Below are 115,343 nucleotides of genomic sequence, written 5' to 3'. Positions count from 1 at the left end.
CCGATTCTTAGGAATTGGCTCTTCATTCTTTTTGAGAGGGGAGAAAAGCAACATGCAAAGAGTTGACGTCGTATATGCACTAATACACGATAGCGAAACAGATAAAATATTAATGGTACATAATATAGAACAAAACGTTTGGTCACTGCCGGGTGGGGCTGTTGAAAAAGGAGAAACATTAGAGCAAGCACTAGTAAGAGAAGTGAAAGAAGAGACAGGTTTAACTGCTATAGCAGGTGGGTTTGTTGCAATAAATGAGAAGTTTTTTGAAGAGAAGGGACATCATGCATTATTTTTTACATTCCGAGCAAATGTTGTAACAGGTGAACTTGGTGCAGAAGATGAAGGAGAAATTTCCGCAATTGAGTGGGTGGATCGAGCAATCGCAAATGAACGATTCCCATTCTACGATGGGGGATTTGAAGCATTGTTAGAAGGAGCCATTCCATATAAGTTTCAACCAGAAACAAAGTGAGTGAACGAAAAAACAGGAGCCACAAGGCTCCTGTTTTCTATTCAATCGTCTTCAGTAATAGTTTCTTCAATAATGGTTTAATCTTCAGGCGTAAATCTTCGGCGTGATTTGCAACTAAGAAATGATGGTTATAAATGTTCTTCATTAATTGATAAGTTGCTTCTTTCGCTTCGCCTTCTTCGATGAAGATTCCGATTACTTCCATACCACTTTTACGAGCAAGTTTGACAGCTTCATGCGTATCTAAAATACCGTCTTGTTGATAGTCTAGCGCAGAAGGCTCACCGTCTGTAAAGACAAGTAAGAATTTATGTTTTTCTGGTCTTTTTGCAAGCTTTTCAGAAACGATACGAATAATATATCCGTCGCGGTTATCTTCTTCTTCGCGAAGCTGCATAATTTCTGGACCAACGTTTGGTAACGTTGAGTTTTTATACGTTACAACTTCATGGATAACGTTTGGCTTATCTTCAGGCTTAGCACTAGAAGCATCTTCCCAAAATCCGCTAATAGCGTGCGGGATTTTTAAAGATTTCAACGCTTCATGGAATAGGACCACACTCTTTTTCGTTTCTTCCATTTTGTTATACATAGAACCAGAGCAGTCCACTAGTAGCTGGAATGCTACGTCAAGTTCTTGTGATTCTTGTCCTTTTTTATAAAACATGCGCGGCTGCTTTTCAGTATAAATACGAAGGAATTTCTTACGAAGTCTTCCATAATATTTATCACTATTTGCATTCGTTTTATTTTCAATCGTTTTTTCGATAATTTTCTTTAATTCTTTTACATCTTTATTAACGACTGATTTGATAGCTTGGTAATCTTTTTTCTCATCGGTATTTGCTTTGCGAGCTTCTTTAAATGTATGAGAAGCACCTACATTATACTTACCGTATGCACCCTCATTTTGGCTAGAAGCGTGTGAAGCTCTTGCTTCTTCTGTATCAGCGCCATCAAAGTTGGATTGTGTACTCTTTTGAGAAGTACCTTGTACAGAACCAAGTGCTTGGTCGCCATCTTCGGATTCACGAGCGGTATCACCCATCATATTTGTTTTTGTTCCGCTTTCTAATTCAAAGCGTAAAAAGTTCTCGTTTTCGTTATTTTTATTTTCACGATGCCATGTGGAGAAGCTTTCATCCATTTTGTTTTTATTGTCATCGTCATCTATGAGTTGCGTATCATCATTTGCTAAATCTTCGACGCGGCAGTTCTTTTCATCTGCAATGACAGATAAATAAAGCGGAGCATGTCCGAAATAATTGTTAAGCATATCACTTTCAAGAAGTCCTTCTAAACGATAGCGAATTTTCTCAACGATATACATAATGTCTTCTGTATTACGAGCTTGGAATGTTTCATGCAAAATTGCTTCAATTTGCTCGAAGTATTCATTATTAAACATTTCATATTTATCGCTCGTTAATGAAAGATAGCATAGACAAAATAGACGATCACCGTGATAGTTACGAACACGGTTTATTTCATTTTGTGAGCTAAAGTAATTGCGGTACATTTCTTTTCGGCGTTTAAAAATATGCTTTGTGCCAGGTCGTAAATTTTTGACGATTTCCTCAACACGTAAATCTTCTAATAGAACAAATAATTGTGTTAAAAACTTTTTTAGAGGCGATTCTTGTAATTCAATCGCATAAGAACGAATTAAAGTCATGTCCGAGTAATGTTTATTACCAAGTGCTTTCAAAAACACTTCGCTTTTTAATCCGATTACTGTATCCTCTTCTTTTCGATCATCCCAAAAGTGACTAATGACAACCTTTTTTTCAATTTCGTCGTAGTATGCTTTATAGCCATACTCAAGATAGGCATCGTCTTCTTTTAGAAGAGCATACATTAAGTTTTCCATTTGTAGAAACAGCGACGCATCAATTTTTTTGTCACTAAAAATTTGTCTCATGAATTATCCCTCAAAGAAATAACTTTCTGCTAATTCACGGACAGTCATTTGTTCTGTTTCATCGTTTAATTTTGCGATAATACTACGTTCAATTGCACGCATAACAGGAATATATACCCCTAAATCACATGCATCGATAATGCCACGAATACTAGCCGCTTCTTCACTTACGCGCCCATCACGAGCTAAAGGCATAAGATCGCTTGCGAATGCAACGAACTTTTCAATTGTTGCAACATCATTTAATTTTGATTCAGATAGTAATAGCTCTTTTAATGTATCACCTTGAATGTAAGGAACTTCAATAATAACGAAACGGTTTTTTAATGCTTCGTTTAGTTCACTTGTACCAACGTAACCTTCGTTAATCGCAGCAATTACGCGATATTCGTCATTACCGTATACAACTTCTTGTGTAAATGGGTTTGTAATCATTTTACGGTAATCTAATGCGCCGTGAAGAAGTGGTAACGTTTCAGGTTTTGCCATATTGATTTCATCAATATATAGGAAATGACCGTTCTTCATTGCTTTCATAAGAGGACCGTTAACGAACGTAACTTCAGATGCTCCGTCTTTCGTTTGTAATGTGTTGTATCCTAAAATACCTTCCACATCTAAATCGACAGAACAGTTAATGCTATGCATTGGTTTTTGGAATAAAGAAGAAAGAGTTTCCGCTAGTACCGTTTTACCACTACCAGTTGGTCCTTTTAATAGAATGTTTTTACCAAGCAAAAGTGCTGTAATGGCATCTTCGATAATGCTGTTATCAGATGCTTTATATATTTTCTTTCCAATTAAATGTGCATTTTCACCAGCTTCTTGTTTATTCTTTTCGTGAATTGTAGAAAGCTGCTGTTTTAAATCAGCGTGTATATGAAATTGTTCTAACATGTATTTCCCACCTAACATTATTTTCATAAAGTAATACATCTTATGATAACTTGTTTTAATATGGTATGCAAAGAAAAGGAGAGGGGGGAAATGCAAAAGAAAAAGCAATCAATAGTATATTGATTGCTTATAGTAAAGGAGAAATGAGTCGCATGAGAGACTCTAATATTCGTTTTTTGATACTTCTTTTTTGGAACGAATTCCACTTAATTTCAGTGGAATGCTTAAAGTCTTCTTCAAAATCATGTTTAATATCATGAACGGTTTCTGATTCATAAAGTACACTAATAATTTCATAATTTAATTCAAAGCTACGTACATCCATATTTGCTGTTCCAATTGTCGCTATTTTATCATCAACGAGTACAACTTTCGCATGCATAAAACCATCTTTATAACTGTAAATGGAAGCACCAGCTTTTAAAAGTGGAGTGAAATAGGATTGAGATGCTTGATCACTAATAATACTATCACTTTTACCTGGATATAAAATGCGTACATCTATGCCGGAAATTGCACTTAAGCGTAATAATGTTAAAGTTTCTTGATCTGGAATAAAGTATGGTGTAGCGATCCAAATAGATTTTTTAGCAGATCCCATAATAGCTAGTAATGTATTACGAATACTTTTATCATCTGAGCTTGGTCCACTTGCTACAATTTGAACAGCACCTTCTGCATCCGAAATTTCTTTACCTGGGAAGTATTGTTTATTCATAAATTGGTCCCAAGAATAGTTATTTAATCCACTAGAGGCATAGAGCCAATCTTCTAGAAAGATTGCTTGTAATTTATATAATGCTTTTCCTTCTATTTTTAAATGACTGTCTCGCCAAACGGGGAATTTTTTTGAACGGCCAAGATACTCATCACCGACGTTGAGTCCCCCGGTAAAACCAATTTCTCCATCTACAATAACGATTTTTCGATGGTTACGATAATTGACCGTTTCAAGTAACCAAGCTGAAAAAATAGGGTCAAATTCTACAATTTCAATTCCAGCTTCTTTCATAGGCTGTAAAAAGCGTCTTCTTAACGTGTTACTTCCGAGTCCATCATAAAGGAAGCGTACAATAACACCGTCTTTTGCCTTCTTTATTAAAGCATCCCGAACTTTTGTACCAATCTCATCAGATTTATAAATATAGTATTGAATATGTATATGGTGTTTTGCATGCTCAATAGCTTGCAGAATTTCTGAAAATGTTTGATCTCCGTTTGTTAAAAGTTTTGTGGTCGTTCTATCTGCGGCAGGACCGCCTCCAAATTTTTGTACGACTTCTGTTAAATGTACGGAACGTTCATGTAAAGGAACTGTGAGTGACAATTCTAGTCGTCTTCCTTCTAAAATTTCACGGAATAATTTTCTTTGTTCTTCTGAGCGGTGGAGATGTTTTTTTCTTCTCCAACGGCTACGCCCAAAAATAGAGTATAAAAGCACACCGACAACAGGAAGAAGTGCTAATACTAAAAACCATGCTAAGGTGCTTTGCGGGGATCTATTTTCGATAAAAATAACGAATGAAATTCCTACGATTGTAATAGACCATAGGACACCCACAAATGTATATAGCGAAATAACCGATGTATTTAAAAGGAAAAGAACGATAGATACAATTGTAAATACTAATAATAATTGAACGATAGGCTTCTTCATTTCTATAAAATTCCTCTAATCTTTCTTAAATATAGACTTCTTATATAAAAGGTGTAATCCGACATTCCTATTATAAAGCGTTTTGTTTTTTTTACAAAATATAGACATTTTCCCCATGCTTTCCGCATTTGTCCTACATACAGTATATTGTTACGTTTTTATCCCACTATTTGCTGGTTAATGATCAGTGTAGGAGGGACAAAAATCTTGCCTCTTATATAGGAAAGGGAATGAGGTTTCTTTCCTGGATTTGTAGCAGGTGTATTATGAAGCCCAGGATATGGTTATCTATATTATGCGGATTCTTCTTATTAAGGTGAGAAAATGGAAAGGAGAGGGGAATAATGAATTATATAGAAAATAACGGATTGTATTATCGTCATAATCATGGAGGGCACCATCATAATGGCGGACATAATCACCATGGCGGACACAATCATTATGATCATCATCATCATCACGGTGGTGGATGGGGCTGGGGTGGCGGCTCGTGGGGTGGTGGATTTTTCCCAGGAAGTTTTGCTGGAGGCGTGTTAGGTGGGCTTACAGCTGGCGCATTAACGGGTGCAGCAGGTGGAGGTTACTATCCAGCACCGTACCCAGTAACATATCCAGCACCATATCCAGTGCCATACCCGGGTTATCAGCAAATACCATATCAGTATTAGACTAAAAAAGAGGATATCCTCTTTTTTAGTCTAATACTATATTTATTTTATAAAATACTTCCAAAATTAAGGTGAAAATATGTTAATATTTTGTTATTGTAATTCAGTATATTAAATGCAAATTTTGATTTTATCCCGCTATTTGTGGGCAGTAAAACTCCCACCTCAAAATTCAGCTGGAGCAAAGAAGTTAGGTGGAAGCCCTGCTTCCCGTAAACGCCCGATTGGTGAAGGCTAATAATCAGTGGATGATGAACAAAAAAATCACTGATTAAAGTTTCACTTTATATTATTATTTGTGAATAGTTGCATTTTATATTTTAATCTCTATTTCATTATGTATCGGCAGTTGGATTTACATCTTAACATTTCATAAAATAAAAGAGATTAGGTGTGAGGCCACATTAATAGGGAGTAGAGGCTAATATTGGTGGAATTGTCACTTTAAAAATTAAAAAAATGTAAGAGAATACGGTATAATACGTTTAGATAAACAGGGAGATAAGAAGCTTCTACTATCATTAAAATAGCACCATATTGCTTTTTTTTATAAATAATATTATGTTATTTTAATCGGCCTATTTAGAAAAAATTTATGGTTTATGTAAAGGCATATTGTTAGAAAATGAAATGTCTCTATTTCTATGAAGAGAAACGAGTTGTGTTTTAGTCAGATAGGAAGCAAGGAGAGATGCGCATGCTAGAACAAAGAGGTCATGCATTATATGACTCTTCATTGCAAGATTTAAAATTAGCATTAGATGAGTCTTCAATTGTTGCTATTACAGACCGAAATGGTCGTATTACATATGTGAATGATGAATTTTGTGAAATCTCAAAATATAAAAGAGAAGAGTTAATAGGAAAAGATCACCGTATTTTAAATTCTGGATATCATCCGAAAGCATTTTTCCAAATTTTATGGAAGCGTATTTTGAGTGGGAAAGTTTGGACGGGAGAAATTCGAAATCAAGCAAAAGATGGTACGTATTATTGGGTTAAAACAACAATTGTTCCATTTTTAAATGAAAAGGGAGAACCCTATCAATTTATTGCAATTCGAAATGATATAAGTAGTAGGAAAGAAGCAGAACAAAGATTACGATTAAGCGAAAGTCGTTATAGGGAACTTGCTTATCACGATGCGTTAACAAGTTTACCAAACCGTTTACAGTTAATTACGACTGTAAATAAGATGATTGCAGAGAAAATAGAGTTTGGCATGATTTACTTTGATTTAGATCGTTTTAAATTAGTGAATGATACGTTAGGTCATATGCTAGGAGATTTACTTTTAAGTGAAGTCGCCTCACGCTTGCATTATGTGCTAGGAGAGAAAGATGTTCTGGCTAGGCTGGGTGGCGACGAATTTGTGTTGTTAACAAAAACTCATACACAAGATGAGATGCGGCAGTTAGCGACATCGGTATTGTCATGTTTTCAGGCACCATTTATGCTTGAAGGTCATGAAGTATATATTTCAGCTAGTCTAGGACTTTGTTCCTATCCGCAAGATGGAAAAGACGTTGAAACATTATTGAAAAATTCGGATTTAGCCATGTATAGTGCGAAAGAGCAAGGAAGAAATGCGGCGTGCTTCTTTACAGATGAATTACGTGCGAAAATAAACCGTAGAATGAAAATAGAATTTGCTTTGCAAAAAGCAATTCGTGACGAAGAATTGAAAGTGGCATTACAGCCCATTATTGATTTGAAAACAATGAAATGTACTGGTATTGAGGCTTTAGTACGTTGTAATACAGAAGAAGGTCCTATTTTACCAAGTGAATTTATACCTGTAGCTGAAGAGTGTGGACTTATTATAAAACTAGGAGACTGGGTACTAGAAAAATCATGCCGACTGTTTAAAACTTTACCAGAGTGTCAAGAGGGACTGAAGTTATCTGTTAATTTATCAATACAACAATTGATGCAAAAGCAATTTATTTTATCCGTTCGTAGTATATTGAAGCGAACAGGATTTCCACCAAGTCGTTTAATATTAGAAATAACAGAAAGTATAGCTGTACGTCATTTTGATTATATTATTGCTACATTACAAGAATTAAGAAGTATGGGGATTTTAATCGCTTTAGACGATTTCGGAACGGGATATTCCTCATTATATTATTTGAAAAAACTCCCACTTGATATTGTAAAAATTGATCGTAATTTTATTCGTGAGTTTCATTATGATCATGCACAACCTGAGCGAACGATTGTAAAATCGGTTATTGAGATTGCCCATAGTTTAAATTTATTAGTGGTTGCTGAAGGGGTAGAAACGGTAGAACAAGAAAGTTTATTACAATTAATGGGTTGTGACTTTGTACAAGGTTTTTATTATGAGAAACCGTTAGATGTAGGTGAGCTAAAAGGAAAGTTATTAACTGATTTTTAATAAAAAAAGAGAAGCGGAAAGCTTCTCTTTTTTTATTATTTTTTTTGTGAATCTTTCATTAAAATTGGATAAAGAATAAGGCCTAATACAAACAACCCAATTCCTAAGAAGAACGTTTTTAAATCAGCAGTTCCTGTTTTAATAACCCAAATGGAATATAAAAATGCTAGTGCAGTAATGATACCATCTTTTATTCGAGATCCAGGCATTATATCATACGTTTCCCCCGTAATAACTAATTTTAATTGATACAAGGTAGAAACAAGATATGGGATTAAATATGCTAATGTCGCTACAACAATAGCGAAATTGTATGCTTCGGAAACAGTACCAGAAATCGTTGAAAATAAGAAAATTTGTGTCATTACATTTGTAATAAGTAATGATTTTGAAGGGCTTCCTTTTTTATTTGTTTTTCCGAAAAACTTAGGGAAAAGCCCATTTTTTGCTGCTTGGTAAGGTACTTCTGAGCTAACAACGATCCATCCTACAGTAGAGCCGAATAAAGATACGAGTGCAAGTAAGGCCATTATATAAGCGCCTTTACTACCAATTGCTAAATTTAATGCATCTACTAATGGCTTTTGAGATTCTTTTAAAACATCTTGCGGAAGAGCGCCCATTGTTAGTAGAGTAATTGCCATGTAAATAAGAAGAGCAATAATTAATCCGAAAATCGTTGCTTTTTTAACATCACGCTGAGATTTTGCACGATTAGAAAGCATAACTGCTGACTCAATACCGATGAACGCCCAAAGTGTTGCAATAGCCGCTGAATTTATTTGTCCGCCTAATGAAATGGCTTGTCCAGATTCATTCATAAATGTTTGACCATCCCCGAAATTAGAGGCATTGAAAATGAATAATGTGATTACAATAAACATTGTAAATCCGATGATTTTTGCAATAGTAGCAAGAAGGTTCATATTTCCTGCTCTATCAATATTTTGAGAAAGAATATATTGAATTCCCCATAACATAAGGCTACATACGAGGAAAGTTAACCCTTTTCCAAGTTCTAGTGAAAATCCGTTTGTTGAAAAGAGAATTTGCTTACTTTGTAAAACTGGAAAGAATGTTGATAAATATCCAGCAAAGGAAATAATAACAGATGCTGTAGCAGCCCAGTTAGCAGCCCAATATCCCCATGCCATACTATATCCTGCAACTTTACCTGCCTTTTGGGATGTAAACATTGCTTGGGCATAACTTTGTGGTCCGGCTTTTAATTCTGGTTTTCGAATTGCTAAATTTCCAAATACGAGTGCAATCATAAATACACCAAGACCTGTAATACTCCATGCAAGTGTAGAACCCATTGGACCTGATACGTGTGCTAAATTTGCTGGGAGCATAAATACGCCACCGCCAACCATATTCCCGATAACAAAAGCTGTTAAAACCCATAATCCCCATTTTTTCGTTTCCATTTTTGTTAACTCCTTTGTAGTAAGTTTTGCTTAAACATCATTTTTTACTAGCTTTTTGGCAATAAAAAAAGAGCCATGTAGATAAAAAATACCTACATGGCTCTTCGCCTAACGTAGGTACAACGGGAATAACCCTTGTACCTACGCGTAATTTTTCCGCTAGGTTTCAAGGGTTAAGTATGATGATGATGTTTTTGTGCAAATGTAACTACAATTGTTGTATAAGTAAGCATAGTTCTTTGCTCCCTTTCTCCTCTGATTTTGAAGTTAGTATACTACATGTTTTTTTGAATGAAAAGAAAAATATAATTTTTTTTATAAAAATACGTATCATTGGTTAAATATTTACCTATATTTTTCTTGTACTGGAAAATAAGTGAGAGATTGGCAGAAGAGTGTAGCGTGGTATAATACATATAGAATTAGAAGGTGACAAGGGGCTATTGTAGATGATGAGTAAGTATGAACAAATTTATACAGAAATCAGTAAGTCTATTGATAATAAACAATTAAAAGAGGGATGCAAAATCCCATCAGAAACTGAATTGATGAGGCAGTATGAAGCAAGCCGAGGCACTGTAAGAAAAGCGGTAGATTTATTGCAAGAGCGTGGATATGTTCAGAAAATACATGGAAAAGGTGTTTTTGTTTTAAAGCGAAAAAATATTGAGTTTAATTTTGGCGGTATAGTAAGTTTTCAAGAAGAAAATGAGCGTTTAGGACGTCATTGTATTACAGAAGTCGTGGAAATAGAGAAAGTAAAAGCGACAAAAGAGGTAGCAAAGTTATTAAACGTGAAAGAAAAAACGGAAATAGATCACATTAAGCGTGTACGAAATATTGATGGAGAAAAAGTAATTTTGGATATCAATCATTTTGTATCGGAATATATTCCTGGATTAACGGGTGAAATTGCGGCGGAGTCCATTTATAAATACATTGAGAAAGAACTAGGTCTTCATATTAGTTACTCACAGAGGGTAATTGAAGTGCAACCATGTACAGAGGACGATAGAAAGTATTTAGATTTAAATGGAACAGACTATGTTGTCGTTGTGAAAAACTTTACACATTTTTATGATGGAAGTCAGTTCGAATATACAGAATCACGCCACCGCTTAGATATTTTTCATTTTTCAGATGTGGCGCGGAGGAAGTAAAGAGATGGAACAAAATATTGTTTCATCTCTTTTTTTATAAAAAAACCACCAACTCGTATATACGAGTGTTGACTAACTTATATATACGAGTTAATATGTAAGTGTAAACGGTATCAAAAAAAGAAAAGAGGGACGGGAATATGGGGAAAGACTATCGTAAAACAGCGGAAGAAGTGTTGCAGTATATTGGTGGGAAAGACAATATTGAACAAGCTGCGCACTGTGTAACGAGACTCCGTATCGCTTTAAAAGATGAAAGTAAAATAGATAATGATAAATTGCAGTCTATTTCATTAGTGAAGGGAGCGTTTCATAACGCTGGGGTATTTCAAATTGTAATCGGTCCAGGGGACGTAGATCGTGTTTACGCTGAATTGATAACGCTTGCAGGTATGGAGGAATCGACAGTAGCTGACGTAAAAGATTCTGGAAACCAAAAGTTAAATCCAGCTCAAAAATTTGTAAAAGTATTTTCAGATGTATTTATGCCGATATTACCAGCGATTGTAACAGCTGGTTTACTGATGGGGATTAACAATTTATTAGGGGCAAAGGACTTATTTTTTGATGGTAAAAATTTATTAGATGTTTATCCGAACTTAGGAGGGCTTTGGGATTTAATTAATATGATGGCCAATACAGCATTCGTATTCTTACCGGCACTTGTTGGTTGGTCAGCGACGAAGCGTTTTGGCGGTAGTCCAATACTAGGTATTGTTATGGGATTAATGCTTGTGCATCCGGCCTTATTAAACGCGTGGGATTATGGAAAAGCAGCGACTGGTTTAGAGGGACAAAAGATTGAGTACTTCGATATTTTAGGACTGTTTCAAATTGAAAAGGTAGGGTATCAAGGTCAAATCCTACCGGTTTTAGTAGCGGCATTTGTCTTAAGTAAAGTGGAAATCTTCTTAAAGAAACATGTACCAAATGCGATTCAATTATTAGTTGTACCAATTACAACAATCGTTGTAACAGGTGTGTTAGCATTGGGAATTATCGGTCCAGTTACACGTCATATTGGAGATTTATTAACAGCTGGATTAGTAGGTGTATATGAAACAGTACCAGTAGTTGGAGCAGTACTATTTGGAGCATTATATGCACCGCTCGTAATTACAGGTATGCATCATATGTTTATTGCTATCGATTTACAATTAATTGCACAACACGGCGGTACATTCATTTGGCCGATGATTGCTCTTTCTAACATTGCACAAGGTAGTGCGGCACTAGCAATGTTCTGGATTTCTAAAAATCAAAATGATAAAAGTATGGCATCGACATCAGCAATTTCAGCGTACTTTGGTATTACAGAGCCAGCGATGTTCGGTGTGAATTTACGAAATAAATTTCCGTTCTATGCAGCGATTATAGGATCTGCTGTAGCAGCGATATTCATTACATTAAATGGTGTATTAGCACCTGCTATCGGAATTGGCGGATTGCCAGCATTTATTTCTATCATTCCGAAATCGATTCCAATGTTTATCGTAGGAATGATTATCGCAATTGTAATCCCATTTACGTTAACGTGGTTATTTGCAAAAAGAGTTAAACAGAAGTAGGAGGAAGTTAAGCATGAAGGATTGGCATAAAAGTGTAGTATATCAAATTTATCCGAAGAGCTTTAATAGTTATTACAATAAAGAAACCGGTGATATAAAAGGGGTTACAGAGAAACTAGATTATTTAAAAGAACTTGGAGTAGATTATATTTGGTTAACACCGATATATGAATCACCACAAAACGATAATGGATACGATGTAAGTGATTATTACAGCATTGATCCATCTTACGGAACGATGGAAGAGTTTGAAGAGCTTTTAGAAGAAGCGAAAGCACGTGATATTGAGATTATGCTCGATATTGTCGTAAACCATAGTTCGACGGAGCATAAGTGGTTTAAAGAAGCAAAAGAAGATAAAAATAGTCCGTATCGTAATTATTATATTTGGCGTGATGAAAAGAATAATTGGCAGTCTAAATTTGGTGGATCTGCTTGGAAATATGATGAGAAAACAGAGCAATATTTTTTACATCTATTTGATGAGACGCAAGCTGATTTAAATTGGGAAAATGAAAAACTTCGTGAAGAAGTATATGATATGATGCGCTTTTGGCTTGATAAAGGGGTAACAGGATTCCGATTAGATGTAATTAACTTAATTTCAAAAGACCAAAGTTTCTTGAATGATGACGGTAGTACTGCGACAAGTGATGGGCGTAAATATTATACGGATGGTCCACGCGTCCATGAATATTTACAAGAGATGAACCGAAATGTTTTTGAAGGGAAAGATGTAATTACAGTTGGAGAAATGTCATCTACGACAATTGATAATTGTATTAAATACTCAAACCCTGAGCGTAATGAACTAAGTATGACGTTTAGTTTCCATCATTTAAAAGTAGACTATCCAAATGGTGATAAGTGGACGAAAGCGGCTTTTGATTTTATTAAATTAAAAGAGATTATGTCTAATTGGCAAATTGAAATGCAAAAGGGCGGAGGATGGAATGCATTATTCTGGTGTAATCATGACCAGCCTCGCATTGTGTCACGCTTTGGAGATGATGGGAAATACCGAAATGAATCTGCTAAAATGTTAGCGACAGCTATGCATATGTTGCAGGGCACACCTTACATTTATCAAGGGGAAGAAATCGGTATGATGAATCCTAAATTCGAGTCCATCGAGCAATATCGTGATGTGGAATCGTTAAATATATATGATATAAAGCTAGAAGAAGGATTATCAAAAGAAGAGATTATAGGGATTTTAAAACAAAAATCTCGTGATAATTCCCGTACTCCGATGCAGTGGAATGAAGAGGTGAACAGCGGTTTTACAACGAGTACACCTTGGATTTCCGTGGCTGATAGTTATACAGAGATTAATGTAGAAAAAGCGTTAGAAGAGAAAGAATCTGTATTTTATCATTATAAAAAACTAATTGAACTAAGAAAAACATATGATGTTATTACAGAAGGGGAATATGCTATTTTAGATGCAAATCATCCTAAGATTTGGGCATATACACGCACTGTAAATGATGAAGTATTACTTGTTATAAATAACTTCTATGGAGAAGAAATAACGTATTCTGTACCAGTTCATGTTCAATTGGATGGTATGAAACAAGAAGTAGTAGTATCAAATTATAAAGATTCAAGTACGGATATTAAGAAGCTTAATTTAAGACCATATGAATCAATTGTATATCGATATACGAAATAAAAGGTTGTATGCCGCCCGGCATACAACCTTTTTACTTTAGGACACCGCTATATAAAATATTTACTTCTACTTCTGGTTTGAACTTCACTTTTGCATAATCTTCATTCCAATTTTTTTGCTTCCATAAATCAGGATGATAAGCGATAAGGTGTCTCCCGATACCGAAAGCATCACAATTTGCTTTTTGTAACTTTTTCGTTATCTTTTGAGCTTCTTTTGTAAGCTGTTTAGACAGTTCTTTATTTAGTTTTTTTCTTTCATCCATCTTGTAAAGATTATCTCTTGGAGCTTCAAGGGCGATTACTTGCAGTTTCAGTTTTAGATGGGCGTAAACATTTCCTTTTTTGTCAGTTGTTATGTTTAATTCTCTTTTTAGTTTCCGATTGCTCACTTCCATTGTTAAATAATCAGATGTCTTCTCTGATTCATCGCTAGTAAGTTTTTGGGTTATACGGGCACTTGTTCCCATTTTTCCGGTTAATAACACGAATAAAACAGATTGTTTCAAAGGTAAATGCCCAGTTAATTTATCGTTGTTAAATAAAGCTAACCCGTTTGTAATTACTTCTTTTCCTTTTATTTTTATAGAAGGGAGGGTAAAGTCTTTACCGGGATCTAACATTTTTGTAGCAGCTGTTTCTAAAGTTTCTTTTGGAAATACACTCATATCTTCTAAGCTTTTCACTTTTTTCTTTAGAAAATCTCCAATTAGTAAATTTCCTACTTTCTTTTTTTCGAGTATCTCGGATGTTTCACCATCTACTGCAATAAGTTTTACTAAAGCAGTTGGGTTTGATGGATCCCGAAAGCTAACATCTAAATAGGGTAGTATACCTTTTTTTAGAATTTTGGTTCCTAGTAATTGAACACCATATTTGAAATAGCGAATATTTCCAGTCACATTTTTTTTTAGGGCATCGCTTGTATCCCTTATGTTATGCCCGGTTGCTGAATGTATTTCATTCTCGAATGAAGATTGCTCTCCGCTTGAACTTTTTACAAGCTCAACTGTTTGCTGGAGTTGATTCTCTTCCGTAATATCAGATCCAATACTATAAGCTAGCCTTGCTTCCCTTAATGGTTCTTGATCCCAACAGCCAGAAAGGAGGGAACTAGTACATAATATAAAAAGGAATTTAACTCTTTTTTTGAACATACTGTTCTCCTTTCTTCTTTCTTATTACTGAATAAAGTAGAAATAAAAGAGGGAGGACAACGATGAAAATATAGGTTAACTTATCAGTGAAAGTTGCAATTACTTTTAATTCTTCAGGTGTATCTATAAATAAGGCTACACTAAAAGCAATAATACCAACGATTGGAACGGCCTTTTTATGATTAGCAAGATTGAATATATGTCCAATTCCTATTGAGGCAGCACAGTAATAACTAGCAATAGAAGCCACAACTGTTATCATCCATATTGGTATGAATAGTAAATCAGTTCGATCTATAATCCCAATATGCAAGGAGCGTAATAAGTAAGCAACTGGCTCTGGAATAAGTTCAACTTGTTTTGGACTAAATACGATAAAGCAAATCCAAACAGTAAAAGTATAAAAAAGCGTTACAAATCCATTAGCGATAGAAATGGCCTTCAGTTTTGCCACAGAACTGCCATTTACTTTTGGAAAAGCGATAAGAATAATTTCAAAACCATACATGGCTGTAATTGTTTCCCTTGATGCTTGAATTATATTCCACCATCCGGCTTCTGTAATAGGAAAAATATAAGAGAAATCAGCTCGGGAAAGCCCCAGGGCAATTAAAAGGGCCATTGGAATAATGAGAATAGAGGCCATGACATAAAATCGTACAATCACCTTAAATGTATTATAGGCTACGTAGCAACAAGCTATTGTAAATAGTATGAGAATTGCAGACCAGGGGGTGGCTTGTAAGACCCATACTTTAATGACATTACAAGCATTTAACATAACCGTCATACCGATAAGGGTAAAATAAAAAACATAAGCAAAACCTAACAGTTTTCCAAACTTATTACCAAATAGCATACAAACACTTTCATACATATCAGCATCAGGAAATCGTTTTAAGAAAAGCCACATAAGTAAAATAATAAGTTGAATCGCAAGCCCAGCGATGAGAGCAGAAATCCACCCACCACCTTTCGCAATGGGGTGAAGACGGTTTGGTAGAGAAAGGATACCAACTCCGATTTGGCATTGAATAACGAAAAAGGTAAATTGAACAAGCGAAATTTTACTTTGCGTGTTTGTCACCGTCCTCATCCTCTCTCGTTACATGTTGTCGTTGCATTTTTTTCGGCTTTGGATCATGTGGTCGTTCCCAAAATGACCACATTGGAAATCTGACAAAAGAATCTTTCATATCTTTTATCCGCATTGGAGCAATAGGAGAAAGATATGGTGTATGAAAAGAATGAAGCTGACATAAGTGAACGAAAGTTATAATTAAACCAAATGAAATTCCTACATATCCAAATATGGCAGCAAGGATCATTAACGGAAAACGAAGAATCCGAACTGCTGAACTCATATCGTTTGATGGAACGAGAAAAGATGAGATTGCAGTTAAAGCTACAACGATAATCATTGTGTAAGAAACGAGTCCGGCTTTTACAATTGCATCACCAATTACTAAACCACCTACAATACCGATTGTTTGTCCAACGCGGCTCGGCAGACGAATACCAGCTTCCCGTAATAATTCGAAAATTAACTCCATTAAGAGAGCTTCAAAAATAGGAGGAAGTGGCACTTTCTCTAATGAAGCTTTAATTGTATACACAAGTTCGAGTGGCAACACATCAGGATGAAACGCCACGGTTGCGATATATATAGCTGGTAAGAGAAAAGCGATTAAGAAACTTACTAAGCGGATCATTCGTACGAAGGAACCGACAATCCAGCGGTTATTATAATCATCTGGTGATTGATAAAAAGCAAATAATGTAACGGGAACGATAAGTGCTGTTGGATCTCCATCTGATAAAATAGCAACTCGCCCCTCCATTAAATTAGCAGCAGTTCTATCTGGGCGCTCTGTATTTAATTGTTGTGGGAATGGTGAGAAAGACGTATCTTCTATGAATTCTTGTATGTAACCTGGTGGCATTAGTGCATCGGTCTTAATCGTTTCTAATCTTCTTTTTACTTCTGTGACGAGATCATCATTCGCTATATTTTGCATATAAGCAATTGCCACTTTTGTGTGCATTTCTTCACCAAGTGTGAAATATTTAACGACGACATTTGGACTTTTTATGAGTTTACGAATAGAAGCTAAATTGGTTGCTAAATCTTCTACAAAACCAGAATGTGGTCCGCGTACAACACCTTCATTGTCAGGCTCTTTTATATCCCTTTTTAAAGATAAAGCTGTTTCGAAAATACAAAAACTTTCAACATGTTCATGAAAATATAACGATTTACCCTGTAATAAAAGTTGAATTCCATAATTTAAATTCGTTTCTTTTTTCATATTCAAAGTAGAAAAGGCTTTATCTAAAGACAATTCTGATCGAGTTAATAAAGGCTCAAGAGCTAATTGATGAATTAAATTTGGGTCTGCTAAAGATTCGATATATATAATGATTCCTTTTCCATTTTGAAAAGGGACATCTAATTTTTTTATATCATCTGAATGACAGAGCTTATTTTCAATGTAATTAATATTTTCCGGAAGTGATGGAAACATATGCTTCGTTTTATTTTTTTGTTGGTTATTACTTTGCTCTGTCATCATGTCCACCTCTTTTAGAATAAAATTCCTTCTGTTAATTTTTGTTGTTTGTGAGAAATTTATGCTTGGATTATTTGAAAAAATTAGCTTGAAAGTTACGTTACGTCATCTTTTATACTGAAGAAAATAGGATATAGGGGATGGAAAGAAAGCGTATATTAGATTAGCGATATTAATATATATCTTTTGTACTATAGAGGATAAGCCTAGCAGTATGCATAATTACATCGTTTGATGAATAGGAAATTTATGAGAATCGATTTATACTAGTATTGTGTCTTGCCTTTTTAGGTGTAGTACACAGCCGGTGATTGGCTAGTGGAGGTTTTTCCATTTTGCCAGTGCCGGTTTTTTGTTGGATAATAGAGAAAATATATAAGAAGGAAGGGATCGTTTTGAAAGATGTAGATTCTATTTCTATGAGAGAAAAAGTTGCTAGCTTTTATCTTTATTTCATTTCTTTTTTGGGTTTAATTACTATAACTATCTCTTTACTTGAAATTAAAATCCCTTCTCATCTAACAATACTAGTATTGTTAGTACTGTTTATGGGGATCACAGAGTATTTTCCTGTACGATTTTGGAGGGGAGTAAGTTCACTTAGCTTTCCGATTATTTATTCTATGCTTTTGTTGTTTGGGACACATATAACCGCGCTCGCTCTTGTATTTGTTACTTTAATTATTCATTTGCTTCGGCGTTCTCCAATGGAAAGGATGCTTTTTAATAGTACACAGCATGCTCTTAGCCTTGTGTTAGCAGAATGGTTTTCTAGCAAATGTATGGTGTGGTTTTCCAGTGTAATAAATATGGAAGTTTTATATGAGAACTTATTATTTTTACTATTGTTTAGTATATTTTTCTGTTTTTTCAACAATCTCTTTTATGATTTACTAATGGTACTTCTTCCTCAGACATATTCGATACATCGATGGAATCAAAAAAATATATCAGTCTTTTTTTGTGAAAGTTTTTGTCTATTCTATGCCGTTCTTATACACATATTAGATAGCCAATATTCTTTAGAGCTAAAAGGAATTATTGTTTTGTTCTTTTTCTTCCCACTTGTGGCAATCTCTATCATTAGTTCATTTTCTGCACGAATACGGATGGAAAAAGAAAGATTGTACGAATTTTTTCTTATTACGACAGAAATAAGCCGTGGATTATCTGGAGGAAATCTTCAGCACATAAAAAAATCACTTAAAGGATTTCTAGGGATACAGGCATATGTATTATGGACAAAAGACGAGGGAGAATGGAATATACAGTTGAGGGATGGGAAATTGAAAAATGATATAACTGATTATTCCGACGAAAAAGGAGAGTTCTGCAAAATAACTGAAAATACTGTTTTTAATAATTGGAAGGTTGGTACAGCACCAGGAGATGGGGTGTTTGAGGATGTTATACGTTCTTTAGTTTATTTCCCTCTTATTGTAAATAATGAGTTGATCGGGATGTTTGTTGCAGGTAAAAGTAGAGGTGCTGGTTTTTTCCCGGAAGATGTGCAGTTGTTAGCGACATTTTCCAACCAATTAGCTAACATAGTTAAAACAAGAATACTTATTTCTGAACAAGAAAAAAGGATGATTTTAGAAGAAAGAAATCGAATTGCACGCGAGATTCATGATGGTATTGCACAAGCTTTGGCTGGGGTGATATTTCAACTAGAGTCCGCTCAGAAAAAATACCATGATAAACCTATTGATATGCAGCAAGTAGTCGAGAAAAGTATAAAGGATTTAAGGGAAAGCTTAGGAGAAGTTCGCTATTCTATTTACGCTTTAAAGCCGTATCCCACACAACAATTAGGGCTTAAACAGGCGATAGCAAGTAAAATAAAATCTTTAAAACAAGAATATGAACTAGACATTACATATCATGAAAGAGGTCATTCACGTGCGCTCAGCTTTTCAAAAGAAAGAGTTATTTTTGATACATTACAAGAGAGTTTACAAAACATTGTTAAACATGCACAAGCAGAAGAAATTGATGTTTTGCTAAGTTATCAAAGTGAGCACGTGCTTTTAAAGGTTAAGGATAATGGAGTTGGCTTTTCACTATTTGAGTCTATGGTTAAAACGAAGCATGAGCCACATTATGGTATATTACATATGAATGAACAAGCTGAACAACTAGGGGCTACTTTACAGATTGATAGTTCTTTAGGTAAAGGGACAGAAATTACACTGTTAATTCCAGATTCACAAACAAGGGGTGCGTAAAATGATTAAAATATTAGTAGTGGATGATCATGCTTTTTTACGAGACGCAATTCGGAGCATACTAGAGGTTGAATCTGATATGAAAGTGGTTGGAGAGGCGAGCTCTGGGGACGAGGTATTGGGAAAAGTAGAGGAATGTAGACCAGACTGTATTTTGATGGATATTAATCTTCCAGGGAAAAATGGAATTGAAGCTACGGGATTAGTGAAAAAAAAATATCCTAATTGCCGAGTACTTGTTTTTACAATGTATGAGCATGATGAGTACTTAATGGATGCGCTTCAGTCTGGTGCTGATGGTTATTTATTGAAGGATTCATCATCGGAGCAGGTAGTGGCAGCAATTCGAATGTTATATCAAGGCGATTCAGTTATTCATCCGCGTATGACGAAAAAATTAATTACATATCATCAGCAAAAAATGAAATTAGAATCAAATGAAAATGAACTGACGGAACGTGAAAAGGAAATTCTCTTTGAATTAGTAAAAGGGCTTAGTAATAAAGAAATTGCTGAAGCTCTATATATTAGTGATAAAACAGTTAAAATTCACATCAATAAAATTTTTAAAAAACTAAATGTAAAAAGTCGATCGCAAGCGGTGATTTATGCTGTTCGAAATCAATTGGTTCCGTTGGATTAAATAAGAGATGCTTAAAAGAACTATCGTGTTTCTTTATTCTATATTACAAAGAATAAAGGGCAAGGTAGTTCTTTTGTACTATTTGGGCATAGAATCATTAGAAAAAAATTACTCCTTTTGTTTAATATTCAGAAAAATCAAAATGTGAAATAATAAAAATAGAATTATTGCTTAACGCTACTAATAATTCATGTTGTAAATCGTTGTAGTTGGAAACAATTTATGGGGGCTTTTATAGAAAGAAGATTAGTAGTGTTGGAGATTCTCGATTATTTTAAATAGATTCAAGGTTGATAGAATTGCCAATGCTAAATAGGAGATCAGAGGATTTATTTTAGAAAAAATAATTTTAATAATAAGGAGATGCGCTATGAAGAAGGGGAAATTCGGAAAAATACTTATCGGAACGCTAACTGTTGGTATGTTAATGTCTCAAGGAATTCCATATAACGTATTGGCCGAAGAGGTAAATACAACTACTTTAACTGGGATTGATGATGCAAATGCTATATTGAAAGGTCTTACAAAGGAACAACGTAATGCCTTAAAAACGTTAGATACAAAACCAGGTTTTGTTATTTCACCAGGCATCAATACAGCAAGTCCTGATAATGTGAATGTGATTGTAGAGTTTAAGCAAGCACCTAGCAAAATCGAGATGTTAAAACAAGCAGCTAAGGGGAAAAAAATAGCCCTTTCAACTGCGGAACAAAAGGTAGAAGCATCTCATAAAGAATTTAAATCAGAGTTTGAGCAGCTTCAAAAGAATAAAGATAAAGGGACGAATTTTAAATCTGCCAAAATAACAAGAGAATATAAGAATGCTTTTAATGGTGTAGCGATTTCGTTACCTGCGAATATGATTGAAGACTTAGTTCGCACTGGTATTGTTAAGCGCGTATGGGAAGATAGTGAGGTCAAAATTGATTTGCCGAAAGAAACAGCTAAGACTGCTGCCGAACCCAAAATGGCAGATAGTGTACCGCAAATTGGTGTGGACAAGCTGCATGATGAAAAAATAACAGGTAAAGGAATTAAGGTAGGTGTACTGGACACAGGTATTGATTACAACCACCCGGATTTGAAAGATGCATATAAAGGATATCGTGCAAAGCAAGGTGAGGATCCAAGCAAAATAGATCCGAACTCAATAAAAGGATGGGACTTTGTTAATAATGATGCTGATCCAATGGAGACAACGTATAAGGATTGGCAAAATTCTGGAGGATATCCTGAGATTTATAATGGAAGTGCATATTATACATCCCATGGTACTCATGTAGCTGGGACAATTGCTGCAGACAAACAGAATAGTGTGGATTATGCAGTTAAGGGAGTCGCTCCAGATGTAGATTTATATTCATATCGTGTATTAGGTCCATATGGAAGTGGACAAACAAGCGGTATTCTTGCTGCGATTGATAAAGCAGTGAAAGACGATATGGATGTTATCAATTTATCATTAGGTGCGTCTATTAATGATCCTTTATATCCAACTTCTGTGGCAGTGAACAATGCCATGTTAGCTGGTGTTGTTACAGTAGTAGCGGCAGGGAACACAGGTCCAGAAGAAGGGACTCTTGGATCACCTAGTGCAGCAGCGCTTCCAATTACAGTTGGAGCAAGCGATGCTGCGATGAACATTCCAACGTTTTCAGCTAGTGCAGGTGATTTACAAGTGGATAAGATGATGCTACTAGGTAAAAGTTTTACTGATAAAATTGAAGACTTAAAAGGACAATCCATACCCGTTGTATATGCAGGACTTGGGAAATCAGGTGATTTTACAGGGAAAGATGTTAAAGGGAAGTTAGCTCTTATCCAACGCGGTGAGATTACATTTGATGAAAAAATTAAAAATGCTAAGGAAGCAGGCGCAAAGGCGGTAATTGTATACAACAATGTAGATGGTGAAATTACAAGTTATCTTGGGGAAAGTACTTCATCTATTCCATCGTTCCGCTTAACAAAAGTAGATGGTGAGAAATTGCAAGCAAAAGCTGTACAAGGAGATGTGTCTTTAGCGTTTGGAGAACTTAGTAACACAAAAACAGAGGGAGATCACTTAGCTGATTTCAGCTCCCGTGGTCCTGCAACTAAAACAGATGATATTAAGCCAGATATTGTAGCACCAGGTGTGTCTATTTTCTCAACTGTTCCTGAATATATTAATGATCCAAAGGATGGAGAAAATTATCCGGTAGCGTATGGACGTATGTCAGGTACATCTATGGCAACTCCTCATACTGCGGGGGTAGCGGCACTCATTTTACAAGAACATCCAAACTATAGTCCATTTGAAGTAAAAGAAGCACTTATGAATACCGCAGTTGACTTAAAAGAAGAGCGTTCTGTATTTGAAGTAGGCTCAGGCCGAATTGATGCGTATCGTGCGGTTCATGCAGATACAGCTATCGAGGTTATTGATAAAACATCAAACGTTGTAAATGATGAAGAAGTAGAAATTGAAGAAAAAACAGGTTCTATTGCATTCGGGTATAAAAATCAATTGGGAAATGGACCTATTAAAGATAGTCGAAAAGTCTTAATTAAGAACAGCAGTAAAACAGACGGGAAAGAGTTTAAATTAGAAGTAAAGTTTTCACCAACAAATGTAGGTGTGAAGGACGCAGCGAAGAATGGTGTGAAGCTGAACGTACAAGATTCTATTAAAGTGGCTCCTGGTACATCAGGGGAAATTAGCCCTGAAATTATCATTCCAGAAAACGCTGAATTCGGTAGATATGAGGGATATATTCATATTTCAAATAAAAATAATGAAAAAGAAGTATATCAAGTGCCATTTGCAGTGAAGTTCACAGAAAAGGGGATTGAATCTGTAGATTTGCTGAGAGACGCAATGGCAACAGATGGGTCTAAATTCCATCCATTTATGGAAAGCCCAAGTTCACCGCTGACATTTAAATTAAATAGTCCTCTTGAAACCATTGATGCAGTTGTGAAAGATCGAAAAACAGGAAAGGCATTAGGAGTCGTTGGTACACTTAATGCAAGTAGTCTAACACCGAATGTTGAATATATGATGTTTTCTGGTATGGGAGGATATGTATTTCCGTTCACAGGAGATCCTGCCCATCCAATTGGGGATAAACCTGTTATGTTGCCTGATGGAGATTACGAATTGAACTTCGTTGGATATGATAAAGATGGGAAATCTTATATAAAAGGCGATAGCATTATCATTGATAACGTCATACCTGAAATGAAATTTAAGGATGTACAACCTGGTATTCATGAAGTAAATGATTCCATGTTTAAAGAAGAAGACGGTCAGCGAGCATTATGGGTGCATGGTAATATTTATGATTCTACAGTGGATGCATTAAAGGCAAAAGGCCTGCAGTATGATCAAAAAGCTAATCAAATTGTATATTATCAGAACTCGGCCTTTCCATCAGGTTGGCTGAATACAATTCAGGCCAATGGTGATTTTAAATTTGGAGTACTTCCAGAAGAAATAAATGAGCCGTTAAATTTAAAATTATTTGGATATGACCTCGCAACTGCAGGGAATATGGCAACTGGATATAAAGATTACGTCTTTGTAAAAGAAGGGACAGAATATGCTGTTCCAAGTTATGACAAAGATAAAATAAAATTAGGAGAAAAAATTACGTTAACTTTAAATCTCAATAATGTAAAACAACTTACGGCAGGTACATTTGAAATCCCTTATGATAAGCAGCTATTTAAATTTGCAGATGTGAAACCAAATTCAGCGCTTACGGAATATGCAAAACAACATGGATTAAACTTGAAATTAGAAGATCCGGCTATAAATACAGAAGGAACTTGGGAAAACAAGGTGAAAGTTGGCGCATCATTGGAAGGAAAAGAATTTAAAGGATTAGATGGAGATACACCATTTTTAGATGTTACATTCGAAATGACGAGCGATGAATATTTTAATGATTTAACTGCATTTGGAGCAGATAAGTTCTCTTATACAAAAGCTGGTGCATCAGAAGGTACTGAGATTCCTGTGTTTAAAGATAAATCTTTTGCTATTGTTTCGAAACATTCAACAGTTACAGGATATATTGGTCCGGAAGCTTTCTTGAATGAAGAGGGGTATTTAGGTAAGAATGATTACACAAAACTAGGAGCAAAAGTGTACGCAGTTGGCAAGGATGGAAAGAAATATACAGGAACGGTTAATGATAATGGGCAATTTGAAATTCATAGTGTTCCTGTAAGCGATAAAGAATATGATATTTTCGTAGAAATGCCGGGTCATTTAAATAGTAAATTAACTACAAAAATAGGGAAAATGCAAGATGGAGAATTAGTGGGACAAAACTTTAGAGCCGATATGGATGACAACCTTGCAGGTGATGTAAACGGCGATAAAATGGTAGATATTCAAGATGCTAGAATAGCAGCTCTGTCATATGAAAAAGGAAAAGTGGCTGTTAAAGATGGTGACGTGAATCAAGACGGTGTTGTGAACGAAACTGATATTCGTTTTATTGAGAAGAACTTCTTGAAAAAGGGTTCAGATGCTAAAGAGAATCAAAAACCAAAAGAAAATGTGGGTCCAGTGACGTTAGATAAAATCTTGCGTTCCATTGGATTAGAACCAAAAAAATAAGTGGGCACAATTCTAGAGTAAATTAAGCGATAAAACAATGCTTATAGAATTAAATAGGATTTACTAACAATGGACCGGTAATGATTCACTGTAACATTACCGGTTACTCTTAAAGTGATAGTTATTTGGATACATGAAGTAAATAGTTTAACGTTGATTAGGTTTCGTTATGAGGTAAATTATTCACTCAATTATTATTGTTTGTGGGATGGGAATAAGCTTTGTAGTTTGAGCTCTAAAAATAGGGGGGACTTGTGAAATGAGTATTAAGAAAAAACTTGGTATGGGTGTTGTAACTGCAGCGCTTGGCTTATCTTTAATTAGCGGGGGAACATATGCGTATTTTAGTGATAAGGAAGTATCACAAAACACGTTTGCAGCGGGTACTTTAGATTTGAGTGTTAATCCTGAAGTTGTTATTAATGTCGACAATATTAAACCAGGTGATGAAATGGAGCGCGGTTTTCAATTAGTTAACAAAGGAACCTTAGCAATAGGAGATGTGAAACTTCTTACAGATTACAGTGTAATCGACGCTAAAGGAGATAATGGAAATGCTGATTTTGGTGATCATATCCGTGTTGATTTCTTGTGGAATTTGGATAAAAATGAGGTTCCAATATGGTCTACTACATTGTCAGAATTAAAGGTAGCTACGCAAAATGGAAGTATTCCTGATCTTGTGCAAAAAGGTGTTGTAGACCGAGAAGGAAATGGACTTGCTCCTGGTGATGATGATACTTTCTACGTAATGTTCACATTTGTAGATAACGATGAAGAGCAAAATGTATTTCAAGGAGATTCATTGAAGTTAAATTGGACCTTCAACTCAATGCAGACAAAAGGTGAAGAGAAATAAAGATAAATGTTATAAATGAGAATGAATTGATGAAGAATTGAGGAATAGAATTTTTAATAGTGTAAAGGTTGATTGAGTGAATCAACCTTTTTTTATTTTGTGAGAAAATTACGCTTGAATTATTTGAAAAAAGTAGCTTGAAAGTTACGTTACGTCATCTTTTATACTAAAAAAAATAGGATATAGGGGATGATATAGATGACTTTAAAATGTATGTGGGGATGGAAAGAAATTTTATATTTATTTGTTTTCGTATTTCTGATTGTACCAGTAATGGTTGAATCTCTTTTTTATGATTATGCTTTAAAAATAATAGGGAACTCATTATATGCTGGAGTATTAATGGGACTTATAATGGCAGTGATATTTACATTTTTAGTTTATCTTTTTTGCATGAAAAGATATAACCTGTCGTGGAAAGATATTGGAATTCGGAAGCTTTCATGGAAGGATTTCTTATGGACAGTTGTAGTGGTTATTTTCTTAATTATAGTTAGTGCTGCTGTATTAATGATAATGGAGAAAATGGGTATTTCCTTTGAAAATAGTAAAACAGAGACGGTCCAAAATAATAAATCAATCTACGCATTTTGTATCGCGGTAATTGGAGCGGCGGTTATATCTCCAATCTACGAAGAGATTTTATATCGAGGTGCTATTTATACGTTTTTTCGTGATAGATATGGCATATGGGGCGGCGTACTTATAAGTTCCATAATATTTACCGTTGTTCATATTCCAACATATAACACATTACCGGTGAATTTTTTAAGCGGAGTAGCATTTGCGTGGTTATATGAGAAAACAAATTCTATTTTATCGGCTATGATTGCCCATGCACTATTTAACTTCATAGCAGTACTTCTCACATTTATGTCGAATTAAGAAGAGATATAGGAGGGATACATATGGAAATAGCTGTAGAACGTGTTTTTACAAAAGGGATTTTAGCAAGAGCAGCAAAGGCATATCATGTAACGGTGGAAGAAAAGCCACTTGGTGATTTTGAAAATTATATTTTTAAGGCGAAGGGTAAAAATAATGAGGATTACGTATTACGCTTAACCCATTCTTCTCATCGTTCTAAAAAAGAGGTAGAGGCCGAACTAGATTTTTTACGGTATGTTGCGGAGCATGGGGCAAAAGTGGCGGGACCTCGTAATTCAATATCTCAAAACCTTGTAGAAGAAATTGGAGCGGAAGATGGCACTTGCTTTTTTGCGTCTTTATTTACATATGCACAAGGTGAGCAAGTAAAAGGAGAAGAATCGCCTTATTGGGGAGATGCTTACTTTGAAGCGTGGGGAAAATCAATTGGACAGCTGCACCGCCTTACAATGGATTATCCTAAAACAGACTACCGTGATACGTGGGAAGAGGATGAAAGTAGCATTGTTAATGTATTAGAAGATGAGAAGGTGAAAGGGATTGCCACTGCATTAATGGAGGAAATAAAGGCTCTTCCGGTTAAAAGAGAAACATTCGGTCTTATGCATGGTGATATTCATCCAGGTAACTTTCATTATGATGGCAAAGAGCTAACAATCTTTGATTTTGATGATGCAGCTTATAATTACTTTATACATGATTTAGCAATGGTTCTCTATTACTCTGTTCTATTTACACCGTGGACTGCGGAAGAGAAGACAAAATTTGCTTGTAAACAGTTACAAGTGTTACGAAAAGGTTATGAATATGAGCATAGACTGGCGGATAGTTGGTATGAATCGTTACCGTTATTTTTACGTCTACGTGATATTGGTTTATACGGTACGCTTCAAAAGAAGTTTAAAGGGAAAGATATGCCAGATCATTTCCGAGAATTAGCAGAACAACTCTATGAAAGAATTATAAAGAAGGAAGCAATTGTGAATATATAATACATTCATATCGAAACAAAGTATACAAAATAAATGTATACTTTGTTTTTTTATACAAAAATATGTTTGTTTTATTAAAATAATATTGTTATAGATTCGGTATGCACTTATAATTTTATATATATTCTGAATATTCTTTATAAAGGAGGAGGGGGAAAGTTGGAAGCTATCGTAAGTTGGATAAATAATATTGTTTGGAGTCCAGCACTTGTCTACTTATGTTTAGGAGTAGGTCTATATTTTTCCATTCGAACAAGGTTTTTACAAGTAAGACATGTAGGAGAAATGGTGAAGCTTACATTTAAGGGAGAAAAGTCTGATGCGGGTGTTTCTTCGTTCCAGGCATTAGCACTTTCGTTATCAGGGCGCGTTGGAACAGGAAATATTGCCGGTGTTGCAACGGCTGTTGCCTTTGGTGGTCCAGGGGCTGTATTTTGGATGTGGGCGGTAGCCTTTCTAGGAGCTGGTTCTGCATATGTAGAATCGACGCTTGCACAAATATATAAGACGAAGCATCAAGGGCAATTCCGCGGTGGTCCTGCTTATTACATTGAAAAAGGACTAGGTGTTAAATGGTATGCTTTAGTATTCGTTGCAGCGACAATTCTTGCGACGGGGATGCTGTTACCGGGTGTTCAGGCGAATAGTATTGCTGTAAGTCTAGAAACAGCTTTTGGTATTAATACTTCCGTATCAGGAGCGGTATTAGTAGCGGCATTAGCACTTATTATATTTGGTGGAGTTAAGCGAATTGTTAACGTAGCGCAAGTTGTAGTACCGTTTATGGCGCTTGGCTATATTTTAGTAGCTTGTGTAATTGTGGCTATGAATATTGAAAAATTACCAGACGCTTTCATGTTAATTTTAAAAAGTGCATTTGCATTAGAAGCGGCTTTTGGCGGGATTATCGGTTTAGCAATTTCTTGGGGTGTAAAACGTGGTATTTATTCAAACGAAGCAGGGCAAGGAACTGGGGCCCATGCAGCAGCAGCAGCTGAAGTATCGCATCCAGCTAAACAAGGGTTAGTACAAGCATTTTCCGTTTACATTGATACATTATTTGTTTGTTCAGCAACAGCATTCATGATGATTATTACAGGCATGTATAACGTATTTGATGCAAGCGGAAAAAACTTTATCGTCAATAAATTAAATGGTGCACAGCCAGGTCCTGGTTATACACAGGCAGCAGTAGAATCTGTTTTCCCTGGATTTGGAAACGGTTTCGTGGCAATCTCTCTACTATTCTTCGCATTTACAACAATTATGGCTTATTACTACATTGCAGAAACGAATATCGCTTACTTAAATCGTGATAAAGACCGCCCTTGGATGTCTATCGTACTAAAGTTTGTATTCTTAGGAGTTGTATTCTACGGTAGTGTAAAAACAGCAGAAACAGCGTGGGCTTTAGGAGATATTGGTGTAGGAATTATGGCATGGGTTAACATTATTGCGATTCTATTATTACAAAAGCCGGCATTGATTGCATTAAAGGATTATGAAAAGCAGAAAAAAGAAGGAAAAGATCCAGTATTCGATCCGCAGAAATTAGGAATTAAAAATGCTGATTTCTGGGAGCATGAATACGGGAAAGACAAGAAAGAAGAAGTATCTTAAGAGAATAGAAATGAAGGAGCAAAGGGAAATCCCTTTGCTCTTTTTTATGGACAAAATGAAGCTGAAAGTTATTTTTTTGCCTATTTTTGAATATAAAAAGAATGTACATGCTTTGTTTAGGGGAAGGGGGGAGTATGGTGATAGAGTTTCGTAATGTAAATAAATATTATGGTAACTTCCAAGTTTTGAAAAATATTAATGTGCAAGTGAAAAAAGGTGAAGTGGTAGTAGTTGTTGGTCCTTCAGGATCAGGAAAAAGTACATTGCTTCGGTGTATAAATCAGTTAGAGGCGATTACCGATGGAGAATTAATCGTACAAAATACAGACGTACACAATAAAAAAACAGATATGAATGAATTACGCCGAAATATTGGTATGGTCTTCCAGCATTTTTACTTATACCCACATAAAACAGTTCTGCAAAATATTACACTAGCACCAATTAAAGTAAATAAAACTTCAAAAGAAGAAGCAGAGAAAACAGCGATGTTTTATTTAGAGAAAGTAGGAATTCCGGAGAAGGCTAGCGTATACCCGCATCAATTATCCGGAGGACAACAGCAAAGGGTAGCAATTGCTAGGGGGCTCGCAATGCAGCCGGAAATTATGCTATTTGATGAGCCTACGTCTGCTCTTGATCCAGAGATGATCGGGGAAGTACTTGATGTTATGAAGACGCTAGCTAAAGAAGGGATGACGATGGTCGTTGTCACGCATGAAATGGGATTCGCGCGAGAAGTAGCAGATCGGATTTTGTTTATGGATGATGGTCAAATTATTGAAGATACAATACCGGCGCAATTTTTTGCAAGTCCTGAACAAGAAAGAGCTCGTCTATTTTTAAGAAGAGTGTTAAATCATTAAAGGGGGAGTTTTATGCTTAAAATGAAAAAATTGTTTACGTTAATCGTATTTTCATGTTTATTCGTACTTGTCGTTGCTGGATGCGGAAGTAAAAAAGATGAGACGAAAGAAACGAATACGAAACAAGGCGGGGCTGTTGAGCAAATTAAAAAGCGCGGGAAACTAGTAGTTGGGGTGAAGAATGATACGAACTTATTTGGCTTGAAAAATCCTTCGACAGGACAGGTAGAAGGGTTTGATGTTGATATCGCAAAGGCGCTTGCGAAAAAAATTCTTGGAGATGAAAAGAAATTAGAATTAAAAGAAGTAACGTCTAAAACGCGTATTCCACTACTGAAAAATGGTGATATTGATGCAATTATCGCGACAATGACAATTACGGAAGAACGTAAAAAAGAAGTAGATTTTTCAGATGTATATTTTAAAGCAGGGCAATCGTTACTTGTGAAAAAAGGAAGCGATATTAAAAGTATTGATGATGTGAAAAAGGGTGTGAAAGTGTTAGCGGTAAAAGGTTCAACGTCTACAAATAATATTCGTCAAAAATCACCAGAATCGACTGTATTAGAATTTGAAAATTACAGTGAGGCATTTACAGCGTTAAAAGCAGGGAAAGGCGATGTATTAACGACAGATAATGCAATTCTTTACGGCATGGCAAAACAAGATTCGAATTATGAAGTTGTAGGGAAAATTTTCACGGATGAGCCGTACGGAATTGCAGTGCAAAAAGGTGCAGATGATTTAACGAAAGAGATTAATAGCTTGCTAAAAGATATGAAGGCGAGTGGGGAGTACGACAAATTGTATGAAAAATGGATTGGTCAAAAGCAAGAAAAATAAAGTGAAACTGATCGGAATAAAAAGTAAGAATGAGAGGATGAGGGATACTCATCCTCTTCTTATAAAGAAAGAGGGGGGAATATGTGCCTGATTTTTCTATTTTGACGAATAATATTGATATGTATTTAGAAGGATTTAAATATACGGTGATGTCTAGTGTAGTTGCGCTAATAGGAAGTTTTATTTTAGGGATTGTTATAGCAGTGATGCGAATTTCACCTATTCGTATTTTAAATTGGATTGGCTCTGCTTATGTAGAGTTTGTTCGAAATATTCCACTCGTATTAATTGCATTCATTTTCTATTTTGCTTTGCCGGTAATAGGAATTACTTTCAACGGTTTTGTAGCAGGGACAGTTGCGCTTACAGTTTATACTGCGGCTTTTATTGCAGAAGTAATTCGTGCTGGTATTTTATCAGTCGCGAAAGGCCAAATGGAAGCAGCTCGTTCTTCAGGATTAACTTATACACAAGCGATGTATTATGTCGTTTTACCTCAAGCAATGAAAATTGTAATTCCTCCTTTAGGAAATCAATTTCTCAATTTAGTAAAAAACTCTTCTATACTCGGAATTATTGCTGGAACGGATTTAATGTATCAAGGAGACTTAATTTCAACGAAGACGTTCGTCACGTTTGATGTATATATATTTGTCGGGATGTTTTATTTAATATTAACAATTCCGCTCAGTATGCTAGTGCGTTATTTAGAAAAACGCTTGGCAAAGGAGGCGGTATAAATGGATTTTAAAGGAGCGATAACAGGTGATCATATCCTCTTTTTATTAAAAGGATTACTCATAACGTTAGAGGTAGCGCTCATAGCAATTGTACTTAGCTTTATTATTGGGAGTGTAATAGGAATATTACGTTACACAAAAATACCTGTTGTATCACAAGTGCTAGGCCTTATCGTTGAAGTGATCCGGAATTTACCGCTTCTTTTAATTATATTTTTCACGTATTTTGCACTTCCGGAAGCGGGCTTGAAATTAGAAATTATAACAGCCGCGATTGTTGCTTTAACGATATTTGAAGCAGCGATGATATCTGAAATTGTTAGAAGTGGCTTATTATCTATCGAAAAAGGGCAAATTGAAGCGGCGCGTTCATCAGGATTAACATATGTCCAGACACTTTGGCACATTATTTTACCGCAAGCACTTAGAAGAATGGTTCCGCCACTTGTTAGTCAATTTATTTCATTGTTAAAAGATACGTCATTAGCGGTTGTTATATCATTGCCAGAGCTTATGCATAATGCTCAAATTATTAGCGGGCAGAATGTAAATTATATGATTCCCACATTTATACTAGCAGCTTGTATGTATTTCGTTGTAAACTACGGTTTATCAATTTTATCTAGAAGATTAGAAATACGTTAACTCTTACAAAAAATGTAAGAGTTTTTTCCTTATAAATCCTTTTTTACCTCAAATTAGTATCGAAAGCTCCTAATAATTGAATTTTTATATTGTTTTATCAGAAAAGTTTTAATTTTATATAGAAATTGTAATCGCTTTCGTGTATATTTTTATTATCAGAAAATTTTAAAAAGGGATAGGGGTACTTGTAGGGGGAGGATTAAGATGCAGCAAACAACGAATGAGCAATTACATCGTACGATGAAGAGTAGACATTTATTTATGATCGCACTAGGTGGTGTAATCGGAACTGGTTTTTTTCTAGGTTCAGGTTACACCATTAATCAGGCTGGACCAGGGGGAGCCATCCTTTCATATTTAGTGGGCGGATTTATTATGTATTTAACAATGCTTTGTCTTGGAGAGCTAACGGTAGCAATGCCAGTTTCAGGATCTTTCCAAAAGTATGCGACGAAGTTTATTGGACCAGGAACTGGATTTATGATCGGTTGGCTATACTGGATTGGATGGGCAGTAACAGTAGGATTAGAATTAACATCGATCGGTTTAATGATGAAAAGATGGTTTCCAAATGTTGATGTTTGGGTATGGTGTCTCGTATTCGGAGTTATTTTATATGCTTCAAATGCAATATCAGCGAAGAGTTATGCTGAATTAGAGTTTTGGTTCTCTAGTATTAAAGTAGTTACAATTATTGCATTCATTCTACTTGGTGGTAGTGCATTACTAGGATTTTTACCATACGACGGAAAAGAAGCAGCGCCTCTTTTCTCTAACTTTGTAAGTGATGGTGGGCTATTCCCAAATGGACTAGCTGCAGTGCTTCTTACGATGATTACAGTTAACTTTTCCTTCCAAGGAACAGAGTTAATCGGGATTGCAGCAGGAGAGAGTAAGGAGCCTGAAAAAACAATTCCACGCGCAATTCGTAATACAGTATGGCGCATTATGTTATTCTTCATTTTAACAATGACAATTTTAGTAGGGTTAATTTCTTGGAAAGAAGCAGGGGTAATTGAAAGTCCATTCGTAGTTGTATTTGATAAAATCGGTATTCCATATGCAGCTGATATTATGAACTTCGTTATTATTACTGCTTTATTATCTGTAGCGAACTCAGGGTTATATGCAGCAACGCGTATATTATGGTCACTTGCAAATGAAGGAATGGCACCAACTTCTTTCAAGAAGGTAAATAAGCGTGGTATTCCAATTACAGCGCTAGTCGTAACGATTGCTGTTGCAGCGTTATCGTTATTAACAAGCTTCCTTGCAGAAGATACAGTATATATGTACTTATTATCTATAGCTGGTTTATCTGCTGTTTCAAGTTGGATCATTATTGCTTTATCGCAACTTCGCTTTAGAAGTCAGTATTTAAAAGGCGGAGGAAAATTAGAGGACTTAAAGTATAGAACACCACTATACCCGCTTGTTCCAATTCTAGCTTTAATTACAAATAGCATCGTTGTTATTAGTTTAGCGTTTATTCCAGAACAACGAATGGCGTTATATTGTGGTATTCCATTTATCATTTTCTGCTACATATATTATTATATGAGTAAGAAACGGAAGAAACCGATGAAAGTGGAGATGGAAAAAACAAATGAAACTAACAATCAAACACGATGATATGGAAGCAGATTTATCGTATGGTCAATTAGCGATTGGAAAAGAAAACGGGTATTCACCGTTACAATTACTCATTTCTTCTATCGCAGGATGTAGTGCAATTGTTTTCCGAACAATTTTAGAAAAGAAACGTATTACATACGATACGTTTACAATTGAGACTGAAATTGGGAGAAGTGAAGCTTTATCAAAACCAGTTGAAAGTGTTCATTTGCACTATAAAATTAAAGCGCAAAACATTACAGAAGAGCAATTAGACAAGGCGTTGCAACTTGCGGTGAAAAACTGTACGATCGTTCAATCTGTAAAAGATAGTATAAAAGTTACAGAAACAATTGAATTAGTAAAGTGAAACAGAAAAACGTGAGAATAGGGCGCTCACGTTTTTTTGTTTTTGGCAGAGGAATTCTCTTATGCCTTTTTAGTCACCATACATACTTAAAATTTCTTTCGCACGTATACGTAAACCATCTATCAATTCTTTCGGTTCTAAAACGTGTGCATCTTTTCCAAGTCTATAAAATAAAGGGGTAATAAAGTTAATTTCACCTTTATCAATTGTTGAATGTATATATCCTGTCCCGTCTTCGTTTATTACCACGAATTCTTCAAGATAAGGAACGCTTTTACATTGGCGCACGCCTTCTGTCGTTAATAAAACATGTAACTGCGTAGGGGTGTGTACTATGTTAGAGCTAGAGGCAAACCACTCTTCTAAATTCATGAACGTATCCTCATTTTCTTCTGTTGATAATATAGAAAGAATACGATCAACGCGATACAGTAATACTTTTTTTCTGCTGAAGTCATAGGATGGTAAGTACCATAGCCCATCATGAGCATATACACCGATAGGATGAACATGTTTTGTTTTTATTCCCGACTTAGATTCGTATTGAAAGTGTAAATCTTTATTTTCAATAGCCGCGGTTAGCACTTCGTTTAAAAGAGGTGTATCAATTGTTCTCTTTGGATTCCAAAAAGCAATATAAGAGCGTATTTTATCAACTTTCGCTTTCGCATCATATTGTAGAGAGCTATACAGTTTATGCGTAACGGAATTGATTTCTGTATTAAAAGGTAAGTCTCGATAGTAACTTAAAGATTGAAAAGCAAAAAAGATGGAGACTGCTTCTTCTTCGGTGAATAAAATAGGCGGAATGACTTTATTCGTTAATACTTTATATCCTCCGTTACGACCTTGTTCTGCGTAAATGGGTAATCCCATATCACTTAAATCTAAAATATATCTATGAACAGTACGAACAGAAATATTAAATTCATCAGCTATTTCTTGAGCTGTAAATGTTCTTTTCGCAGAAGCAAATATAAGAATGTCTAGTAAACGTTTTGCTTTTGACAACTATCTCACTCGTTTCTTTTTTAACATGACATGAATTGTCATGTTTTAAGGTTAGTATAGTGTGTATAAGGTAATTTTATCAATATACGTTGCAAGGAGGAAAAGAGATGTCACGTGAAGTTGTTTTATTTATAGCCGCTAGTTTGGATGGATATATTGCGAAAGAGAATGATGATTTAGAGTGGTTAATGGAAACTGAAGGAGAGGGAGATAACGGTTACACAGAAATGTATGAAACGATTGATACAATAATTATGGGAAAAAGAACGTACGATTATGTAGTAGAGCATACGGAAACATTCCCTTACTTAGATAAAGCATGTTATGTTTTTTCTCGTTCAGAAAAAGGTTCAGACGGAAACGTGGAGTTTGTAAATGAAGATGTAGTGGAGTTTACAAAAAGGTTAAAAGCACAAGAAGGATCTAAAATATGGATGGTTGGTGGAGGAAGTCTACTGAGTGAGTTCTTTAAAAATAATCTAATTGATGAATATATCGTTACGATTACACCGCATATATTAGGCTCTGGAGTTCCATTATTTCAAGACAAGAATCCAGAAATTAATTTAACTTTAACCGATACGAAACGTTTTGGGCAATTTGTAAATTTATATTATAAAGTAAAATGATAAAGAAACACGACTACCATCAGTAGTCGTGTTTTTATATAGATGGCAATGAAATTGTAAAGCAAGACCCGTGATCAACTTCACTTGTGACAGTAATATTTCCGCCATGTAGCTCCACAATTTCCTTTACGATAGATAGCCCTAAACCGGTTCCGCCTGTAGCTCGTGATCTAGCTTTATCAACACGATAAAAGCGGTCGAAAATGTGAGGGAGGTCTTCTGGGGGAATACCTTCTCCCTCATCCTCAATTTTGATGGAAATATGTTTATCTTCTTCTGTAACAGAAATATTGATATGAGAATGTTCTTTTGAATGCCTATAAGCGTTATTTAAAATGTTCACTACAACTTGTTCGAATCGCTGTTCATCCAAGTTTACTAACAGTGAAGGAGGACAAGTGAAAGAAACTGTAACGTGTCTTTCCTTATACATTGCGTTTACCTTTTCGGTTATGCGAGTAAGGAAGGGGTGTAAATGCACTTCCTGTACGTGAATGAAAAAGTTATGTTTTTCCATTTGAGCAAGTGAAAATAAATCTTGAACTAAGTTTGTAATATAATCAGATTCGTCTTTTATAATGGATAAGTATCGTAAACGCTGCTCAGGAGGTGTACTTTCTTTTAATGCAATGTCAGCATAACCTCTTACGTACGTTAAAGGTGTTCTTAATTCATGAGCAACACTTGCTAGAAATTCACTTCTTTCAGTTTTCATATAATGTAAATCATTTGCGAGAGTTTGGATAGAGTCTGCTAGTTCACCAATTTCGTCATTTCGAGTAGTCGTTAATGAAACTGATAAATCCCCCTTACTCATTTTTTCAGTCGCTTGTTTCATGTGTAACAATGGTTTTGTTAATAAACGTGACAATAGAAAAATGGTGATAGCTGTTAATAGGAAAGTAATGACTCCGGCGATAATGAATTGTCTTGTTAGCCCGTTAACCATTTCTTCGATTGATTCCGTCCCGAGAAACATATATACATAGCCTTCCGTTTTTCCTGCCACTACAATTGGACTAACTGTACATATATAATTAGATGTTTTCCAATGATTCTCTATAATTGCTCCATCATGACCTGTTCGTGTTTGCATGCTTTCAATATGTTTTTTTATAGTAGTATTTATTTCATTGGATTTTGCTAGCACTTCCTTATTTGCATTTGTAATAATAACAGTTGTTTCAGCTTCGGATTCCATTAAAGCAACATGGGAGATTGTTTGTCTATCAAAATACTTTTCAAGGACATCTCGGTGACTATTTCCGCGCTTTAATAAAGCTGTCATTTCTTCATTTACTCTATTGTTTACAAGGCTATAATAGAGCAAGACAAATAGAACACTTTCGATTAAAAGTGTAACAATCAGAAAATAAAATCCGAGTTGAAGAGAAATTCGCTTCATCGTTTTGCTCCTTAGTTTTCAATATCAATCCATCGATATCCTACTCCGTAAACAGTTTTTAAATGGTGATCAATGGGGAAATTTACTTTTCGTAATTTGTCACGTAAATTACGAATATGTGAATCGACTGTTCTATCTTCTGTATTTGTATTTAACCCCCAAATTCGTTCAATAAGCTGATCACGGCTTAATACGTAGTTCACATGACGTAAAAATAATCCGAGTAAAGAGAATTCGATTGGAGTGAGAAGAAGTTCTTCATTATAGACAGAAACGAAATGCTTGGCCTCATCCCATAAAATGCCGTGATATTGGATTTGCGTACGTTGATTCGTTCGTCTTAAAACAGCTTCAATTCTTGCGAAAAGCTCCTCTTCATGGAAAGGTTTCGTCACGTAATCATCTGCTCCAAGTTTTAACCCTTGGATGACATCTACCTTTTGATCACGGGCAGTTACCATAATGATAGGAACGTTACTAAATGATCGAATTCTTTTGCACGTTTCCCATCCATCCATCTTTGGCATCATAATATCGAGTAAAACAAATTTGAAATTTCGATTTTCTATATGTGAAATAGCTTCTTCTCCGGACACTGCACATACGCAGTTATATCCGATTGGAGTAAGATAAAGTGTTAATAATTCAAGCATTCTCGGTTCATCGTCTACGAGTAGTATATCAATCATAGAGTACCTCCGCATTTGTAGTTATTATTTAAATTGTAAGTCAAAATCATGAAGAAATGGTGCAGATTATCATGCATCTGCATAATTTCTTCAGAATTGCTTGTTATCGTAAAGTTGAAATTCCATTTTAGGTAATAAGATTGATTCGAAAACAATTATGGGGGCGATATAGTGAAAAAGATGACCCGAATTTTGGGGATAACAATAATTGCAGCAGTCGGTCTTGCGGCATGCGGACAAACGAATACAGATCATAAAAACCATGAATCTACAGAAGAGAAGAAAACAGAGCAAAAGGAAATGAAAATGAATCAGGAGGTAACTGCGCCGAAAGAAATGAATCAAGGTGCATCGAATGATTTATTAACGACAAGTTTAAAAAATGTAACGAGATTAAATACAAATGATCCTCTGCAAATGGCAATATTAACTTCGCAAACGATATGGCCAGCAACGCATAAAGAGAATCAGCCAGGCGCTATTATTTTAGTGCCAGTGAACGAGTGGCAATTAGGTATTGCAAGTGCGGATCTTATTCATCATCCGAATAACGGGCCGATTTTATTTATAGAAAAAGAAAAAGTACCCGAAATGACGTTAAAAGAAATAAAACGATTAAATCCTCTCGGAACAAAAGATGGAACGCAAATTATGGTGATGGGGGATGTAGGGGCATCTAGCCTAGAGCAATTAAAAGAATATAAAGTAAAGCAAATAAAAGAAACGGATCCAGCTACATTTGCTAAAGATGTTGATAAAGAATATGCCGATATAACAGGGGATTATCCAAATAGCGTTATTATTGGTTCATCGGAAGAAGAAGGACGCTTATATACAACACCAGCTGTAAATTGGATTTCTCATATGCCAGAACCGCTTTTATATACAGAAAAAGAAACGGTGCCAGAAGCGACGATAGAGGCATTAAAAATGAGAAAAGATAAGGCAAATATATATGTGTTAGGACCAGAAAAAATCATTTCAAAAGCAGTAGAAAAAGAGTTAAATAAATATGGAAAAGTGACCCGTATTAGCGGAGAGACTCCAACAGAAAATTCGATTGCGTTTGCGAAGTTTAAAGATGAAAAAACGAAATTTGGCTGGGGGTTCACAAAACCAGGGCACGGTTTGTCATTTGTTTCAAGTAAAACACCAGACTTAGCAGTTGCGGGAGCACCTTTTTCACATATGGGTAAACACGCACCTGTTGTATTGTTAGAAGAAGGTAAAGCTTCACAACCAGTGTATGACTTCCTTGCTAGTATTCAACCGAAGTTTAAAGATGACCCGACACTTGGACCGTATAACCACGGCTTCTTATTAGGAAGTACGAGTGATATTTCATTTGAGACACAAGGTATATTGGATGAGAGGTTAGAGATTGTGCAAGAAAGTGGTCAAGGGCACGGTGGACATTAATAAAATGAGCAAAGGCGCTGCCAAGGTAGCGTCTTTTTCTTTAGGAAACTTTTACATAGCAAAAATATCTCTACTCGTTATATAATAGCCTTCGTGCAGTCGGCTTAGATTTTCTTATGGAGAAAATCAAATGATAAAGTGAAACTTTAATCAGTGGGGGTTTTGTTCATCCCCCACTGATTATTAGCCTTCACCAATCGGGCTTTTATGGGCAGTTGATCCCCACCTAACTTCTTTGCTTTCGCTGAATTTTGAGGTGGGGTTCTTACTGCCTGGCAAATAGCGGGATAAAAGAGTAGAGGAGTGGTATTTTGTTTCAAACGATAAAAAATGACTGGTTCTCCAACGTGAAAGGGGATGTGCTATCAGGAATTGTCGTTGCTTTAGCGTTAATTCCTGAGGCAATCGCCTTCTCTGTTATTGCAGGCGTGGATCCGACCGTTGGGTTATACGCTGCTTTTTGTATTGCGGTTACCATTTCATTTGTTGGCGGAAGAACTGGGATGATTTCAGCTGCAACAGGTGCAATGGCATTATTAATGGTAACGCTCGTTAAGGATCATGGTTTGCAATATTTATTTGCTACAACAATATTAACCGGTATTGTCCAAATTATTTTTGGCGTGTTCAAACTGAGCTCATTTATGAAATTTGTACCTAAATCTGTTATGAGTGGTTTTTTAAATTCACTTGGCATTTTAGTTTTTACAGCGCAATTGCCGCATTTTAAAAATGCAACTTGGCAAATGTATGCACTTGTCGCATTAGGACTTGTAATTATATATGTATTTCCACGTATTACGACGGCTGTACCGTCTACACTTATTTCTATTGTTATTGTGACAAGTATTGCACTTATGAGCGGATTACAGTTGAAAACAGTAGGGGATATGGGAAGTTTACCGAAAGAATTACCGTTCTTTAGCATTCCTAATGTACCGTTTACACTTGAGACATTAGGGATTATTTTACCGTACGCAATTATGCTTGCAATTATCGGTTTACTAGAGTCATTATTAACAGCTTCAGTTTTAGATGATATGACGCATACGGATAGTAATAAACATAAAGAAGCACGTGGTCAAGGTATTGCAAACATTGTCACTGGTTTCTTCGGAGGAATGGCAGGCTGTGCAATGATTGGACAATCTGTTATTAATATTAAATCAGGTGGACGAGGTCGTTTATCAACATTTGTAGCGGGCGGATTTTTAATCGTATTACTATTCGTTTTAGGTGACTATGTCGTTCATATTCCAATGGCAGCATTAGTTGCAGTTATGATTATGGTTTCAATTGGAACATTTGATTGGAACTCTGTAACAACGATTCATAAAGTACCAAAAGGAAATGCATTTGTTATGATCGTAACAGTTGTGATTGTCCTAATTACACATAATTTAGCATTAGGTGTAATTATCGGAACAGTAATTAGCGCGGTTTTATTTGCATTCAATATGGCAAAGATTCACGTGAAACATTCGTATATTGAAAATAAGAAAATATACGAAATTCACGGCCAGCTATTCTTCGCATCTACGGCAGAGTTTATAAATGCTTTTTCATATAATGAAGATGCGAAAGAAATTGAACTGAATTTTACTCACGCACACGTATGGGATGATTCAGCAGTAGCAGTAATTGATAAAGTTATAATGAAGTATGAACAAAGCGGTGTGAAGGTAAGGATTACAGGGTTAAATGAACGAAGCTCGAAGATTGTTTCAAATTTAGCTACCTATAATAAGAGAATTGCTAGTTAGAAGCCTCCTTTTTAGGGGGCTTTATTATATAATACGGGTAGGATAACGAAAAGGGGATTCAGCATATGTACAAACAAATTATATTAGCATGTGACGGTTCTGAACATGCACTTCGAGCAGCTGAGCATGCAACATATATTGCGAAATTTAACGAAGAAACACATGTTGAAGTTGTGTACGTAGTAGATAATAGAACGGCAAAATCAGATATTATACAAGGACAAACGGATTTAGAAACAATATCAGCTAGTCGAAAAGATAAATTAAAAGAGATTGAGGGTTTATTAAAGAAAGAGAACATTTCCTACAAAATTACGATTCTACATGGTGATCCAGGGGATACGATTGTTCAATATGTAAATACAGGAGATATAGACCTTGTTATTGCTGGAAGTAGAGGATTAAATACACTGCAAGAAATGGTACTTGGTAGTGTAAGTCATAAAATAGCAAAGCGTGTGAAATGCCCGGTGATGATTATAAAGTGAAACTTTAATCAGTGGGGGTCTTACTGCCCGGCGAATAGCGGGATAAAATAAGTTGAGTGAGATATTATGTAGTGTAAGCAGGACCTTGATATAATTCGAGGTCTTTTTTGATGCATAAAGGAGGAGAGTGTGGACATACTAGATATATAAGTTTAAAGGGAATTTGTTAACTTACAATTTTGTAAGTTAGTTGTCAGTGAAATCGATGTTATGAAAATTATTCCATTGGTAAAATAAGAGTATCAAAGGGGAGATAGGGAGGATGAAAAAGATGAAAGCATTCCAAAATTTATCATATAGCCAAGGTGTGGGTCTTGTTTGTTTAGGGGGATTTGCTGGATCTGTTACGTTAGCTGTTTTAATAAAGATGATTCATCAAATTTTTTGATTTTATAGTAGGGAAGGAATTGGTTGTTATAAATAGTAAGAAAAGGATTGTAAATAAAAAATAGCTCTTAGCATGTATGTAGATGCTAAGAGCTATTTTTATGATTATTTTTCTACTTCTGGCTTCTCACTTGTTACAGTAACGTCTTTCCAATGTGAAGTTATTTGATTTACTTCAGCGTTGACATCATAATTTTTTACACGCTTATTAACACCTGTTAAATCAAATGTATAATGAATTGGAATCATCGGTGCTTCGTCATGAATTAATTTTTGCCATTTATCGTATATTTCTTTACGATATTTTTCATCAGTAGCTTTTTCTGATAATCCTGCGTCTAATAACTTCGTATTTTCATCATTTACCCAGCGCTGGTAGTTGAATCCGGCATTTTTGCCCCATAGGCCAGAAAGGTCAGGGTCAGAGCCAGTATTCCAAGCACCAGAGAAAATATCAACCTTCGGATCATCTTTTTTAATCATATCACGCATAGCATTAAATTCGTGTAAGCGTCCATCAAGAAGTTCTACTTTTAAGCCGATATCTTTCCAAGATTGAATATAGAATTTTGCAAGTGGTTCACTTGTCTCACTACCGTTACTAGCTAGGAAGTTAATTTTAAATTCATTACCTTTTGGATCCTCACGGAATCCATCACCATTCTTGTCTTTATAGCCAGCTTCATCTAATAGTTTTTTCGCTTTATCTACATCTAAGTTATATGCGCCAACACTGTTATTATGGTACTTTGGCATAGATGGTGGAATTGGAGAGTTAGCTGGAACACGAAGTCCGTGATATACTTTTTCTCCTAATTTTTCTCTATCAATTGCATATGCCATCGCTTGACGTAAACGAACGTCTTTGAACTTATCGTTATCCATTACAGCTTCATTCTTTGCTTTGTCCATATGTCCGAACTTAAATCCGATATAAGTGTAAGCAAGGTCAGTTTTACCAATTAGTTGTGTGTTTTTTAATTTACTTACGTTCGGATATTGATCAGCAGTAATTGATGCAATATCAATATCACCTTTTTTCAGAGATGCATTAACAATAGATGGATTTACAACTTTTAATGTTACATTTTTTAGCTTAGGTTTGCCACCCCAGTAATCATCAAAGCGCTCATACTCAACTGATTCACCAGGAACGATTTTCTTCACTTTAAATGGACCGAATCCAATTGGATTTTGACGGATTTTATCTGATTCAGCTAGTTTTTCAATTGGTACATCACCTAAATATTTTTTAGGTGTAGGATATGTCCAAATACCAGTTTTCAGTGAAGGGTTTACTTCTTTATAAGTAATGGAAATTGTTTTTGGATCGACTACTTTAATACCAGAAATTTTGTCAGCTTTTCCAGTGTGATATTCTTCCATACCTTCAATCATTTGCATTTGTGTATCGTAACGAATACCTGTATATTTACTATTACCGATAATTAAGTAAGAATATTCTAAATCCTCAGCCGTTAAAGGGTTACCATCATGCCATTTTACATTATCTTTAATTTTAATTGTAATTGTTTTTTTATCTTCAGAAATTGTATAAGTTGCAGCACCTTCATTTGTAATTTCCCAGTTTTTATCTGTAGCTAATAATTGTTCATCAAAGAAATCCATAATTTCTGAATCTGGAGCAACTTCATACAATACTCTACTTAAAACACCAGAGAAAGGTGAATTTGAAACGAGTCCATAAGTTAATGATCCGTCTTTAATTTCTTTACCATCATTTTTTACAGCAGCACTAAATTTATTTGTTTCTACTTTTTTTGTGTTTGCTTTTTTACTACCGCTATCAGCACCCCCACATGCAGATAGTAATAATGTTGAAGCAGCAAGTGTACTTAATACTTTGTACAGTTTTGGTTTGTTCATAACTTCTCCACCCCTTATCCTTTTCTTTGTCTCGCATCAGCCGCACGCTTTAACGCTTGACCAATAAAATTTATACACAGCATCAACACTAAAATCATGATTGATGCGGGTAACCAAATCCACCACTTTTCTTGCAATACATCTGGGTTAGTTGCGTAACTTACAAGTGTACCAAGACTTGGTGTGCTCTCTGGTAGACCGAAGCCTAAGTAAGTTAAACTAGATTCAATTCCGATGTTACCAGCAAGATTTAATGTAATATTTACGATGATAATAGAACTTAAATTAGGTAATATTTGCTGGAAGATTATTTTCCAATTTGGTGTTCCTAACGTTTTTGATGCAGATACGTAATCAAGTTCTTTCTCAGTCAATACTTTAGAACGTATCAGCCTTGCTTTTCCGACCCATAAGAAAGCGGTCATTATGAGAATAAATGTCGTAATATTGAAAGTTGGAACGAGTGAGATAAACACGATAACAATCATTAAGAATGGTAAAATCATCATAAAGTCGATAAAACGCATAATGATGTTATCGACAACTCCTCCAAAATAGCCAGCAATTAGTCCCATCGTAAGACCGATAAGGGTTGATAAAAGAGTGATAGCTAAACCAACTGTAAAGGAGTTACGTGTACCAATAATTAATTGTCCGAAAATATCGCGACCTCCATAATCAGTTCCTAACCAATGTTCAGCAGAAGGAGGATCATAAATGGCGAACAGATCGACTCGGACGATATCTTCTTGCTTCATAATAAATGAAGTTGCGTAAACGGCTATTAATATTAAAGCTAAAAAGAATAGAGAAAACATTGCTAGTTTATCTTTACGAAATTCTCGCCACATAATGGAGAAACCAGAAGGGCTCTTTTCGTAATGAATGACTTCAGTTTGTTTTTCAGGATTTGCTAACATAACGTTTCTTCACCTCCATTAATCAATACGAATACGTGGATCAACGATGCTTAGAATAATATCGGAAAGAAGAGTCCCGAGTAGCGTTGCGAATCCAGTAAATAATACAAGAGCAGTTACGACACTGAAATCACGTTGAGTGATAGATTGGAAAAATAGTTGTCCAATTCCTGGGTAGCCGAAAATATTTTCTAGAATAATAGAGCCCCCAACTAAACCTGTAATTTCATATCCTAAAAATGCTGCGATTGGTAAAAATGAATTTCGTAAAATATGTCTGGAATATACTTTAGATTCTGGTACACCTTTTGCCTTTACCGTGCGTACAAAATCTTTATGTTTCGTATCGATAATTTCACTTCGTAAATATTGGACAGTTCCTACAGTTCCAATTAATGCCCCAGATAAAGCTGGTAAAATCATATGATTTAATTTACTTAAATAGTAATCAAATGATCCGGTTGCAACTTGTGGGTCAACGCTACCACTCGTAGGGAAAATTGGATATAAAAAGCCGAATAAGAATAACATTACTAATCCGAAAATAAACAGTGGTGTACCGAATCCTAAAAAGTTATATAGTGTAATAAATCGATCAGCCCACGTATCATTCCAACGTCCACTTATAACTCCAAGTGGAATAGCAATTAAGTAAGTAAGAATAAGAATAAAAAGAGCTAACAGTATTGTATTGCCAAGACGTTCCCCAATAATATCTGTTACTTGTATTTTATGTGCGTAAGAAATACCGAAATCCCCTTGCACGGCATTTGAAATCCACCTTACATATTGAGTGGGAATAGGATCGTTTAAACCTAGTTTTTCACGTTGTTCTTCAATCACTTTTGGATCGGCTTTTGGATTTGCTAGTTCAGCGCCACTTAATGCATCACCTGGCATTGCCTTAGCCAGTGTAAAGACGAGTACGCTTAATATGAATAATTGCGGTATCATAACTAAAACCCGGCGTAATATAAATTTCCACATGTTTTATCACTCCCTTAAGGTAATGCCACCCGGTGAGTTGGCGAGATTGGTTTTAAATCGTAAGCACGTCCATTTTCATTGAAATAATTTTCGTAGGATTTCTCATACTCAGCGCTTACCTCACGACGCAATTTACGTTGTTGCTCGCGGTTTTCTGGACGAATATCAGGAATAGCTGATATTAGACGCTTCGTATAGATGTGCTGTGGATTATTATAAATTTCAGCACTAGTTGCTTCTTCCACAATGCGTCCGCGATACATAACACCGATACGGTCACACATATGGCGAATTACACCTAAGTCGTGACTAATAAATAAATATGTTAATCCGAGTTCAGATTGTAAATCTTGTAAGAAGTTTAAAACTTGAGCTTGTACCGACACGTCAAGTGCAGATACAGGTTCATCTGCGATAATAAGCTTCGGTTTTAATGTAAGTGCGCGTGCAATACCAATCCGCTGTCTTTGTCCACCGGAAAATTCATGTGGGTATTTATAAATAGACTCTGGATTTAAGCCAACTTTATCAAGATAATCTTGAACAGCTCTACGCTCTTCATCAGGTGAGAGTTTCTCAAAATTTCGAAGTGGTTCAGCGATAATATCCATAACACGTTTCTTCGGGTTTAAGGATGAATAAGGATCTTGAAAAATCATCTGAATATCTTTTCGTTGTTCTCTTAGTTCTGAGCGGCTTAATTTTGTTAAATCTCTATTATTAAAATGAATGCTACCGCCTGTTGCTTTCGTTAAGTGCATAATTGCTTTTCCAGTTGTTGATTTGCCGCTCCCAGATTCCCCAACGATTCCATATGTTTCGCCAGGTTGTAGTTCGAAGCTTACGCCATCAACAGCGCGAACGTAATCTAATGTACGACCGAAAACACCACCTTTAATTGGAAAGTGTACTTTTAAATCTTCTACTTTAAGCAGTGCCATGAGTTACGTCATCTCCTTTCTTATGTTGGAAGTTGAAGTGCTTATAGCAAGTACAACGTACCCAATGGTCTGGTTTTACTTCATGTAAAACAGGATTTTCCTCATGTTGATCAGGTCTAACCCACGGGATTCGGGCTTGGAATCGGCAACCTGTGCGAGGAAGCTTCGCTAACGAAGGAACTACGCCTTGAATTACATGCAATTTTTCTTTTTCAGCATACGCAGATGGAATTGAGTTTAATAGAGAACGAGTATATGGGTGAAGAGGGTTATTAAAAATCTCTTCTACTGTCCCTGTTTCTACAACTTGTCCTGCATACATAACGACAATACGATCAGCTGTTTCGGCAACAACGCTTAAATCATGTGTAATTAAAATGATGCCCATTTTCGTTTGTTCTTGAATAGATTTTAGTAAGTCTAAAATTTGTGCTTGGATGGTTACGTCAAGAGCCGTTGTTGGCTCATCCGCAATAATGAGTGCTGGGTTACAAGCAATCGCAATCGCGATAACAATTCTTTGTCTCATTCCGCCAGATAATTCGTGAGGGTATTGTTTATATGTAAGTTCTGGTTTTGGAATACCAACTTGATGGAGTAGTTCTAAGGTGCGTTCTTTCTTTTCTGCTTTCGAAAGGTCTGTGTGGTAGTCTAAGTTTTCTTCGATTTGTTTTCCAACTGTCATAAGAGGATCGAGTGCTGTAAGAGGTTCCTGGAAAATCATACCGATGTTTGATCCGCGTACTTTATTCATTTCTGCGGTCGACATAGTAAGTAAATCCTTATCTCTATAGTAAAGTTGCCCTTGTAATTTTGTATTTGCTTCATTATGCAGTCGCATAATGGAAAGGGCAAGTGCACTTTTTCCGCAACCTGATTCACCAACTATCGCGACAATTTCATTTTCATGGACAGTTAACGAAACGTTATCAACTGCTGCATGGTATTGATCTTGTATGCGAAAGGAAGTCTGTAAGTTTTCAATGCGAAGAAGTGGATTCTTCATGGCTATCCCTCCATCTTTTCTGAAAAGACTAAATATTTAGTATGTTGTTGTTATTTTAATATAAAATGACAATGTTTGACAAGGGTAAATATTCAAAAATCTTTTTATATAGAGATGAGATGCAGTAATATAAGGATGAAAACCCTTTTAAGACGCTAATAATTATGGATTGGATTGATAAATTATTTGTAAAAAAAAAGTACTATATGTAGAAAAAAGAGAGGCGTTCTGGAAAGAACTGTCTCTCTTTTTTTTGTAAGTATAATATTAGTGTTTAAGCTTGTTTTGGTTTTGCAGATCCTGTATTTAAAGTAAGAGCAAGGAAGAACATTGCAAGCACACAAGAAGCAAGGAGTAAAATGAATCCGCCGTCCCATCCGAATCCATCTACAATAAAGCCCATAGCTGCGCTAGCAAAAGTAGCTCCGCCTAGATAACCGAAGAACCCGGTTAAACCAGCGGCAGTTCCAGCAGCTTTTTTTGGTGCTAAGTCTAGTGCGTGTAGGCCGATTAACATAACAGGTCCATAAATTAAAAATCCAATGGAAACAAGTGCGATACTATCAATGATTGGGTGACCGGCAGGGTTTAGCCAGTAAACGAGAACGGCAATGAATACACCGACCATAAATAGAATACCAGCAGGTGCGCGGCGCCCTTTAAACAGTTTATCACTCATCCATCCGCAAAGAAGTGTACCTGGAATACCAGCCCATTCATATAGAGCATAAGCTGTACGTGAGCTACTATGAGTAAAGCTTTTTTCTTCTACTAAATAAGTAGGAGCCCAGTCTACAACGCCGTAACGAACGAAATAAACAAAAACGTTAGCGATAGCGATGTACCATAAAAACTTATTGTTTAATACGTATGTAAATAAAATTTCCTTTACCGAAAGCTCGCGTTCACGGTCCGCTACTTTTTCATCTGATGGATATTCCCCAGTATATTCTTCAATAGAAGGTAATCCGCAAGATTGAGGTGTGTCTCTCATCGTAATTAATACATAAATCCCAACTAAAATTGAAAGAATACCTGGGAAGTAAAATATACTTTTCCAGTCATTTGCAAAGAGATATAAGCCTAATGTAACGAGAGAAGGCATAAGCGCGCCACCGACATTATGAGCGACGTTCCAAATAGACATTTTTGTACCACGTTCACTAATCGAGAACCAGTGAACCATCGTACGGCCACAAGGAGGCCATCCCATACCTTGTACCCATCCATTTAAAAACTGAAGGACAAACATAAGTATAATGCTCGTTGTAATGAAAGAAAATGAGCCGAAAATAATATTAATGATACCTGATAAAAATAGCCCAGCTGCTAAAAAGTAGCGAGGATTACAACGATCGGATACGATACCCATAAGAAATTTACTTAATCCGTAAGCGATTGATACTGCTGAAAGGATAACCCCAAGTTCTCCTTTACTAAAGCCTTGTTCGATTAAGTATGGCATTGCGAGTGAAAAGTTTTTTCGAACAAAGTAGTAGCCCGCATAACCGATGAAGATACCTAAGAATACTTGTAAACGTAATTTACGATATTCGCTATCAGTACGGTCAGTAGGTAAGCGTTCTGCGTGGGGCGCAGGTTTAAATAATTGTGTGAAAAACATAAAATGAAAATCCTCCCCTAATTAATTGGAAGCGTTTTAAGACAGAGAGAATACAAAAAGGCCATGAAATATAAAAAAGTTCCCCTTTTTTATGATTCATAGCCGTATACTCCGATTCTCCGTGACTGTCAATATTAACTTCGACGAAAATTATACAACTTTGTGACAAAAATGTAAACGTTTTTATGAATAAAGTTGTTGACGTAATTTGTTTGTGGGATTAATATTTAAATACGTTAAATATTTTATTGTTTAAATAAGAGGTGGATAACATGCCAAATGATATGACTCATATTGATAAGATTCAAGCTCTTACATTCGCTATAGGAAAGAAAATGCAAACAGAGCTATTGGAACAAATGCAAGCGTCAGGACTTACACCACCGCAGTTTTATATTTTAAAGATTTTAGATCATTATGGAGCTTCAAGAGCGACACAATTGGCGGAGAAAATGTACGTGAAACCGAGCGCGATTACAGTAATGATTGATCGTTTAATTGATCATGGGTTAGTAGAGCGCTATCACGACGATAATGATCGCCGCGTTGTTATCATTGAGCTAACGAAAAAGGGGAAAACTACAGTAGAAGAAGCGATGGCGGCTCGTAATGAGCATATTGCAAAATACTTCTCACACTTAGAATTACAAGAGAGGGAAGATTTGTTACGTCTCTTTGAAAAGCTAGAAACAATTATTTGCGGGACACAAGAGAAAAAAGAGAAAAACTAAGAGGAATTGAGGAGATTACATGGAGCAACAAGAAAATCAGAATAGAAAGTTGTTGTTAATCGGTTTAGTAATCGCAATGCTATTTGCTGCATTGGACGGAACGATCGTTGGTACAGCAATGCCCCGTATCGTCGGTGAACTAGGCGGATTAAGTTTAATGACATGGTTAACAACAGCTTATATGTTAACATCAACAACGGTTGTACCGATTGCAGGTAAATTAGCGGATTTACTTGGGCGTCGTAACGTATATATAGCAGGATTAATTATCTTTATGGTTGGTTCAGCGTTATGTGGTATGGCAAACGGTATGACAGAATTAATTATTTTCCGTGGTATTCAGGGTCTTGGTGGCGGTATTATGATGCCGATGGCTATGATTATTATCGGAGATATGTTCACGGGAAAAGAACGTGCGAAATGGCAAGGTATTTTTGGAGCTCTATATGGTCTTGCCTCTGTAATTGGACCACAAGTTGGTGGTTGGATTGTAGACGCAGTGAACTGGAGATGGGTATTCTATATTAACTTGCCAGTTGGTATTTTAGCGACAATCTTTATTGCAATGGGATTAAAAGCACATAAACAAACAGGACCAATTAAAATTGATATCGCTGGAATCTTCACGATGATTCTCGGTGTTGTAAGTTTATTACTTGCGTTAACGTTTGGTGGGAAAGATTATGCATGGGGTTCTTGGCAAATTATCGGGTTATTTGCACTAGCTGCAATTGGTATTGTTAGCTTTGTTATCGTTGAAACGAAGGCTGAAGAACCAATTTTACCGATGCACTTCTTTAAAAACCGCACATTTACACTACTAAATGCGATCGGTTTCTTTATGAGTATCGGAATGTTTGGAGCAATTATGTTCGTACCGTTCTTTATGCAAGGAATTGTAGGCGTAAGTGCTGCTGAATCAGGAACGATTATGACACCGATGATGATCACAATGATTGTTATGAGTATTATCGGTGGTCAGCTTGTATTAAAAATTGGTGTGAAACCACAAATTATTACAGGGATGCTTATTATGGCTAGTGGTTTCTGGTTATTAACAACGATGGATATGCACACAACTAAGCTTACCGCTACTTCTTATATGATGGTTATCGGTTTAGGAATGGGTCTTGTTATGCCGATATTAACATTAGCGTTGCAAGAAAGCTTCCCGAAAAAAGATCTTGGTGTTGTAACATCATCAAGTCAATTCTTCCGTCAAATCGGTGGAACATTCGGTATTACAATTTTAGGATCAATTATGAATAACACTTCAGGTACAACGTTAACAAATAAATTAGTACCTGTATTAGACACATTCCCAAAAGAAGCGGGACAAATGGTAACAAAATTTAAAGATATGATTCATACAGATCCACAAAGTTTATATTCTATGCTATTTAGTCCAGAGGCATTAAAACAAATGCCAGAAGCATTTTCTAATAGTATCGTACCAATTTTGAAAAGCTCTTTAGTGGACTCACTTCATACTGTATTCTTAACAGGATTGGTATTTATCGTAGTAGGTGCTATCTTTACGATTTTCTTACAGAAAATTAAACTGTCTGACCGTAAAAAAGGTGCTGAAGAGCCTGCTGTAGAAGAGAAAGAACAAACGGTATCATATTCGTAATGAAAAAGCATCGCCTTATGGCGATGCTTTTTTGAGTATAACCTTAAAAGCTTTTTAGTGAGAAATGATTGACGTATTTTTATAAATGCGTTATATTATTTTGTGTAAACGGTTACATGAAATGAGGAGAAAAGAGAATGAGTACGATTAAAGACGTTGCAAAATTAGCAGGGGTATCTGTTGCGACCGTTTCCAGAGTGTTAAATAAAAATGGATATGTTCATGAGGATACATTAAAAAAAGTAGAGCGAGCAATTGAAATGCTAGATTATAAACCTAGTACAGTAGCACGTTCTTTATACAATAAAAAATCTCGTTTAATTGGCTTAGTTGTTCCAAATATCGTGAATCCATTCTTTCCAGAAGTTGCACGTGCCGTAGAAGATGTAGCATATAAACAAGGTTACACAGTTGTCCTTTGTAACTCTGATGAAAATTTAGAAAAAGAGAAACAATACATTGATGTGCTTAGACAAAATAATGTGGATGGGTTTATTGTGGCAACGAATCCACAAAATAGTGTTAATTACATGAATTTGTCTATTCCAGTTGTTGCGATTGACCGTATGTTTAATGAGCGAATTCCTACTGTATATGCAGATAACTATGCAGGGAGTCAGGCGGCGACAAAGTTATTAATAAGCAAAGGGTGTAAACATATTGCACATATTCGTGGACCGCGTGATGTGAGCACAGCTAATGAACGTTTTGAAGGTTTTGTAGACGTTATTACGCAAAATAATCTTTCTTATATGATTGCAGAGAGTACATTCGATCCAGCTAATAGTGAACAGGTTGCGGTGGAATTATTGGAAGAATATCCGCATATTGATGGAATTGTTGCTGGGAATGATTTAATTGCAATCGGCGTTGTAAAGGCTGCACTTCAAAAGGGGATTTCTATTCCAGACGATTTACAAATTATCGGATTTGATGGGATTTCTTTAACAGAAATGATGTATCCATCTATTACAACTGTTGCACAGCCAATTTATGAAATGGGGAAAATTGCAACAGAGCTGTTGTTAGAGCAGATGGAAGGAAATCCATTAGAAGAGAAACACTATCGTTTACCGATTGAAATTATAGAACGAAATACAACGAAGTAAGGAGATGAGACAGATGCCAAATATTGCAGTAGTAGGTAGTATTTCAATGGACTTAGTGGCTGTTTCAAAAATACGGCCGAAAGCAGGAGAAACAGTAATTGGTGAAGCGTTTCATACGATCCCAGGTGGGAAAGGAGCCAACCAAGCAGTTGCTGCAGCTAGATTAGGAGCAAATGTAGCGATGGTTGGTGCAGTAGGAAGTGATGATTACGGGACAGTAGTTAGAAGAAATTTAGAGAATGAACGCGTTTTTATCGACTATGTGGTACCGGTTACAGATAGAACAACAGGAATCGCTCATATCGTTTTAGCAGAAGAGGATAACAGTATTGTTGTCGTACAAGGAGCAAATGCTCTTGTAAATGAGTCGATTGTAGATCGTTCAAAAGACCTTCTTGTAAAAGCAGATATGGTTGTTCTTCAACTAGAGATTCCGCTTGAAACAGTAAAATACGTTCTGGCTATTTGTGAGGAACATAAAATTCCAGTTATGTTGAATCCGGCTCCAGCACAAATCTTATCAGAAGATATTTTAGAAAAAGCGACTTATATTACGCCGAATGAGCATGAGTGCCGCATTGTATTAGATGATTTCACATCACCAATTGAAGATTTATTGGCTAAATATCCAAATAAGCTATTGATGACAGAAGGGTCTAATGGTGTTCGTTTCCATAACGGAACGGAAGTTGTTCAAGTTCCAAGTATTGCTGTAGATGTAGTAGACACAACTGGAGCTGGTGATACATTTAACGGCGCGTTAGCAGTTGCGCTTTCTGAAGGAGAAACACTTCAAAAGGCTATTCGTTTTGCTAATATTGCTGGTGGTCTTTCTGTAACAAAACTTGGGGCACAGGGCGGTATGCCGACGAGAGATAGAGTACGTGAAGTGCAGGTGATTGTCGGATGAAAAAGCATGGTGTATTAAATAGTGAAATCGCGGCAGTCCTTGCTTCACTTGGACATACAGATACGATTGTAATTGCTGATTGCGGGTTACCTATTCCTGATGGAGTAAAACGAATTGATTTAGCAGTTGAACTCGGAAAACCTAGTTTTTTAGACGTATTACAAGTTGTTGCTGATGATATGGCAATTGAAAAAGTGACGTTAGCAGAAGAAGTTATTATGAATAATGAAGTGGTAAATAAAGAAGTTGAGATGCGATTAATAGAGCCAGCATTTGAATATGTGTCTCATAAGGAATTTAAAGAGCATACAAAGAGAGCGAAGGCGATTATTCGTACAGGAGAAGCAACGCCTTATGCGAATGTTATTTTACATGCAGGCGTGATTTTTTAATAAAGGGATGTGATGAGAATGCACATTGAAATGAAAAATATTTCAAAAGCGTTCAGTGGTAATCCTGTTCTAAAAAACGCACAGTTTACGATTGAAACAGGAGAAGTCCATGCATTGATGGGGGAAAATGGAGCGGGGAAATCGACGCTCATGAAGATTTTAACAGGTGTATATAAAAAAGACAGTGGAACAGTCACGATTGATGGGCAAGAACGAACTTTTAAAAATGCGAAAGAAGCAGAAGAGTATGGTATTGCATTTATCCATCAAGAGTTGAACATATTACCAAATTTAACGGTAGCTGAAAATATGTTTCTCGGTAAAGAGTTAATGTATGGGAAAACAGGTATTTTACGTTCGCGTCAAATGAATGCGATTGCCCAGCAGCAACTAGCGGAATTAGGGTTACATGTAAAAGGCGCTATGCTAGCAGGTGAATTATCGGTTGGACAACAGCAAATTATCGAAATTGCGAAAGCATTAATGACAAATGCGAGCGTTATTATTATGGACGAACCTACAGCAGCACTAACAGATCGTGAGATTGAAACGCTGTTTACTGTTATTAATAAATTGCGTAAAGAGGGCGTTTCATTCGTTTATATTTCACACCGGATGGAAGAAATTTTTTCAATATGTGATGCTATTACAATTTTGCGTGATGGAGAATATGTAGGGAAAAGATTAATTCCGGAAACGTCATTTGATGAAGTAGTGAGTATGATGGTGGGCCGCAGTATTGGTGAACGTTACCCAGAGCGAAATAGTCAAATTGGCGAAGTGATTTTTGAAATGCGTAACGGAACGAAAAAAGGAAAATTTGAAAATGTTTCGTTTCAAGTTAGAAAAGGTGAAATCCTTGGTGTTGCTGGTTTGATGGGAGCCGGTCGTACGGATATCATGAAAGCAATATTTGGATATGAACCGCTCGATTCAGGACAAATTTTTATGAATGGACAAGAAGTGAAAATTGATAGTCCGATAGATGCGATTAGACAAAGGGTAGCTTTCATTACAGAGGATAGAAAATCTGAAGGGTTAGTGTTAGATTTCTCAATTCGAGAAAATTTAGCTTTACCGAATTTAGAAAGTCTTTCAAAGGGAAGTGTCCTTAGTAACGAACTAGAACAACAGTTTACAGCGGATATGATGAAGCTACTTAATGTGAAAGCATCTAGTGGAGAGCAAGCTGTAAAATCTCTTTCTGGTGGAAATCAGCAAAAGATTGTAATTGCAAAATGGCTAGGTATTCATCCGCAGTTACTCATTTTAGATGAGCCAACAAGGGGTGTAGATGTTGGGGCGAAAAAAGAAATTTACTCTATTATGAATAAGCTTACAGAGCAAGGAGATGCCGTTATTATGGTATCATCTGAGCTTCCAGAAGTTTTAGGAATGAGTGATCGCGTTCTTGTTATTCATGAAGGAAAAGTCGGCGGCATTTTAGAGAAAGATGAGGCATCACAAGAGTCTATTATGGCACTAGCTACAGGGGGAGAGTAAGGATGGCTAAGAAGGGGAATGTATTACAACAACTCGGTTCTTTAATCGGTTTAGTATTAATTATCGTCGTAATTACAGCTTTAAATCCGGCATTTATTGAGATTCCAAATTTATTTAATATACTGCGCCAAGTATCGATTAATGCGCTTATTGCATTCGGAATGACCTTTGTAATTTTAACAGGGGGTATTGACTTATCGGTAGGTTCTATTTTAGCATTATCAAGTGCACTTGTTGCTGGAATGATGGCAAGTGGCATGGACCCGTTCCTTGCGATGGCAGTTGGATTATTAGCTGGTCTTGTAATGGGAATTGTAAACGGTATCATCATAGCGAAGGGAAAAGTAGCCCCATTTATTGCAACTTTAGCAACAATGACTATTTTTCGCGGGTTGACGCTTGTTTATATGGACGGACGTCCGATCACTGGTCTTGGTGATCATTTAATGTTCCAAATGTTTGGCCGCGGTTATTTTCTCGGTATTCCGGTACCAGCTGTTACAATGATGGTCGCTTTCGCAGTACTGTACTTCATTTTGAAGAAAACGACATTTGGTCGCCGTACATTTGCAATTGGTGGAAATGAAGAAGCAGCAGCATTATCAGGTATTAATGTTACGAGAATTAAAGTAATGATTTATGGTCTTTCCGGAATTTTGGCAGCGCTTGCAGGTATTGTCTTAACATCACGACTAGATTCTGCACAGCCGACTGCAGGTACTTCTTACGAATTAGATGCAATTGCAGCAGTTGTATTAGGTGGAACAAGTCTTTCTGGGGGAAGAGGTTGGATTGTTGGTACATTCATCGGTGTACTTATTATCGGTGTACTAAATAACGGTTTAAATTTATTAGGCGTATCTTCTTTCTTCCAACAAGTTGTAAAAGGACTTGTAATCTTACTAGCTGTATTAATTGATCGTCGAAAAGAAGCGTAATGGAGGGACAGTTCATGAAGAAATGGTTACTTATACTCGTTGCATGTATTATGGTCATTACTGCTGGTTGTTCAATGGAACCACCAGAATGGGCAAAGGATTCTAGCGATAAAGGTCGAAATAAAACTATTAAAGTTGGATTCTCTGTTTCAACTTTAAACAATCCATTTTTCGTCACTTTGAAAAAAGGGGCAGAAAAGAAAGCGAAAGAAAGCGGCATTGAGTTGATTGCTGTTGATGCACAAAATGATGCAGCGAAGCAAACAAACGATGTTGAAGATTTAATTCAAAAAGGTGTCGATGTAGTTGTTATTAATCCAACTGACTCAGATGCCGTTGCTTCAGCGGTAAGTGCAGCTAATGCAGCTAATGTTCCTGTTATTACAGTAGACCGAGTTGCGAATTCGGGTAAAGTTGTTTCTCACATTGCTTCTAACAATGTCGAAGGTGGTCAAATGGCTAGTGATTACATTCGGGAGTTAGTTGGTGAAGGAACAAATGTTGCTGAGTTAGAAGGAATCCCTGGATCGTCTGCTGCTCGTGAGCGTGGGAAAGGATTCCATAACGTAGCTGATAAGTCTTTAAAAGTAGTAGCAAAACAAGCAGCTGATTTCGATCGTGCAAAAGGATTATCCGTTATGGAAAATATTTTGCAAGCAAATAGCGATATAAAAGCAGTGTTTGCTCATAACGATGAAATGGCATTGGGCGCACTTGAGGCATTGAAATCTGCTGGTAAAACAGATGTGGTTGTTGTTGGATTTGATGCAACAGACGATGCTGTAAAAGCGGTTAAAGATGGGCGCATGGCAGCAACAGTCGCTCAAAAACCGGAATTAATCGGAGAGAAGGCGATGGAAACAGCGAAAGAGATAACACAAGGTAAAAAAGTGGACAAATTTATTCCGATCGAATTAGAGCTTATTAAGAAAAAATAAATAAATATAAAATGAAAATTAGGAAGGAAGAATAACAAATGAAATTTTTTATTGATACAGCAAACATTAACGAAATTAAAGAGGCAAATGCATTAGGTGTAGTAGCTGGAGTAACGACAAACCCATCACTTGTAGCAAAAGAAGGCGTAGATTTCCATGAGCGTATTCGTGAAATTTGCAGCTTTATTGAAGGACCTGTAAGCGCAGAAGTAATTAGCTTAGAAGCTGATAAAATGATTGAAGAAGGAAAAGAGTTAGCAAAAATCGCTCCAAACGTTGTTGTAAAAGTTCCAATGACAACAGAAGGCTTAAAAGCAGTAAAAGCATTCTCAGATTTAGGAATTCGTACAAACGTTACATTAGTATTCTCAGCAGTGCAAGCATTACTTGCAGCTCGCGCTGGTGCGACATATGTTTCACCATTCTTAGGTCGCCTAGATGATATCGGTCATAACGGTATGGACTTAATTCGTCAAATCGCAGAAATCTTTGCAATTCACGGCATTGAAACAGAAATCATTGCAGCATCTGTACGTCACAGTGTTCACGTAACAGAAGCAGCATTAAACGGTTCACATATTGCGACAATCCCAGCAAACGTAATCGCTTCATTAGTGAAGCACCCATTAACAGATCAAGGAATTGAGAAATTCTTAGCTGATTGGGAAAAAACACAAGAGAAATAATATGAAATGGAGAACCCAAGTTTAATTAACTTGGGTTCTTTTTTTGGTTTGAAAGAATTTTCATGCAATTGTGCATATTGACTTTTAAATTTTTAATATAAGCTATTTAATATATAACAAATCACTCTTTATTTTTTATATTTCGATATAAAAAGATAGAGGGTCTGACCAGAAAACTGGAGGGCATGATTCTATAACAGAAAGCTTATTTCTTATAGAATCATGTCTTTTATTATACAAGGGAGGATAGATTACGTATTTTTATCTGGAGTTAAGATTGATACAAGGGGATGATTAAGATGAGAAAAAAAGCGCCATTTAAAGTGTTGTCATCACTAACGATCGCAACACTCATTGGATGCTCAGCTGTAATGAGTGCTCCGTTAGCATACGCAGAAACGCCAGCAAAAGAAAGTGTGTCTACAACGCCAATTGATCACAATTTAATTCAAGAAGATCGTTTAGCAGAAGCGCTGAAAGAAAGAGGAACGATTAATCCAGCCTCTTCTAAAGAAGAGACGAAAAAGGCTGTAGAGCAATATATTGAAAAGAAGCAAGGGGATCAGGCAAATAAAGAAATTCTTCCAGATGATGCAACTAAAGAAGCATCTGATTTCGTAAAAAAGGTAAAAGAAAAAAAGATGGAAGAAAAGGAGAAAGTAAAGAAAGCTGAAAAAAATGTTAGCCCTGATCAAAAGCCAGAGCCAAATAAAAAACAATTAGATGGGAAAGTTCCAACTTCTAAGGCGAAACAAGCTCCATATAATGGACCTGTCCGCAATGATAAAGTGTTAGTGTTACTCGTTGAGTTTAGTGATTATAAACATAATAATATTGAGCAAACACCGGGCTATATGTACTCGAAAGATTTTAGTAGAGAACATTATCAAAAAATGTTATTTGGTAATGAGCCTTACACATTATTTGATGGTTCGAAAGTAAAAACATTTAAGCAATATTATGAAGAACAGTCTGGTGGTAGTTATACGACAGACGGATACGTAACAGAGTGGTTAACTGTTCCAGGTAAAGCTGCTGATTACGGTGCTGATGGTAGTAGCGGTCATGATAATAAAGGACCAAAAGGCGCACGCGATTTAGTGAAGGAAGCTTTACATGCAGCCGCTGAGAAAGGGCTAGATTTATCTCAATTTGATCAATTTGACAGATATGATACAAATGGTGATGGTAATCAAAATGAATCTGACGGTGTAATTGATCATTTAATGGTAATTCATGCTGGTGTTGGTCAAGAAGCTGGTGGCGGTAAATTAGGTGATGATGCGATTTGGTCACATCGTTCAAAATTAGCAAGAGATCCAGTAGCGATTGAAGGTACAAAATCAAAGGTAGATTACTTTGGTGGAAAAGTAGCGGCTCATGATTACACAATTGAACCAGAAGACGGTGCAGTAGGTGTGTTTGCACACGAATTTGGACATGACCTTGGTTTACCAGATGAGTATGATACGAATTATACTGGAAATGGATCACCTGTCGAAGCTTGGTCATTAATGAGTGGAGGTAGTTGGACAGGAAAAATCGCAGGAACAGAGCCAACTAGTTTTTCACCACAGAATAAAGATTTCTTACAAAAGAATATGGGTGGAAACTGGGCGAAAATTTTAGAAGTAGATTACGATAAAATTAAGAGTGGTGTAGGAGTTCCTACATATATTGATCAAAGTGTTACGAAATCAAATCGTCCAGGTGTTGTACGTGTCAACTTACCAGGTAAGAGTATTGAAACAATTAAGCCTGGATTTGGAAAGCGTGCATACTATAGTACAAGAGGCGATGATATTCATACGACATTAGAAACACCATTCTTCGATTTAACAAAAGGAACAAATGCAAAATTTGATTATAAAGCGAATTATGAACTAGAAGCAGAGTGTGATTTCATCGAAGTACATGCTGTAACTGAAGATGGAACGAAAACATTAATTGATAGATTGGGAGAAAACATAGTCCAAGAAGATAAAGATACAACAGATGGAAAATGGATTGATAAATCATACGATTTAAGTCAATTTAAAGGGAAGAAAGTTAAACTACAATTCGACTATATTACAGATCCAGCTTTAACATATAAAGGTTTCGCAATGGATAATGTAAATGTAATAGTTGATGGACAAGTAGTATTTTCAGATGACGCAGAAGGACAGTCTAAAATGAAGTTAAATGGATTCGTTGTTTCTGATGGGACAGAACAGAAACCCCATTATTATTATCTAGAGTGGAGAAACTATGCTGGATCAGATAATGGATTAAAAGCGGGAAAAGGTCCGGTGTATAATACAGGTCTTGTCGTTTGGTATGCAGATGATAGTTTCAAAGATAACTGGGTTGGGTTACATCCAGGTGAAGGCTTCCTTGGTGTTGTAGATTCTCATCCAGAAGCAATTGTTGGAAATTTAGGCGGGAAACCAGCATACGGTAATACTGGAATTCAAATTGCAGATGCTGCATTTTCATTTGATCAAACACCTTCATGGAGTGTAAATTCATTTACACGAGGACAGTTTAATTATACTGGATTACAAGGTGTTACAACGTTTGATGATTCAAAAGTATATAGTAACAAACAAATTGCAGATGCGGGAAGAAAAGTTCCAAACCTTGGGCTTAAATTCCAAGTTGTCGGACAGGCAGAGGATAAATCGGCAGGCGCTGTTTGGATTAAACGTTAATAACATAAAAGCACATTCTTCATATGAAGAATGTGCTTTTCAATTTGTACAGTAAGTTATTATTTTAGCTTATGTAATACAAGTGTCTGTTCATATGTAGTGTATCAAATTATGTGGGGAAAAGAAATATTTCCGAGGAAATTGTCGAAGTATCGTTGGTATTTATACACTTTTTTTGTAAAAGAAGAAATGTAGTGTTGCCTTTACAGTTTAATTTATTTACATTGTTATTTAGTTAGACACAAAAGTAATATATTCGGCAAAAAAAGAGCTCTATTCGATAGGGCTCTTTTTTATGGATAGAAAGGAGTGAGTTAAATGAAAGAAATAATTGAATGTCCACAGTGTGAAGGGAATATTACTACGCAACATATTATTGATCTCCCGCATCCTTTTTCATTCAGGTGTCCACACTGTAAGGTGAAATTAAAAGAAATGCGGATCACACCATGTTTAATATTAGCGGCAATTTGTATCATTCCAGTGCTTATTATGATCGGAGAGAGTATTAAGGAATTACTAGTAAAATATTTTTCTATTATAGACGATGTACCAACTGTACTTATTTTCTTCTTATTTTGTTATCCATTGTATTATCTCTATGAAAAATATAATGCCATATTGTTTATTAAATACGGCTTATTGAAAGTTAAAAGTTAAATAGGAGTTTATCATTATGTTGTGGAAAGTTTATTTAGTCATTGTAGCGATATTAACTATTACTTCGCTAGTAAGAGGTATGTATCAAACGCCAATTCAAAAGTTTGATTTTGTATTGACTATAATTACGTGGATTGGGCTATTTGGTTTTGTCTTTGATGTAGAGATATTAATCCCACTCGTGTGGAAATGCATCTTCGTATTTAGCGTTATTTGGACTTGGAGTGCCGTTTTTGTTTTACGTTTATATGAAGAGAAGAATGCCCCGTTACCTTTTATATTCAAATTAATTGGTATTATTCCAACGCTGCCATTATATTACGGGGTATATCAATATGCATTTAAAAAAAAGACAATGATGGTATTAACCCATCATTGTCTTTTTTACTTTGCTTTTTATTTTGCTTCTTACATAAATCATTCCAGCGAATGTTAATAAGAATACAGTTCCGATAACGAAGCTGACGCTAGGGGATGCCCCGATTGCACCAACTGTAAAGGATCCAGCAACAACTCCTAATGAGAAGAAAGCATAAAACAATCCGAATGCTTTTCCGCGCTTATCATCTGTCGTATTTTCAACAAGTAATGCATTTATCGATGGGAAAAGGATAGCGAATCCAATGCCATAAATCATCATAACGATAAAGAGCATACCTTTTGTTGCGAATAATCCAAGTAAAGATAACGCGAATGCCATTACTGCAATACCAATTAGCATGAGTTTTGAACGATTAAATCGATCGTAAATGCGATTTGTTGGCAGTAAGAAGAAGAGGATAGCGGTAATTCCAAATACACTTAACATCATGCCTGTTGTAGATGCTTTAAGTGCTAACGCCTCAACTTTTACTGGTAACATATAAGTGACAATTCCTTGTGAAAACATTAGTGTGAAAGCACCAATATATGCTTGTAATAACGGTTCTGATTTCAATAGTTCAATCATATCTTCTTTGTTCATCATTTGAGTTCTTGATGTATCTTTTCTTGATACGTTATTTGGTAAGAAGAATAGAGATACGATTGTACCAAGGACCATTAAAATAGAAATGGTAATGAACACCCACTCTATACCAGCAGTTGCTTTCATAATTCCACTGAAAGCCGGTCCTACAATTGCCGCTGTTCCAACAGCAGCACCAGATAGAGCCATTGCCTTACCTTGTCTTGCTGAATTTGTTTGTTTTGATAAAAACGTAAAGGCAGCAGGAATTAAAAAGCCGTCACTAAAGCCGTGCATAAAGCGCACAACTAATAGTTGTTCACCACTTTGAACAACGGTGTATAACAAGACTATGAAACTCGTAAGTCCCATGCTTATATAAAGTATTTTTTTTGCACCAAATTTATCGACAGCAGCGCCAGCAATAATATTACCGATCATATTAGCGAATGAGTACATACCGACAACTAGCCCAATAATAAGAGGAGATCCTCCAAGACTTTGAGCGAACGTACTCATAATAGGTAATTGTGAAAATGTATCTAGAAACGCTACGATAACAATAAAGTAAATAAAATATTTCAAGCGATATTCACCTCTCCTCTGCTATTATGGCATAATGCTAATTTCAACCGCAATGAAATTAGCATTAACAGATGTGGAAAAAAGTACAAAGTGACAAAATATTGAACGCTATTTGTTAAAATTTAGTGGAAATGAGATTGTTTTTTTGAAATATATGGATAGAAGTATTATAATAGATTTGTAAACTTCACCAGGTTAAGTATATACGTAGAGAGGGATGTATAAAATGAAAGCACTACTTTGGCATAATCAACGTGATGTACGAGTAGAAGAAGTACCAGAACCAACTGTAAGACCAGGAGCAGTTAAGATTAAAGTTAAATGGTGTGGTATCTGCGGAACAGACTTGCATGAATATTTAGCAGGACCTATTTTTATTCCAACAGAAGAGCACCCATTAACACACGTAAAAGCACCGGTTATTTTAGGTCATGAATTTAGTGGTGAGGTAGTTGAAATCGGTGAAGGCGTTACTTCTCATAAAGTGGGAGATCGCGTCGTTGTAGAACCAATTTATTCTTGTGGTAAATGTGAAGCTTGTAAACACGGACATTACAATGTTTGTGAACAACTTGTTTTCCACGGTCTTGGCGGAGACGGCGGCGGTTTCTCTGAATATACAGTAGTACCAGAAGATATGGTCCACCATATTCCTGATGAAATGACGTATGAACAAGGTGCACTTGTAGAACCAGCAGCGGTAGCAGTTCATGCAGTACGTCAAAGTAAATTAAAAGAAGGGGAAGCTGTAGCAGTATTTGGTTGTGGTCCAATTGGACTTCTTGTCATTCAAGCAGCTAAAGCAGCAGGAGCAACTCCTGTGATTGCAGTAGAACTTTCTAAAGAACGTCAAGAGTTAGCAAAATTAGCAGGTGCGGATTATGTATTAAATCCAGCTACTCAAGATGTACTAGCAGAAATTCGTAACTTAACAAATGGTTTAGGTGTAAATGTGAGCTTTGAAGTAACAGGTGTCGAAGTAGTACTTCGTCAAGCGATTGAAAGTACAAGCTTTGAAGGACAAACTGTAATTGTTAGTGTGTGGGAAAAAGATGCGACAATTACGCCAAACAACCTTGTACTAAAAGAAAAAGAAGTTATCGGTATTCTTGGATACCGTCATATCTTCCCAGCTGTTATTAAATTAATTAGCTCTGGCCAAATTCAAGCAGAGAAATTAATTACGAAAAAAATCACAGTGGATCAAGTTGTTGAAGAAGGATTTGAAGCACTTGTAAAAGATAAAACACAAGTGAAAATTCTTGTTTCACCTAAATAATAGAGAATAGTAAAAAGTAGCTCTTTTCTAGAAATAGAAGAGGGCTACTTTTTTTCTATACAGAAAGGTGATAGACTTTCCTTTAACTACAGGTATTTTGTTTGGAAGGGGAAGTCTAATGCTTTCATTTATGTTGACATTGAAACGAATGCTAAAAGCTTGTTTACGAGCGTGGAAAGATAAAGAATTTCAAGTATTATTTGTATTAACATTTTTAACATTAACATCTGGTACGATTTTTTATAGTACAGTTGAAGGATTACGTCCTCTTGACGCTTTATATTTTAGTGTGGTCACGTTGACGACTGTCGGTGATGGGAATTTTAGTCCGCAAACTGATTTCGGAAAGGTATTTACAATCTTATACATATTTATTGGGATTGGATTAGTGTTTGGATTTATTCACAAATTGGCAGTTAATGTGCAACTGCCAAATATATTATCGAAAAGAAAAAAAGAGTAAAGCGGTTAATCGCTTTACTCTTTTTTTACATTAGTTTAGACAAGTATTTGCAGTAGCTTAACAATATTTTATTACAATGTAAGTGCATTCATTCATTACGTTCACTATGTATAAAGTTATAGTGATATGAACATTTGCATATTTCAATTAAATAATAGAAATTCGGTGGAAGGTGGGATATTCTAATCATAGGTTAACCGAAAGACATCGTAGGATCCAAACAAAATGTTTACAATAACTCAACTATAAAATGGAGGATTTCATATGAAAAAGAAAGTGCTTGCTTTAGCAGCAGCTATTACGTTAGCAGCTCCGTTACAAAATGTAGCTTTTGCACATGAAAATGATGGAGGGAATAGAGTACAGATTATTCAATATTGGTCCGCTGAAGATAAACACTCAGAAGGTGTAAATTCTCATTTATGGATCGTGAATCGTGCAATTGATATTATGTCCCGTAATACGACAATTGTAAAACAAGATCAAGTTGCACTATTAAATGAATGGCGCACAGATTTAGAAAATGGTATTTATTCTGCTGATTATGAAAATCCTTATTATGACAATAGTACATTTGCGTCGCATTTCTATGATCCAGACGATGGAAGTACATACATTCCACTTGCAAAGCAAGCGAAGGAAACTGGAGCTAAGTATTTTAAATTAGCTGGTGAATCTTATAAAAATAAAGATATGAAACAAGCATTCTTCTATTTAGGGTTATCTCTTCATTATTTAGGAGATGTAAATCAACCGATGCATGCAGCAAACTTTACGAATATTTCTTATCCACAAGGATTCCATTCTAAATATGAAAACTTTGTAGATACAATTAAAGATAATTACAAAGTAACGGACGGAAATGGATATTGGAACTGGAAAGGTACGAACCCTGAAGATTGGATTCATGGGGCGGCAGTGGCTGCGAAACAAGATTACCCTGGCATTGTAAATAGTAATACGAAAAGTTGGTTTGTAAAAGCTGCTGTATCACAAAGTTATGCGGACAAATGGCGTGCTGAAGTTACACCAATGACTGGTAAGCGATTAACGGAAGCGCAACGTGTAACAGCTGGATATATTCAGCTTTGGTTTGATACGTACGGCAATCGTTAAGTATTGGGGAAAGGTCAAATCTCAGAATAGAGAATTTGGCCTTTTTATCACTATACAATACATGGGGGTATGACTCGTGAAAAGTAAATTGTTAAAAGTTGTACTTAGCTTTGGAATGAGTCTAGCAGCTTTATATAGCGGATCTTCCGTTCAAGCAGAAATGTCCACAAATCAAAATGATACGTTAAAAGTTATGACGCATAATGTGTACATGCTATCAACAAACCTATATCCCAACTGGGGACAAAGTCAGCGTACTGATTTAATTGGAGCGGCAGATTATATAAAGAATCAAGATGTTGTTATATTAAATGAAGTGTTTGATAATAGTGCTTCAAATCGCTTATTAGGAAATTTGAAGAAAGAATATCCAAATCAAACGGCAGTATTAGGTCGTAGTAGTGGAAGCGAGTGGGATAAGACGTTAGGAAACTATTCATCTTCGACTCCTGAAGATGGAGGTGTAGCGATTGTGAGTAAATGGCCAATTGTTGAAAAGATTCAATATGTATTCGAAAAAGGCTGTGGACCAGATAACTTATCAAATAAAGGATTTGTATACACAAAAATTAAGAAAAATGATCGTTTTGTACATGTGATTGGGACTCATTTACAAGCTGAAGATAGTATGTGTGGAAACACTTCGCCAGCATCTGTACGTACAAAACAGCTACAAGAAATTCAAGAGTTTATTAAAAATAAAAATATACCAAATAACGAGTATGTGTTAATTGGTGGAGATATGAACGTAAATAAAATAAACGCTGAGAATAATAGTGATTCAGAGTATGCATCTATGTTTAAAACATTACACGCTTCTATTCCATCTTATACTGGACATACAGCGACTTGGGATGCGATGACAAACAGTATTGCGAAATATAATTTCCCCGATAGCCCTGCCGAGTATTTAGATTATATTATTGCAAGTAAAGATCATGCGAACCCATCGCATATAGAAAATAAAGTGTTACAGCCGAAATCTCCACAATGGACTGTTACATCATGGTTCAAAAAATATACGTATGATGATTATTCTGATCATTATCCAGTAGAGTCAACTATTTCTATGAAATAGTCCTAAAAAGTTTCTTCTTAAATAGGAAGAAACTTTTTTATTTTGTAGAGGAAATTTAAACTTTCTTTCCAATATGTATAAGACATATATAGAAGAGGAGAGAAAAATGTGGATAGAGGAATTTTTAAGGAAGTTCCATTACCGTGTGCATTTTTAGATGAACTGGCTTTAGAGAGAAATATTCAATCGATTATAGAGTTAAGTGGAGATAAGAAGATTCGTATAGCGAGTAAATCATTACGCTCTGTTCCAATTATGAAAAAGATTTTAGCGGCAAATGATCGATTTCAAGGTATTATGTGTTTTTCCCCTAGAGAGGCTTTGTTTTTAATTGAACAAGGATTCAATGATTTATTGCTCGGATATCCTGCTTATGATGAAAGAGCTTTATATGAAATTAGTTTGCTAACAAAGCAAGGGTTCATTATAACTTGTATGGTGGATTGTGAAGACCATATTGTTTATTTAGAAAAAATTGCTGAGAAGTCTAAAGGGTGTTTTCGTGTTTGTTTGGATATTGATATGAGTAGTCGTTTTTTTCAATTTCATTTTGGGGTAAACAGATCACCGGTAAAAGATGTGCAGAGTGCTTTGAAAATAGTAGGAAAGGTGAAGGGCTCATCATATTTAATACTAGATGGTGTAATGGGATATGAGGCTCAAATTGCTGGGGTGGGAGATCATATACCTAATCAATGGATGAAAAGTAAAGTGGTTTCGTATTTAAAGAAGAAATCAGTATTAGAGGTTAAAGAAAGAAGAGGACGTATCGTAAAAGAAATACAAAACCTAGGTATTAAACTAAGATTTGTAAATGGGGGAGGAACAGGAAGTATAAAAACAACTGAGCAAGATAACTCAGTTTCAGAGATTACAATAGGTTCTGCTTTTTATTCCCCGAAACTATTTGATTATTATAAAGAAGTACAATTTCAGCCAGCTGTCGGATTTGCTTTACCTGTTGTGCGTAAACCAGCACCGTTTATTTATACTTGCCTCGGTGGTGGATATATTGCTTCAGGCTCAGTTGGTAAAGATAAAGAGCCTGAGATTTGGAGGCCGGGTGGTGCAAGACTATTAGCGTTAGAAGGTGCTGGTGAAGTGCAAACGCCAATTTTTTATAACGGTGAGGAACGAGTGGATATAGGAGATTCTATCTTGTTTCGCCATAGTAAAGCTGGAGAGTTATGTGAACGCTTTCCTGTTTTGTATCGCGTTAAAAAAGGAGAGATTGCTGGAGAGTATTTAACATATCGGGGGGATGGCCAATGCTTTCTATAAAGGGACAAAAATGGAGAAATTGGACAGGGAATGTAGAAGGAACGCCGCATTATACGATGTATCCAGAAAGTATACAAGATGTAGTAGAAGTTGTAGGGCTTGCACGAAAAAAGGGAAAGAAAATTCGTGTTGTCGGTTCAGGGCACTCTTTTACACCTCTCGTGCAAACGGAAGAAATTTTAGTTTCTTTAGATGAATTGAAGGGCATTGTAAATATTGATACAGAGAAGATGGTTGCCGAAGTATGGGCAGGAACAAAGTTATATGATTTAGGGAAGTTACTTGAGGAAAAAGGTTATGCGCAAGAGAATTTAGGAGATATTGATTCACAATCTATTGCTGGAGCGATTAGTACGGGTACTCATGGGACGGGTGTTACATTTGGGAGTTTATCAACACAAGTTATAGAGATTACGGCAGTTTTATCAACAGGTGAGAGTATAGTTTGTTCAGAAACCGAAAACGTTGAATATTGGAAAGCATTTCAGTTGTCGCTTGGAATGCTAGGTATCATTGTAAAGATAAAATTGAAAGTTATCCCAGCGTATTCGCTCGTTTATGAAAGTGAAAAGCAGTCATTATCTACTGTAATGAACAAGCTAGAAGAATATAAGAAGAATCGTCATTTTGAATTTTTCGTTTTTCCTTATTCAGATGAGGTGCAAGTGAAATTTACAAATGAAACAATGAGTAAAGAAAGTGATTTGAAATGGCATAAACTAAAGGTGGAGTTACTTGAAAATAGGATGTTCTCTTTGTTATCTAAAGGGTGTAAATGGTTTCCTTCTATAAGTAAAGCAGTAAGTCGATTATCAGCTAAGGCTGTGCCAAACACAAAAATAATAGGCCCGAGCTATGAAGTGTTCGCTACATCACGTACGGTTCCATTTTATGAAATGGAGTATAGTGTCCCTTCAAAGTATATGAGGGCTGCTGTAGAAGAAATTTCAAATCTTATTGAAAAGAAAAGGTATAAGGTGCACTTCCCGATTGAATGCCGGTATGTGAGAGGTGATGATATATGGCTCAGTCCAGCGTATGGAAGAGACTCGGCATATATCGCCGTTCATATGTATAAAGGTATGAAGTATGCCGCTTATTTTGGTGAAGTGGAGAAAATTTTTCTGAAATATGAAGGTCGTCCACATTGGGGGAAAATGCATACATTAACATACGAAAATTTACAAAACATATATCCAGAATTGCATTCGTTTCTAAAAATGAGGAAGTCACTAGATGAAACAGGAATGTTTTTAAACCCTTATACAGAAAAGTTATTTACGATTATGAAAAAAAGCTGACAAAGTATTACTTGTCAGCTTTTTTTAGTATAATCGCATTTCTTGTTTGACTAATGTGCTCGTAAAATAGTAACTTATCACGGCTAAATACATGTAATAAAACATGAATGATAAATAGACCGTTAATTACGAATTGGAATAACAGTATAACTAGTAATACTAAAGGCTCTGTATCATTTAAAATAGAACTACTAGAAAGAATATAATTGATTCCACCTAAAATAAAGTAGAATATACCGTAACGAATGAATAATTCCTTCATAGTAATACGCTCTGATTTTCCTTTAACATAAATACGAAGTAATGCTTTCCCAATTGTTTTTCCGTTCGTAAAGTATGGAATGATAATAAAGTAAATAAAGATCGAACATGTAATGAAAATGAGTTCGTATATATTTGTGTAAGATTGGATATTAGAAATAAATATAGAATTCCCTTTATTTTTAATGACTGGTACAACGATAGATAAGAAAATCCAATCAATTTGCATAGCAATCAAACGACGTACAAAACCAACTGGCTTTGTTTCCAGATTAATACGACTATCCAATTCACTTGTTTTCGGAAGGAAATACGTAAATATTGGTGCAATAATAAAGCCAATGACGCCTCCTAATGTGTTTAAAAATAGGTCATCAATATCAAATAAGCGATATGCACAATTATAAATACCATATAATCCAGTTACTTGTGTTAATTCAAAGAACAGTGAAAGGCAAAAAGAAATGCACACTGTTTGTAAGAAGCTACGTCGGAAATAATAACGTAAGTACATACCAAATGGGACGGTTAGTAGAACGTTAAAAGCGACTTGTAAAAACGCAGATTCCTTTAATAAATAGAAGTAGGTAGCTGGCTTCGTTAAAATTGCCGAGGTATGATTACTAATCTCTTGTATGAAATAAAATGGCGAGAGTTGCATGTGCTGTGTATTAGCCGGTTGTAGGCTACAAGTATCATACGTTTGTGGTAATGGCAAAATCACAAGAAAATAGGCATTTAATAAGTAAAGTAATAATGAATATAAAATAAATGAACGCCATTTATTTAAATAACCGTATTTCCGATAATTAAATATTAAAAAAGGGATTAATAGAAACATTGCTAAAATAGGAAATAAAATAAATGCTGTTTTTATTGGAAATAAATATGCAGTCAAAATGAAGCTCCTTTCAGTGAAAATACGTCTATCATTATAGCGCTAAAATGATTTTGTAACAAAGTTAAAATGTTTCTAAATGGAAAAAAATACAAATTATACTTATGTTAAGTTAAGTTAAGTTATGTTGAATTTAATATAGTTATATTATGATGATATGAGTTGAGAGAGGGTACATGATATACATTATGAGCTTTTTTCGGCATATTACAACTTTTGAAAGCGCGTGGCGTTTTCAGGAGGGAGAACAGATTTTTGTTCATGATGATAATACAAAACGAAATTTTATTATTATTCGCTTAACACATGATTTATTTCAAAAAAATACACATGTTATTCGCTTGTATAGTCAGGAAAAGAAAGTTTATGCATAAGGAAAAACCTCTTACTGTACGGGGGCAGTAAGAGGTTTTTTATTGCATATAGGCAGCATTGGATTTTGAAGAAAGGATATAATTTTGTATTTGGTGTTTCCACGTTTCATCATTCTTTCTTTGAGAAAGCCATTCGTGATAATCTTGTTGAGTTTTCCATAGCATGCGAACCATATATTCAGCTCTATTATTTATACGATGCATCTGTGAAAATTCTATGTTAATAAAGCCTTGTGTTCCATATGATGGAGAATGCTGTTTAAGTGAATGAAATAGTTCATTTTCATAGCCATATTTAATATGAATAATTTTAGTAACGATAAACATACGAACACCTCTTTTTCGATAGTAGTAAAAAATGGGATAGAATAGAGAAGTTTTACCTCGTAAAATCTCGATTGGTGAGGGCTAAATAAAGTTTCACTTTATTTTCTTTATAGTAAGAAAAAGTAACGGGAATAATTTATATTATACTATTCAGAAAATTCAAAGTAAATAACAAAGGGCACTCGAAATTGAAATATAAAAAAAGTAAGCCATCCTATTTGAATAGGATGGCTTACTTTAAAAAGTGTTAACGGTCATTTTATAAGAAAATGATAGTTAGTATACCTACGATAATACAGTAGAAAGAGAAATATTTTAAATTTCCTTTTGCCATAATGTTCATAAACCATTTTAATGAAATATATGTCATGATGAATGTTGCGATGAAAGCAACAATATAAGGTACAAATAATGTATCTAAATTTGGATCGTTTGCAATGTCTGTAATACTTAACAATAAACCACCTAAGCTAACAGGAATGTATAGTAAGAATGAGAAGCGAAGAGCTGTTTCTTGCTTCATACCAAGTAACATTGCTGCTACGATTGTAGCACCTGATCGGCTTATACCAGGAATTAGTGCGCAAGCTTGTGCTAGACCGATAATGATTGCATCTTTCATAGAAAGATCGCCATCATTTTTACGTCCACGCAAGTTTCGAATAATCCAAAGACCGATAGCAGTAATAAGAAGGGAAATCCCAACCATTTTAACACCTTTTAAATATTGGTCGATATAATCTTTAAATAAAACTCCAATTACACCTGCTGGAATGGTTGCAATAACAAGGTAAATAATAAAGAAGAAATCTGATTTTGCATCTTCTGCTCTTGTAAATATATAAGATAGACCATTCTTTGTTAGACGAATTAAGTCTTTTCTATAAATAAGTAATACAGCTAATAATGAAGCTGAATTAACAAGTAGCTCAAAGCTAAACCCTTCTATTTTTAGTCCTAGCAAATGCTGTGCTAAAACGAGGTGACCGCTTGAAGAAATCGGAATTGGTTCTGTTAGTCCTTGGAATAGACCAAGAATTAAATATTTCAAAATGTAATAAAATTGTTCCATAACATCCTCCTTGTGTATTAGTCGAAAGAAACAACTTTTCTATTATAACAAAAGAGAGAGCGAATATTGAGAAGAAAATAATATTCGAAATATAATAAAAATCCCCTATTATGTCATAGAGGATTTTTCACATCACTGAGAAACTACTATTTCTTGAATACTTTTGATAATTGGACATCGACTTTTTCAGCATCATTAATATGATTCATAATAGTAGTATTTAACTTTTGGAACATTTGTTGTGTATTTGCAAATTCTCTTAATATATCATCGTTACAAGATTTTTGGTTTTCGATAGCTTTAATAACATTTGTAGCGCCACTTTGTAATGTTTGAATCATAATTAAAATATTTTCGATTCTAGCGTTAGTATCAGCGCTCATTTCTACACCTTCATCAACTAAATGTAAATTATCTTTTGTATTTTCATATGCTTTTTCAATTTCTTCTTGAATTTTTTTCGTTAAGTTACCGATGTTTTTTGTACTTTCAGCTGTGCTTTCTGCTAGTTTTCTTACTTCATTAGCAACAACAGCGAATCCTTTACCGTGTTCTCCAGCACGTGCAGCTTCAATACTTGCATTTAACGCTAGTAAATTTGTTTGTGCTGCAATGTTTTGAATCACTTCTACAATTTGTTCAATTTCTTTAGAGCGTTCGCTTAAATGATTCATACTATTAGAAGTACGTTGAGACTGTTCGCCTAATTTATTAATTACAATGAGTAAGCGATGAACGGATTCTTTTCCTTCGTTAGAGCAATCGATAATTTCTTCAATAGATTGAATTAAGTTTTGCTCTTTTTGTAGCATTTCGTCATTTAATTCGTTGGAATGTGTAGTACGCATAGAAACATTTTCAAAGCATGCGTTCAATTGTTGAATTAAGTTTTGGAGTGTGTGATGTTGGTTATTTACAAGTTCATGCTCTTGCATAACGCTTTTTACACGATTATGGATAGAAGATATAATTTCTTGTTTTTCCACATCTTTTTGTTTTAATTCTGTTTCTAGTTCATGTATATGAGTCTCTAGTTGATCAATTTTATGTTGGAGTGATTTCTTTTGAGTAAACATTTTATTTAATTCAACCGCCTTTAGGATTTTTAATTTTTCTATATTTGGATTTTAGCATATTTTGTAATTTTTAAATATAGTAATTTTTAAATATTTAAGAATCTATTACATTTTACTCATAATTCTCTTTTTTTTGTCATGAAAAATAAACTGTATTTAATGGTTTTGTAAACAAACTGTAAAATAAATCATGTATAACTGTATAAGAAGGGAGTCGGATTATGAACTATTTTAAGCGAATCAGTAGTCTAGTATTAGCAGGAATTATCGTTCTTTCTAGTACAGTCGCTGTAAAAGCAGAGTCAAACGACGAGAAACTTAACAACATGCAACAGCAATTGCAGCAAAACGATGCAGAAATGCAGAAGAAAGAGCAAGAGAAGCAAGCTGTTAGTAAAGAAATTAAAGGTATCGAAAACGAACTACATAATTTAAATAATACAATTGCAAAAAATAAAGAGGATCAAGCTGCTATTCAACGAAAAATCGTTGAAACACATAAGCAGATTGAACAAAAAAAAGCAGATATTATCGTTTTAGAAGATAAAGTCCTTGCTCGTAAGGATATTATGAAAAAACGTATGGTTTCTGTTCAAAATAGCTCAAATACGAGTTTAGTAGTAGAGGTTGTTGTAGAATCAAAAAACTTTGCTGATTTCATACAACGTATGAACGCGGTATCTACAATTTTAGATGCAGATAAAGAAATTTTACGTCTACAAGAACAAGATCTTCGTCAAATTGAAGAAGATAAAAAAGCAATTGACGAAAAAGAAGCATCTTTAGTAGTAGATAAGCAAAAATTAGCAAAAGCACAAGCTGATTTGCAAGATAACTTGAAAAAACGTCAAGATAACTTACAAACGGTTCAAGCTAAATATAATGCGATTGCAAACCAAATTAATTTGGCAGCAGAAGAAAAAGCAAAAGTTGAAGCAAATATGAAAGCAGTACAAGAAACAATTGCTCGTGAACAAGAAGCAGCAAGAATTGCAGCAGAAGAGCGCGCAAAAGCTGAAGCAGCTGCAAAGGCTGAGCAAGAAGAGTTAGCAAAAGCGAAGGCAGCAGCAGCTAAGCAAAAAGAAGAACAGGCAGCTAAGCCGGCAGAGCCTGTAGCTAAAGATACAACACCAGCTAAGCCGGATCCAAAACCAGCTCAAGGTGGAAAAGAATTTTATGTAACAGCAACTGCTTATACAGCTGATCCATCTGAAAATGGCTATAAACCGGGTGAAACTGTAAAATCTAAGTTAGGACATAATTTGACTGCAAATCCAAACATGAAACTAATTGCTGTAGATCCAGCTGTGATTCCATTAGGTTCTACTGTGTATGTAGAAAATTATGGAACAGCGATTGCTGGAGATACTGGTAGTGCCATTAAAGGTCATATAATTGATTTATTAATGCCGGATTCAGCTACAGCTAATAATTGGGGCAGAAGAAGTGTTAAAGTTACAATTTTAAACTAAAACGAAATCCAACTTTACAATACGTAAAGTTGGATTTTTTTGTCAAAATAATGTTAAGTTGGGTTTACATTTTGTTAAGGTTAGCATACAATGATGGTAAGAGGTGGTAAATTTGTCCATTTGCAATAAGGTAAAAGAATTAAGAGCTCGCTTTAATTTTTCGCAAAGTGTACTAGCAGAAAAGGTTGGAGTGACGAGGCAAACAATCGCGGCAATTGAAAAAGGAGATTACGTTCCTTCATTGTTACTAGCATTGATGATTTGTGATGTATTCGAGTTAAAGATGGAAGATGTGTTTGTTTTAAATAAGGAGGGGGAAGAGAATGAATAGAATTGGTTTTTCTTATATCGTAAATGTACTTTATACTGCGTTAGCATGCTGGACATTTGTTGAACTTTATAGTGCTACTACAGAGCTAGCAGATATAATTAAAAATGAGAGGGTGCCATTTGAAATATGGTTTAATGGTATACCAATTGTGCTATTATTCATTGGTGGCATCATAATTACAATTTTTTATAGAATTCAAAAGAAAAAATACAAGAATTTATCCTTTTGGATGTATCCATTATTATTTCCACTAGAAGATGAACGTGAAAAAGCGATTACGGAGAAAGCTTGTCGAACAACTTTTGTTTCGTTATGGTATGTGTTACCTTGTGCAGTTGGATTTTTAACTCTTTCGCCTATTATTAATGAATATCTTCCTGGATACCCGCTGTATATTATATTTTCCATTTTCTTCATTCAAATGACAGTCTTCCACGTATCCCTATATAGAAATAAATTGGCTTGAAAAGAACCCTTCTTGCAATTAGCAAGAAGGATTCTTTTTCAGCTTATACTTGTACATATAGCAATATTGTCTTATCATTTTATATAGAGTAAGATTTTGTAACGGAAAGGAATTGTATATGAATAAGCAAAGAATTTATAGTATAGTAGCAATTCTTCTATTTGTTGTAGGTGGTGTATTAATCGGAAAGCCATTTTATGATGGATATAAGGCAGAGAAGAAACAGACAGCAAATGTACAAGCTGTTCAAAAGATGGAATATGAAAAGCATGACACGAAATTTGTAGATGCTTCAAAAATTAATCAACCAGACTTGGCAGAAGTAGCGAGTGCATCGTTAGATAAAAAACAAGTAATCGGCCGTATTTCAATTCCGAGCATCGCATTAGAACTTCCTGTGTTAAAAGCGTCGACTGAAAAGAATTTATTATCAGGTGCGGCAACTGTAAGAGAAAATCAAGTAATGGGACAGGGGAATTATGCGGTTGCAGGGCATAATATGTCAAAAAAAGGTGTTTTATTTAGTGACGTATCAACTTTAAAGAAGAACGATAAAATTTATTTGTATGACAATGCAAATGAGTATGAGTATACTGTTACCGGTGTGTCTGAAGTGACTCCTGATAAGTGGGAAGTTGTAGAGGATCATGGGAAAAATGAGATAACACTTATTACATGTGTATCTGTTAAGGATAATTCTAAGCGTTTTGTTATTACGGGTGATCTAGTAGGAACAAAGGCGAAGAAATAAATAAAAAAGAAGGTTCACTCTTTAAAGAGTGAACCTTCTTTTTTATCCAATGTTTAGAAATGAAAGAATATTTTAGTTGGTATTTAAGTATTTTTCTATTTTTGTATAATAAAGTTAGAATTCAAGATTTTGGGAGGGACAAAAGTGAAACAGCAAGTAAAAAAACTTCTTTTAACCACAAGTGTAGCGTTATTGATAGCACCAATTTCTGCTTATGCACATCCAGGGCGTACAGATGCTAACGGTGGACATACGTGTCGTACAAATTGTGAAAAATGGGGATTGCAGTACGGGGAATATCATTATCACAATAAACCAGCTTCTAGTAGTGGTGCAACGAGTCCAACTCCTAGCCAAAATAATAATGGTGCTGTAGAAGCTGAAAGACAAGCAGAAGCGCAGCGCAATGCTGAGGCTGAAAAACAACGTGCTGCAGAAGCACAGCGTAAAGCAGAGGAAGAGAGACAACGTGCTGCAGAAGAACAACGTAAAGCAGAGGAAGAGAGACAACGTGTAGCCGAAGAGCAAAGAAAAGCAGAAGAGGCACGTAAGCAAGAGGAAGCCCAGCGTCAAGCTGATATGGAAAAAGGGCAGCTTGAAGGTCAAAAAAGTGGAGAGGCTGATTTTAAAGCAGGGAAAAATAATGCGGAAGGGCATTTAACTGGAAAATCTGATACATATAAACAATCATTTGCAATTGCGTATGCTGCGGCATGGTCTTTAGAAGAACAGAAAAAAGCGCATTTTGGAAAAGGTAAAGAGCAAGGGTTAGCACAAGAGACAATGGACGATAGTCAAATTAATCCTGAGTTTAAGGTGAACTTTGCGGAAGGTTTCCAATTAGGTAATAAAGAGAGAACCGAAAAGATTGAAAAAGAACAAGCGGAACTTGGTGAGAAGGCTGGTAAAGAATTAACTGAAAAGAAACCTGGAAATATTGAAAAGGATACATATGTGAAAGTATATGAAACCGCGTATGAAAAAGGATATAAGGCTGCCCAAAAAATGGCAGAAAAAGCTGGATATACATATGCATTTGAAAACTATGACTTAAAAGTTCCTGCTAAGTATGAAAAGAATGGAACATTAAAGAAATGGTTTACTGAAGGGTTTAAATCAAATAAAAAGGCAGCAGAAATCCGAGAAGAAGGATATAAAAAAGGAGATAGCTGGCTGTCATTTTTCTATAAAAACTTCGTGCCAAGTGAATATAAAGAGCACAAAGATCTGTATGAACAAGCAATAGAAAAGGGCGAGAAAGCATAAAAAAAGATGAGGAGAAATTCCTCATCTTTTTAATCCATCCATTTCACTAATTTCTTAGAGATTAATAATAAAACAAAACCTAAAATAATCGCTGCAGCTCCGATTACTGTAAATACTTCAGCATATCCAAGTGAAGTTGTGAAGCTTGCAAGTTGTCCGCCTATAATGTTGGCGATTCCTGAGCTTGCTAGCCATACTCCCATTAATAAAGAAGCAAGTTTTACTGGAGCAAGTGCGCTAACCATTGATAGTCCAACAGGTGATAAGAATAGCTCACCTAACGTATGGAAAAGATACGTAAAGACGATAAATAGTAAGTTTGCTTTTTCTGTAATATTATGTTCATCACTACCTGTTTTTAATGTAGCGATAACGAGAATGATATAACCGATACCGAGTAGGATCATACCAAGTCCCATTTTTGTTGGGATTTTCATGTCACCATTTTTTCTAGTTGCAAGTTTTGCCCATAATGCTGAAATGACTGGAGCAAGTAAAATAATAAATAACGGATTGACCGATTGGAACCAAGATGTTGGAACTTCCCATCCGAAGACAGAGCGGTCTACAAATTTGTTTGTATACAATGTTAACGAACTACCAGCTTGTTCAAAGCCAGCCCAGAAGAAGACAACAAAGCATGTTAAAATGACGATAACTGCGGTACGTTGTTTTTCTTTTTTTGTTAACGGTGTATCTCCTACTGTTTGTTGTCCAGCAGCCGTTTGCAAATCGCGAGATGGTTTTTTACCGATATCACCAAGGAAGCGATTAGATAGTGTTGTAAATAAAATTTGTCCAATAATCATTCCGATTGAAGCAGCTAAGAAACCGTAACGGAATCCGTAATGTACAACGCCATCAACTGTTGTTTTGAATAAATTTTCTGATAAAAATCCACAAACGAGTGGAGCTAAAAATGAACCGACGTTAATACCCATATAGAAAATTGTAAATGCACTATCACGTTTTGGATCGTTCTCTTCGTATAATTCTCCAACAAGTGTAGAGATATTTGGTTTGAAGAATCCATTACCGATAATAATAAGCGCTAATCCGAGGTATAGACCGACTTGGTTTTGCAAGGCGAATAGTGTAAGGTTACCGAGCGCCATTGTGATACCACCAATTGTGATGGCTTTTCGTCTACCTAGAAAACGGTCTGTTAAGTATCCACCGATTAATGGCGTGAAATAACAAGCGCCAGTATAAAACCCGTAAATAGAGAGTGCCCAAGCGGGACTAAACCCAAGACCACCACTTACTAAAGCTGTTGTTAAATATAATGTTAATAATCCTCTTAATCCGTAGTAACTAAATCTTTCCCACATTTCTGTAAAGAAGAGCAAGTATAAACCGGGAGGATGTTTCTTTTTTCTTTGTTGTTCTCTTTCTAGTTGTATCGTTGATTCCATGTTATTTTCCTCCTGACACAAACAAAAACAAAGTTAATAATTTTGTACATTTAATATTTTACTTTATTAACTATTATAAGTCAATAAAGGTTGATTTTTCAGAAGAAATTGGAAAAGAGAGATAGCTATAGAATGGGTGTTTCTTTTGTGATAGACTATGGACTATGTTTTCTTTGTAAGGAAGCGGGTTATTGCACTTTTTTATATGTGAAATTGATTTCATAAAAGATGAAATTAAAGAAGGAGAAAGAAATGAAATTGTTACAGAAAAAAGAAATTTTATTGATTAGCCTTATGTTATTCTCGATGTTCTTTGGAGCGGGGAATCTTATATTCCCACCTTTCCTTGGGTATGAAGCAGGAGAACATGTGTGGATTTCATTAGTAGGATTTATTATATCAGCAACAGGTCTTCCTATATTGGGTGTTATCGCTATTGCGAAAGCGGGAAGCTTTCAAACGTTAGCGGGTAGAGTTCATCCTTCATTCGCCATTATTTTTCCGTGTATCGTGTATTTATTTATTGGACCAGGTCTTGGTATCCCACGTGCAGGAAGTTTAGCTTTTGAAATGGGACCAGGTCAGTTGTTCCCACAAGCAGGTAGCTTAGTTTTGTTATGTTACACGGCTATTTTCTTTAGTATTGTTTACTGGTTAAGTTTATCCCCGTCTAAATTAATGGGCTTGTTCGGAAAAGTTTTGACGCCGTTATTATTATGTATGATTGCACTTATTTTTATAAAGAGTATGTTTACAACGGTAGGAGATGTGAAAGAGCCAATAGGGAACTATGGACAAGCTCCGATGTTCCAAGGGTTTTTAGACGGATATTTAACGATGGATGCGTTAGCAGCTTTAATATTTGGGATTGTTATTGCAAATGCTTTGCGTGCAAAAGGTATTGAAGATGATAAAGGTTTAGCTAAATATATGAGTATTGCTGGAATTGGGGCAGGACTATTACTATCTATTATTTATGTCATCCTTGGATATGTTGGTTCAATTAGTGGTTCATTAGGTACATTTGATAACGGTGCGAAAGTGTTAGCACAAGTTATGACGACATTATTTGGACAAGGCGGATTAGTATTATTAGGCCTTATTTTTACTATCGCATGTTTATGTGTTTCAATTGGACTGGTTACGTCTTGTAGTCAGTTTTTTGCAAGTGTATTTCCGAAAGTGTCTTATAAAGCTTGGGCATTTATATTAAGTTTTGTGAGTATGATTTTAGCTAATTTAGGATTAACGCAAATTTTAAAAGTATCAGTACCGATTCTTGGATTTATTTATCCAGTTGCCCTAACGCTTATTATTTTAGGGTTATTTCATAAGTATATTGGAAAGTATGTATACGTATATTCGGTCACGATTGGAATCGTAGCGTTATTTAGTGCGATTGATGTTTTAAACAAAAGTGTACTGATGAATAAATGGACACCACTACTAAAAGTTCTTCCGTTTTATACAGAAGGTGTAGGTTGGATCGTCCCAGCATTTGTAGGTGCCTGCTTCGGTATGATTGCTAGTATTGCTATAAATAAGAAGAAATAAGTAAGAGGTGTTTTCCTATTTCGGAAAACACCTTTCTTTTTTTTGGAAAAATGGTATCGAACATGAATAGACTAATAGTATGATAAGGATAATTGGTAATATATAGGTTTAATAACGATCGGTAATGAGGGGGGAGCGTATGAAGGGAGATTTAAATAAGAAAATAGAAGCACTCGAAACGGCAATTGAAACGATGCAAGAGACACTTTATGATTTGAAAGCGAAGCAAAGGGAAATTGAAAAGGTTCAACAAAATGTTAATAAGGAAAAGAAAGAATACATTGAGACGGTAAGTAATAAAAAGTTACAAGAAGATGTAGTTAAGACGAGGGAGTCCATACAAGAGCCAGAGGTGAAACAAGTAGATATATCTGCATTTAAGCCAGAACCATTTAATATTATAAAGTTTTGTCAAACATGGTTACCACGCATATTTGTCGGTATTATGCTACTTGGCGTTATTTGGTTATTTAAAGCAGGAGTAAATGCTGGATTGTTAACACCAGCGATACGGGTTGTGTTTGGTATAGTACTATCTGCCGGTTTGTATTACGTAGGAGATATACAAATTAAAAGAGAGCGGCAAGCGTTAGGGCTAGTATTAGCTGGAGGAAGTATTACGGGAATTGTTTTAACAACGTTTGCGGCACATTATTTATATGAGTTTATTCCTGCAAGTATTGCGTTTATCTGTAATATTGTATGGGTTATTTTAGGGATTTATTTAGCGAAAAGATATAGATCGGAATACCTCGCTATTTTCGTGGCGGTTGGAGCATTTTTTGTTCCTTTCTTGTTAAATAGTACGACTCCTAATACGTATATTTTCTTTAGTTATGAGACGATATTAACAATTAGCCTATTATGGTATGCATTGAGAAACCGTTATAAGTACTTGTATATGATTTCTTATGTTGTTGCGGCAATTGTCCTATTTGTCTTCTTTGTTGTTATGTCAATATTGATAGAGAATGTGCAAGTACAGTTAACGGTTGTATACGGTATAATTCATTTGCTGTTATTTTGGCATATGTTTTCGGAGAAGAATTTTATACAAGAAGCAAGATTGGCGATATTTAGTGCAAATGCAGTTTTCTTTATTTTAGCCATCTCCCAAATTCCTGAATTTACAACGTGGGGATTAGTTATAAGTGCATTTGTGCATGCTGTTATGTTCGTACTTGAATATAGGAAGAATAAACATTCTGTATTTACAAATCTAATATTTGGCTTTGCAATGGGGTCATTTAGTTTAGCGATTTTATACGAGTATAGTTTGGTGAATGCAGCGATCGTATTATTGTTACAAGGTTTCCTCGGTATGATTACTGCTATTAAAGTAAAGCAAAATATTAAATTGTATGTAAGTGCAACGATTTATGCGATTGGAATGGTACAGACGATTTTTAGCCCGTTTGATGAGTTCATTTCAGCAGGGTTTGTCGCTCATATTATTTTAATAGGAACGTTCTATTATTGCATGATACAAGCAAAAGAAGTGTTAGCGAGTTTAGGTAAATATGTTTATTCTATAACGCTCTACTCGTTAATGGTTATTGTATTTATTACAATTACTAGGATCGGTGAAGTTCTTTCTACAGATGGAAGTATAATTAGCGTATCTGTATCGTTATTATGGATGGTATATGCTTTATTTGCAGTTTGGTTTGGCCGTTATAGACAGATGAACGAAATATTATATGCTGGCCTAGTCGTATTAGTAGTAACAGTAGGGAAGTTATTCCTTCTCGACCTACCAGAGGTGTCGATGATGATCAGGGCGGTGTTATTCTTAATCGTTGGTAGTATAGGTATCGTTATTTCAAGAATGTTTTTCTCAAAAGAAGAGAAGTGAAAAGAAGGCAATCCATATCCGGATTGCCTTTTTCATTATTTTTTATTAATCGTTACAGTTTCACTATATTTCGCTGTCGTATTTTGACGTAGACGAAGTGTTGCTTGTCCAGTTGTATTTGAATCAAGTTGTACGTTCACAATTTTTTCAGCAGATCCTTGGTTATTTGTGATGAAAGAGAATGCACTGCTATATCCGAAAGAAGATGGCCAAGTGCCATTTGTATTTTGAATTTTTGCCACCTGTGTTCCGCCAGTTGTGAAGATACCTAAAGAATAATTATTGTATGTTGTATTTGGTAATAAGTTATTTACTTGAAGCTTCATTTGGAACACTTCATTGTTTGGTAGAATGCTAGGGTGCGTAATTACGTAATCACTCGTTGTCACTGCACCGTTATAGCCGTATGAACCTGGTTTGAAAGTATTTGTATTGAACCACTGGTAACCTTGACTTGGTGCGCTCCAAGGTTCTGGTTGTGGTTCTGTTGATAAACTTGGTTGTTCAAATGTTTGTAGAGCTGTAGGTGCATCAAGCTGTAAACCACTCACTTGATCTAAGCTTGTAAATGTTTCTTGCTTCGCTAACCAATTCACGATGTTTTCTAATAGAACAGCATCGTTTTCTTCTTTATAACCATCATAAGTTTTCTTTGATTGACCTGAATCTTCGCGAACATATTTTGGCGTAGCATCTTCAACAGGAGAAGAATCACCAATAAAGGCTGCTTTTCCAAGGCCAACTTTCGAAATAGCAGCATAAGGCCCCTCTGCAACGCCACCACCATTATAAACGCCGCTATCAACAGCGTTATTCCATTTTGATGGATTTTCTGGAAGATATACAAGGCCTTTCGCTAGTTTTGGATTTGTAATCGCAAGAGTAGAGCCGGCATGCATTGCTACAGATGAAACGCCAGTTGTAATTCCGAATGATTGCGCAGGTGAGACAATATTTTTAGCTGAAACATCACCAAGTGCATTGTAACGGAAGCGAATACCGAAATTATCGGATAGCCAATCAGAGCTTTCTACTCCTTGCATAGCTTGTGAAGTTATTTCTTCATTAGACATTCCCTTTGCTGGATTATCCCATGCCCCGCGTCTATATCCATTAAACACTTCTGAGGAGTCCCAGCGGTTTTTATTACGATCTGCATTATAATGATCGGCAATGAAGAAAATACTGCCGCCATTTTTCACGTATTGTAACATTGCGTCTTGTTCAGATTTTTTGTAAGGAATATTTGCCTCTGGAACGATAAACACGTTGTAATTTTTTAAGTCGTCGTATGTAATAGGTGTTGATTTACGAAGTTCTTTTACATAATATCCGTTTTGGGCAATACCGTTTCCGAAATCAGAAAAACCGCCATCAATAACCCAGTCAGCTGTCCCAGCTGTTTGACCGTGCGTATTATCAAATAATACTTTCTTCCCATTGTTTTGGTTTACAACTTTTGCAGCAATTTCAGGAGCTGGGTCTACGGAGCTTTCGGCATAAGTAGACGGAATATAGGAACTCCCTATACTAAGTGTGATTGCTGTTGCTAAAGAAAATTGAATCCATTTTTTATTCTTCATAGAAGAATCCCCCTAATAATAAATATATGTGCTTTAATAATGTAATCTATTTTTTTCAGGAAATAAAGATAGAAAATATTAAATAGTGTAAAGATAACGTTAATTTAATTGAGAAATATTTATGTGAATAATGAAAAAATCTCTCCCTAGTAAATTAGGAAGAGATCGTGGACTTAACTAATTTTTGAATTAGATGATTCATCAATCTTATGAAAACCTTTCATATAATACACGATAGCCAAGCCGATAAGCCAAATTGGACCGACGATTAATGCGATTCGTGTATCTTCTGAATAGGCCATTATACCTAGTACAAGTACAAGGAAGCCGAGTGAGAAATATGAACTTAATGGGTGTAAAGGCATTTTATATGCTAGCTTATCTTTTTTATTAGTCTGTAATCCTTTACGGAATTTAATTTGCGCGACTAATATAATTCCCCAAGTCCAAATTGCACCGAAAGTTGAAATACTAGTTAGCCATGTAAACACTTTTGCAGGAACAAGATAGTTTAATATAACGCCAACGAGTAAAACGATTGCTGTTGCTACAATTCCTTGACTGGGAATACCGTTTTTATTTAAACGACCGAATCTTTCGGGTGCTTTCTTTTGTTGTGCTAATGTAAATAGCATACGGCCTGTACTAAATAAACCACCGTTACAAGAAGAAAGAGCTGCTGTTAAAACAACAAAGTTAATAATGCCTGCTGCCTTTGCGATACCGATTTGCTGGAACGTTAGTACGAAGGGACTTCCTTTTTCACCAAGTTCGTTCCAAGGATAAATTGCCATCATAACGAATAGAGCTCCAACGTAGAATAATAAAATTCTCCAAAATACGTTATCAATTGCTTTTGCGAGTGTCTTCTTCGGATTTTGAGCTTCCCCAGCTGTAACTCCGATAAGTTCGACTCCTAAATAAGCGAATAATACCATTTGTAAGGAAAGCAATAATCCAGAGAATCCATTTGGGAACCAGCCCCCATGTTCCCAAAGATTTGAAATACCAGTTGCAACGCCGCCATTTCCAAATCCGAATAAAATAATACCAGCACCGACTACTATCATACAGATAATTGTGACAATTTTGATGAGAGCAAACCAAAACTCAAGTTCTCCAAACACCTTTACAGATAAGAAGTTGAAAGCACTCATTAATAAAAGAGCGAGTAATGCCCAAGTCCAGCGCGGGATATCTGGGAACCAGTATTGCATGTAAATGCCTGCTGCTGTAATTTCCGCCATACAAGTAACAACCCATAAAAACCAGTAATTCCAGCCTGTAATATACCCAGCTAGTGGGCTGATGTAATCATTTGCATATTTACTAAAAGAGCCAGCAACTGGTTGTTCAATTGCCATTTCCCCGAGTGCGCGCATAATGAAAAAAATAACGAGTCCGGCAATCATATAGCCTAGTAAAATGGATGGGCCAGCTAGTTTAATAGCGGAAGCTGATCCTAAAAATAGTCCAACGCCAATTGCTGAACCGAGAGACATTAAAGTAATATGACGCTGTTTTAAACCACGGTTTAAAGTTTCAGATTTGTTTGTTTGCTGCATAAGAAGAATACCCCCTGTAGAGTGAACGATATTTGAATGCGCTTGCCAAATGTTTAACTATTTCAAATTATAAAACATTTCTATCTGTTATGCTACAAAAATAATCATAATGCACTGTACTACATCTGAGCTTGACAGACTTAAACTTAAAATTCTAACTATTAGAGAATATATTGACTCTTCTTTTTATTGATTGTTAAGATTAAGTATTATATTTTCTCACATACTAGTAAGAAAAGAATATGTGATAATAATTCAGATGTAGGAAGGGTACATAACCATGTTTCAATTACAAAAATATAACACTTCTGTGAAGCAAGAGCTTTTAGCTGGCATCACAACTTTTTTTACATTTGCGTATATTCTTGTCATCAATCCGAAAATATTATCTGATGCAGGTGTACCATTTGATCAAGCTTTTACGGCAACTATTATTGCGACTGTTGTAGGGACGCTATGTATGGCGTTTTTAGCTAACTATCCAATTGTTATTGCTCCAGCGATGGGAATGAATGCATATTTTGCTTACTCTGTTGTTCAACAGGCAGAGGGGATTACATATGTCATTGCGTTTTCAGCAGTATTTGTAACAGGTATTATTTTTCTTTTATTATCTTTCACCTCGTTTAGGCAAAAGCTAATTGTCGCAATTCCTGACAGTTTAAAACATGCAATTGCGGGTGGAATCGGATTATTTATTGCTTTTATCGGATTACGGCTTTCAGGTATTATCGTCGATCATCCATCTAACTTAGTTACAATCGGAGACTTTCATTCCCCGGCTGTTATTTTAACTTTAGTTGGTTTAGTGTTAGCGGCAGTATTAATGGTATTACGTGTTAGTGGTGCATTGTTTATTAGTATGATTGTGACAGGGGTTATTGCTTTCTTTACAGGGCAATTAAAGTTTGAAAATAACATTGTCGCAATGCCACATTTGCCAGAAGGCATCATTGTTTCAAATCCTATCAATGCATTTTCTGATGTAATTCAATACGGGTTATATGGAGTTATTTTTTCATTCTTACTTGTACTTTTATTTGATACAACAGGTGCTTTACTCGGTTTAATTAAACAAGCAGGTTTAAATACAGATAACACTGAAAAGCGCTTTGGTAAGGCGTTCATTGCGGATGCAATTGGCGGGACGACAGGTTCTATCTTTGGGACAAGCCCGACAGCAGCGACAATTGAATCGTCAGCAGGAATTGCGGCAGGTGGTAAAACTGGATTGACAGGTATTGTAGTCGTTTGTTTAACGATTATAACGGCATTCTTTAGCCCTGTTATTGCCTCTTTATCAAGTGTAGCAGCTATTACAGCTCCTTCTTTAATTATAGTAGGTAGTTTAATGGCACAAAGCATTCGTGATATTAATTGGAATGAATTCGAAGATGCATTACCGGCATTTTTAATTTTCGTTGGTATTCCGTTAACGTCTAGCATTGCGAATGGGATTGCAATCGGATTTTTAGTGTATCCAATTTTAAAAATTGCGAAGGGGAAAGGGATGGAAGTACATCCGTTACTATACTTATTTACAATTTTATTTGGATGTCATTTATTCTTATAATATAGATATAAAAAGGGGGCTTCTTATGGAAGGTCCTTTTTTGTGTATAATAAAGTGAAACTATAAACGGTGGGGCTTTTGTTCATTCCCACTGCTTATCAGCATCAGCCCTCAACAATCGGGAACTTTACTGCCCACAAATAGCGGGATAAGGTGAAAATCAAATTAGTTACGTAAAATATAAATTACTTAATGGAATATATATGTTACAATAAAGGTAGAGGAGGAACATGAATGGCTGTAAGTAAAATAAAAGTCGCGCGTGTTCAGTTAGATTTAACACAGCAACAATTAGCAGAAAAAGTAGGCGTTACAAGGCAAACGATTAGTTTAATTGAGAAGAGGAAATACAACCCGTCTTTAGATTTATGTTTGAAAATTTGCTATGCGGTAGATAAAACATTGAATGAGTTGTTTTGGGAGGAAAAGGAGTGATAGGATGAAAATCGTGAAAGATGAACGTTTAATGATTGAGGGGCTAAAACATATTAGACTAGTTTTCATCTTACAAAATATCGTCATACTAGGTATTGTTTTTTATCGCTATGTTTTGCAAGGTGCAGGATATGAAAGTGTTTCGGATTTATTAATGGTATTTATGTGCGGGATCGTAGTCATTAACTTCTTAAATTTAAAACATTCTGTAGAGGCATATGAGCATACAGGTGGAGTATCACGGAGCTATTTTATGAAATTATTATTTATTCCAGTGGGTATTGTTATTGGAATTTTAGCTATTTGTATCATTGTAACACCAGATATTTCTATAAAGGAAATTAGTATGACAGGACTTATTATGTTTGCTTGTTTTTTAGTTCCTAGTTTGTTTATATACATATATATGAGAAAAATAAAAAGTGAAGATTGAAATATAAGAAAAGCTTTCCCATATTGCGGAAAGCTTTTCTTATATTCTTTTATACAGTACTTTATGAAGACCAATCGGTTCAATTTCAAAGATTTCACCATGTTCCTGGAAGCCTAAGCGCTTGTAATATTCAGCTACAGTAATTCGGCCATTACACCATAATATATTTGCTTGGCGTTCTTGCAAGACTTGCTCCGCCTTCTGAATTAAGGAGCTTCCAGCACGTTTGTTTCGAAATTCAGGTAATGTGGCCATTCCTCGTAGACGATAATGAATACCTGCTAGTAAGTCAGGGTATATCTCTTTTGAGAAGGAAGCGATACTAATTAGTTCATCGTTTATAAATGCGCCTAAGTGAAAGGTGTCCGCTTCATAGTCGGAAGAATATTTACAATCTGCTAATGTTTGATTCGGGCGTAAAATTTTTTGACGTAATACGTAAGTTTCAGATCCCTCAATATTTTTCACGGTAATCATATTAACATCCTTTCTTATAAGGCGTTTTCTGTTAGTTGTATAAAGAAATAGGCAGGTGCGGCGAAAAGTCCGAGTATGCTAGCAGTTCCGAGAAGGAGTGAAAGTAAGAGGCAAGAGTATTTTATTCCATTCGATTTTTTCCATCCGTAGCTACAAATTTCAATGCTAATACCGATGAGAATAATGGCGACGAGTACTTCTGCTAATAATAAGAGAGCTAAAGTTGAAATAGACATAATATTATTCATCCCCATAATATGTGATAGTAACATTTTACCATATGGAAATGGAAAAATGCCCCTCAATTATGTGAGGGGCATTTTTCTATTCTAATATGCTTTTCAGTGTATCGATATGTTCTTTTGAACCTGTGACAAGCAATGTATCACCGTGTTGTAGTCTCGTATCACCATGCGGTATTAATGCTTTATTACCACGGTAAATTTGAATGACGAGTACGTCGCCTAAAAACGGAAGGCGGCGTAGTGCAACACCGTTATATTTATTGCTGCGTAGTTCGACTTCACGAACTGTTTCATTCGCTGTTGTAATTAAGCGAACGAGACTTGGTTTATCAATAAGTGCACGTAATAAAATACGTGTAGAGTTAATAGTCGAGAATACAGCGATATGTTCTTGAGTTGCTTTTTCTTGTAGAAGGGGATCTTCTACACTTGCGATGACGTGTTCAACACCTAATTCTTTTGCATGTTCTGCTAATAATAAGTTTTGTCCATCATCACTTGTTGCAACAACAACACGGTCTGCTTCGAAAACTTTTTGCTCCATTAAAGATTGAATAGTAATCTCATCTAATTTTACAATAGGGAAGTCATGAGATTTCGCTTCATCATCATTTATTTTATTTTGACGTATCATATATAGTGTTACGTCATAATCTTCACGTTTTAAATCAAGTGATAACGGAAGGGTAATTCTGCTTGCACCAATAATAGATACTTTCGGTTTTGGTGTTTCCACTTTTGGAAACATCTTTTTAAATAATATAGGTGCAAAAATACAAGTAATAACTGCACTTAAAATAAGAGATGCTGATAAACTTGGGCTAATGATGCCTAGCTTTTCACCAATTTGTGCAGCCGCAATAACTAAAGAAAGTGTTGATGTTAACAAAATAGCACTTCCGAGTACGATATTGCGTGGGTACCATTTTCGTAAGACGAGTGATGGTAACAGTTTTGAGATAAAGAGCCCCACAATTAAAATTGGGATCATTAGCATGCTAGAAGGCTCTTTAAAAATAGACCATACTTCTAGATTTACACCAACCATTACGAAGAAAATAGGGATGAAGAAACCATATCCGATGGAATCAAGTTTTTCAACCATATCTTCATTTGGTGATAATAAAGATACGAGTACACCTGCTAAAAAGGCTCCCAAAATGTTTTCTGCCCCAACAGATTCAGATAATCCAACTAATATTAAGATGAGTGCGAAAACAGCTCGTGTATCAATTTGTACACTACCGGCTTTTAAGCTTTCTAGGTATGGAATATTTTTAAAGCGTCTTGCGACAAAGTAAATTACAATACCAGCGCCGAATAGAAGAAGTAGAAGCCACATGCTTTGGCCACTTTCGGAATTTAACCCGACGAATACAGCGAGTAAAATCATTGTAACTAAGTCTGCGATAACAGCGACTAATAAAATGATTTGCCCGATTGCAGTCTTTCCTAAGTTATTTTCTTTTAATGTTGGTACGACAACACCTAAAGAAATAGTTGAAATAATTAAAGTCATGAACATTGCATTGTCTACAAATCCTAGCCATACGAATAGTAATGAAAGGGCATAAGATAATATGAAAATAAATAAGAAGATAATGCTTGCTGCTTGGAATGTGTTTGGTTCGTTTGTCGTATTCTTTTTCCCTTTTTGTTTAAAAATTGAAAAGTCAATTTCTAACCCACTTAAAAACATTAGGAAGATAAATCCTAGTGTCGATAAGACTTGAAGCCACATATCTGGCTCAATGATGTTAAACCCACTTTTACCTACAAAGATTCCTGCGATAATTTCTGCAACAACGACAGGAAGTGCTTTTAATTTAAAGCGTTGTAACAAAAGGGGAACGAAAAACGCGATTGCGACAACAACCATAAGTGATAGAACAGAAGAATGATGTTCCACTGCGTTCTCTCCCTTCAAATAAATATAGTACCTATTTAGCCATATAATAGGTAGAAAAGCAACGCATATGGATTCGATTTCATAAAGAAAGAGTTTTCTTAACATTTGTCATAATAAGTATATTTTTCATGATTCTGTTGTAAATTCCGTAATGTGGATGCAATAGGGGAGGGGATAAAGTGAAACTTTAATCAGTGGGGGTCTTACTACCCGTTAATGCGGGATAAAAAAAGACTGCTGAGGAATCTCAGCAGTCTTTTTCATACAAATTACATTGAGAAGAAGATCCATACAGTTAAACCAACTGTTGCAGTTGCAACGAAGAAACTGTATATCATTGTAAGAATTTGAACTCTTCCTTCTCCTTCTTTTAAATGCATGAACATAATTAATTGTAATAAAGCTTGCGCAACAGCCATTATGATAATAGTTGTTAATATCGTTGAAAGTGGCAGGGTTGTATAAAGTGCCACGTATAAAGCTAGAAACGTTAGTGCAAGCGATAAAATAAATCCGAAAACGTGTGACCATGGGAATCCGCTATGCGCATGCCCATTTGCTTGATTATTATTTTGACCCATTTACGCCACCATCCCGTTCAAGTAAACTAGTGTGTAAATAAAGACCCAAACAAGATCAAGGAAATGCCAGTATAAGCTGATAATAAATACTTTACGAGCTGTAACTGGTGTTAAACCTCGTTTTAAAATCTGGATAATAACACAAGTTGCCCAAATGATACCACCTGTTACGTGGGCTCCGTGTGTTCCAAGAAGAACGAAGAATGCAGATAGGAAAGCACTTGTTTGAATCGTTGCGCCTTCACCAACGTATAAAATGAATTCTTCAATCTCGAAGAATAGGAAGCCTGCACCTAAAAGTAAAGTTAGGATAAACCAAGCTAACATTCCTTTTTGATTGTGTTTACGCATTTCATGAATTGCGATACCACATGTGAAACTACTTGTTAAAAGTAGTAGTGTTTGAATTAAAAGCGTTTTAAGTTCAAACAGTTGCGCTGGTGTTGGGCCATCTGCCGTACGACCAGCAAGGACTAGATAAGAGGCGAAAAGTGTTGCGAACAGCATAATTTCAGCCCCAAGAAAAATCCAGAATCCTAGGATATTCAATCTGCTTTGCTCGGATTGATATTCCAAAGGTAAGCTTTTATCTAAAGCCGCCATGTCATTTCACCTCTCATGCTATATGTTCTGTTTCTTTAATTTCATCAACACTTACGTAGTAACCATCGTCATAATCGAATGAACGATAGATTAAGCAACCTAAAATACCAACTCCGCCGATTGCTGCAAGCCAGAACCAACTAAATACTAATGCAAAACCTGCAAGGCCGAAGAATAAAGACGCAATAATAGGCACGCCAGAGTTACTTGGCATGTGAATTGGTTTTATTTCTTCTGCAGCTGGTGTAACTGTTTCTCCGCGTTTTTTCATGAACCAGAAAGCATCAGCTTCTTTAATTTCAGGAAGTTTCGCGAAGTTGTAATGTTGTACAGGAGATTGAGTTGCCCATTCAAGTGTACGGCCGTCCCATGGATCTCCAGTTGTGTCACGCTCACCGTGACGTGCACTCCAAATTACGTTATAGCAAAGGATTAGGAAGCCAATACCCATCATTACAGCACCAACAGATGCGATTTGGTTTAGCCAGCCCCATCCAAGACTTTCAGAGTAAGTGTACATACGACGAGTCATACCGTCTAAACCTAAGAAGTACATTGGGAAGAAACAGATGTTAAATCCGCTCATAAAGATCCAGAATGTCCATTTACCTAGGCGTTCATTTAACATATGACCTGTCATTTTTGGATACCAGTATGTGAATCCAGCAAGCATAGCGAATACTGTACCTGCGATTAATACGTAGTGGAAGTGAGCAATTAGGAAGTAGCTGTTATGGTATTGATAATCAGCTGCTGCCATTCCAAGCATAACCCCTGTAACTCCACCAACTACGAAGTTTGGAATAAATGCCAATGACCAAAGCATTGGAACTGTAAAACGAATACGTCCTTTATACAGTGTAAACAACCAGTTAAAGATCTTAACACCGGTTGGAATCGAAATCGCCATTGTCGAAATCGAGAAGAATGAGTTAACCGCTGGACCTGCACCCATAGTGAAGAAATGGTGAAGCCATACGACGAAACTTAGTAAAGAAATTGCAACCATCGAGTACACCATCGCACTGTAACCGAATAGACGTTTACGTGAGAATGTACTAATGATTTCAGAGAAAATACCGAATGCCGGTAAAATAACGATATATACTTCAGGGTGACCCCATACCCAGAATAGGTTGGCCCATAACATCGGCATACCGCCGCTCGCCATCGTAAAGAAGTGAGCATCGAATAGACGGTCAAATGTCATTAATGCAAGAGCAACTGTTAATACTGGGAAAGCGAAAATAATGATAACTGTTGTAATTAAGATTGACCAAGTAAACATTGGCATTCTCATTAAAGTCATACCAGGTGTACGCATTTTTAAGATAGTAACAAGGAAGTTAATACCCGTCATCAGCGTACCGAGACCTGAAATCTGTAATGCAATTGCGTAGTAGTTATTTCCTACGCCAGAAGTAAACTCTGTACCTGCCATTGGGAAGTAAGAAGTCCACCCAGCGTCTGGAGAACCACCGATTACGAAAGCGATGTTGAATAACATTGCTCCGACAAAGAATAACCAGAAACTTAAAGCATTTAAGAACGGATATGCAACGTCACGAGCACCGATTTGTAATGGTACTACAAGGTTCATTAATCCCATAACGAATGGCATTGCCATGAAAAGAATCATTACTGTACCATGTGTTGTAAAGATCCCGTTATAGTGTTCAGCGTTTAAATAAGTTGTTTCTGGGAATGTTAACTGTGCACGGATCATTAAACCGTCCATACCACCACGGAATAACATTATAACCGCAGAGATAATATACATGGCCCCGATTTTTTTGTGGTCAACAGTTGTTAACCATTCGTCCCAAAGCCATTTCCATTTTTTATACTTTGTTAGTACGAAAATGATTGCTAATGTCACAAGAACGATAGAAGCGTCTGCACCGTAAATAATCGGGTCACCTGTGACAAAGAATTCATCAAGCTTCACTGTGTTCACTCCAATCTGTTGGAATAATAGCTATTATTTTTTGTTTTTGTAGTAGTTGTAATCACAATATTCAAGTGATTTTGGATCTACATAACTTAAGTGATGACTAGAGAAAGTCATACGACCAACTACACCAGGTTTAACAATTTCGTTGTACTTATTTTCTGTTAGTTTAGGAGCAGTTTCTTGTACTTCTTTTACCCACTTGTCATACTTTTCTTTTGTTTTTGCTTCAACTTCGAACTCCATATGAGTGAACCCTTCACCAGAGAAGTTCGCACTACGGCCTAGGTAAGAACCAGGCTTATCAGCTTGTAAATATAAATCCATAATCATGCCATCCATAGTGTACTTCATACCACCAAGTTCTGGAACCCAGAATGCATTCATTGGACCTACAGAAGTAAGCTTAAATTGAATTGGTACACCAGCTGGGATGTTTAAATAGTTAACGGTTTCAATTTTTTCCTCCGGGTAACTAAATAACCATTTCCAGTTCGCAGATGTAACATAAATTTCAACTGGTTTAATATGTTTGGACTCTTGCGGAACCTCTTCCGAAGCATAAGTTGCTTTAACTGTTGGAATCGATAATGCGATAACGATAATAACAGGAATAACCGTCCAAATGATTTCTAATAATGTGTTACCATGTTGATCAGGTGGCTCATAGTCCATATTCTCTGGTTTTTCACGATAACGAATCAAGATGACTGTAAACAAGATGAATACAATTGCGATAATTAATGACATAAGCAAGAATGACCAAACAATTAAATCATACTGTGCCTTTGCAACGGGTCCTTGCGGATTTAATACTGCGAGTTTCTTATCACAGCCACCGAGGAACAGAAGTAATGATAACGGAAGAAGCGAAGCTAACTTCCAAAATGCTTTCTTTAGTTGCACGATTGAAAATCTCCTTTCTCCTTGGATTGAAACTATGCCAATAAAACAATATAAACCTATTAATTTATAGATGGCAATAGTTTTTGTCATATTGTTAAAAAATAGACACAAATGCACACTTTTTAAGGTGAATATCATTTGTAACTTGATAACATTGTAAACTATTTTCCAGATAAAAACGTGATTGTGGGAATTTTAAGATAAATAAAGTTATACCAACATATCCAAGAAATAGAAAAAAGCTATCTTATCATAAGAAAGATAGCTGAATATTTTGTATATTTAGTTTATTCCCTGAGTTATATTTTTTTTCTGTTCAAATGTGACAACTTTTTTATATTTCACTTGGTATAAAATGTAACAAATAATCATAAATGGAATCCCACAATAGAGAGCAATTCTTTGATCTGGAATGAAAGCTAAACTAACAAATGTAATGAAATTGAGTGAGAAAGCTACGATTGGAACTATTGGATAAAGTGGTGTACGGTATTTTAAATCATTTATGTCGCCGCCATTTTTCACGAAATTTCTACGGAAGAAAAACTGTGAAGCTGCAATCGACATCCAAACAACAACAGCAGCCATTGCTGCAATAGAAGTTAAAATTAAAAAGACAGTATCTGCTGCAAATATACTTGTTAATAAAGAAAGGCTTGCGAAAATCAGACTGAAAATTAACGCATTTAGTGGTACACCTCTTTTAGTTAACTTCGTAAAAGCTGGACTAGCCATTCCTTGTTTTGCCATCGCCCAAAGCATACGAGAATTTGCGTATAGACCAGAGTTAGCTACGGATAATACAGCTGTAATAATAACAAAGTTCATAATGTCCGCTGCATAAGGGATACCAGCCACATCAAATACAAGTACAAATGGACTTTCAACTAGATTAGCCTCTTGCCACGGGAGTAAACCTACAACAACTGATATCGCTAGGACGAAGAAGAATAGAGTTCGCCAAATTGTATTTTTGATTGCTTTTGGAATTGTTTTTTCAGGATTTTCACTTTCTCCTGAAGCAATTCCGATAAGCTCTGTTCCTTGGAATGAGTAATTAACTGTGATCATCGTAAGAAGAACAGCTAATGCACCGTTTGGAAATAGCCCGCCATTTTCAGTGAAATTGTGAAGCATTGGAGCTGGCTTTCCATTAAAATCGAGGAGACCAAACATAACCGCTCCTCCAAGAACGATAAAGATAACAATGGTTGCCACTTTTACGCTAGCGAACCAAAATTCAGCTTCTGCATATGCTTTTGCTGATAAAGCGTTCACAAGAAAGAGTACTATTGCAAAAGTAACACACCAAATCCACGAAGAAACGTCTGGAAACCAACGTTTCATTAAAATGCTAACAGTCGTTAACTCTACTCCAACTGTAACAGCCCAATTTAACCAATACATCCAACCGACAACAAATCCAAAACCAGGTGAAATAAATTTGCTTGCGTAACTTTGGAAGGAACCCGCTTCTGGCATAGCTACTGATAATTCGCCAAGACATAACATCGTTAAATACATAACAAATCCACCGACTAAAAATGCAAGAATAGCACCACCAGGTCCAGCGTTATGGACGATTTGACCAGAGCCCATAAATAGCCCAGTTCCGATAACTCCACCAAGTGCAATCATAAATAGGTGTCTACTTTTCATTGTGCGTTTTAAATCTGTTTGTTCTACTTGTTGATTCATATGCCCCTCACCCCATATTTTCTTGTATGTGTTAACTTGATTTCATTCTGGGCTTTTAATCATTAGTGGGGGATGAAAAACATACTCGGCTTATTTTGTTGTGAACTGAGTATGTAAAAGATAACTATGACTAAATACCTTAGAATGTTTGTTAACCTAGTGAAATAAATTCAGTTACTTCACCAGGTTAATAATTTCCATTTTAGCAAAAGAATCTGAAAAAGTATATTGTTTTTTCTTTTTATTAAAAATAATTAGAATTTTAAAACGATATCTGTGAATAATAATTCACAGAATCTTTCTAGCAAACTAGTAAGAAGAAAGGTACAATGATAGGAGGTAGATCTGTAAAATAATAATTAATGGAGTCTTGTTTAAAATGAAAAAGTTAAAATATGTTTTTGTTTTTGGAATTATATTTGCTGCCGCGTTTTTTATAGGGAAAGATAAAATTATACAAAAGGCGCAAGTGTTCCGTTTAGAGTTTCTATCTGAAATGAAAGAAGCGGCTATGATTGAAAATGTTCCGTTTATAAAGCAGTTACCAGAATTACCTCGTGGATGTGAAGTTACAAGTTTGGCTATGTTGCTGCAATACAAAGGTATACAAGTAGATAAGATGCAACTTGCTAGCGAAATTCATCGTGTTCCATTTAAACAAAATGGTTTACGTGGAAATCCTTATGAGGGGTTCGTTGGAAATATTTATACTAAGGCAGAGCCAGGCTATGGTGTATATAATCAACCCATTTTTAATTTAGCGGAAAAATATGTTCCTGAAAAAGTAGTTAATTTAACAGGTAGAGACGTGCAAGATACATATAAAGTAGTTAGTTCCGGTTCGCCAGTATGGGTCATTATTAATACAACGTTTAAGCCACTAGCTGAGAGTAGTTTTGAAACATGGAATACAAGCTCTGGCAAAGTGAAAATTACATATTTTGAGCATAGTGTAGTAGTGGTTGGATACGATCAAAACTTTGTATATGTAAATGATCCTCTAAAAAACAATCCACGTTTCGCTGTTCCACGAGCAGAATTTGAGCAAGCTTGGGAGCAAATGGGGAAACAAGCTATTACTATTTTATAAGAGTAAAAAGTCATCTTGAGGATGGCTTTTTATTTTCATTACTTTAAGATAGAAAATTCAGAAGATTCTTTTAAAAGTTAATAATTCACGCTATAATAACATTTAACTTGGTGAAGAAGGGGAGAAGAGAAATGGATGTCGCAAAGGAACTTGTTTTATCAAAGAATCAGTTGATTGAGTGGAGAAGGCATTTTCATAAGTATCCAGAGTTATCTTTTCAAGAGGAAAAAACATCTCAATTTGTATTCGACATACTTCGGAAAATCCCGTATTTAGAAGTTTCACGACCTACTAAATATAGTGTAATGGCAAGGTTAATTGGTAAGCAGCCTGGTAAAACCATCGCGGTTCGTGCTGATATGGATGCTCTTCCTATTCATGAAGAAAATAAATTTGATTTTATTTCTACATATCCAGGTGTGATGCATGCGTGTGGTCACGATGGTCACATGGCAATATTGCTTGGTGTAGTACATAAGTTGGTAGAGGAAAGAGAGAAAGTTAAAGGAGAGATTCGCTTTTTATTTCAACATGCAGAAGAAAACTTTCCGGGTGGTGCAGAAGAAATGGTCGCAGCGGGAGTGATGGAAGGTGTGGATTACATTATTGGTGCTCATCTTTGGGCGTCATTAGAGGTTGGGAAAATAGGTGTAATTTATGGTCCTGCGATGGCGGCACCGGACGTTTTTAAAATGACGATAGAGGGAAAAGGTGGGCATGCTGGAATTCCGCACGAAACAGTTGATAGTATCGCCATTGGTGCACAAGTTGTTTCGCAAATCCAGCAAATTGTATCTCGCCTCACGAACCCGTTAGATTCTCTCGTAGTATCTGTAACGCAATTTCATTCTGGGACAACCCATAATGTTATCCCGGAACAAGCGGAGATTGAGGGGACAGTGAGAAGTTTAAGGCATGAATTAAGAGAGGAAACAAAGGAGAAGCTTGAACGGATTGTCAAACATATTACAGAATCATACGGTGCTAAGTATACATTTTCTTATGAGTATGGATATCGACCAGTTGTGAACGATTATGAAGTCACAGAGCTTATTGAACATACGGCATTACAGTTGTATGGAAGAGAAGGAGTTGTTCGTTTACAACCAACGATGGCAGGAGAAGATTTTTCGGCATTTTTACAAAAGGCACCAGGGACGTTCTTTTTTATAGGGGCAGGCAATGAAGAGAAGGGAATTATATATCCGCATCACCATCCTCGTTTTACAATTGACGAAGATGCATTACCAATTGGAATGGAAGTCTTTGTATCATCCATTATGAATTTGATAAGTAAAGGAGAATGAGATGAAGAAAATACACGTGCTAGCACTTATTCCAGTTCTTTGTTTAGTGATTGGACCAGTATTTGCTAATTCGGTCACTCCTTACGTACTTGGGATGCCATTTCTATTATTTTGGGTATTATTATCAGTGCTCATTACGTCTCTTTGTATGGGGCTTGTGTACGTATTCGACCCTGCTAATAAGGGGGATGTGAAATGACAGCATTACTTATCATTATTTTATTCTTATTTTTAGCGCTATTTTTAGGGATTCGAGCCCAACGTGGAAAAGATATGAATTTAGAGCAATGGTCAGTTGGAGGAAGAGGGTTTGGAACTATTTTCGTTTTTCTCCTTATGGCAGGCGAAATTTATACGACATTCACATTTTTAGGAGGAAGTGGCTGGGCGTATAGTAAAGGAGCTCCTACTTTTTATATTTTAGGGTATGGTGCATTAGCTTATATTTTATCGTATTTCTTATTGCCTCCAATTTGGAAATATGCAAAAGAGCATAACCTCGTTTCACAGTCCGATTTTTTTGCGAAAAAATATAGCAGTAAGACGCTTGGGATAATTGTTTCAATTATTGGTGTAATTTCTATCATCCCATATCTTGTTTTACAGCTAAAGGGATTAGGGATCATCGTTTCGGAAGCATCTTATGGAAGAGTATCACCAGTTATTGCAGTATGGATTGGTGCTATTGTTATAACTATATATGTAATGGTTTCAGGTATACATGGATCGGCTTGGACAGCTGCTTTGAAGGATATTATGATACTATTTATCGTTATGTTTTTAGGTATATATTTACCGTACCATTATTATGGAGGATTTCAGCCGATGTTCGAAGCTGTAGAAGCAGTGAAACCAGGTTTTTTATCTTTACCTGAAGAAGGAATGAGTATTTCTTGGTTTGTTTCTACTATTATATTAACGGCTCTTGGTTTCTATATGTGGCCCCATACATTCGCTTCTGCTTTCTCGGCAAAAAATGAAAAAGTATTTCGTAAAAATGCGGCAATTATGCCACTGTATTCTTTAGTTTTACTTTTCGTATTTTTTGCAGGGTTTGCTGCTATCTTGCAAGTTCCAGGGTTAAAGGGAGCGGATGTAGATCTTTCATTATTCCGTCTGGCTCTTCAAACGTTTGATCCATGGTTTATTGGTATTATTGGTAGTGCAGGAGTGTTAACGGCATTAGTTCCAGGTTCCATGCTTGTTATGGCGGCATCTACGTTGTTAGCAAAAAATATTTACCGAACAATGGTGCCATCTGCTTCAGATAGACAAGTTGCAAAAGCAGCTAAGTTATTTGTACCTGTCGTAACGTTTGTTGCAGTATTGTTTACATTTAAAGGAGGAGAAACGATAGGTGCTCTTCTTTTAATGGGGTACAGTATAGTTACGCAACTTTTCCCTGCGCTTGTATGTAGTTTGTTTCCTCGTCAAATTATTACGAAACAAGGTGCGATTGCGGGGATGGGGATTGGGTTGTTAATTGTCGCATATATCACCTTATCTGGTTCTACTATAGCTACGATGTTCCCGGGTGTCCCGCAGTATATGAAAGATTTGAATGTAGGTATAGTCGCGTTGTTAGTTAACATTATTGTGATGTTTGTAGTTAGTGGATTCACAAGAAATGTATCTGTAAAGACCGACAATATAATAGTAGAAAAGTAATTCGCGTGTTAGAGCTATCTTTGAAAAGAGATAGCTCTTTTTTGTATATATTTTCTTCTATTAGCGGAATCTAACTAAAAACTTGTTGAAAAGGAAGCTAGGTGGGGAAATTGTTAGAGCTAGAAGGTAACTTGTTTGAAGTTATGAAGGAAATTAGGGATGAGTTAGGTTCACCTAATGATTTAACAATTAGAGAAGTTGCTCTTGCTGGTAGTTTAACACGCTGCGCTGTTATTTTTTTATGTGGGTTAACAGATAAGGATAATGTTTATAAATATGTAGTTCGTACACTTCAATATGAAGAAATACCAAATGAAGCAGCTGTGGTTCAGACATTATTGGATCGTTTTATTTCTATTGCAGAAGTCGGTATGAAGACGACTTTTCCAGATATTATAAATGCGGTTTTAGCAGGAGATACAGTCATATTAATTGATAATATTCAAACGGCTATTGTTGTTAACAGTAGAGCTTGGGAGAAAAGAAGTCTAGAGCCTCCAGTGACAGAAGATTTAATACGTGGACCGAGAGTTGGATTAAATGAAGATATTAATGTGAACAAAATGCTAATTCGCCGTGGTTTACGTGATCCGAAGTTACGGTTTCAATCTTATATTATGGGGAAACGATCGCAGAAAGAAGTAACCCTAGTATATATAGAAGATATTATTAACCCTTATATTGTAAAAGAACTAGATCGGCGTCTTCAATCAATAGTGACAGATGTCATTTTTGAGACAGGAACGATTGAGCAATTAATTCAAGATAATAATTTGTCGCCGTTTCCGCAGTTTTTAAATACAGAAAGACCAGATAATATAGTGGCTGCATTGGCGAAAGGGAAAGCGGCCATTTTAGTAGATGGGTCACCATTCGCTCTTATAGCTCCACTAGTGTTTGTTGATATTTTTCAATCTGTAGAAGATCATTATGAGCGTTGGGTAATTGGAACGTTATTAAGAATTTTACGTATGGGATCAGGTATCGCTGCTGTTTTATTACCTGCCATGTACGTAGCGCTTGTATCGTATCATCAAGGGCTTATTCCATCTAAACTAGCTTATTCTATTGCGGGAGCGAGAGAAGGGGTGCCATTTCCTGCTTATATAGAAACGTTAATGATGGCATTAACGATGGAATTAATACGAGAAGCTGGGATTAGGCTTCCGAAACCGATGGGACAAACAATTGGTATCGTAGGTGGTCTTGTAATTGGAGAAGCGGCAGTAAATGCGGGGATTGTAAATCCGTTTTTAGTAATTATTATTGCGGTTACCGCAATTGCTACATTTTCACTTCCTGTATATAGCATTACGATTACATTTCGAATTTTACTTTTCGTCTTCGTGTTAGCTGCAACTGCTTTTGGATTGTACGGAATCATTTTAGCTCTTATTGCACTTGCGGTTCATATTACAAATTTAAAGAGTGTTGGGGTTCCGTATACAACACCTATTGCTCCTGCTTTTTATAAAGATTGGGAAGAAGAATTGGTTCGCTTACCAAAATCAATGTTAAAAGAGAGACCAGAATATTTACAAACGAAAGACTCTACATTACGTCCAAAGGAGCGAGAGTAATTGAAACCATTTGAGTATGGGGATGAAGAGATTGGATCTCGGGAAATTGGGTTTGCGGTATCGTCAACCATTATTGGTATAGGGGCATTGTCTATGCCGAGAGATATTGCTGATCAAACTTTATTTTCGGACGGTTGGATTATTTTGCTTTTGGGTGGATTGATATGTGCGGTTTTAGGTTGGTTTGTAACGAGGGTAGCTATTTTATTCCCAAAACAAAACTTTGTTCAATATACAAGTGCACATTTGACGAAACCTGTTGCATACACAATTAGTAGCATTTTAGTATTAACGTTTGCAGCTCTGACAGCATATGAATCGCGAATGATTGCGGTTATTTCACAAACATATTTATTTAGTGATACACCAATACAGCTATTGTCTTTCTTCTTCTTATTAGTTGTTATTTATGGAGTGGCAGGATCGAGAGCGGCTTTATTAAGATTAAATGTTCTATTCCTACCAATTGTTTTAATTGCGATAGTGCTTCTTTCTTTATTGAATGTGAACTTAATGGAAATAGATAATTTACTACCGGCTTTTCAAACAAATGTCAGTCAGTATGCTGTAGGAGTTAAAAATTCTATTTTTACATTCATCGGATTTGAGGTAGCTCTGTTTTATGCTGTGTTGTTGAATGATAAGGCAGCGAAAAAAGCGCCAATGGCAGTTGCAAAAGCGGTGATCGTAAACGTGTTGTCATACATTTTGATTTATGTAACTTGTATTAGTGTTTTTACGTATATGACAACACGTGGATTGACATATCCAACAATTGAATTAGGAAAAGAAATTGAAATTGGTGGAGGGTTTTTAGAAAGATTTGATGCCATTTTTTTTACTACTTGGATTATTACTATTTATAACACTACAGCAATGTATTATGACGTCGCATCTTTATTATTTTGTGCTATGTTTCCAAAAGTGAAGAAACATATTTTTATTTTTGTAAGTGCCCCGATTATTTTTATGGTGAATATGATACCTAGTAATTTGAATACGTTGTCAAGTTATGGGACTTATTTAGCTTGGATAGATATGGGGTTTGTCGTGTTAGCACCTTTGTTAGTTTTTATTGTATATAAAATAAAAAGAAGGAATGGTAGAAATGAAACACCTTCTTAAAATAATAATGGTTATGGTTTTAGCTGGATTTATAAGTGGGTGCTCTGAGTTAGAAGAAATAGAAGAAAGGGGATTTGTAGTAGGTGCAGCTTACGATATTGTAAAGGAAAAGAAAGCAAATCCAATTATGAAAGGGACGTATCAGATGGTACTTCCTAGTAAATTATCGCAACAAGGTGGACAAGGTGATGGAGGTGGAGAAAATTATATTAATGTTAGTGCGAAAGCGGATAGTGTCTTTGAGCAAATACGAATTATCGCCAAAAAAATTAGTCGTTCATTATTCTTTCCGCATATACAAGTGATAATTTTTTCTAAAGATTTACTAGCGAATCCATATGTTTTGCAAAATACGTTAGATGTATATATTCGCGATCACGAGATGAGAAGAAATATTCGTTTGTTCGTTTCTGAGAAAAATGCAGAAGCTATCTTAAAGCAGAGTGCCAAGCCTGAAAATTTACCGGCGCAGTATATTGATATGTTAGCTGAACACCCTCCGAAAAATGCTCAAATGATTGAAGCTGCAAGAATTGGTGAAGTACAGGAAAAGATGATTTCTAACCAAAGTTTCGTATTACCTATTCTCGAACTAACAAAACAAGGGGTACAAATGAACGGAGCAGCGTTGTTTCGTGGGAAGGATAATAAGTGTGTAGGCAGTTTGAGTGGAGAACAAACAGTAGGAATGAATTATATAATAGGTAAAAAAATTGGAGGTTTTTTTACTATCCGTAAAAAAGACCAGCTTATTACATATGAAATTCATAAGGTGCACCGAAAGATTAAAGTGTCTACGACAAATGCTACAAAACCGAAGTTTGATATCCATTTATCTCTGGAAGGTACATTGGCTGAGTTGCACTTTAGTGATCATAAACAAGTTATGAATGAAAAGCGCTTGAAGAGGGATATTTCGAAGGAAATGGAGAAGCGTATTCAAAAATCGATTAAGCTTGTTCAAAAAAAATATAAGGTAGATGTATTAGCATTAGGGGAAGTATATAAGCGGCATAATTATAAAGAGTGGAAAAAAATAAGTAAGAATTGGGATCAAGGTGAAAATTACTTTAGTAACGCTGAGGTTACTGTTCATGTTCATCCGACAATTGAGCATTCGGGTTCGGCTTTACCGAAGAGAGTGAAATAAGGTGATTTAAGTTGTTTACTGGACTAGGAATTAGTTGCACGATATTAATGGCGGTTCTTCCGGGAGTCATATACTTTATTCATAAAAAACTCACAACGTATGGAGCTCAGCCGTGGAAAGAAAAAAAGAAACCTGAATAATTTCAGGTTTCTTTCGCGCAAAGCATATGTGAAGGGGGATACCTTCTATGTATGCTTTGTTTTTATACAAGTCCTAACCAATGTACCAATTGTGTAGAGAGGAAAGTCACAACAATTGCGATAACGGTAGGGATTGCGAACGATAAGAATGTCCATTTTGCACTTTTTGTTTCTTTATATATGTTAACCAGTGTTGTTCCGCACGGGAAATGAAGGAGTGAGAACAACATTGTATTTAACGCTGTTAACCAAGTCCAACCATTTTCTAAGAATAGATTTTTAATTTGGTTAAAATCATCTATCTCAGTTAAAGCCCCAGTTGATAAATAAGACATTAATAAAATCGGGATAACAATTTCATTCGCTGGTAGTCCAAGAATGAATGCAGCTAAAATAAACCCGTCAAGTCCTAACATTTTAGCGAATGGATCTAGGAAGTTTACAAAATACATAAGTAAGCTTGTGTCACCGATGAAAATATTAGCAAGTAACCAAGTTAATGCAGCTGCAGGGGCAGCTACAACTATAGCTCGTTTTAAAACATAAATTGATTTATCGAGTGTTGCACGTACAATTGTATTCCAAACTTTTGGCTTACGGTACGGTGGTAACTCAAGAGTGTAGTGAGTTGGCACACCTTTTAAAGCTGTTTTTGATAGTACCCAAGAAACAGTTAATGTCATAATAACACCAATTACAACCATTCCAACTACGACACCTGCAGTAACTAATGTTTGCATACTACCTGTATAACCAGCAGCCATAAATAATGAAGCCATTAAAATTAACATAGGCCAGCGACCGTTACAAGGAACGAAGTTGTTTGTTAAGATTGCAAGCATTCGTTCACGTGGTGATTCAATAATACGTGTTGACATAATAGCGGCTGCATTACAACCAAAACCCATTGCCATTGTTAAAGATTGTTTGCCATGTGCACCGGAGCGTTTGAATAAGCGATCCATATTAAAAGCGACACGTGGTAAGTATCCGTAGTTTTCTAATAGTGCGAACATAGGGAAAAAGATTGCCATAGGTGGTAACATAACGCTAATAACAGCACCGATACCACGGAATAAACCAAGTATTAAAATGCCATGTAACCATTCAGGTGCATGCGCTGCTTGGAACCAAGATGTTAAATATCCTTCTGCCCATCCGAAGAATTCAGCAATCATATCAGATGGTACGTTAGCGCCTGCAATTGTAAGATAAAAAATAATAGATAAAATACCGAGCATAATTGGGAATCCCCAGATGGGAGATGTGAAAATTTTATCTAGTTTTTCAGAACGATACAATTTATCAGTATTTGTATATTGAACAGACTCTTTACATATGCTTGCAGATGTTCGATAAATATCTCCGACAATATCATCTCGTATATCTTCTTTTGAGAGTGTTTGTGCATGTTGAATGATATAGTCTAATGGAAGAGCTTTACTGGCTGAGTGAGATTCCATTCATTACGACCTCCCTTACAAGTGGTTCATTATGGTGTTTTTGAAGTGTAGTTAAGAAATTTTTATCTCCATCTAAAATACGTAAAGCAATCCAACGTGCTGGATACGTATCACCAAACACTTTATAAATTTGCGGTTCTAATTCCTGAATCATATTTTCGATTTTTTCACTGTAAGAAATTTTAATTGGTGTTGGAATTAATTTTTTATTAGCTACTTTAGAGATAACATTTAGCAAATGCCCAATACCTACTCGGTTACGAGCAGAAATCTTAACTACAGGTACACCGAGCGATTTTGCTAATTTCTTTTCATCAATAACGATGCCTTTTTTCTCCGCTTCATCAATTAAATTAATACAAATGACTACATTGCTTGTCATTTCCATTACTTGGAGTGCTAAATTTAAATTTCTTTCCATTGCAGTTGCATCTATAACAACTACAGTTACTTCTGGTTTTTCAAATATAATATAATCTCTTGCTACTTCTTCATCCGCAGAATTTGAATATAGTGAGTAAGTTCCAGGTAAATCTATTAATGTATATTTACTTCCGTTATGTTCATATTCCCCTTCAGCTTTTAAAACAGTTTTTCCCGTCCAGTTTCCAGTATGTTGTTTTAAGCCTGTTAAAGTATTAAATAATGTACTTTTCCCGGTATTCGGGTTGCCAGCTAAAGCAATGCGATGTTTGCTCATCTGAAATCATCTCCTATTAATACCCCGAAAACAAGGGAACTTTCTTCCTTACGTAGTGCAATAGTTGTGTTGCTTACTTGATAAGCGACCGGATCTCCAAGTGGACTGCGTTGTAATACTTTAATCGTTGCCCCAGGGATAAATCCTAAGTCTAATAAACGTCGTTTCATAGTTCCTTCTAATTGTATCTTCTCAATTTGTACAAACTCTCCTGTTTTAAATTCAGAAAGTGGTTTTGTATTAGCCGATACCATAAAAGTTACCCCATCTCTATATTGTTAGTTTAAGTTTAAAAAGTTTCCTCAGGTAAACTTTTTGTTAGTAATATAGTAGACCACATTGAATGATGCTGTCAATTAGTACTTTAAAAATATTCAATTATTTTTAGAATTGTTCCAATTTATTTAGTTGTACCAAAAAATATTACTGAAATTCTTCGCAATGTAAATAAAGTAAGGGTGTAAAACCTTAAAAATATAGGGTGATTGTAAATGTAGTTTTAATCTAAAGGGGAAAATGCAGAAAATTATTTACACTAGCTTTACATTGTTAAGATTAAATTTACAATAATGCATGTTTAGTGTGGATTTTGTTGGGCTTTTCAACTATAAATGTTGGAATGTCTAGCTTTTGCGGGATGTTACCCCTATTTACTTAAACTTAAAAATTGCTTAACACTCACATAATATTGTTGTCCTACAATGAATTTGTGTTCGAAAGAAGATGAATTCGAAAAGTGATAATCCAAATGGGGGTACAAGACATGGTTATGAAAAAGGGTATTAAATTTTCTTTAGCGGCTTTAGTTGTTGCAGGTGCATTAGTTGGATGTGGAAAAGCAGAAAGTACGGATAATAAGGAAGCTGCTAAAGGTAGCGATGCAAAACAAGAATTATCAGGTACGATTGCAGCGGCTGGCTCTACAGCTCTTCAACCTCTTGCGGAGGAAGCTGGAAAGAAATTCATGGAGAAAAATTCAAAGGTTTCTATTCAAGTTCAAGGTGGCGGTAGTGGAACTGGGATTAACCAAGTAGCATCTGGTGCGGTACAAATTGGTAACTCAGATGTTCCAGCTGGAGATAAAATAAAAGATGCTGAAAAAGCAAAAGAATTAGTAGATAACAAAGTTGCGGGTATCGCATTCGCGCTTGTCGTAAATAAAGATGTAAAAGTTGATAACTTAACAGTACAACAAGTACAAGATATCTTCACTGGAAAAGTAACGAACTGGAAAGAAGTAGGCGGAAAAGATGAAAAAATCAACGTAATTAACCGTCCAGCTTCATCTGGTACACGTGCTACTTTTGAAAAGACAGTTATGAAAGACGCGAAAATTAATGATGGAACTGGTACAACACAAGATTCTAATGGTGCTGTAGAGCAAGCGATTAACTCTACTCCAGGTTCAGTTAGTTACTTGGCAATGTCTTACATGGTTGGTGAGAAAAAAGGTGCGTTACAGACGGTTAAAATTGATGGATCTGAACCGAAAGTTGAAAATATTTCTGCTGGTAAATATCCATTCTGGTCTTACGAGTACATGGTAACGAAAGGTGAGGCGAAGGAAGCAACTAAGGCTTACATCGACTATGTAAAAGGTAAAGACTTTGAAAAACAAGTAGAAGATATGGGTTACATTCCGATGTCTAAATTAAATAAGTAATAAAATTTATGGGGCTGGCTGCAAGGTCAGTCCTGTTCATTTCAATCTATGAAGTGGGGTCTGACCTGTGATGAAGGGGAAAAAACAAATTAATTACGTAAAGAGTGAATATATAGGAAGATCACTTGTTACGTTTTGCGGTATTTTTATTGTTCTTGTTACATTAGCTATTATTGCGTTTATTTGCGGAAAAGGAATTCAATCATTCACGCAAAGTGGTATCTCATTTACTGAGGTGTTAACATCGACAAAATGGAATCCAAATGCTGATCAAGGCACGTATGGTGCTGTAATCTTTATTGTAGGTTCGACGCTTGTGTCGTTAGGTGCGGTCGTTATTAGTGCACCGATTGCTATAGCTCTTGCTATATTCATGAATTTAATTTCGCCGAAGTTTGGGAATAAAGTATTGAAGCCTGTTTTGGAATTATTAGTTGGTATTCCGTCAGTTGTATACGGATTATTGGGGGTTACAATTTTAGTTCCTCTATTACGTGATTCGTTTGGTGGAGTAGGCTTTAGTTTAATTGCAGGTATTATTGTGCTAAGTATTATGATTTTACCTACTATTGCTAGTATCGCTTCTGATGCAATACGCTCTGTTCCATTTGATTACTTGGAAGCTTCTTACGGTTTAGGATCAACGAAATGGCAAGCGATTAGCCGAGTGATTGTTCCAGCTGCAAAACAAGGGATTTTAACAGGTATAGTTTTAGGTTTAGCGCGTGCTTTTGGTGAAGCATTAGCGGTTCAAATGGTAATCGGGAACACGATTAAATTACCAGAAGGAATATATAGTCCGACAGCAACGTTAACGGGTATTCTGACAATGGATATGACGAATACATTGAACGGAACAGCTTGGAACAATGCGTTATGGACTTTAGCGATGATTTTACTTGTTATTTCATTCCTGTTTATTTTAGTAATTCGAGCAATTGGGCAAAGAGGTGAGCGATAATAATGAATGCAAGAACGGTAAATAAAGTTTGGACAGGTATCTTTTATGCAGTTGCGGCTTTAGTTGTGGCTTTGCTAGTGTTCTTAGTGTTTGAAATTCTGCAAAAGGGATGGGGATTTTGGGATCCTAGTTTCTTATTCGGAGAACCAAGTAATACAAGAGCTGGTGGTGGAATTGGTCCGCAATTATTCAATTCCTTCTACATGCTTGTTATAACGCTTGTTATATCTATTCCTCTTGGATTAGGTGCTGGAATATATTTAGCGGAGTATGCAAGACAAGGTCGTTTTTTAAGTTTTGTTCGTTTATGTATTGAGACGATGGCGTCTTTACCTTCTATTGTTGTTGGACTATTTGGTTTGTTAGTGTTTGTTACAATGACAGGCTGGGGATACACGGTAATGGGTGGTGCTCTTGCTTTAACTATTTTAAACTTACCAGGTTTAACACGTGTTTGTGAAAATGCGATTTCAGAAGTTCCTCATAATGTAAAAGAGGCGAGCCTTGGATTAGGTGCGACAAAGTGGCAAACGATCGTGCGTATTATTATCCCGTCGTCATTGCCACAAATTATTACAGGTGTTATTTTAGCGGCTGGCCGTATATTTGGTGAAGCAGCGGCATTAATTTACACAGCGGGTTTAACATCTCCAATTTTAAATTCAGCAGCGGACTTCTCGAGTCCTGCGCATCCTTTAAATCCATTTAGACCAGCCGAAACGTTAGCGGTTCATATTTGGAAGTTGAATTCTGAAGGGATTATCCCAGATGCGAAGTTAATTGCGACAAAATCTGCAGCTGTATTAATTATTATGGTATTACTATTCAATGTCATTTCACGCTTGGTAGCATCTGTATTGCATAAGCGCTTTACAGGAACGAAAAGAAAAAGTAAAACGACGAAGAAGGTAAAAGCGGCATAAGTTGAAGATGAAAACTCTCTGTTTATAAAACAGAGAGTTTTTTTACGGTCATTTTGTTGTTGGCAGGAAAAGAAGAAGAGTGACCGAATAGGTAACTTGATATATAGAAATTGGGATGAAAATAGGGAGGGATTTGGAAGTGTTTTTTCTGCAAATGTCGGGGTTTCCTGGGTCTGGGAAATCGACACTTTCTAAGTATATCGCTAAATTAACAGGTGCTGTTATTGTAGATCATGACGTCGTGAAATCAGCTTTATTAAAATCATTAAAGGAAAAAGGTGTTGAACCAACAGTGGTTGGAGGAATCTCCTATGATATTGAGTGGGAACTGATCGATTTTTTGTTGGAGCAAGAGCACAGTGTGATATTAGATAGTCCGTGTCTCTACGAAGGGATGGTTAAAAAAGGAATAGATTTATGTCAGAAACATGGTGCTACATATAAATATATTGAATGTTATCTTAATAGTATAGAAGAAATTAATCGTAGGTTACAAACGCGTGAACGTAAGATAAGTCAAATTACAAAAGTGGGATCAGAAGTAGCATTTCAAAAATGTCTGGCTGGCAGTAAAAGGCCTTTACATGGTGAATATCTTATTGTGGATTCTGGAGAGCCGCTAGAGAAGTATGGTAAAAAAGTGATGGATTATATTTATCCCGCTATTTGTGGGAAGTAAAACTCCCACCTCAAAATTCAGCTGGAGCAAAGGAGTTAGATGGGGGCTAATAATCAGTGTGGGGGATAAACCCTCACTGATTAAAAATTCACTTTATGGATAGGTAGAGGGATACAAAAGACGTTATCTTCAATTATGAAGATAACGTCTTTTGGTTTAAATATCAGGTGTTTCTGTAGAAGTACTCATTTTTCTGCGGGAGCGTCTTTTTCTCCCGATTTTATCTAATAGTTCATACATAACAGGAACAACTACTAATGTAAGAACGGTTGAAGCGGCTAAGCCGCCAATTACAACGACAGCTAGACTTTTTGATACCATGCTGCCCGCTTGAGATTGGCCGAATAGGAGTGGTAGCATAGCGACGATTGTTGTTATGGCTGTCATAATAATTGGGCGTAATCGAGTGGAGCCGGCTTCTAATAGGGCTTCTCTTGTTTCCATACCATTTTCTCGATTTTGTTGGACTCTTTCTATTAATACAATAGCATTTGTAACGACAATTCCGATTAACATTAATGCGCCAATCAAGGAATTTACATCAACTGGTGTTCTGGAAATGATTAATCCTAAAATACCTCCGACAGCAGCTAATGGCAAGGAGAATAAAATTGCAAAAGGAGCACGCGCCTGCCCGAATGTGATGACCATAATTAAATATACAATCCCGATTGCAATCCCCATAATTTTAAATAAATCAGTGAAGTTCTCTTGCATAGATTCAGTAGCACCTGCGATATTTACTTTTGCCCCGTTAGGTAAATCTAAGTCGGCTATCGCTTTGTTTACTTCTGCGCTTACTTTACTTAAATCGTCACTTGAAGCTTCTGCAGTAATTTGAATCGTTTCTTTCCCGTCTTTATGGAAGATTTCCGTTTGAAGTTGTTTTTCTGAAATAGTTGCAATGTCTTTTAAAGGAATTGGTCCGTTAATAGGTGATAGTATGTTTGTGTTTAAAATATCTTCTTGTTTGTTAATGGATGCCTTTTTATGTTCTATCATAATAGTTGTTTTTTCATTATTGATTGAGATTTCCCCAATAGGGGATTTCTTCATAAGGAATGATACTTGTTGTGCTGCTAATTCTGGTGTTAAACCTAGTTGCTCAGCCTTTGTTTGATCGATATGAATTTGCCATTCTTTTTTAGATTCTTCTATATTTGTTTTTACTTTGGAAAGAGAATCCATGCTTTTTAGTTTTGTTTCGACGATGTTAGCGGCCTTTTGTAAATTTGTTTCGTTAGTAGCTGTTACATTAAATTGTAAGTTGTTTCCGCCTCCGGAGTCAGAGTAACTCGTTTTTATATAATCAAGTTCAGCTGGTTCGAAAGCTGTATGTTCCTTTTTTAATTCTTTAATATATTGGTCGATGTCAGATCCTTTTTTAAAGACTACAAATATAGTTGCAAGATTGTTTTGCGTTGTCTGTCCCCATTGTGCATCTTCTGCGCTAGATCCCATTCGCAAAATAACATCTGTTACATCAGAATTAGAGAGGAGTTTCTTTTCGAAATCAAAGGCTTTTTGTTTTTTAGCTTCAGAATCATAACCAGCTGGAAATGTCATGTTAACGGAAAGCATTGTATCATCCTCAGACTTTATGTTCGCTTTCGGAAGTAGTATGTAGGCTGCAATTGATCCTGCAAATAATAAAAAAGAAGTGAGTAGAATGATAAATTTATGAGAAAGAGCCCACTTTAATGTAGCGACATATCGCGGTGAAGAATGTGAATTGCGACGTTTTGTTTTTTTGAGCAGTAAAAAAGCCATAAGTGGAACGACTGTTAATGCCACAATTAAGGAAGAAAGTATAGAATATACAACTGCTAACACCATAGGTAACATTAGTTTTCCGATTACTCCCGATACGAGACCGATAGGTAAAAAAACGGCGACTGTTGTTAAAGTAGAAGAGGTAATTGCGACGGCGACCTCTTTTGTTGCATCGAGAATAATATCTTTAGAGAAAGGTTCTTTTTGTAAACGACGGAAAATGTTTTCAATGACAACGATACTATCATCGACGAGGCGTCCAACTGCAACGGCTAAGCCACCTAGAGTTAAAATGTTAAGTGTGATGTTAGATTGGTGGAGTAAAAATAGTGTTAATAGGATAGATAATGGGATACTGACGACAGCGATGAGTGTTGTTCGGAAGCTACGTAAAAAGATTAAGATAATGAGAGTCGCGGCAATGGCCCCAAGGATTACTTCTTTGCCCATACTAGTAACAGCGTTTTCAACTTGCTCATGAGTTGAAGCTAAAAGTTTAATAGAATACTGATCTTTATATTGCTTACTTATATCTTTAATCTTTTTATCAATCTCTTTTCCAATTGCAACCGCGTTTTTACTCGGCTCTTTCATGATGACTAATCCTGTTCCTTCTTCTCCGTTTATGTGTGAGATTGTATCGTAATGTTGTTTTAGTTCAATTTGAGCGACATCTTGTAATTTTACTTGAGGTGTAACGGTGATGTTTTTTATGTCATTTACATTTTTTATATCCCCGATGACACGAAGATTGTATTCTTCCTTATTAACGGTAATTGCTCCGGCTGGAGTGGAAGTTTCTTTTCCTTGTAAAACTGTTAATACTTGCTGTGATGTTACGTTTTTATCTTTTAGTTGGTTAGGATCAAGTACGATGGATAATTCGGAAGTTGATTTTCCGAAAAACATAACATTGGCAACACCATCAATGCTTTCGAGTTGTGGTACGATTTCTTTCTCGATTTGTTTTTCGTCAGCTTTTGAAAATCCGTTTTGCTTCTGGATGGTGATTTGAGCGAGTGGAATCATAGAAGTATTTAATTGACTAACTACAGGCTTAGTTACATCTTTAGGTAATTTAATTGTATTAATTGCTTTCTCGACTTCGCGTGCCGCGTCTTTCATATTTGCCTTGGATGTATATGCGATGTCGATGCGCGATAACCCTTCATGTGTAGAAGAAGTGATGCCATCGATATGTTCTAAATTACGAAATTGTTTTTCGAGAGGATCAGTCACGTCCTTGGTCATCGTTTCAGCATCGAGCCCTTGAGACAATGTCGTAACAGTTATTGCGGGGTTATCGATGCTTGGTAAAAATTCCATAGGTAATTTAGAGCCGGAATAAACGCCGAGTATGGAAATGAGAAAAACCATGATGATAATAGCAGCTCGGTTTTTTAATGAAAACTTTGTTAACCTATCCATAAGATAATTCCTCCATTAGTTTATTTATAGTTGTGTGGGCACTTTCTTACTATATAACAAAAAATGGATATTTTTCATTAATTAAATGTAAAAAAATTCTAACAATAATCTTAAGTTAATATTTTGAAGGGAAGTTCGTTATTTATGAAAGTGAAATTCCTGATTGTTGAAGCGAAGCGTTAATTAAAGTTTTTCTCTAGTGTAGTGGACTCGTTTTTTGTTACTCTACATTTAAATGTTTTTTTGTCCTTCTTAAGTAGAGTTGTGGTTATTGTAAAATTTAAAAGGGAGAGGGCTAAAGATTAGGGGTTTATGTGGAATACTGTCTGGTTGATGATAGTGTATAGTAAGTTGTCTACAATCAAAATGAATGTTTTCAGTAGAAAGGATAATGGTTCTTTCTATAGAAGAAAGTAGGCTAGATGATTTTTTTTGTATTTTTTTATAAAAAACACTTGTTATTTAAAAACCATGATGGTATATTAATAAACGTCGCTGATGCGGAAACGCAGAAAACGACAAAAAGAAATTAAAAAGCATAGTTGACATCGAAAAATGAAGATGTTAATATGATGAAGTCGCTTCTGAAGCGGCGGACAAGTTCTTTGAAAACTGAACGAAACAAACAATGTGAACGTCAATTTTTATTTTTAGATGCTAGACAAACTAACTTTATTGGAGAGTTTGATCCTGGCTCAGGATGAACGCTGGCGGCGTGCC

General features: G+C 35.8%; 97 protein-coding genes and 3 pseudogenes. 64 read left to right on the top strand and 36 right to left on the bottom strand.

What is annotated here, in order from left to right:
• The first annotated feature begins 52 nt into the window (after positions 1–52).
• The gene (locus Q3V31_RS24940) at positions 53–475 is read left to right on the top strand and encodes an NUDIX hydrolase (RefSeq protein WP_001189967.1); all 423 of its coding nucleotides are present in this window, start codon (positions 53–55) and stop codon (positions 473–475) included.
• Between the two features lie 37 nt (positions 476–512).
• Here Q3V31_RS24940 and Q3V31_RS24935 read toward each other — a convergent pair whose 3' ends face one another.
• The 3 genes from Q3V31_RS24935 to Q3V31_RS24925 all read right to left on the bottom strand — a co-directional run bounded on the left by Q3V31_RS24935 (position 513) and on the right by Q3V31_RS24925 (position 4,950).
• Positions 513–2,396 (bottom strand): vWA domain-containing protein, encoded by a 1,884-nt coding sequence (locus Q3V31_RS24935; protein ID WP_001248847.1) that lies wholly within the window; start codon positions 2,394–2,396, stop codon positions 513–515.
• 3 nt (positions 2,397–2,399) lie between these two features.
• Positions 2,400–3,293, bottom strand: coding sequence for an ATP-binding protein (locus Q3V31_RS24930; protein WP_016128669.1), 894 nt, complete (start codon positions 3,291–3,293; stop codon positions 2,400–2,402).
• A 127-nt stretch (positions 3,294–3,420) separates the two neighbouring features.
• Positions 3,421–4,950 (bottom strand): cardiolipin synthase, encoded by a 1,530-nt coding sequence (locus Q3V31_RS24925; RefSeq protein ID WP_000743052.1) that lies wholly within the window; start codon positions 4,948–4,950, stop codon positions 3,421–3,423.
• Between the two features lie 344 nt (positions 4,951–5,294).
• On the opposite strand from Q3V31_RS24925, the gene Q3V31_RS24920 reads away from it, so the two are divergent.
• Together Q3V31_RS24920 and Q3V31_RS24915 are read left to right on the top strand one after the other, a co-directional pair.
• Complete coding sequence (locus Q3V31_RS24920; protein WP_071735643.1) at positions 5,295–5,618, top strand: cobalt transporter; 324 nt, start codon at positions 5,295–5,297, stop codon at positions 5,616–5,618.
• A 697-nt stretch (positions 5,619–6,315) separates the two neighbouring features.
• A complete protein-coding gene (locus tag Q3V31_RS24915) occupies positions 6,316–8,019 on the top strand; it encodes a putative bifunctional diguanylate cyclase/phosphodiesterase (RefSeq protein ID WP_329767422.1) in 1,704 nt (567 codons plus the stop codon).
• Between the two features lie 35 nt (positions 8,020–8,054).
• Here Q3V31_RS24915 and Q3V31_RS24910 read toward each other — a convergent pair whose 3' ends face one another.
• Complete coding sequence (locus Q3V31_RS24910; protein WP_000448436.1) at positions 8,055–9,449, bottom strand: amino acid permease; 1,395 nt, start codon at positions 9,447–9,449, stop codon at positions 8,055–8,057.
• Between the two features lie 449 nt (positions 9,450–9,898).
• On the opposite strand from Q3V31_RS24910, the gene treR reads away from it, so the two are divergent.
• The 3 genes from treR to treC all read left to right on the top strand — a co-directional run bounded on the left by treR (position 9,899) and on the right by treC (position 13,852).
• Positions 9,899–10,609 carry a trehalose operon repressor gene (gene treR / locus Q3V31_RS24905; protein ID WP_016128671.1) on the top strand — a complete coding sequence of 237 codons (711 nt, stop codon included), beginning with the start codon at positions 9,899–9,901 and terminating at the stop codon, positions 10,607–10,609.
• A gap of 140 nt (positions 10,610–10,749) precedes the next feature.
• A complete protein-coding gene (treP, locus tag Q3V31_RS24900) occupies positions 10,750–12,177 on the top strand; it encodes a PTS system trehalose-specific EIIBC component (RefSeq protein ID WP_000513924.1) in 1,428 nt (475 codons plus the stop codon).
• Between the two features lie 13 nt (positions 12,178–12,190).
• Positions 12,191–13,852 (top strand): alpha,alpha-phosphotrehalase, encoded by a 1,662-nt coding sequence (treC, locus tag Q3V31_RS24895; RefSeq protein WP_000656094.1) that lies wholly within the window; start codon positions 12,191–12,193, stop codon positions 13,850–13,852.
• Positions 13,853–13,883: 31 nt separating this feature from the next.
• On the opposite strand, the gene gerKC is transcribed toward treC, so the two are convergent.
• From gerKC to gerKA, 3 genes are read right to left on the bottom strand one after another with little or no spacing between them, the layout of a single operon-like run.
• On the bottom strand, positions 13,884–15,008 hold the full coding sequence (gerKC, locus tag Q3V31_RS24890; protein ID WP_016128672.1) for a spore germination protein GerKC: 1,125 nt from the start codon (positions 15,006–15,008) through the stop codon (positions 13,884–13,886).
• Positions 14,989–16,095 carry a GerAB/ArcD/ProY family transporter gene (locus Q3V31_RS24885; RefSeq protein WP_329767420.1) on the bottom strand — a complete coding sequence of 369 codons (1,107 nt, stop codon included), beginning with the start codon at positions 16,093–16,095 and terminating at the stop codon, positions 14,989–14,991. The genes gerKC and Q3V31_RS24885 overlap by 20 nt, the downstream gene beginning before the upstream one ends.
• The gene (gene gerKA, locus Q3V31_RS24880) at positions 16,076–17,578 is read right to left on the bottom strand and encodes a spore germination protein GerKA (protein WP_016128673.1); all 1,503 of its coding nucleotides are present in this window, start codon (positions 17,576–17,578) and stop codon (positions 16,076–16,078) included. Before gerKA ends, Q3V31_RS24885 begins: the two co-directional genes overlap by 20 nt.
• Before the next feature lie 395 nt (positions 17,579–17,973).
• On the opposite strand from gerKA, the gene Q3V31_RS24875 reads away from it, so the two are divergent.
• The 13 genes and pseudogenes from Q3V31_RS24875 (at position 17,974) to Q3V31_RS24815 (ending at position 34,498) form a co-directional block, all read left to right on the top strand.
• Entirely contained in the window at positions 17,974–19,806 is a 1,833-nt protein-coding gene (locus tag Q3V31_RS24875) for a GAF domain-containing sensor histidine kinase (RefSeq protein WP_033670377.1), read from the top strand.
• 1 nt (position 19,807) lies between these two features.
• Positions 19,808–20,449, top strand: coding sequence for a response regulator (locus Q3V31_RS24870; RefSeq protein WP_000590684.1), 642 nt, complete (start codon positions 19,808–19,810; stop codon positions 20,447–20,449).
• Between the two features lie 370 nt (positions 20,450–20,819).
• Positions 20,820–25,061, top strand: a complete 4,242-nt coding sequence (locus Q3V31_RS24865; protein ID WP_097872404.1) for a S8 family serine peptidase — start codon at positions 20,820–20,822, stop codon at positions 25,059–25,061.
• A gap of 259 nt (positions 25,062–25,320) precedes the next feature.
• Positions 25,321–25,920, top strand: coding sequence for a TasA family protein (locus Q3V31_RS24860; protein ID WP_000023369.1), 600 nt, complete (start codon positions 25,321–25,323; stop codon positions 25,918–25,920).
• 198 nt (positions 25,921–26,118) lie between these two features.
• Positions 26,119–26,805 carry a CPBP family intramembrane glutamic endopeptidase gene (locus Q3V31_RS24855; RefSeq protein WP_016128676.1) on the top strand — a complete coding sequence of 229 codons (687 nt, stop codon included), beginning with the start codon at positions 26,119–26,121 and terminating at the stop codon, positions 26,803–26,805.
• 23 nt (positions 26,806–26,828) lie between these two features.
• Complete coding sequence (locus Q3V31_RS24850; RefSeq protein ID WP_016128677.1) at positions 26,829–27,800, top strand: phosphotransferase enzyme family protein; 972 nt, start codon at positions 26,829–26,831, stop codon at positions 27,798–27,800.
• A 159-nt stretch (positions 27,801–27,959) separates the two neighbouring features.
• Positions 27,960–29,420 carry an alanine/glycine:cation symporter family protein gene (locus Q3V31_RS24845; protein ID WP_016128678.1) on the top strand — a complete coding sequence of 487 codons (1,461 nt, stop codon included), beginning with the start codon at positions 27,960–27,962 and terminating at the stop codon, positions 29,418–29,420.
• Positions 29,365–30,286 (top strand): annotated as a pseudogene (locus Q3V31_RS24840) (amino acid ABC transporter ATP-binding protein). Before Q3V31_RS24845 ends, Q3V31_RS24840 begins: the two are co-directional and overlap by 56 nt.
• A gap of 12 nt (positions 30,287–30,298) precedes the next feature.
• Positions 30,299–31,129 (top strand): glutamine ABC transporter substrate-binding protein GlnH, encoded by an 831-nt coding sequence (glnH, locus tag Q3V31_RS24835; RefSeq protein ID WP_016128681.1) that lies wholly within the window; start codon positions 30,299–30,301, stop codon positions 31,127–31,129.
• Positions 31,130–31,212: 83 nt separating this feature from the next.
• A complete protein-coding gene (locus tag Q3V31_RS24830) occupies positions 31,213–31,869 on the top strand; it encodes an amino acid ABC transporter permease (RefSeq protein ID WP_016128682.1) in 657 nt (218 codons plus the stop codon).
• Positions 31,870–32,514, top strand: a complete 645-nt coding sequence (locus Q3V31_RS24825) for an amino acid ABC transporter permease (protein ID WP_016128683.1) — start codon at positions 31,870–31,872, stop codon at positions 32,512–32,514. It abuts the gene before it with no gap.
• Between the two features lie 204 nt (positions 32,515–32,718).
• Complete coding sequence (locus Q3V31_RS24820) at positions 32,719–34,146, top strand: amino acid permease (RefSeq protein ID WP_001188003.1); 1,428 nt, start codon at positions 32,719–32,721, stop codon at positions 34,144–34,146.
• The gene (locus tag Q3V31_RS24815) at positions 34,121–34,498 is read left to right on the top strand and encodes an OsmC family protein (protein ID WP_000778856.1); all 378 of its coding nucleotides are present in this window, start codon (positions 34,121–34,123) and stop codon (positions 34,496–34,498) included. Before Q3V31_RS24820 ends, Q3V31_RS24815 begins: the two co-directional genes overlap by 26 nt.
• A 69-nt stretch (positions 34,499–34,567) precedes the next feature.
• Here Q3V31_RS24815 and Q3V31_RS24810 read toward each other — a convergent pair whose 3' ends face one another.
• Positions 34,568–35,509: a helix-turn-helix transcriptional regulator gene (locus Q3V31_RS24810; protein WP_016128684.1), complete on the bottom strand. Its 942-nt coding sequence runs from the start codon at positions 35,507–35,509 to the stop codon at positions 34,568–34,570.
• A 107-nt stretch (positions 35,510–35,616) separates the two neighbouring features.
• Here Q3V31_RS24810 and Q3V31_RS24805 point away from each other — a divergent pair, with 107 nt between their 5' ends.
• Positions 35,617–36,138, top strand: coding sequence for a dihydrofolate reductase family protein (locus Q3V31_RS24805; RefSeq protein ID WP_000085843.1), 522 nt, complete (start codon positions 35,617–35,619; stop codon positions 36,136–36,138).
• 34 nt (positions 36,139–36,172) lie between these two features.
• Here Q3V31_RS24805 and Q3V31_RS24800 read toward each other — a convergent pair whose 3' ends face one another.
• Complete coding sequence (locus tag Q3V31_RS24800) at positions 36,173–37,543, bottom strand: sensor histidine kinase (RefSeq protein WP_000822675.1); 1,371 nt, start codon at positions 37,541–37,543, stop codon at positions 36,173–36,175.
• Between the two features lie 11 nt (positions 37,544–37,554).
• Complete coding sequence (locus Q3V31_RS24795) at positions 37,555–38,232, bottom strand: response regulator transcription factor (RefSeq protein WP_000565488.1); 678 nt, start codon at positions 38,230–38,232, stop codon at positions 37,555–37,557.
• Positions 38,233–38,403: 171 nt separating this feature from the next.
• Here Q3V31_RS24795 and Q3V31_RS24790 point away from each other — a divergent pair, with 171 nt between their 5' ends.
• The 4 genes from Q3V31_RS24790 (at position 38,404) to Q3V31_RS24775 (ending at position 42,290) form a co-directional block, all read left to right on the top strand.
• A complete protein-coding gene (locus Q3V31_RS24790; protein WP_000738889.1) occupies positions 38,404–39,651 on the top strand; it encodes a cell wall-binding repeat-containing protein in 1,248 nt (415 codons plus the stop codon).
• Positions 39,652–39,962: 311 nt separating this feature from the next.
• Positions 39,963–41,414: a SulP family inorganic anion transporter gene (locus Q3V31_RS24785; RefSeq protein ID WP_016128686.1), complete on the top strand. Its 1,452-nt coding sequence runs from the start codon at positions 39,963–39,965 to the stop codon at positions 41,412–41,414.
• A 65-nt stretch (positions 41,415–41,479) separates the two neighbouring features.
• Positions 41,480–41,902, top strand: a complete 423-nt coding sequence (locus Q3V31_RS24780) for a universal stress protein (RefSeq protein ID WP_000278004.1) — start codon at positions 41,480–41,482, stop codon at positions 41,900–41,902.
• A gap of 262 nt (positions 41,903–42,164) precedes the next feature.
• Positions 42,165–42,290 (top strand): DUF4027 family protein, encoded by a 126-nt coding sequence (locus Q3V31_RS24775; protein WP_000738296.1) that lies wholly within the window; start codon positions 42,165–42,167, stop codon positions 42,288–42,290.
• A gap of 104 nt (positions 42,291–42,394) precedes the next feature.
• Here the strand turns inward: Q3V31_RS24775 and opp4A are convergent, their stop codons facing one another.
• The 6 genes from opp4A to glpT form a co-directional block, all read right to left on the bottom strand.
• Entirely contained in the window at positions 42,395–44,176 is a 1,782-nt protein-coding gene (gene opp4A / locus Q3V31_RS24770; RefSeq protein WP_016128687.1) for an oligopeptide ABC transporter substrate-binding protein, read from the bottom strand.
• 14 nt (positions 44,177–44,190) lie between these two features.
• Complete coding sequence (locus Q3V31_RS24765; RefSeq protein WP_000880731.1) at positions 44,191–45,096, bottom strand: ABC transporter permease; 906 nt, start codon at positions 45,094–45,096, stop codon at positions 44,191–44,193.
• An 18-nt stretch (positions 45,097–45,114) separates the two neighbouring features.
• Entirely contained in the window at positions 45,115–46,083 is a 969-nt protein-coding gene (opp4B, locus tag Q3V31_RS24760; protein ID WP_000265451.1) for an oligopeptide ABC transporter permease, read from the bottom strand.
• Positions 46,084–46,097: 14 nt separating this feature from the next.
• Positions 46,098–47,024 (bottom strand): ABC transporter ATP-binding protein, encoded by a 927-nt coding sequence (locus tag Q3V31_RS24755; RefSeq protein WP_001196379.1) that lies wholly within the window; start codon positions 47,022–47,024, stop codon positions 46,098–46,100.
• Entirely contained in the window at positions 47,011–48,030 is a 1,020-nt protein-coding gene (locus Q3V31_RS24750; RefSeq protein WP_000795386.1) for an ABC transporter ATP-binding protein, read from the bottom strand. Before Q3V31_RS24750 ends, Q3V31_RS24755 begins: the two co-directional genes overlap by 14 nt.
• 274 nt (positions 48,031–48,304) lie before the next feature.
• A complete protein-coding gene (gene glpT, locus Q3V31_RS24745; RefSeq protein ID WP_000466394.1) occupies positions 48,305–49,654 on the bottom strand; it encodes a glycerol-3-phosphate transporter in 1,350 nt (449 codons plus the stop codon).
• Positions 49,655–49,926: 272 nt separating this feature from the next.
• On the opposite strand from glpT, the gene Q3V31_RS24740 reads away from it, so the two are divergent.
• The 12 genes and pseudogenes from Q3V31_RS24740 to Q3V31_RS24685 form a co-directional block, all read left to right on the top strand.
• Positions 49,927–50,385 (top strand): MarR family winged helix-turn-helix transcriptional regulator, encoded by a 459-nt coding sequence (locus Q3V31_RS24740; RefSeq protein WP_001132371.1) that lies wholly within the window; start codon positions 49,927–49,929, stop codon positions 50,383–50,385.
• Between the two features lie 19 nt (positions 50,386–50,404).
• Positions 50,405–52,018, top strand: coding sequence for an MDR family MFS transporter (locus Q3V31_RS24735; protein WP_000437651.1), 1,614 nt, complete (start codon positions 50,405–50,407; stop codon positions 52,016–52,018).
• Positions 52,019–52,155: 137 nt separating this feature from the next.
• Complete coding sequence (gene rbsR, locus Q3V31_RS24730; RefSeq protein ID WP_016128688.1) at positions 52,156–53,127, top strand: ribose operon transcriptional repressor RbsR; 972 nt, start codon at positions 52,156–52,158, stop codon at positions 53,125–53,127.
• 13 nt (positions 53,128–53,140) lie between these two features.
• A complete protein-coding gene (rbsK, locus tag Q3V31_RS24725) occupies positions 53,141–54,037 on the top strand; it encodes a ribokinase (RefSeq protein WP_001132837.1) in 897 nt (298 codons plus the stop codon).
• Positions 54,034–54,429, top strand: a complete 396-nt coding sequence (gene rbsD, locus Q3V31_RS24720) for a D-ribose pyranase (protein ID WP_000716142.1) — start codon at positions 54,034–54,036, stop codon at positions 54,427–54,429. Before rbsK ends, rbsD begins: the two co-directional genes overlap by 4 nt.
• 18 nt (positions 54,430–54,447) lie before the next feature.
• Positions 54,448–55,932, top strand: coding sequence for a ribose ABC transporter ATP-binding protein RbsA (rbsA, locus tag Q3V31_RS24715; RefSeq protein WP_000546785.1), 1,485 nt, complete (start codon positions 54,448–54,450; stop codon positions 55,930–55,932).
• Positions 55,933–55,934: 2 nt separating this feature from the next.
• Positions 55,935–56,870 (top strand): ABC transporter permease subunit, encoded by a 936-nt coding sequence (locus Q3V31_RS24710; protein WP_001074645.1) that lies wholly within the window; start codon positions 55,935–55,937, stop codon positions 56,868–56,870.
• Between the two features lie 14 nt (positions 56,871–56,884).
• Entirely contained in the window at positions 56,885–57,808 is a 924-nt protein-coding gene (rbsB, locus tag Q3V31_RS24705; RefSeq protein ID WP_000758991.1) for a ribose ABC transporter substrate-binding protein RbsB, read from the top strand.
• A gap of 38 nt (positions 57,809–57,846) precedes the next feature.
• Positions 57,847–58,494, top strand: coding sequence for a fructose-6-phosphate aldolase (gene fsa, locus Q3V31_RS24700; protein ID WP_000667669.1), 648 nt, complete (start codon positions 57,847–57,849; stop codon positions 58,492–58,494).
• A gap of 299 nt (positions 58,495–58,793) precedes the next feature.
• Complete coding sequence (inhA2, locus tag Q3V31_RS24695) at positions 58,794–61,187, top strand: M6 family metalloprotease immune inhibitor InhA2 (RefSeq protein WP_016128689.1); 2,394 nt, start codon at positions 58,794–58,796, stop codon at positions 61,185–61,187.
• Between the two features lie 318 nt (positions 61,188–61,505).
• The gene (locus Q3V31_RS24690) at positions 61,506–61,847 is read left to right on the top strand and encodes a hypothetical protein (protein WP_000658670.1); all 342 of its coding nucleotides are present in this window, start codon (positions 61,506–61,508) and stop codon (positions 61,845–61,847) included.
• A 16-nt stretch (positions 61,848–61,863) separates the two neighbouring features.
• Positions 61,864–62,190, top strand: a pseudogene (locus Q3V31_RS24685) (hypothetical protein); the annotation flags it as partial.
• 21 nt (positions 62,191–62,211) lie between these two features.
• Here Q3V31_RS24685 and Q3V31_RS24680 read toward each other — a convergent pair.
• Positions 62,212–63,378, bottom strand: a complete 1,167-nt coding sequence (locus Q3V31_RS24680) for an MFS transporter (RefSeq protein ID WP_016128691.1) — start codon at positions 63,376–63,378, stop codon at positions 62,212–62,214.
• Between the two features lie 226 nt (positions 63,379–63,604).
• Here Q3V31_RS24680 and bdhA point away from each other — a divergent pair, with 226 nt between their 5' ends.
• The 6 genes from bdhA to Q3V31_RS24650 all read left to right on the top strand — a co-directional run bounded on the left by bdhA (position 63,605) and on the right by Q3V31_RS24650 (position 69,896).
• Positions 63,605–64,657, top strand: coding sequence for a (R,R)-butanediol dehydrogenase (bdhA, locus tag Q3V31_RS24675; RefSeq protein ID WP_000645832.1), 1,053 nt, complete (start codon positions 63,605–63,607; stop codon positions 64,655–64,657).
• Positions 64,658–64,775: 118 nt separating this feature from the next.
• Positions 64,776–65,120 carry a potassium channel family protein gene (locus tag Q3V31_RS24670; RefSeq protein WP_000948237.1) on the top strand — a complete coding sequence of 115 codons (345 nt, stop codon included), beginning with the start codon at positions 64,776–64,778 and terminating at the stop codon, positions 65,118–65,120.
• Positions 65,121–65,384: 264 nt separating this feature from the next.
• Positions 65,385–66,236, top strand: coding sequence for a phospholipase CerA (gene cerA, locus Q3V31_RS24665; protein WP_000730988.1), 852 nt, complete (start codon positions 65,385–65,387; stop codon positions 66,234–66,236).
• A 76-nt stretch (positions 66,237–66,312) separates the two neighbouring features.
• A complete protein-coding gene (gene sph, locus Q3V31_RS24660) occupies positions 66,313–67,314 on the top strand; it encodes a sphingomyelinase C (protein ID WP_016128692.1) in 1,002 nt (333 codons plus the stop codon).
• 108 nt (positions 67,315–67,422) lie between these two features.
• Positions 67,423–68,595: an amino acid deaminase/aldolase gene (locus tag Q3V31_RS24655; RefSeq protein WP_000373733.1), complete on the top strand. Its 1,173-nt coding sequence runs from the start codon at positions 67,423–67,425 to the stop codon at positions 68,593–68,595.
• A complete protein-coding gene (locus Q3V31_RS24650) occupies positions 68,583–69,896 on the top strand; it encodes a D-arabinono-1,4-lactone oxidase (RefSeq protein WP_016128693.1) in 1,314 nt (437 codons plus the stop codon). The genes Q3V31_RS24655 and Q3V31_RS24650 overlap by 13 nt, the downstream gene beginning before the upstream one ends.
• A gap of 7 nt (positions 69,897–69,903) precedes the next feature.
• Here Q3V31_RS24650 and Q3V31_RS24645 read toward each other — a convergent pair whose 3' ends face one another.
• Positions 69,904–71,055: a VanZ family protein gene (locus tag Q3V31_RS24645; protein WP_016128694.1), complete on the bottom strand. Its 1,152-nt coding sequence runs from the start codon at positions 71,053–71,055 to the stop codon at positions 69,904–69,906.
• 176 nt (positions 71,056–71,231) lie between these two features.
• Between Q3V31_RS24645 and Q3V31_RS24640 the strand changes: the two genes are divergently transcribed.
• Complete coding sequence (locus Q3V31_RS24640) at positions 71,232–71,429, top strand: hypothetical protein (protein WP_016128695.1); 198 nt, start codon at positions 71,232–71,234, stop codon at positions 71,427–71,429.
• Between the two features lie 39 nt (positions 71,430–71,468).
• Here the strand turns inward: Q3V31_RS24640 and Q3V31_RS24635 are convergent, their stop codons facing one another.
• The 3 genes and pseudogenes from Q3V31_RS24635 to Q3V31_RS31010 all read right to left on the bottom strand — a co-directional run.
• Complete coding sequence (locus Q3V31_RS24635) at positions 71,469–71,756, bottom strand: antibiotic biosynthesis monooxygenase family protein (RefSeq protein ID WP_016128696.1); 288 nt, start codon at positions 71,754–71,756, stop codon at positions 71,469–71,471.
• 259 nt (positions 71,757–72,015) lie between these two features.
• On the bottom strand, positions 72,016–72,828 hold the full coding sequence (locus tag Q3V31_RS24630) for an undecaprenyl-diphosphate phosphatase (protein WP_016128697.1): 813 nt from the start codon (positions 72,826–72,828) through the stop codon (positions 72,016–72,018).
• 146 nt (positions 72,829–72,974) lie between these two features.
• Positions 72,975–73,478, bottom strand: a pseudogene (locus tag Q3V31_RS31010) (methyl-accepting chemotaxis protein); the annotation flags it as partial.
• A 647-nt stretch (positions 73,479–74,125) separates the two neighbouring features.
• On the opposite strand from Q3V31_RS31010, the gene Q3V31_RS24620 reads away from it, so the two are divergent.
• The 5 genes from Q3V31_RS24620 (at position 74,126) to Q3V31_RS24600 (ending at position 78,190) form a co-directional block, all read left to right on the top strand.
• Complete coding sequence (locus tag Q3V31_RS24620) at positions 74,126–75,376, top strand: 3D domain-containing protein (protein ID WP_016128699.1); 1,251 nt, start codon at positions 74,126–74,128, stop codon at positions 75,374–75,376.
• Positions 75,377–75,488: 112 nt separating this feature from the next.
• Positions 75,489–75,707: a helix-turn-helix transcriptional regulator gene (locus Q3V31_RS24615; RefSeq protein WP_000020515.1), complete on the top strand. Its 219-nt coding sequence runs from the start codon at positions 75,489–75,491 to the stop codon at positions 75,705–75,707.
• Complete coding sequence (locus tag Q3V31_RS24610; protein WP_001079698.1) at positions 75,700–76,173, top strand: DUF2178 domain-containing protein; 474 nt, start codon at positions 75,700–75,702, stop codon at positions 76,171–76,173. The genes Q3V31_RS24615 and Q3V31_RS24610 overlap by 8 nt, the downstream gene beginning before the upstream one ends.
• Before the next feature lie 118 nt (positions 76,174–76,291).
• Entirely contained in the window at positions 76,292–76,924 is a 633-nt protein-coding gene (locus Q3V31_RS24605) for a class A sortase (protein WP_016128700.1), read from the top strand.
• 144 nt (positions 76,925–77,068) lie between these two features.
• Positions 77,069–78,190 carry a YHYH domain-containing protein gene (locus tag Q3V31_RS24600; protein ID WP_016128701.1) on the top strand — a complete coding sequence of 374 codons (1,122 nt, stop codon included), beginning with the start codon at positions 77,069–77,071 and terminating at the stop codon, positions 78,188–78,190.
• A 29-nt stretch (positions 78,191–78,219) separates the two neighbouring features.
• Here Q3V31_RS24600 and Q3V31_RS24595 read toward each other — a convergent pair whose 3' ends face one another.
• Entirely contained in the window at positions 78,220–79,605 is a 1,386-nt protein-coding gene (locus Q3V31_RS24595; RefSeq protein ID WP_000446268.1) for a peptide MFS transporter, read from the bottom strand.
• A gap of 252 nt (positions 79,606–79,857) precedes the next feature.
• On the opposite strand from Q3V31_RS24595, the gene brnQ1 reads away from it, so the two are divergent.
• Entirely contained in the window at positions 79,858–81,159 is a 1,302-nt protein-coding gene (gene brnQ1 / locus Q3V31_RS24590; RefSeq protein ID WP_016128702.1) for a branched-chain amino acid transport system II carrier protein BrnQ1, read from the top strand.
• A 139-nt stretch (positions 81,160–81,298) separates the two neighbouring features.
• Complete coding sequence (locus tag Q3V31_RS24585) at positions 81,299–83,014, top strand: DUF2339 domain-containing protein (protein ID WP_016128703.1); 1,716 nt, start codon at positions 81,299–81,301, stop codon at positions 83,012–83,014.
• 35 nt (positions 83,015–83,049) lie between these two features.
• Here Q3V31_RS24585 and Q3V31_RS24580 read toward each other — a convergent pair whose 3' ends face one another.
• Complete coding sequence (locus Q3V31_RS24580; RefSeq protein WP_016128704.1) at positions 83,050–84,597, bottom strand: hypothetical protein; 1,548 nt, start codon at positions 84,595–84,597, stop codon at positions 83,050–83,052.
• Between the two features lie 173 nt (positions 84,598–84,770).
• Complete coding sequence (locus Q3V31_RS24575) at positions 84,771–86,162, bottom strand: amino acid permease (protein ID WP_001187983.1); 1,392 nt, start codon at positions 86,160–86,162, stop codon at positions 84,771–84,773.
• A gap of 280 nt (positions 86,163–86,442) precedes the next feature.
• Between Q3V31_RS24575 and Q3V31_RS24570 the strand changes: the two genes are divergently transcribed.
• The 3 genes from Q3V31_RS24570 (at position 86,443) to Q3V31_RS24560 (ending at position 88,603) form a co-directional block, all read left to right on the top strand.
• Positions 86,443–87,735 carry an NCS2 family permease gene (locus tag Q3V31_RS24570; protein WP_016128705.1) on the top strand — a complete coding sequence of 431 codons (1,293 nt, stop codon included), beginning with the start codon at positions 86,443–86,445 and terminating at the stop codon, positions 87,733–87,735.
• A 234-nt stretch (positions 87,736–87,969) separates the two neighbouring features.
• Positions 87,970–88,170 carry a helix-turn-helix transcriptional regulator gene (locus tag Q3V31_RS24565; RefSeq protein WP_329767417.1) on the top strand — a complete coding sequence of 67 codons (201 nt, stop codon included), beginning with the start codon at positions 87,970–87,972 and terminating at the stop codon, positions 88,168–88,170.
• 4 nt (positions 88,171–88,174) lie between these two features.
• On the top strand, positions 88,175–88,603 hold the full coding sequence (locus tag Q3V31_RS24560; RefSeq protein WP_016128706.1) for a hypothetical protein: 429 nt from the start codon (positions 88,175–88,177) through the stop codon (positions 88,601–88,603).
• Positions 88,604–88,642: 39 nt separating this feature from the next.
• On the opposite strand, the gene Q3V31_RS24555 is transcribed toward Q3V31_RS24560, so the two are convergent.
• The 8 genes from Q3V31_RS24555 to Q3V31_RS24520 form a co-directional block, all read right to left on the bottom strand.
• On the bottom strand, positions 88,643–89,080 hold the full coding sequence (locus Q3V31_RS24555; RefSeq protein WP_329767416.1) for a GNAT family N-acetyltransferase: 438 nt from the start codon (positions 89,078–89,080) through the stop codon (positions 88,643–88,645).
• A gap of 14 nt (positions 89,081–89,094) precedes the next feature.
• Positions 89,095–89,352, bottom strand: coding sequence for a DUF4022 family protein (locus Q3V31_RS24550; protein WP_141435225.1), 258 nt, complete (start codon positions 89,350–89,352; stop codon positions 89,095–89,097).
• A gap of 52 nt (positions 89,353–89,404) precedes the next feature.
• Positions 89,405–91,234, bottom strand: coding sequence for a monovalent cation:proton antiporter family protein (locus tag Q3V31_RS24545; RefSeq protein ID WP_016128708.1), 1,830 nt, complete (start codon positions 91,232–91,234; stop codon positions 89,405–89,407).
• A gap of 269 nt (positions 91,235–91,503) precedes the next feature.
• Entirely contained in the window at positions 91,504–91,815 is a 312-nt protein-coding gene (gene qoxD / locus Q3V31_RS24540) for a cytochrome aa3 quinol oxidase subunit IV (protein ID WP_000531385.1), read from the bottom strand.
• Positions 91,816–92,418 (bottom strand): cytochrome aa3 quinol oxidase subunit III, encoded by a 603-nt coding sequence (gene qoxC / locus Q3V31_RS24535; protein ID WP_000729310.1) that lies wholly within the window; start codon positions 92,416–92,418, stop codon positions 91,816–91,818.
• 13 nt (positions 92,419–92,431) lie between these two features.
• Positions 92,432–94,366: a cytochrome aa3 quinol oxidase subunit I gene (qoxB, locus tag Q3V31_RS24530; protein ID WP_016128709.1), complete on the bottom strand. Its 1,935-nt coding sequence runs from the start codon at positions 94,364–94,366 to the stop codon at positions 92,432–92,434.
• 33 nt (positions 94,367–94,399) lie between these two features.
• A complete protein-coding gene (locus Q3V31_RS24525; protein WP_001176159.1) occupies positions 94,400–95,275 on the bottom strand; it encodes a cytochrome aa3 quinol oxidase subunit II in 876 nt (291 codons plus the stop codon).
• A 282-nt stretch (positions 95,276–95,557) separates the two neighbouring features.
• On the bottom strand, positions 95,558–96,973 hold the full coding sequence (locus Q3V31_RS24520) for an amino acid permease (RefSeq protein ID WP_016128710.1): 1,416 nt from the start codon (positions 96,971–96,973) through the stop codon (positions 95,558–95,560).
• A gap of 379 nt (positions 96,974–97,352) precedes the next feature.
• On the opposite strand from Q3V31_RS24520, the gene Q3V31_RS24515 reads away from it, so the two are divergent.
• The 7 genes from Q3V31_RS24515 to Q3V31_RS24485 all read left to right on the top strand — a co-directional run bounded on the left by Q3V31_RS24515 (position 97,353) and on the right by Q3V31_RS24485 (position 104,893).
• A complete protein-coding gene (locus Q3V31_RS24515; RefSeq protein ID WP_000734510.1) occupies positions 97,353–98,063 on the top strand; it encodes a C39 family peptidase in 711 nt (236 codons plus the stop codon).
• 131 nt (positions 98,064–98,194) lie between these two features.
• Positions 98,195–99,370 carry an amidohydrolase gene (locus Q3V31_RS24510; protein ID WP_016128711.1) on the top strand — a complete coding sequence of 392 codons (1,176 nt, stop codon included), beginning with the start codon at positions 98,195–98,197 and terminating at the stop codon, positions 99,368–99,370.
• A gap of 1 nt (position 99,371) precedes the next feature.
• Complete coding sequence (locus Q3V31_RS24505; RefSeq protein ID WP_000719864.1) at positions 99,372–99,569, top strand: DUF3311 domain-containing protein; 198 nt, start codon at positions 99,372–99,374, stop codon at positions 99,567–99,569.
• Positions 99,566–101,038: a sodium:solute symporter family protein gene (locus Q3V31_RS24500; RefSeq protein ID WP_016128712.1), complete on the top strand. Its 1,473-nt coding sequence runs from the start codon at positions 99,566–99,568 to the stop codon at positions 101,036–101,038. The genes Q3V31_RS24505 and Q3V31_RS24500 overlap by 4 nt, the downstream gene beginning before the upstream one ends.
• Before the next feature lie 101 nt (positions 101,039–101,139).
• On the top strand, positions 101,140–102,618 hold the full coding sequence (gerLA, locus tag Q3V31_RS24495) for a spore germination protein GerLA (RefSeq protein WP_141435224.1): 1,479 nt from the start codon (positions 101,140–101,142) through the stop codon (positions 102,616–102,618).
• Entirely contained in the window at positions 102,619–103,743 is a 1,125-nt protein-coding gene (gene gerLB / locus Q3V31_RS24490) for a spore germination protein GerLB (RefSeq protein WP_016128714.1), read from the top strand.
• Positions 103,727–104,893 (top strand): Ger(x)C family spore germination protein, encoded by a 1,167-nt coding sequence (locus tag Q3V31_RS24485; RefSeq protein WP_016128715.1) that lies wholly within the window; start codon positions 103,727–103,729, stop codon positions 104,891–104,893. Before gerLB ends, Q3V31_RS24485 begins: the two co-directional genes overlap by 17 nt.
• 202 nt (positions 104,894–105,095) lie before the next feature.
• Here Q3V31_RS24485 and Q3V31_RS24480 read toward each other — a convergent pair whose 3' ends face one another.
• Genes Q3V31_RS24480 through Q3V31_RS24470 form a run of 3 tightly spaced genes read right to left on the bottom strand, consistent with a single transcriptional unit; the run spans position 105,096 to position 107,450 of the window.
• Positions 105,096–106,496, bottom strand: coding sequence for a nucleoside recognition domain-containing protein (locus tag Q3V31_RS24480; RefSeq protein ID WP_000443602.1), 1,401 nt, complete (start codon positions 106,494–106,496; stop codon positions 105,096–105,098).
• A complete protein-coding gene (locus Q3V31_RS24475; protein ID WP_016128716.1) occupies positions 106,474–107,196 on the bottom strand; it encodes a FeoB small GTPase domain-containing protein in 723 nt (240 codons plus the stop codon). Before Q3V31_RS24475 ends, Q3V31_RS24480 begins: the two co-directional genes overlap by 23 nt.
• A complete protein-coding gene (locus tag Q3V31_RS24470; protein ID WP_329767415.1) occupies positions 107,193–107,450 on the bottom strand; it encodes a FeoA family protein in 258 nt (85 codons plus the stop codon). The genes Q3V31_RS24475 and Q3V31_RS24470 overlap by 4 nt, the downstream gene beginning before the upstream one ends.
• Before the next feature lie 509 nt (positions 107,451–107,959).
• On the opposite strand from Q3V31_RS24470, the gene Q3V31_RS24465 reads away from it, so the two are divergent.
• The 4 genes from Q3V31_RS24465 to Q3V31_RS24450 all read left to right on the top strand — a co-directional run bounded on the left by Q3V31_RS24465 (position 107,960) and on the right by Q3V31_RS24450 (position 111,422).
• Positions 107,960–108,859, top strand: a complete 900-nt coding sequence (locus Q3V31_RS24465) for a phosphate ABC transporter substrate-binding protein PstS family protein (protein ID WP_016128717.1) — start codon at positions 107,960–107,962, stop codon at positions 108,857–108,859.
• A 70-nt stretch (positions 108,860–108,929) separates the two neighbouring features.
• Complete coding sequence (gene pstC, locus Q3V31_RS24460) at positions 108,930–109,820, top strand: phosphate ABC transporter permease subunit PstC (protein WP_002074494.1); 891 nt, start codon at positions 108,930–108,932, stop codon at positions 109,818–109,820.
• Positions 109,821–109,822: 2 nt separating this feature from the next.
• On the top strand, positions 109,823–110,743 hold the full coding sequence (gene pstA / locus Q3V31_RS24455; RefSeq protein WP_000994149.1) for a phosphate ABC transporter permease PstA: 921 nt from the start codon (positions 109,823–109,825) through the stop codon (positions 110,741–110,743).
• A gap of 139 nt (positions 110,744–110,882) precedes the next feature.
• The gene (locus Q3V31_RS24450) at positions 110,883–111,422 is read left to right on the top strand and encodes a P-loop nucleotide/nucleoside kinase family protein (RefSeq protein ID WP_000465750.1); all 540 of its coding nucleotides are present in this window, start codon (positions 110,883–110,885) and stop codon (positions 111,420–111,422) included.
• A gap of 156 nt (positions 111,423–111,578) precedes the next feature.
• Here Q3V31_RS24450 and Q3V31_RS24445 read toward each other — a convergent pair whose 3' ends face one another.
• Positions 111,579–114,623: an efflux RND transporter permease subunit gene (locus Q3V31_RS24445; protein WP_329767414.1), complete on the bottom strand. Its 3,045-nt coding sequence runs from the start codon at positions 114,621–114,623 to the stop codon at positions 111,579–111,581.
• Positions 114,624–115,343 lie beyond the last annotated feature (720 nt).

Origin of the sequence: Bacillus nitratireducens (assembly GCF_036320425.1) — a bacterium.
In the GTDB taxonomy this organism is placed as follows: Bacteria; Bacillota; Bacilli; order Bacillales; family Bacillaceae_G; genus Bacillus_A; species Bacillus_A nitratireducens.
Note: the sequence above shows the minus strand (reverse complement) of the source record. Positions and strands in the feature narration are given on the sequence as shown.

What these genes read in the sequence shown, in the direction of transcription:
- Q3V31_RS24940 (WP_001189967.1), top strand. Translation starts at nt 53, where the DNA reads ATGCAAAGAGTTGACGTCGTATATGCACTAATACACGATAGCGAAACA.
- Q3V31_RS24935 (WP_001248847.1), bottom strand. Translation starts at nt 2,396, where the DNA reads ATGAGACAAATTTTTAGTGACAAAAAAATTGATGCGTCGCTGTTTCTA.
- Q3V31_RS24930 (WP_016128669.1), bottom strand. Translation starts at nt 3,293, where the DNA reads ATGTTAGAACAATTTCATATACACGCTGATTTAAAACAGCAGCTTTCT.
- Q3V31_RS24925 (WP_000743052.1), bottom strand. Translation starts at nt 4,950, where the DNA reads ATGAAGAAGCCTATCGTTCAATTATTATTAGTATTTACAATTGTATCT.
- Q3V31_RS24920 (WP_071735643.1), top strand. Translation starts at nt 5,295, where the DNA reads ATGAATTATATAGAAAATAACGGATTGTATTATCGTCATAATCATGGA.
- Q3V31_RS24915 (WP_329767422.1), top strand. Translation starts at nt 6,316, where the DNA reads ATGCTAGAACAAAGAGGTCATGCATTATATGACTCTTCATTGCAAGAT.
- Q3V31_RS24910 (WP_000448436.1), bottom strand. Translation starts at nt 9,449, where the DNA reads ATGGAAACGAAAAAATGGGGATTATGGGTTTTAACAGCTTTTGTTATC.
- treR (WP_016128671.1), top strand. Translation starts at nt 9,899, where the DNA reads ATGATGAGTAAGTATGAACAAATTTATACAGAAATCAGTAAGTCTATT.
- treP (WP_000513924.1), top strand. Translation starts at nt 10,750, where the DNA reads ATGGGGAAAGACTATCGTAAAACAGCGGAAGAAGTGTTGCAGTATATT.
- treC (WP_000656094.1), top strand. Translation starts at nt 12,191, where the DNA reads ATGAAGGATTGGCATAAAAGTGTAGTATATCAAATTTATCCGAAGAGC.
- gerKC (WP_016128672.1), bottom strand. Translation starts at nt 15,008, where the DNA reads ATGTTCAAAAAAAGAGTTAAATTCCTTTTTATATTATGTACTAGTTCC.
- gerKA (WP_016128673.1), bottom strand. Translation starts at nt 17,578, where the DNA reads ATGACAGAGCAAAGTAATAACCAACAAAAAAATAAAACGAAGCATATG.
- Q3V31_RS24870 (WP_000590684.1), top strand. Translation starts at nt 19,808, where the DNA reads ATGATTAAAATATTAGTAGTGGATGATCATGCTTTTTTACGAGACGCA.
- Q3V31_RS24865 (WP_097872404.1), top strand. Translation starts at nt 20,820, where the DNA reads ATGAAGAAGGGGAAATTCGGAAAAATACTTATCGGAACGCTAACTGTT.
- Q3V31_RS24860 (WP_000023369.1), top strand. Translation starts at nt 25,321, where the DNA reads ATGAGTATTAAGAAAAAACTTGGTATGGGTGTTGTAACTGCAGCGCTT.
- Q3V31_RS24855 (WP_016128676.1), top strand. Translation starts at nt 26,119, where the DNA reads ATGACTTTAAAATGTATGTGGGGATGGAAAGAAATTTTATATTTATTT.
- Q3V31_RS24850 (WP_016128677.1), top strand. Translation starts at nt 26,829, where the DNA reads ATGGAAATAGCTGTAGAACGTGTTTTTACAAAAGGGATTTTAGCAAGA.
- glnH (WP_016128681.1), top strand. Translation starts at nt 30,299, where the DNA reads ATGCTTAAAATGAAAAAATTGTTTACGTTAATCGTATTTTCATGTTTA.
- Q3V31_RS24825 (WP_016128683.1), top strand. Translation starts at nt 31,870, where the DNA reads ATGGATTTTAAAGGAGCGATAACAGGTGATCATATCCTCTTTTTATTA.
- Q3V31_RS24820 (WP_001188003.1), top strand. Translation starts at nt 32,719, where the DNA reads ATGCAGCAAACAACGAATGAGCAATTACATCGTACGATGAAGAGTAGA.
- Q3V31_RS24815 (WP_000778856.1), top strand. Translation starts at nt 34,121, where the DNA reads ATGAAACTAACAATCAAACACGATGATATGGAAGCAGATTTATCGTAT.
- Q3V31_RS24805 (WP_000085843.1), top strand. Translation starts at nt 35,617, where the DNA reads ATGTCACGTGAAGTTGTTTTATTTATAGCCGCTAGTTTGGATGGATAT.
- Q3V31_RS24800 (WP_000822675.1), bottom strand. Translation starts at nt 37,543, where the DNA reads ATGAAGCGAATTTCTCTTCAACTCGGATTTTATTTTCTGATTGTTACA.
- Q3V31_RS24795 (WP_000565488.1), bottom strand. Translation starts at nt 38,232, where the DNA reads ATGATTGATATACTACTCGTAGACGATGAACCGAGAATGCTTGAATTA.
- Q3V31_RS24780 (WP_000278004.1), top strand. Translation starts at nt 41,480, where the DNA reads ATGTACAAACAAATTATATTAGCATGTGACGGTTCTGAACATGCACTT.
- Q3V31_RS24775 (WP_000738296.1), top strand. Translation starts at nt 42,165, where the DNA reads ATGAAAAAGATGAAAGCATTCCAAAATTTATCATATAGCCAAGGTGTG.
- opp4A (WP_016128687.1), bottom strand. Translation starts at nt 44,176, where the DNA reads ATGAACAAACCAAAACTGTACAAAGTATTAAGTACACTTGCTGCTTCA.
- Q3V31_RS24765 (WP_000880731.1), bottom strand. Translation starts at nt 45,096, where the DNA reads ATGTTAGCAAATCCTGAAAAACAAACTGAAGTCATTCATTACGAAAAG.
- opp4B (WP_000265451.1), bottom strand. Translation starts at nt 46,083, where the DNA reads ATGTGGAAATTTATATTACGCCGGGTTTTAGTTATGATACCGCAATTA.
- Q3V31_RS24755 (WP_001196379.1), bottom strand. Translation starts at nt 47,024, where the DNA reads ATGGCACTGCTTAAAGTAGAAGATTTAAAAGTACACTTTCCAATTAAA.
- Q3V31_RS24750 (WP_000795386.1), bottom strand. Translation starts at nt 48,030, where the DNA reads ATGAAGAATCCACTTCTTCGCATTGAAAACTTACAGACTTCCTTTCGC.
- glpT (WP_000466394.1), bottom strand. Translation starts at nt 49,654, where the DNA reads ATGTTTTTCACACAATTATTTAAACCTGCGCCCCACGCAGAACGCTTA.
- Q3V31_RS24740 (WP_001132371.1), top strand. Translation starts at nt 49,927, where the DNA reads ATGCCAAATGATATGACTCATATTGATAAGATTCAAGCTCTTACATTC.
- Q3V31_RS24735 (WP_000437651.1), top strand. Translation starts at nt 50,405, where the DNA reads ATGGAGCAACAAGAAAATCAGAATAGAAAGTTGTTGTTAATCGGTTTA.
- rbsR (WP_016128688.1), top strand. Translation starts at nt 52,156, where the DNA reads ATGAGTACGATTAAAGACGTTGCAAAATTAGCAGGGGTATCTGTTGCG.
- rbsK (WP_001132837.1), top strand. Translation starts at nt 53,141, where the DNA reads ATGCCAAATATTGCAGTAGTAGGTAGTATTTCAATGGACTTAGTGGCT.
- rbsD (WP_000716142.1), top strand. Translation starts at nt 54,034, where the DNA reads ATGAAAAAGCATGGTGTATTAAATAGTGAAATCGCGGCAGTCCTTGCT.
- rbsA (WP_000546785.1), top strand. Translation starts at nt 54,448, where the DNA reads ATGCACATTGAAATGAAAAATATTTCAAAAGCGTTCAGTGGTAATCCT.
- Q3V31_RS24710 (WP_001074645.1), top strand. Translation starts at nt 55,935, where the DNA reads ATGGCTAAGAAGGGGAATGTATTACAACAACTCGGTTCTTTAATCGGT.
- rbsB (WP_000758991.1), top strand. Translation starts at nt 56,885, where the DNA reads ATGAAGAAATGGTTACTTATACTCGTTGCATGTATTATGGTCATTACT.
- fsa (WP_000667669.1), top strand. Translation starts at nt 57,847, where the DNA reads ATGAAATTTTTTATTGATACAGCAAACATTAACGAAATTAAAGAGGCA.
- inhA2 (WP_016128689.1), top strand. Translation starts at nt 58,794, where the DNA reads ATGAGAAAAAAAGCGCCATTTAAAGTGTTGTCATCACTAACGATCGCA.
- Q3V31_RS24690 (WP_000658670.1), top strand. Translation starts at nt 61,506, where the DNA reads ATGAAAGAAATAATTGAATGTCCACAGTGTGAAGGGAATATTACTACG.
- bdhA (WP_000645832.1), top strand. Translation starts at nt 63,605, where the DNA reads ATGAAAGCACTACTTTGGCATAATCAACGTGATGTACGAGTAGAAGAA.
- Q3V31_RS24670 (WP_000948237.1), top strand. Translation starts at nt 64,776, where the DNA reads ATGCTTTCATTTATGTTGACATTGAAACGAATGCTAAAAGCTTGTTTA.
- cerA (WP_000730988.1), top strand. Translation starts at nt 65,385, where the DNA reads ATGAAAAAGAAAGTGCTTGCTTTAGCAGCAGCTATTACGTTAGCAGCT.
- Q3V31_RS24650 (WP_016128693.1), top strand. Translation starts at nt 68,583, where the DNA reads ATGCTTTCTATAAAGGGACAAAAATGGAGAAATTGGACAGGGAATGTA.
- Q3V31_RS24640 (WP_016128695.1), top strand. Translation starts at nt 71,232, where the DNA reads ATGATATACATTATGAGCTTTTTTCGGCATATTACAACTTTTGAAAGC.
- Q3V31_RS24635 (WP_016128696.1), bottom strand. Translation starts at nt 71,756, where the DNA reads ATGTTTATCGTTACTAAAATTATTCATATTAAATATGGCTATGAAAAT.
- Q3V31_RS24630 (WP_016128697.1), bottom strand. Translation starts at nt 72,828, where the DNA reads ATGGAACAATTTTATTACATTTTGAAATATTTAATTCTTGGTCTATTC.
- Q3V31_RS24620 (WP_016128699.1), top strand. Translation starts at nt 74,126, where the DNA reads ATGAACTATTTTAAGCGAATCAGTAGTCTAGTATTAGCAGGAATTATC.
- Q3V31_RS24610 (WP_001079698.1), top strand. Translation starts at nt 75,700, where the DNA reads ATGAATAGAATTGGTTTTTCTTATATCGTAAATGTACTTTATACTGCG.
- Q3V31_RS24605 (WP_016128700.1), top strand. Translation starts at nt 76,292, where the DNA reads ATGAATAAGCAAAGAATTTATAGTATAGTAGCAATTCTTCTATTTGTT.
- Q3V31_RS24595 (WP_000446268.1), bottom strand. Translation starts at nt 79,605, where the DNA reads ATGGAATCAACGATACAACTAGAAAGAGAACAACAAAGAAAAAAGAAA.
- brnQ1 (WP_016128702.1), top strand. Translation starts at nt 79,858, where the DNA reads ATGAAATTGTTACAGAAAAAAGAAATTTTATTGATTAGCCTTATGTTA.
- Q3V31_RS24585 (WP_016128703.1), top strand. Translation starts at nt 81,299, where the DNA reads ATGAAGGGAGATTTAAATAAGAAAATAGAAGCACTCGAAACGGCAATT.
- Q3V31_RS24580 (WP_016128704.1), bottom strand. Translation starts at nt 84,597, where the DNA reads ATGAAGAATAAAAAATGGATTCAATTTTCTTTAGCAACAGCAATCACA.
- Q3V31_RS24575 (WP_001187983.1), bottom strand. Translation starts at nt 86,162, where the DNA reads ATGCAGCAAACAAACAAATCTGAAACTTTAAACCGTGGTTTAAAACAG.
- Q3V31_RS24570 (WP_016128705.1), top strand. Translation starts at nt 86,443, where the DNA reads ATGTTTCAATTACAAAAATATAACACTTCTGTGAAGCAAGAGCTTTTA.
- Q3V31_RS24565 (WP_329767417.1), top strand. Translation starts at nt 87,970, where the DNA reads ATGGCTGTAAGTAAAATAAAAGTCGCGCGTGTTCAGTTAGATTTAACA.
- Q3V31_RS24560 (WP_016128706.1), top strand. Translation starts at nt 88,175, where the DNA reads ATGAAAATCGTGAAAGATGAACGTTTAATGATTGAGGGGCTAAAACAT.
- Q3V31_RS24555 (WP_329767416.1), bottom strand. Translation starts at nt 89,080, where the DNA reads ATGATTACCGTGAAAAATATTGAGGGATCTGAAACTTACGTATTACGT.
- Q3V31_RS24550 (WP_141435225.1), bottom strand. Translation starts at nt 89,352, where the DNA reads ATGTTACTATCACATATTATGGGGATGAATAATATTATGTCTATTTCA.
- qoxD (WP_000531385.1), bottom strand. Translation starts at nt 91,815, where the DNA reads ATGGGTCAAAATAATAATCAAGCAAATGGGCATGCGCATAGCGGATTC.
- qoxC (WP_000729310.1), bottom strand. Translation starts at nt 92,418, where the DNA reads ATGGCGGCTTTAGATAAAAGCTTACCTTTGGAATATCAATCCGAGCAA.
- Q3V31_RS24520 (WP_016128710.1), bottom strand. Translation starts at nt 96,973, where the DNA reads ATGAATCAACAAGTAGAACAAACAGATTTAAAACGCACAATGAAAAGT.
- Q3V31_RS24515 (WP_000734510.1), top strand. Translation starts at nt 97,353, where the DNA reads ATGAAAAAGTTAAAATATGTTTTTGTTTTTGGAATTATATTTGCTGCC.
- Q3V31_RS24510 (WP_016128711.1), top strand. Translation starts at nt 98,195, where the DNA reads ATGGATGTCGCAAAGGAACTTGTTTTATCAAAGAATCAGTTGATTGAG.
- Q3V31_RS24505 (WP_000719864.1), top strand. Translation starts at nt 99,372, where the DNA reads ATGAAGAAAATACACGTGCTAGCACTTATTCCAGTTCTTTGTTTAGTG.
- Q3V31_RS24500 (WP_016128712.1), top strand. Translation starts at nt 99,566, where the DNA reads ATGACAGCATTACTTATCATTATTTTATTCTTATTTTTAGCGCTATTT.
- Q3V31_RS24485 (WP_016128715.1), top strand. Translation starts at nt 103,727, where the DNA reads ATGAAACACCTTCTTAAAATAATAATGGTTATGGTTTTAGCTGGATTT.
- Q3V31_RS24480 (WP_000443602.1), bottom strand. Translation starts at nt 106,496, where the DNA reads ATGGAATCTCACTCAGCCAGTAAAGCTCTTCCATTAGACTATATCATT.
- Q3V31_RS24475 (WP_016128716.1), bottom strand. Translation starts at nt 107,196, where the DNA reads ATGAGCAAACATCGCATTGCTTTAGCTGGCAACCCGAATACCGGGAAA.
- Q3V31_RS24470 (WP_329767415.1), bottom strand. Translation starts at nt 107,450, where the DNA reads ATGGTATCGGCTAATACAAAACCACTTTCTGAATTTAAAACAGGAGAG.
- Q3V31_RS24465 (WP_016128717.1), top strand. Translation starts at nt 107,960, where the DNA reads ATGGTTATGAAAAAGGGTATTAAATTTTCTTTAGCGGCTTTAGTTGTT.
- pstC (WP_002074494.1), top strand. Translation starts at nt 108,930, where the DNA reads ATGAAGGGGAAAAAACAAATTAATTACGTAAAGAGTGAATATATAGGA.
- pstA (WP_000994149.1), top strand. Translation starts at nt 109,823, where the DNA reads ATGAATGCAAGAACGGTAAATAAAGTTTGGACAGGTATCTTTTATGCA.
- Q3V31_RS24445 (WP_329767414.1), bottom strand. Translation starts at nt 114,623, where the DNA reads ATGGATAGGTTAACAAAGTTTTCATTAAAAAACCGAGCTGCTATTATC.